The 115,343-nt window shown below is 33.5% G+C and carries 102 protein-coding genes, 1 tRNA gene and 1 pseudogene (2 of these 104 only partly in view); 60 read left to right on the top strand and 44 right to left on the bottom strand.

Going from position 1 to position 115,343, the window contains the following annotated elements:
• Nucleotides 1-337, bottom strand: partial view of a L,D-transpeptidase family protein gene (locus tag QLQ95_RS09950; protein ID WP_320495801.1) — the beginning only. The gene continues 1,265 nt to the left of window position 1, outside the view; 337 of the gene's 1,602 nt are visible here — the first part of the coding sequence; its start codon is at nt 335-337; its stop codon lies off the left edge, out of view.
• 419 nt (nt 338-756) lie between these two features.
• On the opposite strand from QLQ95_RS09950, the gene QLQ95_RS09945 reads away from it, so the two are divergent.
• The 5 genes from QLQ95_RS09945 to QLQ95_RS09925 all read left to right on the top strand — a co-directional run bounded on the left by QLQ95_RS09945 (nt 757) and on the right by QLQ95_RS09925 (nt 4,004).
• On the top strand, nt 757-1,884 hold the full coding sequence (locus tag QLQ95_RS09945; RefSeq protein ID WP_095929733.1) for an Mrp/NBP35 family ATP-binding protein: 1,128 nt from the start codon (nt 757-759) through the stop codon (nt 1,882-1,884).
• A gap of 143 nt (nt 1,885-2,027) precedes the next feature.
• Complete coding sequence (locus QLQ95_RS09940) at nt 2,028-2,267, top strand: NifU family protein (RefSeq protein WP_095929732.1); 240 nt, start codon at nt 2,028-2,030, stop codon at nt 2,265-2,267.
• Between the two features lie 215 nt (nt 2,268-2,482).
• On the top strand, nt 2,483-2,962 hold the full coding sequence (locus QLQ95_RS09935; RefSeq protein WP_095929731.1) for a hypothetical protein: 480 nt from the start codon (nt 2,483-2,485) through the stop codon (nt 2,960-2,962).
• A gap of 56 nt (nt 2,963-3,018) precedes the next feature.
• The gene (locus tag QLQ95_RS09930) at nt 3,019-3,336 is read left to right on the top strand and encodes a 2Fe-2S iron-sulfur cluster-binding family protein (protein WP_095929730.1); all 318 of its coding nucleotides are present in this window, start codon (nt 3,019-3,021) and stop codon (nt 3,334-3,336) included.
• 335 nt (nt 3,337-3,671) lie between these two features.
• Complete coding sequence (locus tag QLQ95_RS09925; RefSeq protein WP_320495803.1) at nt 3,672-4,004, top strand: hypothetical protein; 333 nt, start codon at nt 3,672-3,674, stop codon at nt 4,002-4,004.
• A 97-nt stretch (nt 4,005-4,101) separates the two neighbouring features.
• Here QLQ95_RS09925 and QLQ95_RS09920 read toward each other — a convergent pair whose 3' ends face one another.
• The 3 genes from QLQ95_RS09920 to QLQ95_RS09910 form a co-directional block, all read right to left on the bottom strand.
• Nucleotides 4,102-5,091 carry an aspartate-semialdehyde dehydrogenase gene (locus tag QLQ95_RS09920; protein WP_428239041.1) on the bottom strand — a complete coding sequence of 330 codons (990 nt, stop codon included), beginning with the start codon at nt 5,089-5,091 and terminating at the stop codon, nt 4,102-4,104.
• Nucleotides 5,092-5,266: 175 nt separating this feature from the next.
• Nucleotides 5,267-5,644, bottom strand: a complete 378-nt coding sequence (mscL, locus tag QLQ95_RS09915) for a large conductance mechanosensitive channel protein MscL (RefSeq protein WP_095929726.1) — start codon at nt 5,642-5,644, stop codon at nt 5,267-5,269.
• Nucleotides 5,645-5,712: 68 nt separating this feature from the next.
• Nucleotides 5,713-8,184 (bottom strand): bifunctional UDP-N-acetylmuramoyl-tripeptide:D-alanyl-D-alanine ligase/alanine racemase, encoded by a 2,472-nt coding sequence (locus QLQ95_RS09910; protein WP_482503624.1) that lies wholly within the window; start codon nt 8,182-8,184, stop codon nt 5,713-5,715.
• A gap of 318 nt (nt 8,185-8,502) precedes the next feature.
• On the opposite strand from QLQ95_RS09910, the gene QLQ95_RS09905 reads away from it, so the two are divergent.
• Nucleotides 8,503-9,108, top strand: a complete 606-nt coding sequence (locus QLQ95_RS09905; protein WP_253251814.1) for a hypothetical protein — start codon at nt 8,503-8,505, stop codon at nt 9,106-9,108.
• Here the strand turns inward: QLQ95_RS09905 and QLQ95_RS09900 are convergent.
• Nucleotides 9,103-9,807, bottom strand: coding sequence for a porin family protein (locus QLQ95_RS09900; protein WP_095929724.1), 705 nt, complete (start codon nt 9,805-9,807; stop codon nt 9,103-9,105). The genes QLQ95_RS09905 and QLQ95_RS09900 overlap by 6 nt on opposite strands.
• A 738-nt stretch (nt 9,808-10,545) precedes the next feature.
• Here QLQ95_RS09900 and QLQ95_RS09895 point away from each other — a divergent pair.
• The 3 genes from QLQ95_RS09895 (at nt 10,546) to QLQ95_RS09885 (ending at nt 16,428) form a co-directional block, all read left to right on the top strand.
• Nucleotides 10,546-12,753: a TonB-dependent receptor gene (locus QLQ95_RS09895; RefSeq protein WP_428239037.1), complete on the top strand. Its 2,208-nt coding sequence runs from the start codon at nt 10,546-10,548 to the stop codon at nt 12,751-12,753.
• Between the two features lie 245 nt (nt 12,754-12,998).
• The gene (locus QLQ95_RS09890; RefSeq protein ID WP_482503623.1) at nt 12,999-15,101 is read left to right on the top strand and encodes a prolyl oligopeptidase family serine peptidase; all 2,103 of its coding nucleotides are present in this window, start codon (nt 12,999-13,001) and stop codon (nt 15,099-15,101) included.
• A gap of 331 nt (nt 15,102-15,432) precedes the next feature.
• Nucleotides 15,433-16,428, top strand: coding sequence for a Gfo/Idh/MocA family protein (locus QLQ95_RS09885; RefSeq protein ID WP_482503622.1), 996 nt, complete (start codon nt 15,433-15,435; stop codon nt 16,426-16,428).
• A 192-nt stretch (nt 16,429-16,620) separates the two neighbouring features.
• Here the strand turns inward: QLQ95_RS09885 and QLQ95_RS09880 are convergent, their stop codons facing one another.
• Nucleotides 16,621-17,559, bottom strand: coding sequence for an outer membrane beta-barrel protein (locus tag QLQ95_RS09880; RefSeq protein ID WP_482503620.1), 939 nt, complete (start codon nt 17,557-17,559; stop codon nt 16,621-16,623).
• 177 nt (nt 17,560-17,736) lie between these two features.
• Nucleotides 17,737-22,272, bottom strand: coding sequence for a DNA polymerase III subunit alpha (dnaE, locus tag QLQ95_RS09875; RefSeq protein WP_482503619.1), 4,536 nt, complete (start codon nt 22,270-22,272; stop codon nt 17,737-17,739).
• A gap of 342 nt (nt 22,273-22,614) precedes the next feature.
• Here dnaE and QLQ95_RS09870 point away from each other — a divergent pair.
• From QLQ95_RS09870 to leuB, 6 genes and pseudogenes are all read left to right on the top strand, one after another.
• A pseudogene (locus tag QLQ95_RS09870) lies at nt 22,615-23,418 on the top strand (SDR family oxidoreductase).
• 248 nt (nt 23,419-23,666) lie between these two features.
• Nucleotides 23,667-24,587 carry a helix-turn-helix domain-containing protein gene (locus QLQ95_RS09865; RefSeq protein ID WP_482503617.1) on the top strand — a complete coding sequence of 307 codons (921 nt, stop codon included), beginning with the start codon at nt 23,667-23,669 and terminating at the stop codon, nt 24,585-24,587.
• Between the two features lie 518 nt (nt 24,588-25,105).
• A complete protein-coding gene (leuC, locus tag QLQ95_RS09860) occupies nt 25,106-26,500 on the top strand; it encodes a 3-isopropylmalate dehydratase large subunit (protein ID WP_482503615.1) in 1,395 nt (464 codons plus the stop codon).
• Between the two features lie 171 nt (nt 26,501-26,671).
• On the top strand, nt 26,672-27,268 hold the full coding sequence (gene leuD / locus QLQ95_RS09855; protein ID WP_428239030.1) for a 3-isopropylmalate dehydratase small subunit: 597 nt from the start codon (nt 26,672-26,674) through the stop codon (nt 27,266-27,268).
• Nucleotides 27,269-27,467: 199 nt separating this feature from the next.
• On the top strand, nt 27,468-28,988 hold the full coding sequence (locus QLQ95_RS09850) for an alpha-isopropylmalate synthase regulatory domain-containing protein (RefSeq protein ID WP_482503613.1): 1,521 nt from the start codon (nt 27,468-27,470) through the stop codon (nt 28,986-28,988).
• A gap of 124 nt (nt 28,989-29,112) precedes the next feature.
• On the top strand, nt 29,113-30,168 hold the full coding sequence (gene leuB, locus QLQ95_RS09845) for a 3-isopropylmalate dehydrogenase (RefSeq protein WP_095929712.1): 1,056 nt from the start codon (nt 29,113-29,115) through the stop codon (nt 30,166-30,168).
• A 112-nt stretch (nt 30,169-30,280) separates the two neighbouring features.
• Here leuB and QLQ95_RS09840 read toward each other — a convergent pair whose 3' ends face one another.
• Nucleotides 30,281-30,625, bottom strand: a complete 345-nt coding sequence (locus tag QLQ95_RS09840) for an RNA recognition motif domain-containing protein (RefSeq protein ID WP_095929711.1) — start codon at nt 30,623-30,625, stop codon at nt 30,281-30,283.
• Nucleotides 30,626-30,738: 113 nt separating this feature from the next.
• Complete coding sequence (locus tag QLQ95_RS09835) at nt 30,739-31,230, bottom strand: DUF6252 domain-containing protein (protein WP_482503611.1); 492 nt, start codon at nt 31,228-31,230, stop codon at nt 30,739-30,741.
• A gap of 189 nt (nt 31,231-31,419) precedes the next feature.
• On the opposite strand from QLQ95_RS09835, the gene QLQ95_RS09830 reads away from it, so the two are divergent.
• The 3 genes from QLQ95_RS09830 (at nt 31,420) to QLQ95_RS09820 (ending at nt 33,306) form a co-directional block, all read left to right on the top strand.
• Nucleotides 31,420-31,980, top strand: a complete 561-nt coding sequence (locus tag QLQ95_RS09830; RefSeq protein ID WP_320494662.1) for a 30S ribosomal protein S16 — start codon at nt 31,420-31,422, stop codon at nt 31,978-31,980.
• A 15-nt stretch (nt 31,981-31,995) separates the two neighbouring features.
• The gene (rimM, locus tag QLQ95_RS09825; protein ID WP_248729073.1) at nt 31,996-32,520 is read left to right on the top strand and encodes a ribosome maturation factor RimM; all 525 of its coding nucleotides are present in this window, start codon (nt 31,996-31,998) and stop codon (nt 32,518-32,520) included.
• Nucleotides 32,521-32,598: 78 nt separating this feature from the next.
• Nucleotides 32,599-33,306 (top strand): tRNA1(Val) (adenine(37)-N6)-methyltransferase, encoded by a 708-nt coding sequence (locus tag QLQ95_RS09820; protein WP_428239028.1) that lies wholly within the window; start codon nt 32,599-32,601, stop codon nt 33,304-33,306.
• 18 nt (nt 33,307-33,324) lie between these two features.
• On the opposite strand, the gene QLQ95_RS09815 is transcribed toward QLQ95_RS09820, so the two are convergent.
• The 9 genes from QLQ95_RS09815 to QLQ95_RS09775 form a co-directional block, all read right to left on the bottom strand.
• Nucleotides 33,325-33,708 (bottom strand): hypothetical protein, encoded by a 384-nt coding sequence (locus QLQ95_RS09815; protein ID WP_095929705.1) that lies wholly within the window; start codon nt 33,706-33,708, stop codon nt 33,325-33,327.
• A 22-nt stretch (nt 33,709-33,730) separates the two neighbouring features.
• Nucleotides 33,731-35,383 (bottom strand): S41 family peptidase, encoded by a 1,653-nt coding sequence (locus QLQ95_RS09810; protein WP_320494657.1) that lies wholly within the window; start codon nt 35,381-35,383, stop codon nt 33,731-33,733.
• Nucleotides 35,384-35,434: 51 nt separating this feature from the next.
• Nucleotides 35,435-36,724, bottom strand: coding sequence for an HlyD family secretion protein (locus tag QLQ95_RS09805; RefSeq protein ID WP_320494656.1), 1,290 nt, complete (start codon nt 36,722-36,724; stop codon nt 35,435-35,437).
• Nucleotides 36,725-36,726: 2 nt separating this feature from the next.
• Nucleotides 36,727-38,919 carry a peptidase domain-containing ABC transporter gene (locus tag QLQ95_RS09800; RefSeq protein ID WP_095929702.1) on the bottom strand — a complete coding sequence of 731 codons (2,193 nt, stop codon included), beginning with the start codon at nt 38,917-38,919 and terminating at the stop codon, nt 36,727-36,729.
• A gap of 62 nt (nt 38,920-38,981) precedes the next feature.
• Nucleotides 38,982-40,523 carry a vitamin K epoxide reductase family protein gene (locus QLQ95_RS09795; RefSeq protein ID WP_482503607.1) on the bottom strand — a complete coding sequence of 514 codons (1,542 nt, stop codon included), beginning with the start codon at nt 40,521-40,523 and terminating at the stop codon, nt 38,982-38,984.
• The gene (locus QLQ95_RS09790) at nt 40,486-41,574 is read right to left on the bottom strand and encodes a DUF6625 family protein (RefSeq protein ID WP_482503606.1); all 1,089 of its coding nucleotides are present in this window, start codon (nt 41,572-41,574) and stop codon (nt 40,486-40,488) included. Before QLQ95_RS09790 ends, QLQ95_RS09795 begins: the two co-directional genes overlap by 38 nt.
• Nucleotides 41,575-41,582: 8 nt before the next feature.
• Nucleotides 41,583-43,145, bottom strand: coding sequence for a TlpA family protein disulfide reductase (locus QLQ95_RS09785; RefSeq protein ID WP_428239025.1), 1,563 nt, complete (start codon nt 43,143-43,145; stop codon nt 41,583-41,585).
• 1,109 nt (nt 43,146-44,254) lie between these two features.
• Nucleotides 44,255-44,437 carry a hypothetical protein gene (locus QLQ95_RS09780; protein ID WP_320494651.1) on the bottom strand — a complete coding sequence of 61 codons (183 nt, stop codon included), beginning with the start codon at nt 44,435-44,437 and terminating at the stop codon, nt 44,255-44,257.
• 63 nt (nt 44,438-44,500) lie between these two features.
• A complete protein-coding gene (locus QLQ95_RS09775) occupies nt 44,501-46,057 on the bottom strand; it encodes a vitamin K epoxide reductase family protein (protein ID WP_095929697.1) in 1,557 nt (518 codons plus the stop codon).
• Nucleotides 46,058-46,646: 589 nt separating this feature from the next.
• Here QLQ95_RS09775 and QLQ95_RS09770 point away from each other — a divergent pair.
• The 6 genes from QLQ95_RS09770 to QLQ95_RS09745 are packed head-to-tail and all read left to right on the top strand — an operon-like array spanning nt 46,647 to nt 47,765.
• On the top strand, nt 46,647-46,787 hold the full coding sequence (locus tag QLQ95_RS09770) for an rSAM-modified peptide (protein ID WP_095929696.1): 141 nt from the start codon (nt 46,647-46,649) through the stop codon (nt 46,785-46,787).
• A gap of 48 nt (nt 46,788-46,835) precedes the next feature.
• Nucleotides 46,836-46,985, top strand: a complete 150-nt coding sequence (locus tag QLQ95_RS09765) for an rSAM-modified peptide (protein ID WP_428239024.1) — start codon at nt 46,836-46,838, stop codon at nt 46,983-46,985.
• 48 nt (nt 46,986-47,033) lie between these two features.
• Nucleotides 47,034-47,180 (top strand): rSAM-modified peptide, encoded by a 147-nt coding sequence (locus QLQ95_RS09760; protein WP_320494650.1) that lies wholly within the window; start codon nt 47,034-47,036, stop codon nt 47,178-47,180.
• A 48-nt stretch (nt 47,181-47,228) separates the two neighbouring features.
• A complete protein-coding gene (locus QLQ95_RS09755) occupies nt 47,229-47,375 on the top strand; it encodes an rSAM-modified peptide (protein ID WP_428239023.1) in 147 nt (48 codons plus the stop codon).
• Between the two features lie 44 nt (nt 47,376-47,419).
• The gene (locus QLQ95_RS09750; protein WP_095929693.1) at nt 47,420-47,566 is read left to right on the top strand and encodes a TIGR04149 family rSAM-modified RiPP; all 147 of its coding nucleotides are present in this window, start codon (nt 47,420-47,422) and stop codon (nt 47,564-47,566) included.
• A gap of 46 nt (nt 47,567-47,612) precedes the next feature.
• A complete protein-coding gene (locus QLQ95_RS09745; RefSeq protein WP_095929692.1) occupies nt 47,613-47,765 on the top strand; it encodes a TIGR04149 family rSAM-modified RiPP in 153 nt (50 codons plus the stop codon).
• Between the two features lie 22 nt (nt 47,766-47,787).
• Here QLQ95_RS09745 and QLQ95_RS09740 read toward each other — a convergent pair whose 3' ends face one another.
• A complete protein-coding gene (locus QLQ95_RS09740; RefSeq protein ID WP_482503602.1) occupies nt 47,788-49,563 on the bottom strand; it encodes a helix-turn-helix domain-containing protein in 1,776 nt (591 codons plus the stop codon).
• 164 nt (nt 49,564-49,727) lie between these two features.
• Here QLQ95_RS09740 and QLQ95_RS09735 point away from each other — a divergent pair, with 164 nt between their 5' ends.
• The 7 genes from QLQ95_RS09735 to QLQ95_RS09705 all read left to right on the top strand — a co-directional run bounded on the left by QLQ95_RS09735 (nt 49,728) and on the right by QLQ95_RS09705 (nt 56,115).
• The gene (locus QLQ95_RS09735) at nt 49,728-50,906 is read left to right on the top strand and encodes an acyl-CoA dehydrogenase family protein (protein WP_095929690.1); all 1,179 of its coding nucleotides are present in this window, start codon (nt 49,728-49,730) and stop codon (nt 50,904-50,906) included.
• Nucleotides 50,907-50,996: 90 nt separating this feature from the next.
• Complete coding sequence (locus QLQ95_RS09730) at nt 50,997-51,779, top strand: DUF3050 domain-containing protein (protein WP_095929689.1); 783 nt, start codon at nt 50,997-50,999, stop codon at nt 51,777-51,779.
• A gap of 132 nt (nt 51,780-51,911) precedes the next feature.
• Nucleotides 51,912-52,685: an AraC family transcriptional regulator gene (locus QLQ95_RS09725; protein ID WP_482503600.1), complete on the top strand. Its 774-nt coding sequence runs from the start codon at nt 51,912-51,914 to the stop codon at nt 52,683-52,685.
• A 67-nt stretch (nt 52,686-52,752) separates the two neighbouring features.
• Nucleotides 52,753-53,181: a hypothetical protein gene (locus QLQ95_RS09720; protein WP_482503598.1), complete on the top strand. Its 429-nt coding sequence runs from the start codon at nt 52,753-52,755 to the stop codon at nt 53,179-53,181.
• Between the two features lie 57 nt (nt 53,182-53,238).
• Complete coding sequence (locus QLQ95_RS09715) at nt 53,239-53,988, top strand: SGNH/GDSL hydrolase family protein (protein WP_482503596.1); 750 nt, start codon at nt 53,239-53,241, stop codon at nt 53,986-53,988.
• A 255-nt stretch (nt 53,989-54,243) separates the two neighbouring features.
• Nucleotides 54,244-54,666: a helix-turn-helix domain-containing protein gene (locus QLQ95_RS09710; protein ID WP_482503594.1), complete on the top strand. Its 423-nt coding sequence runs from the start codon at nt 54,244-54,246 to the stop codon at nt 54,664-54,666.
• A gap of 82 nt (nt 54,667-54,748) precedes the next feature.
• Nucleotides 54,749-56,115, top strand: a protein-coding gene (locus QLQ95_RS09705; RefSeq protein WP_414655674.1) for an IS3 family transposase whose coding sequence is annotated in 2 segments (ribosomal slippage) — nt 54,749-55,217 and nt 55,217-56,115 — 1,368 coding nt in all. Because the reading frame shifts where the segments join, the coding sequence is not laid out codon by codon here.
• Nucleotides 56,116-56,195: 80 nt separating this feature from the next.
• On the opposite strand, the gene QLQ95_RS09700 is transcribed toward QLQ95_RS09705, so the two are convergent.
• The 5 genes from QLQ95_RS09700 to QLQ95_RS09680 form a co-directional block, all read right to left on the bottom strand.
• Entirely contained in the window at nt 56,196-57,038 is an 843-nt protein-coding gene (locus tag QLQ95_RS09700; RefSeq protein ID WP_172426896.1) for a reverse transcriptase family protein, read from the bottom strand.
• A complete protein-coding gene (locus QLQ95_RS09695) occupies nt 57,013-57,309 on the bottom strand; it encodes a helix-turn-helix domain-containing protein (protein ID WP_172426895.1) in 297 nt (98 codons plus the stop codon). Before QLQ95_RS09695 ends, QLQ95_RS09700 begins: the two co-directional genes overlap by 26 nt.
• Before the next feature lie 65 nt (nt 57,310-57,374).
• Entirely contained in the window at nt 57,375-57,599 is a 225-nt protein-coding gene (locus QLQ95_RS09690) for a hypothetical protein (protein ID WP_095929682.1), read from the bottom strand.
• 708 nt (nt 57,600-58,307) lie between these two features.
• Nucleotides 58,308-58,394: transfer RNA gene (locus tag QLQ95_RS09685), tRNA-Ser, on the bottom strand.
• Between the two features lie 61 nt (nt 58,395-58,455).
• Nucleotides 58,456-59,325, bottom strand: coding sequence for a LysR substrate-binding domain-containing protein (locus QLQ95_RS09680; RefSeq protein ID WP_095929681.1), 870 nt, complete (start codon nt 59,323-59,325; stop codon nt 58,456-58,458).
• A 90-nt stretch (nt 59,326-59,415) separates the two neighbouring features.
• Between QLQ95_RS09680 and QLQ95_RS09675 the strand changes: the two genes are divergently transcribed.
• The gene (locus QLQ95_RS09675; RefSeq protein ID WP_095929680.1) at nt 59,416-60,657 is read left to right on the top strand and encodes an MFS transporter; all 1,242 of its coding nucleotides are present in this window, start codon (nt 59,416-59,418) and stop codon (nt 60,655-60,657) included.
• Between the two features lie 220 nt (nt 60,658-60,877).
• Here QLQ95_RS09675 and QLQ95_RS09670 read toward each other — a convergent pair whose 3' ends face one another.
• The 5 genes from QLQ95_RS09670 to QLQ95_RS09650 all read right to left on the bottom strand — a co-directional run bounded on the left by QLQ95_RS09670 (nt 60,878) and on the right by QLQ95_RS09650 (nt 66,935).
• Nucleotides 60,878-61,906 (bottom strand): asparaginase, encoded by a 1,029-nt coding sequence (locus QLQ95_RS09670; protein WP_428239012.1) that lies wholly within the window; start codon nt 61,904-61,906, stop codon nt 60,878-60,880.
• Complete coding sequence (locus QLQ95_RS09665) at nt 61,896-63,032, bottom strand: 1-acyl-sn-glycerol-3-phosphate acyltransferase (RefSeq protein WP_095929678.1); 1,137 nt, start codon at nt 63,030-63,032, stop codon at nt 61,896-61,898. Before QLQ95_RS09665 ends, QLQ95_RS09670 begins: the two co-directional genes overlap by 11 nt.
• Before the next feature lie 63 nt (nt 63,033-63,095).
• Nucleotides 63,096-63,875 carry a TatD family hydrolase gene (locus tag QLQ95_RS09660; protein WP_320494635.1) on the bottom strand — a complete coding sequence of 260 codons (780 nt, stop codon included), beginning with the start codon at nt 63,873-63,875 and terminating at the stop codon, nt 63,096-63,098.
• Nucleotides 63,876-64,188: 313 nt separating this feature from the next.
• Complete coding sequence (locus QLQ95_RS09655; RefSeq protein WP_482503589.1) at nt 64,189-65,835, bottom strand: S41 family peptidase; 1,647 nt, start codon at nt 65,833-65,835, stop codon at nt 64,189-64,191.
• Between the two features lie 131 nt (nt 65,836-65,966).
• Nucleotides 65,967-66,935 (bottom strand): tetratricopeptide repeat protein, encoded by a 969-nt coding sequence (locus tag QLQ95_RS09650; RefSeq protein WP_482503587.1) that lies wholly within the window; start codon nt 66,933-66,935, stop codon nt 65,967-65,969.
• Nucleotides 66,936-67,189: 254 nt separating this feature from the next.
• Here QLQ95_RS09650 and QLQ95_RS09645 point away from each other — a divergent pair, with 254 nt between their 5' ends.
• Nucleotides 67,190-67,627, top strand: a complete 438-nt coding sequence (locus tag QLQ95_RS09645; protein ID WP_095929782.1) for a retropepsin-like aspartic protease — start codon at nt 67,190-67,192, stop codon at nt 67,625-67,627.
• A gap of 55 nt (nt 67,628-67,682) precedes the next feature.
• On the opposite strand, the gene QLQ95_RS09640 is transcribed toward QLQ95_RS09645, so the two are convergent.
• The 6 genes from QLQ95_RS09640 to QLQ95_RS09615 all read right to left on the bottom strand — a co-directional run bounded on the left by QLQ95_RS09640 (nt 67,683) and on the right by QLQ95_RS09615 (nt 76,284).
• On the bottom strand, nt 67,683-68,933 hold the full coding sequence (locus QLQ95_RS09640; protein WP_320494632.1) for a TCR/Tet family MFS transporter: 1,251 nt from the start codon (nt 68,931-68,933) through the stop codon (nt 67,683-67,685).
• A gap of 345 nt (nt 68,934-69,278) precedes the next feature.
• A complete protein-coding gene (locus QLQ95_RS09635) occupies nt 69,279-72,455 on the bottom strand; it encodes an efflux RND transporter permease subunit (protein ID WP_320494631.1) in 3,177 nt (1,058 codons plus the stop codon).
• Nucleotides 72,456-72,547: 92 nt separating this feature from the next.
• On the bottom strand, nt 72,548-73,615 hold the full coding sequence (locus QLQ95_RS09630; RefSeq protein ID WP_320494630.1) for an efflux RND transporter periplasmic adaptor subunit: 1,068 nt from the start codon (nt 73,613-73,615) through the stop codon (nt 72,548-72,550).
• Between the two features lie 12 nt (nt 73,616-73,627).
• Complete coding sequence (locus QLQ95_RS09625; RefSeq protein ID WP_095929671.1) at nt 73,628-74,962, bottom strand: TolC family protein; 1,335 nt, start codon at nt 74,960-74,962, stop codon at nt 73,628-73,630.
• 92 nt (nt 74,963-75,054) lie between these two features.
• Nucleotides 75,055-75,654: a TetR/AcrR family transcriptional regulator gene (locus QLQ95_RS09620; protein ID WP_095929670.1), complete on the bottom strand. Its 600-nt coding sequence runs from the start codon at nt 75,652-75,654 to the stop codon at nt 75,055-75,057.
• Between the two features lie 108 nt (nt 75,655-75,762).
• The gene (locus QLQ95_RS09615; RefSeq protein WP_095929669.1) at nt 75,763-76,284 is read right to left on the bottom strand and encodes a YceI family protein; all 522 of its coding nucleotides are present in this window, start codon (nt 76,282-76,284) and stop codon (nt 75,763-75,765) included.
• A gap of 266 nt (nt 76,285-76,550) precedes the next feature.
• Between QLQ95_RS09615 and QLQ95_RS09610 the strand changes: the two genes are divergently transcribed.
• Complete coding sequence (locus tag QLQ95_RS09610) at nt 76,551-77,525, top strand: polyprenyl synthetase family protein (protein WP_482503584.1); 975 nt, start codon at nt 76,551-76,553, stop codon at nt 77,523-77,525.
• Nucleotides 77,526-77,571: 46 nt separating this feature from the next.
• Nucleotides 77,572-77,925 carry a hypothetical protein gene (locus tag QLQ95_RS09605; protein WP_111286231.1) on the top strand — a complete coding sequence of 118 codons (354 nt, stop codon included), beginning with the start codon at nt 77,572-77,574 and terminating at the stop codon, nt 77,923-77,925.
• Between the two features lie 28 nt (nt 77,926-77,953).
• On the opposite strand, the gene QLQ95_RS09600 is transcribed toward QLQ95_RS09605, so the two are convergent.
• The gene (locus QLQ95_RS09600) at nt 77,954-78,349 is read right to left on the bottom strand and encodes a hypothetical protein (RefSeq protein WP_482503582.1); all 396 of its coding nucleotides are present in this window, start codon (nt 78,347-78,349) and stop codon (nt 77,954-77,956) included.
• Between the two features lie 72 nt (nt 78,350-78,421).
• Nucleotides 78,422-78,973 carry a hypothetical protein gene (locus tag QLQ95_RS09595; protein ID WP_320494622.1) on the bottom strand — a complete coding sequence of 184 codons (552 nt, stop codon included), beginning with the start codon at nt 78,971-78,973 and terminating at the stop codon, nt 78,422-78,424.
• 117 nt (nt 78,974-79,090) lie between these two features.
• On the opposite strand from QLQ95_RS09595, the gene QLQ95_RS09590 reads away from it, so the two are divergent.
• The 7 genes from QLQ95_RS09590 (at nt 79,091) to QLQ95_RS09560 (ending at nt 89,322) form a co-directional block, all read left to right on the top strand.
• The gene (locus QLQ95_RS09590) at nt 79,091-81,865 is read left to right on the top strand and encodes a 2-oxoglutarate dehydrogenase E1 component (protein WP_320494621.1); all 2,775 of its coding nucleotides are present in this window, start codon (nt 79,091-79,093) and stop codon (nt 81,863-81,865) included.
• Between the two features lie 74 nt (nt 81,866-81,939).
• A complete protein-coding gene (gene odhB / locus QLQ95_RS09585) occupies nt 81,940-83,184 on the top strand; it encodes a 2-oxoglutarate dehydrogenase complex dihydrolipoyllysine-residue succinyltransferase (RefSeq protein WP_320494620.1) in 1,245 nt (414 codons plus the stop codon).
• 218 nt (nt 83,185-83,402) lie between these two features.
• A complete protein-coding gene (locus QLQ95_RS09580; RefSeq protein ID WP_482503580.1) occupies nt 83,403-85,883 on the top strand; it encodes a TonB-dependent siderophore receptor in 2,481 nt (826 codons plus the stop codon).
• A 60-nt stretch (nt 85,884-85,943) separates the two neighbouring features.
• Nucleotides 85,944-86,276 (top strand): hypothetical protein, encoded by a 333-nt coding sequence (locus tag QLQ95_RS09575; protein WP_250834461.1) that lies wholly within the window; start codon nt 85,944-85,946, stop codon nt 86,274-86,276.
• Nucleotides 86,277-86,289: 13 nt separating this feature from the next.
• Entirely contained in the window at nt 86,290-86,589 is a 300-nt protein-coding gene (locus QLQ95_RS09570; protein ID WP_320494617.1) for a hypothetical protein, read from the top strand.
• 5 nt (nt 86,590-86,594) lie between these two features.
• On the top strand, nt 86,595-88,145 hold the full coding sequence (locus QLQ95_RS09565) for a PepSY-associated TM helix domain-containing protein (RefSeq protein WP_482503578.1): 1,551 nt from the start codon (nt 86,595-86,597) through the stop codon (nt 88,143-88,145).
• A 64-nt stretch (nt 88,146-88,209) separates the two neighbouring features.
• Nucleotides 88,210-89,322 (top strand): PepSY-associated TM helix domain-containing protein, encoded by a 1,113-nt coding sequence (locus tag QLQ95_RS09560; RefSeq protein WP_482503577.1) that lies wholly within the window; start codon nt 88,210-88,212, stop codon nt 89,320-89,322.
• A gap of 58 nt (nt 89,323-89,380) precedes the next feature.
• Here the strand turns inward: QLQ95_RS09560 and QLQ95_RS09555 are convergent, their stop codons facing one another.
• Together QLQ95_RS09555 and QLQ95_RS09550 are read right to left on the bottom strand one after the other, a co-directional pair.
• Nucleotides 89,381-89,728, bottom strand: coding sequence for a toxin-antitoxin system YwqK family antitoxin (locus tag QLQ95_RS09555; protein WP_095929657.1), 348 nt, complete (start codon nt 89,726-89,728; stop codon nt 89,381-89,383).
• Nucleotides 89,729-89,938: 210 nt separating this feature from the next.
• Nucleotides 89,939-90,934, bottom strand: coding sequence for a TlpA family protein disulfide reductase (locus tag QLQ95_RS09550; protein ID WP_320494614.1), 996 nt, complete (start codon nt 90,932-90,934; stop codon nt 89,939-89,941).
• Between the two features lie 157 nt (nt 90,935-91,091).
• On the opposite strand from QLQ95_RS09550, the gene aspS reads away from it, so the two are divergent.
• The 18 genes from aspS (at nt 91,092) to QLQ95_RS09460 (ending at nt 111,271) form a co-directional block, all read left to right on the top strand.
• Nucleotides 91,092-92,843 (top strand): aspartate--tRNA ligase, encoded by a 1,752-nt coding sequence (gene aspS, locus QLQ95_RS09545; RefSeq protein ID WP_095929655.1) that lies wholly within the window; start codon nt 91,092-91,094, stop codon nt 92,841-92,843.
• Between the two features lie 309 nt (nt 92,844-93,152).
• Complete coding sequence (locus QLQ95_RS09540) at nt 93,153-93,347, top strand: cold-shock protein (protein WP_007137066.1); 195 nt, start codon at nt 93,153-93,155, stop codon at nt 93,345-93,347.
• Between the two features lie 242 nt (nt 93,348-93,589).
• The gene (locus tag QLQ95_RS09535) at nt 93,590-93,955 is read left to right on the top strand and encodes an NADH-quinone oxidoreductase subunit A (RefSeq protein WP_095929654.1); all 366 of its coding nucleotides are present in this window, start codon (nt 93,590-93,592) and stop codon (nt 93,953-93,955) included.
• A 150-nt stretch (nt 93,956-94,105) separates the two neighbouring features.
• The gene (locus QLQ95_RS09530) at nt 94,106-94,654 is read left to right on the top strand and encodes an NADH-quinone oxidoreductase subunit B (protein WP_095929653.1); all 549 of its coding nucleotides are present in this window, start codon (nt 94,106-94,108) and stop codon (nt 94,652-94,654) included.
• A gap of 1 nt (nt 94,655) precedes the next feature.
• Nucleotides 94,656-95,177, top strand: coding sequence for an NADH-quinone oxidoreductase subunit C (locus tag QLQ95_RS09525; RefSeq protein ID WP_095929652.1), 522 nt, complete (start codon nt 94,656-94,658; stop codon nt 95,175-95,177).
• 21 nt (nt 95,178-95,198) lie between these two features.
• On the top strand, nt 95,199-96,437 hold the full coding sequence (locus tag QLQ95_RS09520; protein ID WP_095929651.1) for an NADH-quinone oxidoreductase subunit D: 1,239 nt from the start codon (nt 95,199-95,201) through the stop codon (nt 96,435-96,437).
• Nucleotides 96,438-96,635: 198 nt separating this feature from the next.
• Nucleotides 96,636-97,166: a complex I 24 kDa subunit family protein gene (locus tag QLQ95_RS09515; protein WP_095929650.1), complete on the top strand. Its 531-nt coding sequence runs from the start codon at nt 96,636-96,638 to the stop codon at nt 97,164-97,166.
• A 1-nt stretch (nt 97,167) separates the two neighbouring features.
• The gene (nuoF, locus tag QLQ95_RS09510) at nt 97,168-98,538 is read left to right on the top strand and encodes an NADH-quinone oxidoreductase subunit NuoF (RefSeq protein ID WP_482503573.1); all 1,371 of its coding nucleotides are present in this window, start codon (nt 97,168-97,170) and stop codon (nt 98,536-98,538) included.
• A gap of 93 nt (nt 98,539-98,631) precedes the next feature.
• Nucleotides 98,632-99,660 carry an NADH-quinone oxidoreductase subunit G gene (locus QLQ95_RS09505; RefSeq protein ID WP_179003262.1) on the top strand — a complete coding sequence of 343 codons (1,029 nt, stop codon included), beginning with the start codon at nt 98,632-98,634 and terminating at the stop codon, nt 99,658-99,660.
• Between the two features lie 6 nt (nt 99,661-99,666).
• The gene (gene nuoH, locus QLQ95_RS09500; RefSeq protein ID WP_095929647.1) at nt 99,667-100,719 is read left to right on the top strand and encodes an NADH-quinone oxidoreductase subunit NuoH; all 1,053 of its coding nucleotides are present in this window, start codon (nt 99,667-99,669) and stop codon (nt 100,717-100,719) included.
• An 86-nt stretch (nt 100,720-100,805) separates the two neighbouring features.
• Entirely contained in the window at nt 100,806-101,351 is a 546-nt protein-coding gene (locus QLQ95_RS09495; RefSeq protein WP_111286267.1) for a NuoI/complex I 23 kDa subunit family protein, read from the top strand.
• Nucleotides 101,352-101,891, top strand: a complete 540-nt coding sequence (locus QLQ95_RS09490) for an NADH-quinone oxidoreductase subunit J family protein (protein WP_095929645.1) — start codon at nt 101,352-101,354, stop codon at nt 101,889-101,891.
• Complete coding sequence (gene nuoK / locus QLQ95_RS09485; RefSeq protein WP_008466103.1) at nt 101,891-102,211, top strand: NADH-quinone oxidoreductase subunit NuoK; 321 nt, start codon at nt 101,891-101,893, stop codon at nt 102,209-102,211. The genes QLQ95_RS09490 and nuoK overlap by 1 nt, the downstream gene beginning before the upstream one ends.
• Nucleotides 102,212-102,217: 6 nt before the next feature.
• Nucleotides 102,218-104,101, top strand: a complete 1,884-nt coding sequence (nuoL, locus tag QLQ95_RS09480; RefSeq protein ID WP_482503570.1) for an NADH-quinone oxidoreductase subunit L — start codon at nt 102,218-102,220, stop codon at nt 104,099-104,101.
• 10 nt (nt 104,102-104,111) lie between these two features.
• Nucleotides 104,112-105,551 (top strand): complex I subunit 4 family protein, encoded by a 1,440-nt coding sequence (locus QLQ95_RS09475; protein ID WP_482503568.1) that lies wholly within the window; start codon nt 104,112-104,114, stop codon nt 105,549-105,551.
• 66 nt (nt 105,552-105,617) lie between these two features.
• The gene (locus QLQ95_RS09470) at nt 105,618-107,009 is read left to right on the top strand and encodes an NADH-quinone oxidoreductase subunit N (RefSeq protein WP_095929642.1); all 1,392 of its coding nucleotides are present in this window, start codon (nt 105,618-105,620) and stop codon (nt 107,007-107,009) included.
• A 163-nt stretch (nt 107,010-107,172) separates the two neighbouring features.
• The gene (locus tag QLQ95_RS09465; RefSeq protein WP_201999061.1) at nt 107,173-107,943 is read left to right on the top strand and encodes a Bax inhibitor-1/YccA family protein; all 771 of its coding nucleotides are present in this window, start codon (nt 107,173-107,175) and stop codon (nt 107,941-107,943) included.
• A gap of 478 nt (nt 107,944-108,421) precedes the next feature.
• Nucleotides 108,422-111,271 carry a pectate lyase family protein gene (locus QLQ95_RS09460; protein ID WP_482503565.1) on the top strand — a complete coding sequence of 950 codons (2,850 nt, stop codon included), beginning with the start codon at nt 108,422-108,424 and terminating at the stop codon, nt 111,269-111,271.
• A gap of 50 nt (nt 111,272-111,321) precedes the next feature.
• Here the strand turns inward: QLQ95_RS09460 and QLQ95_RS09455 are convergent, their stop codons facing one another.
• The 5 genes from QLQ95_RS09455 to amaB form a co-directional block, all read right to left on the bottom strand.
• Nucleotides 111,322-111,738, bottom strand: coding sequence for a hypothetical protein (locus QLQ95_RS09455; RefSeq protein WP_428237457.1), 417 nt, complete (start codon nt 111,736-111,738; stop codon nt 111,322-111,324).
• A complete protein-coding gene (locus tag QLQ95_RS09450) occupies nt 111,707-112,270 on the bottom strand; it encodes a LemA family protein (RefSeq protein WP_428237458.1) in 564 nt (187 codons plus the stop codon). Before QLQ95_RS09450 ends, QLQ95_RS09455 begins: the two co-directional genes overlap by 32 nt.
• A gap of 6 nt (nt 112,271-112,276) precedes the next feature.
• Nucleotides 112,277-113,320: a hypothetical protein gene (locus QLQ95_RS09445; RefSeq protein WP_320494579.1), complete on the bottom strand. Its 1,044-nt coding sequence runs from the start codon at nt 113,318-113,320 to the stop codon at nt 112,277-112,279.
• Between the two features lie 30 nt (nt 113,321-113,350).
• A complete protein-coding gene (locus tag QLQ95_RS09440) occupies nt 113,351-114,163 on the bottom strand; it encodes a leucine-rich repeat domain-containing protein (RefSeq protein ID WP_482503562.1) in 813 nt (270 codons plus the stop codon).
• A 131-nt stretch (nt 114,164-114,294) separates the two neighbouring features.
• Nucleotides 114,295-115,343: the 3' portion of an L-piperidine-6-carboxylate dehydrogenase gene (gene amaB, locus QLQ95_RS09435; protein ID WP_095929635.1), read on the bottom strand. It continues 505 nt past the right edge of the window; the window shows 1,049 of its 1,554 coding nt (coding positions 506-1,554); the start codon falls outside the window, past its right edge — the gene reads right to left on this strand; it ends in the stop codon at nt 114,295-114,297.

The following is a 115,343-nucleotide window of genomic DNA, read 5'->3' as shown; positions in this document are numbered from 1 at the left end:
GTTCTTTATAAGGCATCTTTTCTTCAATTCCCTGATCTTTCAGAACATTTACTTTCTGATACAATAAGGATCCAAATTCAGTGATACTTTTATCATCATACCAAATAGATTTGTACTGTTTGGCTTTATAAATATCATCAACATCTTTCTGATATTTTTTAAGCTTTGGATATTTCTTGAAGAAGGCATTGATGGAAGCCGCATCGATTGTAATGACAGCAACATCTTTTCGATTTGACAGATCAGAATTGCTTTTAGCATTGTTTGACAATGAATTGAATGAAAATGCAAAAAAACTGACTGTAACAATAATTAAAGAAAAAGTAAAATTTCGCATATTTTTAAAGTTTAAATTGGTAGAAATAACTTTAAAAAAAATACCGAAAACCCAAAAAATTACTCAAAAAACCTTAGTTTTCACATATTTTTTTCCTGTCTGGTAATCAATCGATTTGGGTAATCAAATATAACGAAGTTTTGTGAGAATTTTATTTATTTGAAAGAAAACTTACATAAAAGAACATTCTTTTAAATTGGAAAAACTTTTCTAAATGCATCAAAATAGATAATGCTACATAAATTCCATTTTAATGAAAAGTTATGTTGAATAATTTTGAATAATCTCAATATCAATAATTACAATCCAAAAACGCTTAATTTCCGAACTTAATCTGTTATCTTTGCACCCTGAAATCAGTTTAAATAAATATAATCTTATAAGACTGTTTTTAGAGAATAAAAAAATAGCCCATTACAATGAAACTAGATAGAAAAGAAATTCTAAAAGCCTTAGAGACAATCACTATTGCTGGAGAAGGAAAAAATATGGTTGAAAGCGGTGCTGTAACCAATGTTATTACATTTGGAGATGAAGCTGTTGTAGACCTTGTATTGCATACGCCTGCTATGCACATCAAAAAAAGAGCTGAAGATGATATTAGAAGAACAATTCATGAACTAATATCGCCAGATGCAAAAGTAAAGGTAAATATTAAAGTAGAAGCTCCAGAGAAACCGGAAATTAAAGGCCGTGCTATTCCTGGAATTAAAAATATTATTGCAGTTGCCTCTGGTAAAGGAGGAGTAGGAAAATCTACTGTAACTGCAAACTTAGCTGTTACACTTGCAAAAATGGGCTTTAAAGTTGGTGTTTTAGATGCTGATATCTATGGTCCCTCTATGCCAATTATGTTTGACGTTGAAAACGAAAAACCGATTTCGGTAACAGTTGACGGAAAATCAAAAATGAAACCTATTGAAAGCTACGAAATCAAAATGCTTTCAATCGGATTTTTTACAGCGCCAAGTCAAGCTGTAATCTGGAGAGGGCCAATGGCTGCAAAAGCATTAAACCAAATGATTTTTGATGCAGATTGGGGAGAATTAGATTTCATGCTTCTTGACCTGCCTCCTGGAACTGGAGATATTCACCTTTCTATCATGCAGTCACTTCCAATTACTGGAGCGGTTGTAGTAAGTACTCCGCAAGCGGTGGCACTTGCAGATGCAAAAAAAGGTGTGGCAATGTTTATGCAAGATAACATCAATGTTCCTGTTTTAGGAATTATAGAAAATATGGCTTACTTTACACCAGAAGAATTGCCAGAAAACAAATATTATATCTTTGGACAAGAAGGTGCTAAAAACCTTGCTGAAGATTTAGGAGTTCCGTTTTTAGGAGAAGTTCCAATTGTACAATCTATTCGCGAAGCAGGAGATTACGGTCGTCCGGCAGCATTGCAGACTGGTTCTCCAATAGAAACAGTTTTTGAAGAAATTACTAGAAATGTTGTACAAGAAACAGTAAACAGAAACGAAAGCTTACCAGCAACAGAAGCCATCAAAATTACAACAATGGCAGGTTGCTCGGCAGTTAAAAAATAATTAGATAATTGAGATGATGAAACTAATGAGATAATTTGAAAATTAGATAATGAGATAATTTCACGCAACAAAGTAAATTTTCTAATTTTCTAATTGGCACATTTTCGAATTAAAAAACATTCTCTAATTGACACATTAATATTATGACAACAGAAGAATTAACAAGTAATGTTTTATTGGCCTTAGATGAGATAAGACCATTCTTAAAATCTGACGGTGGAGATATTTCATTAATTTCTATCGAAGATGACAAACATGTAAAAGTTCGTTTGGAAGGAGCTTGCATTAGCTGTAGCGTTAATCAAATGACACTAAAAGCTGGTGTTGAAACTACCATAAAAAAATATGCGCCACAAATTGAAACTGTGGTAAATGTAATGTAACAAAAACAGCATCTTTTTTTCCAAATTAAACCCTAAAAGTTTAACAAGAATAATAGGTAAATTATTGTTTGATTGAAAAAATCATAAAATAACACCTAAAAAAAGACGTTTTTTGCCACATTCACAAAAAACAACGCAAAGATTTAAGAGTTTCTGTTAAGGAATTGTTACATTTTTAACTTAAATTTGTCACAAAACCCTTAAATCTTAAACTTATGAAAAACTATTACGCTCTTTTTTTATTATTGTTTTTTGTTTCTGTAGGATATGCCCAAAGTAAGAATGTTGTGGTTGACAAGGCTTGGGTAAGTGAATCTGAAGAATGGTCTGACTTTCAATATTCAGGTAAGATTATCTTTTCAATCAATCCAAACGAAGCACCTGGAACATTGCGAATTGGAAACTACGATTTCTTATACGATTTTGTAGAAGGAAAAGCAAAATTTACAGTAAAATCAACTTACAGTTCAGCAGAATTCTCAAATCCGAGAAAGCTTTCTGCTTCAACTGACAAACAAGGAGTATTAAACACGACTTACGAAGGAACATTGATTTTCCAGTCTGATAGAGATTATTATTCTGTAATCGCAGTGGTTACAATTCTTGAAAAAAACGATAACGTTCTTGGTGTAAAAATGCACTTAAAAGAGAATGATAGAAAAGAATACGCTTTTAGTACTAAACCTACTAGCTAATATAAATTAGGATTTTTTCACGTTATAAAATCCTGCCAAAAATTCCAATAATTAAAATGGATGTATTAATTAAAATTAAAGATCGAGAAGGAGTTATACACGAATTACAGGCTCCGACTGATATGGCAATGAATATAATGGAGTTATGCAAAGCATACGAACTTCCTGTTGAAGGAACCTGCGGAGGTATGGCCATGTGCGCATCTTGCCAGTGTTATGTTCTAAATGATGTTGCATTACCAGAAATGGGAGACGATGAAGAAGCTATGCTTTCGGAAGCATTTTATGTTAAGTCTAATAGCCGTTTGGGTTGTCAGATACCAATTACTGAAGAATTAGAAGGACTAGAATTAGAACTGGCTCCGGAATATTAAAAATAAAAGAAAAGCGAGGATTTATTGATTCTCGCTTTTTTATTATCAGTTCTCATTAGCAATATAACTTCGAAATAGATTCTATTTCTCTCATATACGGTTTCATTCTTCAGAATTATTAAACTCTCTTTTACAAAGCTTTCATAAACTCCCTCGGGTTTTTAAATAATTTTGTTCCCGCAATTAGACAAAAACTAAATAAGTTTACACCACATTAAGCTTATTATATTATTATCCTGACTTTTACAGGCTACCCATAGACTCTTTTGAAAATACTTTTGTAAAAAATTAAGGACTAAACCTATCCTTATATTAATCAGCAAAAATATTCTAATATGAAAAAGTTTCTAAATTACATCAGTATTACATTAATTGCTTTGACATTGTTTTCATGCAGCAAAAATGAATGGACGCCAGAAGTAGAAGCTGAATTTAAAATTGATGCAAAAGAAGGAATGCTAAAAAAGGGGAAAGGAATGCTTTCAGAAGATCAGGTGGATTATATTGTTGATTGTTCTGTTCAAAAATTCAAACAGCAAAACATTTTACCTAATGACACTAAAAAACCTGAAAATGAATCAAAAGTAAAACAGGCTGCTAAAGAATGTGCTCAGGAATGGCTTACCAAAAATCAGGACAAAATAGGAAAATCGATACTAGCAGAATAAATATTCTAGAATTATAATTCTATTAAATCAAAAAAACCGTAATTACATTGCTGCAATTACGGTTTTCTCTTTATAACAATTTAATTTAATCTCTAGATTATACCAAACCTGCTTTGATTAAGTATTCAGCGATTTGGATCGTGTTTGTTGCAGCACCTTTTCTTAAGTTATCGGCAACAATCCACATGTTTAATGTATTTGGCTGGCTTTCGTCACGACGAATTCTTCCAACAAAAACATCATTTTTACCTTCTGCGTACAATGGCATTGGATAAGTAAAGGTATCTAAATTATCTTGAACTACTACTCCATCTGTATGGTGTAGAATTTCGCGAACTTCATTTACATCAAAATCATTTGTAAACTCAACATTTACTGCTTCACTATGTCCGCCTACAACTGGTACACGAACTGCAGTTGCTGTAACTCTAATGGTATTATCACCAAGAATTTTTTGAGTTTCGCGAACTAATTTCATTTCTTCTTTAGTGTATCCGTTTTCTTCAAAACTATCGCAGTGTGGAATTGCATTTCTGTGAATTGGATATTTGTAAGCCATTTCACCTTGAACTCCAGCGTACTCGTTTTCTAATTGTTTTACCGCTTTTACACCAGTTCCTGTAATAGATTGGTAAGTAGAAACTATAATTCTTTTAATGTTATATTTTTTGTGCAAAGGAGACAAAGCCAAAACCATTTGAATTGTAGAACAGTTTGGATTTGCAATAATTTTGTCTTCTTTAGTTAAAACGTCAGCATTGATTTCTGGAACTACCAATTTTTTAGTAGGATCCATTCTCCATGCAGAAGAGTTGTCGATTACAGTTGTTCCAGCTTCAGCAAATTTTGGAGCCCATTCTAATGAAGTATCTCCACCAGCAGAGAAAACAGCAATATCAGCTTTCATATCAACAGCTGTCTGTAATCCTACTACTTTATATTTGGTTCCTTTGTATTCGATTTCTTTTCCAACTGATCTTTCTGATGCAACAGGAATTAATTCTGTAACAGGAAAATTTCTTTCTGCTAATACTTTAAGCATTACTTCGCCTACCATTCCAGTAGCGCCTACAACTGCAATTCTCATTTTTATATTTTTAAATAATCAATTAATCTAATTTGTAAGGCAAAAGTAAGTATAATAAAAGTTTCCACAAGGCGATTCACAAAAAATAACAAAATGTTATAAAATAAACATTTTGTAAAAAAACCGCCTCTTTAGAAGGCGGTTAAGTTAGACTTAGTGTAGCGGTATTATATTTTTATTTATTTTTCAATAAATCTCTAATCTGTATCAATAATTCTTCTTGAGTTGGTCCAGCTGGAGGTGGCGGTGCAACATCTTTCTTTTTAGCATGGTTCATTGCCTTAATTATCAGGAATAAAACAAAAGCCACAATAATAAAGTTAATTACTGCCGATATAAAGACTCCGTACTTTACACCTCCAAAAGCAGTTAATTGCTCAATAGTCGATAAATGTGCAGCATCTAAAGCTGGTTTCAACAGCAATGGCGTAATTACATCTTCAATAAATGAGCTGACAATTTTACCAAAAGCAGCTCCAATGATCACCCCGACAGCCAGGTCAACCACATTGCCTTTCATTGCAAATTCCTTAAATTCTGAAAAAAATCCCATATCTGATCTGTTTAGTTGAATAATAAATGAATATCGAAAATACGCAATTTTATTGAAAATTCTTAATATTATCTAAAAAATACCCTCTTAACACGTTGCGAAATACTCGTCATTATCTCATACGGAATTGTTTTTAAGGCTACAGCCATCTCTATCACAGTCGGGCTTTCGCCGAAAATAATTACCGAATCGCCTTCTTTACAATCTATGTCGGTTACGTCGACCATTAGCATATCCATGCAAACGCTTCCAACGATTTTGGCTTTTTGATTTTTGATGGTGACAAAACCCACTTCATTTCCCCATAATCTCGCAATTCCGTCTGCATATCCAATCGGAATTGTGGCAATTTTAGTTGCTACATCGGCCATAAAACGGCGTCCGTATCCCACGCTATCGCCAGCAGGAATGGTTCTGACTTGAGAAATTATTGATTTTAATGTTCCAACATTTTCTAAATACTTTTGCTCTGCAGGATCATTTGAAACTCCGTACAATCCAATCCCTAAACGCACCATGCTGTATTGTGCATCAGGAAAATTACTGATTCCGGAAGTATTCAAAATATGTCGGATTGGATTAATATTTAATTCGCTTCTTAGTCTTGAAGATAATTTCTCAAACAATGCAATCTGCTGTCGCACAAAATCAAAATGTTTTGGATCATCGCTTGTTGCCAAATGCGATAAAATACTTTGAACACGAACCGTTGAATTTCCTTTTAAAGTTGCAATCAATTCGTCGATCGTATTGTTTTCAAAACCCAGACGATGCATTCCTGTATCTATTTTGATATGAATTGGATACTCTTTTAAGTTCTTTTCGCGAGCTATTTTCAAAAAGGCATTTAGTCCTTTCAGACTATAAATCTCAGGCTCTAATTGGTATTGAATAATAGATGGGAAACTGGTCGATTCTGGATTTAAAACCATAATGGGAAGTTTTATTCCTCCGTTTTTCAACGCAATTCCTTCATCCGCGAAAGCGACACCCAAATAATCTACTTTTTGATGTTCTAGTAATTTTGCAATTTCTAATCCGCCGTTTCCATAACCAAATGCTTTTACCATCACCATCATTTTGACATTTGGCGCTAGTTTTGACTTATAATAATTGAAGTTATGCGTGATCGCATCGAGATTAATTTCAAGAACGGTTTCATGTGTTTTTTCTTCTAGAAGCGAAACAATTTCTTCAAATTGAAAAGATCTTGCTCCCTTTACTAGAATCGTTTCATTATTGAAATTCAGATTATCGATTTCGGCTATAAAATCGGTCGTGTTTTCAAACATTGTACTGTTTGGAAACTTCGCTTTAAAAGAAGAAATTGTGGGCCCTATACCAATTACGCGGTTTATTTTATTATCTGAGATTAACTGAGCAACTTTAGAATACAATTCTTCATTGCTGAATCCGCTTTGAAAAATATCTGATAAAATAACCGTTTTTGAAGCACCTTTTTTCTTCTGACTTTCTAAAAAGTCTAAAGCAATTTTAAGCGATTGAAAATCGGAACTGTAGCTATCGTCAATAATACTGCAATTATTGATTCCGTTTTTTACTTCCAAACGCATACGAACAGGATATAGCATCTCAATTCGATTCTGAATCGTTTCTTGATCGTAATTAAAGTTTAATAAAACTAATAAACAAGAAATCGCATTTTCTACCGAAGCCGAATCGTTAAAGGGAATTTCTAAACTGAAAATTTCGTTTTTGTATCGATATTGAATAAAAGTATGGTCATTTTTATGTTCTCGTTTTTCAATAAAAACATCTGCATTTTGATCGGTAAAACTCCATGAGAAAAGTTTTCGTGGATGCACCATGTATTCTGCTGCAAACTGCGTTAAACAAGATTCGACAACTTCGTTTTTTTGATAGATAATGATCGGACAATCTTTAAACAAAAGTAATTTTTCATCAATCTTTTGCACCAAATTTAGAAACCCTTCATCGTGCGCGCTTCCAATATTAGTGAGCACACCTATTGTAGGTTTAATTATTTTTTCCAGATGAGTCATTTCGTTAACCGTCGAAATTCCAGCTTCGAAAATGCCTAAATTATGCTTTTCATTAATTGCAATTACCGAAAGTGGAACCCCTACTTGAGAATTATAACTCTTTGGACTTCTAATAATATTATAATCCGGACTCAATAAGAAATTAAGCCATTCTTTTACAATCGTTTTACCATTGCTCCCTGTTAATCCAATAACTGGAAAATGGAATAAGTTTCTATAGTAAGCAGCAAATTCCTGAAGTGCAAAAAGCGTATTTTCAACAATCAAAAAATTAGCTTTATCGGCATAACCTTCTGGAATATATTGCACAACAAAATTTTGAACCTTGTTTTCTATTAAATCTGGAATAAACAAATGAGCATCATTGTTAACCCCAGCCAGAGCAAAAAATAATGTTTGCGATCCGTTTTGAAGCGAACGGCTGTCAATTGAGATATGATCGATTAAAACATCAGCATCTGAGCCAATCCATTTGGCGTTGAGAACTGAAACAAGGCTTTTTAAATTTAGACTCATTTAGAAATTTCTTTTTTTCAAATTTAAAAAAAGGTTTGCCACGAATGTCCCAAATTTTTACAAATTAATTTCACGCAGATTTAAAAAAAATTAAGCAGATGCGCGCAGATTTTTTTATTAATTAAATTGGCTTAGATCTGCCTAAATCTGCAGAATCTGCGTGAAAATTTTTAGCCACAGATTAAAAGATTATCACTGATTATAATCCTTTTTAATCCTAAAAATCTGTGGCAAAAAAAATAATTTGTGGATTCGTGTAATTCGTGGCAGAAAAAATTTATTGATTATATTTGTTTTTACACTACAAATTTCCATGTTTTGAAAAAAGTACTTCCGATATTCTCCTATATATTACATCCGATTTTTATATCGTTATATGCAACTTTGTTTTACCTATTTTACAAAGACGATATTTTCAGTACAAACGAAAAGTATTTTGTCTTAATTCAGATTTTGGTCATTAACGTCATTGTTCCTGTCTTGTTTTATCTATTGTTAAAATCGACTGGGCATGTAAAATCAATAATGCTAAGTCAGACTTCAGAACGAACGATTCCGCTTATTCTGCAATGCTTCCTGTATATTTTATTAGTTAAAAGAAGCATCATAATTACGCGTTATCCAGAGCTTCATTTCTTTTTTCTTGCAGCATTATTCAGTACTATTTTAGCACTGGTATGTGTACTGTTCAAGACAAAAGCAAGCTTACATATGGTTGCTATCTCAGGTTTAACGATTTTTGTTATTGGATTAAATATTCATCTTCAGCTTCATAATCCGTATTGGCCCGCTTTACTTATTTTATTATCGGGAATTGTGGCCTCATCCCGTTTAGAAATGAATGCACATACTTCTAGAGAAATATTAATTGGATTGTTTGTTGGAATAATGCCGCAGCTTCTATTTTTATATTTGTGGCTATAAAATGTAAAAGATCAATCCTGCATTTAAGGTTTTCATATTGATTTTTTCGCCAGACAAAGTAGTTGCCGAATTAAACAAAGGGCTTAAACCATAATAGATGTAAACATTCCAAGTGTTGTATCCCGCCGAAAGATATGGGCCGTACTGAAATTTATTGATATTATCGTTATTCTTAATTCTATATGTCGTTTCTCCATCATCAAGAATAGAGGAACTTGAAAACACATAACTCAATTTTATACCACCATAAATACGCCAGAATTTAGTGCTCTCGAAAGTCGAATTACGCCATCTAAATTCTATTGGAAGATCTACAGAATATTGTCGGTAACGATTAGAAACAAATTCTCCATAACTGTTAACTCCATATATAATTGCACCTGAAGCATCCTCAGAAATCGTTAAATTTTGATAATAATTCTGATAACTCAATCCCAAACCCGTAGCAATAGCAATAGTTCTCGATTTATTAACCGGCATATCGCGTAAGAAACCTCCCGAAAGCCCAAGAGAAAACTTATTCTGTTTGAAATTAACTGGAATATCAGTAAACATATTATAAGTAACCGAAAAATAAAACTGATCTTCTCGATACAAAGAATCTATTTTTACAACTGGTTTTATCTCAGGCTTAACGTCTTCTTGTGCAAAAGAGTTAAAAAAAGTGAGTAAAAATAAGCAGCTAAAAATAATTCGCATATCGTAAATTGGGTTTAAAAAGAGGATTTTAAAATAAACGTTTTTATGTGTTTATTTATTTCATATACAAATATAATACAATGCTTTTAGCAACACTAAGAAATGCAAATATTCTTATTTTACCTGCTAATAAAATTAATTGCTGCATATTTTTCAATAAATCGGCTGGAAAAACCAAAAATAAATGAATTATCTTTTTATGTTTTATACCTTTGCAGTAAATGAAGAAAAAACAGCTCATACTAAGTTTATCTTTTGCTGTCACGATATTGTTCTCAATATTGTTTCAGTCTATACATAGTTATGAGCATATTGTAAGGCAGCTTTCAGAAAAACAGTGCCATCATAATTATAATGATCCGAACGGCGAAATAACGCATCAGCATCATGATTATGACGTTTGTTTTGTTTGCCATTTTGCTTTTGAATCTTTTATTCTTCCGCAAGATTTCTCTTTTGAATTTCGTTCATTTGATAGAGAAACCCCTTATTTCTTCCCATTTTCGGAGAAGATTTTTTCAATTTCGACCACTTCGTATTTCTTACGGGGGCCTCCTGCCACTATAGTTTCTTAAGTTTCGATTATTCGAAAAAACAGCACATTTCTTTTAATTTAAAATTCAAATAACATTGAGTTTCCTAATCCTATTTTATCAATTGGGATCAGAATGCTTTATTGTTGGCTTTTGGTTTTTCATTCGAAGAAAAAAATCCATTTAACTATAGCATCATTTTCAAATGAAAAAATTTATAATAGCCCTTATTTTAGGGTTTTCGAGCATACTTACTGCTCAAAATTCGGTTTCTGGAACCGTAACCGACAATCAGAATAATCCACTGCCTGGAGTTTCTGTTTATGCTCCAGAATTACATAAAGGAACTACAACAGACGCAAACGGAAAATACGAATTGAATAATCTTCCAAATGGAACTCTACGTATTGCTTTTACTTATGTTGGATATGCCAATCAAAACAAAACGATTGCTAAATTATTGAAACAAAACACACTAGATATTGTTCTTGAAGAATCTATTTTAGAAATGGATGAAGTAGTGGTTTCAACGCCTTTTAACAAACTGCAATCGCAAAACGTAATGAAGATTGAGCACGAAAGCATTAAAACATTACAGCAAAAAGGAACTTCTACTTTAATTGAAGGTTTGGCAACAATTCCTGGAGTTTCTCAGATTTCTACAGGAACTTCTATCGGAAAACCTGTAATTCGCGGGCTTAGCGGTAATCGTGTTTTGGTTTACTCTCAAGGCGTTCGTATAGAAAACCAGCAGTTTGGAGACGAACATGGTTTAGGTTTAAACGATGCAGGAATAGAAAGTGTTGAAGTGATTAAAGGCCCTGCTTCTTTATTGTACGGTTCTGATGCTTTGGGAGGTGTTTTATATTTCAATCCTGAAAAATTTGCAGATGCAGGCGATTTTAAAGCTAATTTCAGTCAAAAATATTTTACAAATACACAAGGAAGCAATTCGTCTATCGGATTGAAAACTTCTACCGATAACTGGAAATTCTTAGCACGAGGAAGCTACAACACGCATTCTGATTACAAAATTGCTGACGGCGATCGCGTAACCAATTCACGCTATAACGAAACTGATTTTAAAACGGGAATCGGGTACAGCAATTCTACTTTTTCTAGTGTTGTAAGATATAATTTTAACAAACTTGACATTGGAATTCCAGAAGATGGAATTGCAGACCAATCTTCCAGCAAAGACACTCAATTTCCGAGACAAGGAATTTACAATCATTTATTAAGTTTGAATAATGTGATTTTCTTTGAAAATTCAAAACTAGATGTCGATTTAGGATATATCGCCAATGATAGAAGCGAATTTGAAGATAGCAACGAAGCTTCTCTTCACATGAAATTGAATACTTTCAATTATAATGCGAAATATCATTTTCCTAAATTCGGAAAAATTGAAACTATTTTTGGTGTTCAAGGAATGCACCAGACCAACAAAAATTCTGGAGAAGAATATTTAATTCCAGATGCCACAACGAATGATTTTGGAGTTTTTGGAACTGCCAATTACGAATGGGACAATAGCGTTATTCAAGCCGGATTGCGTTTTGACAACAGAAACATTACTTCGATAGCACACGGAATTGAAGGCGAAGAAGGCTATTTTCAAGCTTTAGATCGCTCTTTTGATAGCTTTAACGCTTCTTTAGGTTACAAAACAAAATTTGCTGAGCCTCTAACTTTTCGTTTGAATGTAGCAACAGGATTTAGAGCGCCGAATTTGGCAGAATTGACTTCAAACGGTGTTCATGAAGGAACCAATCGTTACGAAATTGGAAATGCAAATCTGAAAACAGAACAAAACGTTCAGACTGATTTGAATTTAGAATATAAAAACTCGCATTTTGAGTTCTTCGTAAACGGATTTTACAATCACGTAAACAACTATATTTACACTTCGCCAACAGGAGAGGTTTTAGAAGACAATGATGTTTTTGCTTATATTCAGGATAATGCACAGTTGTACGGTGGAGAAGTTGGTCTTCATTTTCACCCTCATCCATTAGATTGGTTGCATTTTGAAACGAGCTTTGAAACGGTTACTGGTAAAAAAGACAACAAAGATTATCTTCCTTTGATTCCTGCAAACAATTGGAACAATACGCTTAGAACCGAATTCAATATCAAAAATTGGTTAAGTGAAGGTTTTGCCTCTTTGAATGTTTCTTCTACTTTCAATCAAGATAATGTAAGCGGTTTCGAAACGGCTTCTAAAGGTTATACTTTGGTGAATTTAGGTTTTGGAGGAACGGTCAAACTAGGAAAAACGGCTTTCGACATTAACCTCAACGGAAACAATTTATTTGATAAAAAATACATTGCACACCTTTCTAGATTAAAAACAGACGGAATTCCGAATATTGGAAGAAATATCGTTTTAGGGGTTAATTTCAATTTATAATTTTAAATTTAACCGCAAAGAGCGCAAAGTATTACGCAAGGTTCGCTAAGTTTTATTTTATAAAATGACGATTAAAAGATTCTCGCAAAGACGCCAAGCCGCAAAGAAATTTTAAAACTTTGCGCCTCCGCGTCTTTGCGAGATTAATTTTGCGTGCTTTGCGTAAACTCTTTGCGTTCTTTGCTGTTAGTAACACAACAATCTCACAAAAAGCGCTATTTTTGTTACAACAGATAAAACTAATTATGAAAAAAACATTTTTATTAATGGCACTTACAACTGCAGGGGTTTCGTTTGCCCAAACTAAATATCCCGAAACCAAAAAAGGAGAAACTGTTGATGTTTATTTTGATACTAAAATAAGCAATCCGTACCGTTGGCTAGAAGATGATAAGTCTGCCGAAACCGGTGCTTGGGTAAAAGCTGAAAATGAAGTTACTTATGCGTATTTAGATAAAATTCCGTTTCGCGAAGAACTTAAAAAGCGAATGGAAAAACTTTGGAACTACGAAAAGATTGGAGCTCCATCTAAAGAAGGAAAATTTACTTATTACTCTAAAAACAATGGACTTCAGAATCAATCTGTTGTTTACAGAAAAGATGCAAATGGGAAAGAAGAAGTTTTCTTAGATCCGAATACTTTTTCTAAAGACGGAACAACTTCTCTTGGCGGTCTTGACTTTTCTGAAGACGGAAACAAAGCGGCTTATGCAATTTCTGAAGGTGGAAGCGACTGGAGAAAAGTAATCATCATAGATGCGCTTTCTAAAAAAGTTGTAGAAGATACTTTGGTAGATGTGAAATTTAGTGGTGTTTCATGGTACAAAAATGAAGGTTTCTACTATTCTAGTTATGACAAACCAAAGGGAAGTGAATTATCTGCTAAAACAGATCAGCACAAATTATATTTCCATAAACTGGGAACTCCTCAAAAAGACGATAAAGTAATTTTTGGAGCAGATCAAAAAAGAAGATATGTGGGCGGATATGTTACTCAAGACAATCGTTATTTGGTAATTACAGCTGCTAACTCAACTTACGGAAATGAATTGTACATTAAAGATTTGACAAAACCGAACAGTCCAATTGTTACAATCGTAGACAACTTTAACAGCGATAGCAATGTTATCGAAAACGAAGGAAGCAAATTGTTTATAGAAACCGATTTTAACGCTCCTAACAAACGTGTTGTAACGGTTGATGCAGCAAATCCGAAACCAGAAAACTGGAAAGATTTTATTAAAGAAACCAAAGATATCTTATCTCCTTCAACTGGTGCTGGCTATTTCTTTGCTAATTACACAAAAGATGCTGTTTCATTTGTACAGCAATATGATTACAACGGAAAATTGATTCGTGAAATAAAACTTCCTGCTGTTGGAACCGCAGGCGGATTTGGCGGTAAAAAAGAAGATAAAATTTTATACTACAGCTTTACTAACTATACAACTCCAGGGAGCATCTATGCTTTGGAGCCAAAATCTGGTAAATCTGAAGTGTATCAAAAACCAAAAGTAGATTTCAAAAGCGAAGATTATGAATCTAAACAGGTTTTCTATACGTCAAAAGACGGTACAAAAGTTCCTATGATTATTACATATAAAAAAGGAACAAAATTAGACGGTAAAAATCCAACTATTCTTTATGGTTATGGCGGATTCAATATTTCTTTAACTCCAAGTTTCAACATTGCAAATGCTGTTTGGTTGGAAAACGGAGGTATATATGCTGTAGCGAACTTAAGAGGAGGCGGTGAATATGGAAAAAAATGGCACGATGCGGGAACAAAACTTCAAAAACAAAACGTATTTGATGATTTTATTGCTGCTGCAGAATATTTAATTGCTCAAAAATATACCTCTTCTGATTATCTAGCTATTCGAGGAGGATCTAATGGAGGTTTATTAGTTGGCGCAACTATGACACAGCGTCCAGATTTAATGAAAGTAGCTTTACCAGCTGTTGGGGTTATGGATATGCTTCGTTACAATGCTTTTACAGCAGGTGCAGGATGGGCTTTTGACTACGGAACTGCTCAAGACAGCAAAGAAATGTTCGAATACTTAAAAGGATATTCGCCAGTACACAATGTAAAAAAAGGAACTCATTATCCTGCTACAATGGTAACTACTGGAGATCATGACGATCGTGTTGTTCCTGCGCATAGTTTCAAATTTGCTTCTGAGTTACAGGAAAAACAAACAGGAGAAAATCCGGTTTTAATTAGAATTGATGTTAAAGCAGGACACGGAGCAGGAAAATCTGTTGCAGCTACAATTCAGGAAAATGTAGACATTCAAGCTTTCACGCTTTACAATATGGGTTTCAAAGCTTTGCCTAAAAAGTAAGACTTTAAGCTTAATTTTTTTAGCCACGAATTCACGAATTTAATTTTGTGAATTTGTGGCTTTTTATTTTGATTGAGTTTGAGAATTTTACCGCAAAGCACGCAAAGTTTTTTTATCAGTTTGATTTTGTAAAAAAAAAGCAAAGTTCGCAAAGCTTTATATTGAACCAGCTTTGCGAACTTTGTTTTTCTATAAATATTCTAAGTATAAAAACTTTGCGTGCTTTGCGGTAAAATTAAATCTACTAAATCTGCAGGAAAAATAAATTCGTGGAAATTAGTAGAATTCGTGGCAAACCTTTTTTAAATTTGAGAAACTTAAAACTTAAACCATGAAAATTATAAAATGGGGAATTATTGGCTGTGGAAATGTAACCGAAGTTAAAAGCGGACCAGCTTTTCAGAAAGCTCCAAATTCGGCTTTAGTTGCGGTTATGCGAAGAGATGCGACTCTTGCCGAAGATTACGCCAAACGCCATAATGTTCCTAAATGGTATTCTAACGCTGAAGATTTAATAAATGATCCAGAAGTTGATGCTGTTTACATAGCTACTCCTCCATCTTCTCATAAAGAATACACTATTTTATGCGCCAAAGTTGGAAAACCTGTTTACGTAGAAAAACCAATGGCTTTGACATTTGAAGAATGCAACAAAATGATTAGCGCTTGCAAAGAGCATAATGTTCCTTTGTTTGTTGCTTATTATAGAAGGGCTTTGCCTCGTTTTTTAAAAATTAAAGAAATAATCGATCAGGGAAAATTAGGAACTATTAGACACGTAAATTGTGTTTTGTATCATCCTTTTGAAGCACGTTATGATGACGAAATCAATCTTCCTTGGACTGTTTTACCTCATATTTCAGGAGGTGGAATTTTTGTTGATCTTGCCTGTCATACTCTAGATTTTCTAGATTTTGTTTTAGGTCCGATAAAATCAGTTCGCGGACATGCTACTTCTCAATTAAAAGCCTATCCTGCCGAAGATGCTGTATCAATGTCATTTTTATTTGAAAACGGAATTCACGGATCTGGTCTATGGAATTTTGCGAGTTTTGAACGTTATGATAATACTGAAATTGTAGGCGATAAAGGTAAAATCTCGTTTTCTACTTTTGGAAATGATCCCGTTCATATTCAATATACAAATGGAGAAAAAGAAAGCATTACAATAGAAAACCCGCTTCACATTCAACAGCCGTTTATTGAAACTGTTATTGCTGAACTTTTAGGGAATGAAAACGCTTCTCCATCAAAAGGTACTTCTGGCGCCAGAACCACTTGGGTTATTGATCAAGTTTTGAAGGAGTTTAGAGATTCGAAATTATAATTATCAATTAAAATACAATTTGTCATCCTGACGAAGGAAGGATCACACTTGAAACTCTGCAATCTAAGTCGTAAATCTTTGTCGAGTCTCTAGTCTGATCCTTCCTTCGTCAGGATGACAGACAAGACTCAAAAAAAAAGAGGATATTCTTTCGAATATCCTCTTTTTGTAAACTATAAAAAAATTGGAAAATTATAGGCTGTATTTAATACCTAAAGTTAATCCTAATCCAGAAATTCCAACATAAGAACTTAATTCATCCATTGGTTTGTCTTTATTAACACCGTTTGGATTTGTTAAAGCATTGTTTGAATTTACATCTAAACCATCTTGGTAATTAGTATGAATTTGAGCTGTAGATCTAGAAGCTAAAGCATCATTTCCGTTTACAGTAAATTCAGTTGTTTCTTTTGTTTTACCATGCACAGTAAAGTTACGGTACTCTAATTCAGCAAAAGCAGAAAGATGTGACGTAAGTTTGTAAGTTGTACCAACAGCAGCTGTAAATCCGATAGTTGGGTTTGGTTTTACTTTATCCACACTGTGAACATTTCCAAAAACTGGAGCACCAGTACCTGGATTAACTCCAACTGGAGCAACAGCATCTGTTTTAATTTCTAAATCTCCATGAATTGGAACTAAAACCCCAACTTTAGTGTAAGGTTCAAATCCGTTAGATTCTCCTAAAAACATCACGATTGCAGGCGCTAAATCAAAAGCTGTAATTTGACCAACTGATTTAAAGTTGTAAATTCCTGTAGTTGCAGATGTAGGGATATATGGCTGATCTGAAGTAGTCTGTGCCATAGTTTTATCATTACTAGAATAGTAATTAACTCCTAACTCCACTCCAATACGTGTAGAAAAACGGTAACCAGCAGTTATACCAGTTCTAAAACCTTGTCCGAAAGAACCTGTAATGCTTTTTTCAGAAACCAATTTTCCTCCTACATAAGTTCTGTCTAATGCTGCATTCCCTCCAACAGTTGGAAACTCAGTTGAAGCAGTTTGGTTGAAATAAGATCCACCCAATTTAAAATACCAGCTTTCCGGTTTTTCTGCTTTTTCTGTTTGCGCCATTGTGGCCATAGAGCAAACTAATAACCCTAATAAAAATAGGTTCTTTTTCATAATTTTGATTTATTGATTAGTACAAACATAGAATATTTTAACACATTCTTACAGCTTGTAAAGTTAGACTTGGAACGAAAACGTTGTAATTTTGGGCAATATTACTAAAAAACTATTATGCATGCATATTTTTAACATAAAAAATTAACATGTGTTTAAATTTTAACTGTTAATTTTTTAGTTCAATTTAAAATTAATCTGCATTTTCTCCAACTCCTGCAATAATTCAGCAGAAATTTTAACCTTCAAACGACGACTCGGCATGGTTAATTTGGTGACTACTTTTATCTCTTCGACCTCATTTACCTCTTGAATCTTAGTGTCTTCCATCGCACTATCTTCATTTTCATTTTCTCCCTCAAAAACAGCATCATCTGAATCAAAATCTGTTGGAGTTTCAACTTCAACCAATTTTTTAATTTTTTCTAATTCCATGATTTCAAAAGTCACAGAATTCTCTCCTTTGTATTCAGCAAACAAATGACTCAGCTTATGAATAAATTCAGGATGAAGATCTTTGATATTTAACAGAACTATTAATTTCTTAGCGAAAGCTTCTAAAATATCCTGCAATTGTCGAATCTCTACAAATTGCATTCTAGGATCTGACTTTTTACCTGTATCATGGTTTACCCATCCGTCTTTGATCAATATTTTTAAAAAGGCAAAATTGTTCTGAATTAAGAAGTGGCGGAATTTTAAATATTCCTCTCCAAAAATCTTAAACTCGTAACTTTCATCATACCCTTCTAAGTTGAAAGCCGCCCACCCTTTTCCGTTTTTGGCTACACGATGCTGTACGTTATTGATAATTCCGGCAAAGTGCAAATTCTTTCCAACATATTCATTCATACTCTTTAAAGCTTCCAATCGAGCATTGCAGAAGTATTTCATTTCAAATCTAAAATCGTCCAAAGGATGCCCAGAAATGTAGATTCCGACAACCTCTTTTTCTTTAGCCAGTTTTTCCATAGTGCTCCAGTCTTCACATGGCGGCACAACCGGTTCTGCGATTTGTACTTCACTGGTTTCTCCAAACAAACTTACCTGAGATGAGTTTTCATTTTCCTGAAACTTCGATCCGTAACGCATGGCTTTTTCGTAGAATGTAATTCCGTCACCATCATCGTGGAAATACTGCGCTCTGGTTGTTCCTTCAAAAGAATCAAAACCTCCAGCCAATGCTAAGTTTTCAATCGCTTTTTTGTTGGCAGCACGAAGATCAATTCGCTTCGCCAAATCAAAAATCGATTTATATCTTCCGTCTTTTCTGTTTTCTACAATTGTTTCAACCGCTCCAGAACCTACTCCCTTAATTGCTCCCATTCCAAAACGAACGGCGTAATCATCATTTACCGTAAATTTATAGTACGATTCGTTTACGTCTGGACCTAAAACCTGCAATCCCATACGTTTACATTCTTCCATGAAGAAAGAAACCTGTTTGATATCGTTCATGTTATTCGAAAGTACCGCTGCCATGTATTCTGCAGGATAATGCGCTTTCAAATAAGCGGTTTGGTACGCAATCCAAGCATAACAAGTCGAGTGCGATTTGTTGAAGGCGTAACTCGCAAATGCTTCCCAGTCTTTCCAGATTTTTTCTAAAACCTTCGCATCATGACCTTTTGCAGCAGCTTGTTCCACAAACTTAGGCTTCATTTTATCCAGTACGTCTTTTTGTTTCTTACCCATCGCCTTACGCAAAACGTCGGCCTCACCCTTTGTAAATCCTGCCAAAGACTGAGACAAAAGCATTACCTGCTCTTGGTAAACCGTAATTCCATACGTCTCTGATAAATATTCGGCACAGGCATCTAAATCGTATTTGATTTCTTCGTCACCATTTTTTCTTCGAACGAAAGACGGAATATACTCCAAAGGTCCCGGGCGATACAATGCATTCATGGCAATTAAATCTCCAAAAACCGTTGGCTTCAGATCTTTCATGTATTTCTGCATCCCAGGTGACTCGTATTGGAAGATTCCAACGGTTTCACCTCTTTGGAAAAGCGCATACGTTTCTTCGTCATCAATTGGAAAATTATCTGGATCCAGATCAATTCCAACCCTATATTTTACCAGTTTAACGGTATCTTTTATCAGCGTAAGGGTCTTAAGACCCAAGAAGTCCATTTTCAGCAATCCGGCACTTTCTGCCACCGAGTTATCGAACTGTGTTACATATAAATCGGAGTCTTTTGCTGTCGTTACGGGAACATAGTTTGTAATATCCGATGGCGTAATGATAACCCCACAGGCGTGAATTCCCGTATTACGCATCGATCCTTCCAGAATTTTTGCCTGCTGAATGGTTTCTCCTGCCAAATCATCTTCATTGGCAATCGCGATTAATTCTTTTACGTTATCAAATTCGTCAGAACGAAGCGCTTTTTTAACCTCATCTTCACTCTCCGAAATAAAACGCGCCAAATTCCATTTTGACGGCATCATTCCTGGAATCAGTTTTGCAATTCTATCCGCCTCGAATAATGGTAAATCCAGTACACGCGCCGTATCACGAATTGCCGATTTGGTTGCCATTTTACCATAAGTGATAATCTGCGCCACTTGTTTTTGACCGTATTTGTTGATTACATAATCCATTACACGTCCACGACCCTCATCATCAAAGTCGATATCAATATCGGGCATCGATACACGGTCAGGATTTAGGAAACGCTCAAAAAGTAAATCGTATTTAATTGGGTCAATATTGGTAATTCCGAGACAATACGCAACGGCCGAACCCGCTGCAGATCCACGACCTGGCCCTACCGATACGTCCATTTTTCTAGCTTCGGCAATAAAATCTTGTACAATCAAAAAGTAACCTGGATAACCCGAGTTTGAAATCGTCATTAACTCAAAATCCAAACGCTCTTGAATCGATTCGGTTATTTCGCCATAACGTCTTTTGGCACCTTCCATAGTAAGGTGTCTCAAGTATTTATTTTCCCCTCTTACACCACCATCTTCTTCATCTTCGGGTACCACAAATTCTTCTGGAATATCAAACTTCGGAAGCAATACATCACGATAAAGTGAATATATTTCGACCTTATCTATAATTTCCTGAATATTGATAATCGCTTCGGGCAAATCGGAGAAAAGTTTTTTCATCTCTTCTTGCGACTTGAAGTAGTATTCCTGATTTGGAAGTCCGTAACGGTAACCGCGTCCTCTTCCAATAGGTGTTGCCTGCTTTTCACCATCTTTTACACAAAGTAAAATATCGTGCGCATTGGCATCTTCTTTATTTAAGTAATAAGTATTATTAGTTGCAATTAATTTGACATTATGCTTTTGCGAAAATTCAATGAGGGTTTTGTTAACGCGATTTTCGTCTTCCTGATTGTGGCGCATAACTTCTAGATAGAAATCTTCGCCAAATTGTTCCTTCCACCAAATTAAAGCTTCTTCGGCTTGGTTTTCACCAATGTTCAGAATTTTACTCGGAATTTCTCCGTATAAATTCCCAGACAAAACCATAATATCTCCTTTGTATTGCTCGACAATCTTTTTGTCAATTCTCGGCACATAATAAAATCCTTCGGTATACGCAATAGAAGCCATTTTGGCCAAATTGTGATAACCTGCTTTATTTTTAGCCATCAAAACAACCTGATAACCGTTGTCTTTTTTACTTTTATCTAAATGGTTTTCACAAATATTAAATTCACAGCCTACAATTGGTTTTACTTCGGTTTCTGTTGGTTCTTCACCAGCTTCAACCAAAGCTTTATTTTTTCCAGAAGCCGCTTTGTTGTGGTTCATTACAGCACTCACAAAATGGAAAGCCCCCATCATGTTTCCAGTATCAGTCATGGCAACGGCTGGCATTCCGTTTTTGGCAGCAGCAGCTACAATATTTCCAATTCCGATAGTCGATTGAAGTACCGAAAACTGCGTATGATTGTGCAAATGTGCAAATTTTGCTGCTTTGAAATCAGCTTTATCTTCTTCTGAAACAACGGTCTGCTGACCTTCTCCAGCTAAAGCTTTAAGCTGTTCTCTGATTTTATCAGATGCTGCTTTTAAATTAATGTGTTTTAAACCAATTAACTTAAATGGCTCCGCATTTCTTTCCTGAAATTCTTTGAAATATTCTTTCGGAACATCTAATTCTTCTTTTGTAAAAACTTCTCTTCTAACCAATTCAAGGAAACAACGCGTAGTTGCCTCAACGTCGGCAGTTGCGTTGTGCGCTTCCGCGAAAGGCTGATCGAAAAGATAGCTGTGTAATTCGGTCAAAGTTGGAAGTTTGAATTTTCCTCCACGACCTCCAGGAAGCTGTAATAACGAAGCAGTTACTTCGGTACAAGTATCCAAAACCGGCATTGAAGCCATTTGAGACTCCACTCCCATTCTATGGAATTCGGCTCCCATAATATTAACGTCGAAACCTAAATTCTGTCCAACGATAAATTTGGTTTTGCTTAAGGCAATATTGAATTTCTCTAAAACTTCGGCCAAAGTGATTCCATCCGCTTCAGCCAATTCAGTTGAAATTCCGTGAATACGCTCGGCATCATACGGAATGTTAAATCCTTCTGGTTTTACCAAATAATCCTGATGCTCAATAAGCTGTCCCATTTCGTCATGAAGCTGCCACGCGATTTGTATACATCGAGGCCAGTTATCAGAATCAGTAATTGGGGCATCCCAGCGTTTTGGTAATCCGGTTGTTTCGGTATCGAATATTAAATACATAGAATTATAAAAGGTCAAGTTTTAAAGCTCCAAATTTCATATCTTTCACATTGTAAACCATTGACAACATGAAACATAATAAAATGCGAAATGAAAAATCGGAGGAATTCAAATTTACGCTTTTTTTTGGCTTCAAGAAATAAAGAATTCAACAAAAAGCATTAATCAAAATCATTATTACAAACTGTTAAAAACTAATAAAAATGATAAAATTTAGATTATTTAGTCTTAAAAAATTCGATTATTCATTTTGGATACTCATTACACCAAAATGAACACTTTTAAACTGAAGTGTATCCTGAACTTTGCTTCATCAAATTATAACAATTAAAAAAAATAATCATGAAAACAATTTTTATCACAGGCGCATCATCAGGTTTAGGAAAAGCAACAGCAAAATTATTCCACTAACAAGGCTGGAATATAATTGCAACAATGAGAAATCCTGAAAAAGAGACGCAACTTTCTCAATTAAAAAACGTAACGCTTTTGCCATTAGACGTTACCAATTACGATCAAATTCAAACTACTGTAAAAAAAGCATTGGAACTAAGCGATATTGACATTGTTTTTAATAATGCTGGTTATGGATTGATTGGCCCTTTGGAAAGTCTTACAGATGATCAAATCACAAAACAATTGGACACTAATTTATTAGGCGTAATTCGTGTTACAAATGCTTTCATTCCATATTTCAGAGAAAGAAAAAATGGTTCATTTATTTCGACAACATCTATTGGAGGTTTGATTGCTTTTCCTTTAGGATCAATCTATCATGCCACAAAATGGGGATTAGAAGGCTGGAGCGAAAGTATGGCTTATGAATTAAATCCGTTTGGAATAAACATTAAAACAGTTTCTCCTGGAGCAATCAAAACCGAATTCCTTCATGGTTCACTTGACACAAGCACTTTGCCAGAGTACGAAACAATGACGAATCGTATATTTGGAAGTGTTGATACCATGTTTGAAATGGCATCAACTCCTGAACAAATTGCGAGTGTAGTTTATGAAGCTGCTACGGATGGAAAAAACCAGCTAAGATATGTTGCGGGAGAAGACGCAAAAGCACTTTACAAACAAAGATTAGAAGTTGGAGACGAAGTTTTTCGTTCTGAATTTGGCAAACAATTTTTTGGAGAATAACTATTTCTAATAACGCTACCAAAAAGCATTAAACATTGTTTTTTTGTTTTTATTAAGCCCCAGCGGGGCTTAATATTTATAGAAATTCAATAATCCGGACACAAAAGAGCTCCAGCGGAGCGAAATATTTATCGCAATGAATATGTCGCTCCGCTGGAGCTTTGTTCTCAATAACAAACATGATTTCTATAAATATTTCGCTTCTCCGAAGCTGATTTTAGACTCTCAAATTTTCATACTTTTATATCATGGAAAAGAAAAACAATAATCCAGAAAAAATCTCTTCTATATCGCAGTTTCATGACCTGCTTCAACTTCCAAAACCACTTCATCCGATGGTGAGTTTGGTAGACAATACACAGTTGGTTATAAATGAAAATTTAGCGAATCATGCCTTTATGCTTGATTTTTATAAGATCTCTTATAAGTTTTCTACCAAAGGAAAAATGGGCTACGGTCAAGGCTATTATGATTTCAACGAAGGCGGACTCCTATTTGCTTCTCCAACTCAGTTAATTTTTACTGAAAATGAAGAAGGCGTTGAATATGGCGGTTATACCCTTTTATTTCATCCTGATTTTATTCGAAATTATCCTTTGGGAAAAAGCATCAAAAAATATGGCTTCTTTTCTTATGATACCAATGAAGCTCTGCACCTTTCAGACAGTGAAAAAACAATTATTATTGGATTATTACAAAGCATCGACAACGAACTCAATACCGCAATTGACGAAATGAGTCAAGACGTGATTGTATCTTACATTGATGTTTTGCTGAATTACAGCAATCGTTTTTACAAGCGCCAATTCATTACGAGAAAAACCATCAGTAACGATTTATTATTAAAAGTTGAAGAAACTTTGGACAACTACATTAGCAATGCAGAAACCTTAAAAAGAGGATTGCCAACAGTAGAATTTCTGGCTTCGCAGATTAATGTTTCAAGTCATTATCTCAGTGATATGCTTCGTAATTTAACTGGATTAAATGCACAACAGCATATCCATTCGAAATTAATAGAAAAATCAAAAGATTTCTTGATTACTACCAATCTTTCGGTAGCAGAAATTGCTTATCAGTTAGGTTTTGAATATCCGCAATCGTTTAGTAAATTATTCAAAAAGAAAACCAGTCTTACTCCATTAGAATTTAAAAATTCGTTGAATTAATTTTAAAAATTATTGTCTTCAAAAAATCAATTTCGGTCTTAAAAAATCATAAAATTTCATAAAAATACACCTCTTGGATGTCGTAGTATTTTGGTGTTTTATTGAATCTAAATAACACCAAAAAAACTCCTTTAAAAGCTTTAAAAAACCAAAAAACCACACTTTTTACAAAGAAATCAAAACTAACAATTATTACTATTTTTATTCATTTTGTTAGATTTTTTCAAACAAATTCTTATATTTTATATTGATTTTGAGATAAATTTGCAAACTATTAAAACAAAAAACAAACAAGAAAAATTAAAGCAGAAAAAGAAAAGCTAAATCAGTTTCTTAATCATTTTTCTTTCAAATTTTAGTTTGCAAAAGCCATTTGGCAATTTGTAATTTAGTTTGGGTATCGTATATAATGAAATATTGAAATTGACGCTTTTTTATCTTTTTTTACTTTTGTTTTGCTATTATAATGAACAGGAAATTGCTGTGGTTATAGAAATTACAATTAAAAAAAATAAAAAATGAGTAAGACATTATTTGACAAAGTATGGGATTCACATGTTGTGCGTAAAATTGAAGATGGACCAGATGTGTTTTTTATTGACCGCCATTTCATTCATGAAGTTACGAGTCCTGTTGCTTTTTTAGGATTAAAATCAAGAGGCGTTAACGTATTATATCCGGAACGTACTTTTGCAACTGCCGACCACAATACACCAACCATAAACCAACATTTACCAGTTCAAGATCCGCTTTCTGCTAATCAGCTTCAAGCTCTTGAAGACAATGCTAACGAATACGGAATTTCGCACTGGGGATTAGGTCACCAAAAAAATGGAATTGTACACGTAGTAGGTCCTGAAAACGGAATTACTTTGCCAGGTGCTACTATTGTATGCGGGGATTCGCATACGTCTACTCACGGTGCTTTTGGAGCGATTGCTTTTGGTATCGGAACATCTGAGGTTGAAATGGTGCTTTCTACTCAATGTATTATGCAGCCTAAACCAAAGAAAATGCGTATTAACGTAAACGGTAAATTAAGCAAAGGTGTTGGTCCAAAAGACGTTGCGCTTTATATTATTGCTCAATTAACTACTTCTGGAGGTACAGGATATTTTGTTGAATATGCTGGTGATGTTTTCGAAAACATGACTATGGAAGGCCGTATGACAGTTTGCAACTTAAGTATCGAAATGGGTGCTCGCGGCGGTATGATTGCTCCTGACCAAACTACTTTCGATTTCCTTGAAGGAAGACTTTACGCTCCAAAAGGTGAAGCTTGGACAAAAGCTGTTGAATACTGGAAAACTCTAAAAACTGATGATGATGCTGTGTTTGATGCTGAATTAAACATCAAAGCTGAAGATATCGAACCAATGATTACTTACGGTACAAACCCAGGAATGGGAATTGGTATCACAAAACATATCCCAAGTGCCAACCAAGTTGAAGGTGGTGAGGAAACTTACAAAAAATCTTTGGCTTACATGGGCTTCAATGAAGACGATGTAATGATCGGAAAACAAATTGATTATGTTTTCTTAGGAAGTTGTACAAACGGACGTATTGAAGATTTTAGAGCTTTCGCTGAAATTGTAAAAGGAAGAAAAAAAGCAGATAATGTTACGGCTTGGTTAGTTCCAGGTTCTCACGTTGTTGAAGCTCAGATTAAAGAAGAAGGAATTTTAGACATTTTGACTGAAGCTGGTTTTGTATTACGTCAGCCAGGTTGTTCTGCTTGTTTAGCAATGAACGATGATAAAGTTCCTGCAGGAAAATATGCGGTAAGTACTTCAAACAGAAACTTTGAAGGTCGTCAAGGTCCTGGTTCAAGAACTTTATTAGCAAGTCCAATTATGGCTGCTGCAGCTGCTGTTACAGGAAAACTAACAGATCCTAGAGAGCTTTTTTAAAGATTTAGGAATGAAGATTAACGATTTTTGATTTCAGATTTCGATACGCTTCATTAAAAAATCTTCTAAAATTTCAATTTACATTTTACAAAAAAACATTAACGATTACAATTTTAAGATACAACAACAAATCTAAAATCAGAAATCGTTAATCTAAAATCAAAAATCAAAATGGCATACGATAAATTTACTATACTTACCAGCAGTGCAGTGCCACTGCCAATTGAGAACGTTGATACAGATCAAATCATTCCAGCTCGTTTCTTAAAAGCTACAAAACGCGAAGGTTTTGGAGACAACCTTTTTAGAGACTGGAGATACAACGGAGACGATACACCAAAAGCAGATTTCGTTTTAAATGATTCTACTTATTCTGGAAAAATTTTGGTTGGAGGAAAAAACTTTGGTTCTGGATCTTCTAGAGAGCACGCTGCTTGGGCAGTTTACGATTACGGATTCCGCGCTGTAGTTTCTAGTTTCTTTGCTGATATCTTCAAAGGAAACTGTTTAAATATTGGTGTTTTGCCAGTACAAATCAGCCCAGAATTTGCTGAAACTATTTTCAAAGCAATTGAAACTGATCCTAAAACAGAATTAGAAATCAATCTTCCAAACCAAACTATTACTTTATTGTCGACTGGTCAGCAAGAATCTTTCGCTATCAACGGATACAAAAAAAACAATATGATTAATGGTTTTGACGACATTGATTATTTACAAGATATGAAGGAAGATATTAAAGCTTTTGCTGATAAACTTCCTTACTAAATAGAAATCTCATTCAGGATATTAGACCCGACAGGTTTCAAAAACCAGTCGGGTCTTTCTAGAATAATTGGACGCGGATTTTATTTTATTCAATATAAAAAATCTGTTTTATCAGAGTCTTCGCAAAACGAATCCGTAAAATCAGCGTCAAAATTAAAACAGGAATATTAAAAATATTCCACCCGTTAGAAACATCAATATGGAAAAAAGAAAAATTGAAATAATGGATACGACACTTCGTGATGGTGAACAAACCTCAGGAGTATCTTTTTCTGCTGCAGAAAAACTAACCATTGCGCAATTGTTGTTGGAGGAATTAAATATTGATAGAATCGAAATTGCTTCTGCACGTGTAAGCGAAGGAGAATTTCAGGCCGTAAAAGGCATTACTTCATGGGCTGAAGAACGTGGTTACATTGAAAGAATCGAAGTTCTGACGTTTGTTGACGGAGGCCTTTCAATCGACTGGATGAAAAAAGCTGGAGCCAAAGTGCAAAATTTGTTGACCAAAGGTTCAATGAATCACTTAACGCATCAATTGAAAAAAACACCCGAACAGCATTTTTCTGAAATTGCTCAGATTATATCTTTAGCTAAAGAAAATAATATAGAAACTAATGTTTATCTGGAAGACTGGAGCAACGGAATGCGAAATTCTCCTGATTATGTATTTCAATTTTTGGATTTCTTAGCAACACAACCAATCAAAAGAGTTTTACTTCCAGATACTTTAGGAGTTTTAATTCCTTCTCTGACTTTTGAATTTATTTCGAAAATCAGAGCAAAATATCCAAACATTCACTTTGATTTCCACGCACATAACGACTACGATTTAAGCGTTGCTAATGTTATGGAAGCGATAAAAGCTGGAATCAACGGACTTCATGTAACAGTAAACGGAATGGGAGAACGTGCTGGAAATGCACCTCTTGAAAGTACTGTTGCCGTAATTAACGATTATTTGCCACAAGTAAACATCAATGTAAAAGAGACTTCTCTGTATTCTGTAAGCAAGTTGGTAGAAACTTTTACAGGCTACAGAATTCCTGCCAACAAACCTATAGTAGGTGATAATGTTTTTACACAAACAGCTGGAATTCACGCCGACGGTGACAACAAAAACAACTTGTATTTTAACGATCTTCTTCCGGAACGTTTTGGAAGAAAAAGAAAATATGCTCTAGGAAAAACTTCAGGAAAAGCCAATATCGAAAAAAATCTTCAGGAATTAGGTTTAAAACTAAACAACGAGGATTTGAAATTGGTTACCCAAAGAATTATCGAGTTGGGCGACAAAAAAGAAACCGTAACCAAAGAAGATCTTCCATACATTATTTCGGATGTTTTGGACAGTCATACTTACGAAGAAAAAATAACTATAAATTCTTATATGCTGGTTCATTCTAAAGGAATGCGCCCATCTACGACTTTATCTTTAAATTTAAACGGAGAAATAATCGAAGAAAATGCACAAGGAGACGGTCAGTTTGATGCTTTTATGAATGCTTTATCTAAGATTTATAAAAGCAAAAAATTAACGCTTCCAAAATTAATTGATTATGCGGTAAGAATCCCTCCAGGAAGTAGTTCTGATGCATTGTGCGAAACCATTATTACATGGGTCAACAACGGAAAAGAATTCAAAACCCGCGGATTAGATTCAGATCAAACCGTTGCAGCGATTATTGCAACGCAAAAAATGCTTAACATTATAACTTAATATAGTTTCAAAGTGACAAAGTGACAAAGATTTTAGTCTGCTTTTAAAAACTTTGAAACTTTGAAACTTTGAAACTTTGTCACTTTGTCACTTTGTCACTTTGAACCTTAATAACACATATAGAATGAAATTAAACATAGCCCTTTTAGCCGGAGACGGAATCGGACCAGAAGTAATAAATGAAGCCGTAAAAGTATCTGATGCTATTGCGAAAAAATTCGGACATGAAATCACTTGGAAACCAGCTTTAACCGGTGCTGCTGCAATTGATGCAGTGGGAGAACCTTATCCAGATTCAACACACGAAGTTTGTAAAAATGCTGATGCGGTTCTTTTTGGAGCAATCGGCCACCCAAAATATGATAATGATCCTTCTGCACCAGTACGTCCAGAGCAAGGTTTGTTAAAAATGCGTAAAGCTTTAGGTTTATTTGCAAACGTAAGACCAACTTTTACATTCCCATCTTTATTAGATAAATCTCCTTTAAAAAGAGAAAGAATTGAAGGAACTGATTTAGTTTTCTTAAGAGAATTAACTGGAGGAATTTACTTTGGTGAAAAAGGAAGAAAAGACAACGGAGATACAGCTTACGACAACTGTGTTTACACAAGAGCCGAAGTACAGCGTTTAGCTAAAAAAGGTTTTGAATTAGCCATGTCTCGTTCTAAAAAATTATGCTGCGTTGACAAAGCAAACGTTTTGGAAACTTCACGTTTATGGAGAGAAACAGTTCAGGCAATGGAAAAAGAGTATCCAGAAGTTGAAGTAAGCTACGAATTTGTTGATGCGGTTGCTATGCGTTTGGTTCAATGGCCAAACTCTTATGATGTATTGATTACGGAGAACTTATTTGGAGATATTTTAACTGATGAAGCTTCTGTAATTTCAGGTTCAATGGGATTAATGCCTTCTGCATCTATGGGAGCTGAAGTATCTTTATTTGAACCTATTCACGGTTCTTACCCACAAGCTACAGGATTAAACATTGCTAACCCAATGGCTACTATTTTATCTGCTGCGATGATGTTCGAAAACTTCGGATTGATGGAAGAAGGAAAAGCGATGAGAGATGCTGTAAACAAAGCTCTAGAAGCTGGAGTTGTTACTGAAGATCTAGCTAATGGCGGAAAAGCATACGGCACTAAAGAAGTTGGTGACTGGTTAGCTGCGAATGTATAACTTAGTTAATTTTTGTTTCAGGTTTCAAGTTTCAACAACCTGAAACTTGAAACCTGAAACAAAAAAAGGGATCAACTTTCGTTGATCCCTTTTATATTTTAGAAAAAAAACATTAATATTCTCTTCTGTTTCCGCGATCTCCGCCACGGTTGTTTCCGTAACCACCACGATCGTTTCCTCCGCGGTTGTTGTTAAAACTTCTTCTTTCGCCTTCTGGTTTTGGCTCAGATTTATTTACAACGATTGTACGACCTGAAACTACAGCACCGTTCAATTCATCGATTGCTTTTTGAGCCTCTGCATCATTTGGCATTTCAACAAAACCAAATCCTTTACTTCTTCCAGTAAATTTATCAGTAATAATTTTAACAGAGTCAACTGCTCCATAAGCCTCAAAAGACTCTCTTAAATCTGCTTCCTCAATACTGAATGGAAGGCTTCCAACAAAAATATTCATAGATATTTATTTATAATAATAAGCAAATGTAGTCTTATTATTCTGTAATCTACTATATATTAGTTTATTTAAGTTTTTATTTTGATTTTGCAAAATATATTTAGACGAAGAACTTAATCAACAGGAACAAAATTCCCTTCTGGCGCAACCGGAATTTTGTAAAAAACACCTTCCGAAAAGTGCATTTCTTGCTTCTCAGCAGTAGGATCAGTATTAACTACAGTAAATTTAAATGTTCCCGAAATAGTATTTTCTTCCGTATTATATTCCGTCACGACAATTTGCCCGCTTCCTTTTGCAGTTCCAGTACTAAACTCTGCTTCTTGTCCTTTATAAGTGTTTTTATAAGTCGCTTTTGTAACATCATCTATACCTAAAACATAAGTCTTTACAGTTGGCGTAGGAAGTTTAAAACTGATTTGTTCATACCCTAGAGAACCGTGTATAACAAAAGTTCCATTCGATTCTGTTCCTGCTTCATAAACTTGAGCCCTCCAAAAATTATTGTCTTTTAAAGTCTGAAAAGCAGGATTATTAAATCTTACATCTTCTGTACAAGAGATAAGTAAAAGTAAAAATGATAAAAAGTAAAAGTATTTTTTCATGTTTAAAATGAATTTGATGCAAAAGTATTGCATTAAGAACTAAATACTTAAATTAAAAAGTCAAAAAAATGCTAAAAAAACAACTCAAGTATATTTAATCTTCTTTAAAACGTGTTTTTCATAAAAAAATTATATCTTTGCGCCCTTAATTAACAGAGGTCGAGTACCTCAAAATTTAATCACTAGATTATGTCAGTAAAAATTAGATTACAAAGACACGGTAAAAAAGGAAAACCTTTTTACTGGGTAGTAGCTGCAGATGCACGCTCAAAAAGAGATGGTAAATACTTAGAGAAAATCGGTACTTACAATCCAAACACTAACCCAGCAACTGTTGATTTAAACCTTGACAGTGCAGTAAAATGGTTACACAATGGTGCTCAACCAACTGATACTGCAAGAGCAATCCTTTCTTACAAAGGTGCTTTATTGAAACACCACCTTGATGGAGGAGTTCGTAAAGGTGCTTTAACACAAGAGCAAGCAGATGCTAAATTAACTGCTTGGTTAGAATCAAAAGCTGGTAAAGTTGATGCTAAAAAAGATGGTTTATCTAAAGCAAAAGCTGATGCTAAAGCAAAAGCTTTAAAAGCTGAGCAAGAAGTTAACGCTAAACGTGTTTCTGATGCTGCTGCTGCACAAGCTGAAGCTGAAGCTGCTGCACAAGCTACTGAGGCTACTGAAGAAGTTGCTGAAGCTACTGAAGAAGCTCCTGCTGCTGAAGAGAATAACGAAACAACTGAAGCATAATTTTACTTAGCGATAATGCGTAAAGAAGACTGTTTTTATTTAGGTAAAATCGCTAAAAAATTTAGTTTCAAAGGTGAAGTCTTGGTCTATTTAGACACAGATGAACCTGAGTTATACGAAAATCTGGAATCAGTGTTTGTTGAACACAACAAACACTTGGTTCCTTTTTTTATTGAAACAAGCTCATTACACAAAAACGACTTTCTAAGAGTTCGTTTTGAAGATGTAAATACCGAAGAAGATGCAGATGCTTTATTAGGAAATGCTATCTATCTTCCTTTAACTATGTTGCCAAAACTTACTGGCAATAAATTCTATTTCCACGAAGTTATTGGCTTCGAAATCGAAGACAAACGTTTAGGTGTTTTCGGAAAAATAACTTCTATAAACGATTCAACTGCCCAGCCTCTTTTTGAAGTTTTAAATGGTGAAGTTGAAATCTTAGTTCCAATGATTGATAATTTTCTTGTAAAAATTGATCGTGAGAACAAAAAAGTAATCATGGATCTTCCTGAAGGTCTTGTGGAGATGTACCTTTAAAGTTAGTGTTCAGTCTCAGTTTTTAGTATTCAGTTTTCTAACTGCATCATAAACTTTTAAATTCAATTATATACTGCAATGTTTTCATTCAAGCAATTTTCTGTTAAACAAGACAAAACCGCTATGAAAGTAGGCACTGATGGTGTTTTACTTGGCGCTTGGGCTCCCATTCATCATAATCCGTTTAGTGTTTTAGATGTTGGCGCTGGAACAGGAATTATTGCTTTAATGCTTGCGCAGAGAAGTCATGCAGAACAAATTGATGCGCTCGAAATTGATGAAGACGCTTACGAACAAGCGGTAGAAAATTTTGAAAGTTCTCCTTGGGGCGATCGTTTATTTTGTTTTCATGCTGGTTTAGATGAATTTATTGAAGAACCGGAAGATGAATATGATTTAATTGTTTCGAATCCGCCTTTTTATGCTGAGGATTACAAAACAGATAACGAACAACGCGATTTAGCGCGTTTTCAGGATGCAATGCCTTTTGAAGAAATTGTTGAGGCTGCCGATTTATTACTTTCAGAAAACGGAATTTTAGCCGTTATTCTTCCTTTCAAAGAAGAAGAAAAATTTATTGCCCTAGCAAAAGAATCAGAACTTTATCCAATAAAAATCACAAGAGTTAAGGGAACTCCAAAATCGGAAATTAAGCGTAGTTTATTAGCTTTTAGCCGAAATGAAGTTCCTGAAATTGAAATCGATGAACTTATCATCGAAATCGACAGACACGTTTATACTCCTGAGTATATTGAATTGACTAAAGATTTTTATTTAAAGATGTAAAAAGCATCTTTAAATAAATTACTCTTTTTGCAGACACACTCCTCTTTGAAAACCTATTCCATTCGGATTTTCTTCATTAAAATATACTATTGAATAAGTAACACATTGATCATCTGTATAAATTATTTCTGCTACACTTTTATCCCCAATTTTAACATTATCTGCTCCTAAATTTTTAATACAGATCTTTTCTAATTTGCAATCACTAAGCCATTTGACACTCCAAACTGTTTGCAATTTACTTTCAAAATAACCCTCTTCAATAGAATCTTTCCGAATAGCATATTCATCTGGAAAAGCTGGAGCCGCAAACTTTCCATTCTTAAATTTAGTACAATCTAATTTTTGAGAATAACTAACAGCCCCTAATAAGAATAGACAAAAAACGATGATTTTTTTCATTATACTTTTACTATTATTTTAATTATTTGCCGTTTTTAGCAAAAAGAATTGCTCTTTCCAAAACTTCATCCTTGCCTTGCTGAATACCTAAAATAGTTGGTTTAACTTCGATATCTGGAACAATACCAATTCTTTGAGTTTCTTTTTTGTTTGGATAAAAAACTCCATAGCAGGTAAATGAAGTATAAAATCCTTTAATGAGCGAAAATCCGTAGTTTGCTCCATCTGCACCACCAGTCTGACTTCCGATAACTACACAATTAGGAACCGTTTGTAAACTCATTACAGTAAATTCAGCATGACTTACAGCTTTTTCATTAGTTATAACAATTACTTTTCCTTTATAATGATCTGGATTATTTTTTCCGCACTTCTGAATTCCTTCTCTCCAATAATAACGCCCAGGATAATTTACATCTGGATCAAGAAATCTAGCAAATTCGTTCTCTTCAGAATTAAGCCAATCTGCAATTGGATACATAACCTCGTGTGGTCGATTTCTATTATCAAAAATTATTGCATTCGTATTGTTTAATGCCGAAATTAAGGCTGGGACATCTGCTGGATTAAGTTCATCAAAATCAACGTAACCTATATTACCCTCTAAAATTTTCCATTTTTCTTTATCTGAAAACTGAATTTTTAAATCTTCGTACTTATATCTATTAATAGACTTTACTGCCGTTTTTCCGTCTCGAATAAATTCGATTTCAAAAGAAGGTGTTTTTCCGTTAAAAATTGCCCAATATGCATTCTTTAAAACAGACGGCTCGTTAGACCCTTCTACATACTTTCGGTTTTCATTCAAAATTTCCGCAATTGTTTTTCCTTCTACTTTTGTAATTACATCTCCAATTTTAATGTCACTAACTTTTGCTAGAGAATCATTTTTCAATGCAACAACTATCGCTTTTTCATCAATGATATTAACATCTGCAGGAATAAATTTATCCCCAAAATATTCGAACAATTGAGACATACTAGTTGAAGCGTGAGTATCATTTAGCTTTACAGAGATCTCGCGCATTGCCAAATTAAAATCCTTTTCAGATTCTGGAGTATAATATCTTGGTAGCATTTCATTTAATACTTTATCCCAATTTTGATCCATTTGGTATTTATAGGGAAAGAAATATTCAATGTAATTCCAATATCTGAATAACGCCAAAAGACGAAGTTTTTTGTCCGTCCATTTAAAATCTGCATATTTTACTTCATTTTTAAATTGTAATGGAGGGCCATTACTGCCGAATTCATAAGCAACATAGTACTGTTTTTCCTGAATTCTATTCTCTTCAATAAATTTCAATTTTTTTGAAAGTGATTTCGAGAACAATTCTTTATTATTGACCCATGACAAATCGAAATTTTTATCAAAATATTCTTTTTTTACAGCAGGTTTTAAAGATTCCTGTTTTTTAATTTCCCCCAAAGAATCAATCCAATTTTCAATTACCAGAGAAAATGCTTCAGAAGTCTTCGCTTCTTCAACTTTTGGTAGGATTTGAAATAATTGTTCATCCCAATTTTTACTTCCATCGGTAACATTTGGATGATAATATTTTAAGAAACCCCAGATTTTACAGGTTGCAGCTAGCTTTTGAGTTTCGGTAATTGGTTTTGAAAAAGAATATTGAAATAATAATAAAAAGGCAATAAGTACTGTTTTTTTCATTTAAAATTTGTGATTTTGGTTAGTGGTTAGGTATGTGGGATTGGTTAATTTTTAAACTTGTTCAAAAATGCTTTTAAACTGATACAGGATTCTCTCAATTAAACGCAGATCTTCGGTTACAATCTCTGCATTTCCTTTCATTTCCTGCTGGAAAGCAATTTGTTTATTGTATGATGTTTTCAAACCGTTTGGAAGCGCAACATCTATAAGTAGATTTCCTTCTTTATCGGGCACCAGCGAAATATTTTTGATCTCTCCTTTTAAAACGCCAAATTCTCTATCAGGAAAATTTGCCAAACGAATATTCACCCTCTGCCCCACTTTTATTTTTCCTGAATTTAAAGCTGGAGCTTTTACTTTTCCTATGAAACTGTTTTTTGCATCTGGAATAATAGAAAACACGTTATCTCCAACATTTATAGTCTGATTTTCGTTCCAAACCTGCAAAAAGGTGACCTTTCCACTAATTGATGATTTTAAAGCATACGCCAACTCCCAATCTCTTATCACTTTTTTCAATTGATAAAAGGACTGAGAAACACTACGGTCGAGATTAACCTCTTCTTTAGTGCTATTTATTTGCAAATTCTGGCTTGATTTTGTGTTGTCAATCAAAGAAGATCTCAATTGAGAAATCGAGGACAGCAGGCTTCGATAGTTCTTTTGCGCCTGAAGGAAATTCAATTTTTTAACTTCCATTTCCTGAGCAGAAATAATTCCTTTATTGAACAGCGTTTCAAAACGAGCCACTTCATTTTTCTGAAGCTCCAATTCGCGTTCGTTAATTATTTTCTGTTGCTGCAGGATTTCCAGTCTTTCTGTTATTTGGACTTTTTCAGACTGTTGCGCTCTACTTTCTACCTGAAATGGATGCAGGTCTTTATTTAACTCCTGCGCTTGATAATCTTTCTGGAATGTAGCATACGCACTTTCTACTTCACCGAACTGAACATTTTTCAATAGCTCAAAAGGAAATTCTTTTTGGGAGTTATTGATGTCGTATTTGTCAACAATATCCTTTAGTCGAAAAATATCCTTGTAATTGGCTGTGTTTTCAATAATAGCCAATGTGCTGTTTTTAGGAACCAGCATTTTATTTTTAACCAAAATAGCCTCAATACGTCCAGAAGATTTTGAAACGATCTTCTCTGGCGGAATATTAGTGGTAATTACGATTTCTGTTTTTACAACATCTGGATATTTGACAAACCAGGAAACAAAAAACAATAAAACAATTATGGTAAATATTAAAACTGTTCCCCATCGTATCATCCAATGTGGTACTTTGGTCAGGATATCCTGAACCTCTTCGCTTCTTAATTCAAATGTATCTTTGTTCATGATTAATTTCCTAATTGCAGTTGGTTTTTAACCAATTCAAAATAATTACCTTTTTGTTCTACCAATGACGAATGGCTTCCTATCTCTATGATTTTTCCTTTATCTAAAACCACAATCTGATCAGCATTCATAACAGTACTCAATCGATGCGCGATTACCACAACCGTTTTTTCTTTGAAAAAGATATCGAGTTTTTTCATGATTTCTTTTTCATTATTGGCATCTAAAGCCGAAGTGGCTTCATCAAAAAATAAAATTTCGGGATTTTTATAAACGGCTCTTGCTATAAGCAAACGCTGTTTCTGTCCTGTACTCATTCCCAATCCTTCAGAACCTACCTTGGTATTAAAATTTAGAGGCAGCTCACTGATATATTGTTTAATATTTGCCACATCTGCAGCATAAAGCAATCTCTCTTTATCAATTTTATCAACTCCAATAGCAATGTTGTTCGCAATGGTATCACTAAAAATAAAACCTTCTTGCATTACGGCTCCAATATTAGCTCTCCATGCATGTTGCGAAATATTTTTAAGCTGTGCGTTTCCAATAAGCACTTCTCCTTTTTCGGGTTCGTAGAACTTGAGCAGGAGCTTCATTAAAGTCGTTTTACCGCTTCCGCTAACACCAACTATTGCCGTTACTTTATTGCTCGGAATTACAAGACTTAAATTGTCTAAAACAGGAATATCTGAACCTAAATATCGAAAAGAAAGGTTTTTAATTTCTATATCGACATCTTGCGGAACTTCACTTGTCTGGTTGACCTCCTGCTGGACTTCATCTTCTTTTTGATGGATTTCAGACAATCTGGCTAAAGATATTTTAGCATCCTGAAGCTCCCTAACAAATTCAATAAGCTGCGTAATCGGCCCATTTAAACTCCCAACAATCGAGCTGATTGCTAACATCATACCTAAAGTTATAGAACCATCAATCACTAATTTTGCCGAAAGAAATACGATAAAAATATTCTTTAATTCATTAATAATTGAAGAACCAATGGTTTGAGTCTGCTCCAAAACCAATCCTTTTATAGAAACCCTAAAAAGTCTTGCCTGAACATACTCCCAGCCCCATCGTTTTTGCTTTTCGGCATTATGAAGTTTAATTTCCTGCATTCCGTTTATCAGCTCTATTACTTTACTTTGCTCATTCGAAATTTCTGCAAATCGTTTATAATCTAATGCTTCTCTTCTTTTCAAGAATAGAATTATCCAACCAAAGTATAACACACTTCCTGCAAAAAAGACTAAAAAAATCTGCAGATTATAATAAGCCAAAACAGCTCCCATTATAAACATATTAATTACAGAAAATAGAACATTGAGCGATGATGTGGTAAGAATTTTTTCGATACGGCGATGATCATTTATTCGCTGCATGATATCTCCAGTCATTCGGACATCGAAGAAGGAAATAGGCAGATTCATTAATTTAATAAAGAAATCTGAAATAAGGGAAATATTGATTCGGGTTGATAAATGTAGTAGAATCCAGCTCCTAATAAGGTCCAAACCTGTTCTTCCAGCAAAAAGAAAAAGCTGGGCAAAAAGAACCAGATAAATAAAATTAAGATTTTGATTTTGGATTCCGACATCAACAATACTTTGAGTCAAGAAAGGGAAGATAAGCTGCAGCAAACTGCTGGCCAATAAACCGATACTCAACTGTATCAAAAATGATTTATAGCGAAGAATATAATGCGATAACAGTCCAAAACCTATTTCTCCACCTTCTTGTTTATCAAATTCAGACTGAAAGAAAACAGGTGTTGGTTCCAACAGCAATGCCACACCTTCTTTGGTTTGATCGTCGGCATTATTGCCAATCCAGAATTTTAAAAAGTCTTCTTTATTATATTGAATTAGTCCAAAACCTGGATCAGAAATATAGTATGTCCCTTTTTTGATTTTATAAAGTACAACATAATGGTTTTGGTTCCAATGCAGAACACAAGGCAAGGGCACCTCTTCTAATCTCTCCAGGCTTAGCTTTACCCCTAAAGTTCTAAAGCCTGTTTTTTCGGCAGCATCGCTTAAAAAAAGTAGATTACTTCCTTCACGAGTTGTCTCGCTTGCATCACGCAATTCCTGAATTTTGATTGTTTTTCCGTAATGTTTTGCAATTATTTTTAAACACGTTGGGCCACAATCTTTGTAATCTGCCTGTTTATAATGGGGAAATTTTTTCAATTTTCATTCAAATTTATTGTCAGCAATATAATCTAAAATACTTACAAAAGAGTATAAAATTACTATGATATTGCATCCTCTGCCATTTCACTAATAAAATATTTCAGATCCAGCAAATCATATTCAGAAGGATAGATACTTCCATTTATTAATTTTACAGGTACAGAATTGAATCCATTTTTTTCAAACCAATCATATTGTGTCTGGATTTGTACTTTAGTCTCATCTTCTATAACTATATCCCATTTCTTATTCCAATCTTCTATTGGAAGATTATCAATATGCCAGTCAGATAGTGCTTCAGCAACTTTTTCAGGATTATTTTTCTTGATTTGTAAAATTTTGCATGGAATAGTTACCGATGGATTGTCCTTATTAATATTAAACAAAATGCTCAAAGATATTTTATCAGGATAATTCTTTACCAAATCTACACCTTCTTTAAAAGCAATATGACAATATTTACAATTTGGACTCAAAATTAAATTTAGCTCGATTTTAGCATCTGAATTCCCTAAAAATATCTTATCAAGATTATGAAATTTCTCTTCTAAAACAAGCTTTGAATCCGTTAGTATTTTGAATATTTTATAATTACGCTTAAATCGTTTTAATTCCTTATTTTGTGTATTTAAATCTATATTTTTAGAAATAATTGGCTTTATTATCAACCAAGATGACATCACAAGAACTAAAGAGATTATATACTCAAAGTAAATACTATAAGAATAAAAATTTCCCTCAAATAAAACCGAATAATAAAAGCCTGCATTAAATAGTAGAATACATGATATTATCAAACACAGTAAACACCATTTTTTTAGTTTTACTTTTTGCAACCAAATAGAATATAAAATAAATGGAATTGCAACAATACTTAACATCCCAATAGTGAGAGTTGCTTTATATGTGTCAAAAATAAAACTAAAGAAGCTACTTCCGAAAAAAATCAGAGGTAAATCAGAAAAACTTAAAAGTCCAAAAAAGAATTGTTGATCTGATTTTATAACACTATTACATGATACTTCTTTACTTAAAGAACAAAATTTAAACAATGACTCTTCTGTCAAATTAAACTTTTCCTGAATTATAAAGATGCTAAATATAAGACCAACTAGTGTAGAAAAGAAAAAAACTAAATTGATCCAATTAAATGAATTATAAAATATAAAACCAAATATAAAAACTGTTGGCACAAGATAAAACCAATACTTGCTTTTGATATTAGCATTACCTTTTTTTTCTGTATTTGCCTCTAAACCAAGAACAATTCCAGTCCAAATGTCATTAAACTCATTCCGATTTAATATGATTGAATTTTGATTTTTATAATGAACTAAAATATTTAAATCTTTCTTTTCTATTAACACTAACTCTTCAGATATACTAGATTCATTTATTAATGCTAAAAAAGAATCTGGTAAATCTTCAAATTGATCGATAGAAATTCGAGTTGCTATATTTTCAATCTTTAGTATATCTAAAGTATCATTTATAGCAAACAAACTAGGATAATTAGGATGAGATAAAAATAGGTCAGTAAACTCTTCAGTTAAATATTTATAATCATTTAATACTAAAAATCTCTTTAGAAGCTTTTCCATTAATTTGTTTTTTTTCTAACCTTTTTACCTTTCTTGTTTTTTTGTTATCTATGATTATAACTACCTCTGTTACGTCATATGCGTTTTTATTAAAAAATAATAATGTAGATATTTTTAAATTTTCAAGCCATCTCGAAAATGCCTCTTTTAGATTTAAAATGCTTAAATAGAATTCAAAGAATATCTTATAGAACTTAATTCTAAAGGATTTCTCAGGATAAGAGGAAAAGTAATTCTTACCGATATAAAATTTTGAAGGTACTTTTTTCCAAAAAAAAGGCACAAAGTGTGGAAAATTCTTAAATGAGATTAAATGATACAATAGTATTTCGTACTGATCTTTAAAGCTAAGCGTACCATTATCCCAAAGTAAATTTCCTGGAACACCTTCAACAACAAAGAAATCAAAATAAGCTCTAATTTTTTCTTCCTGATTAAGTCTTTTTATCACATGAGTCATTGTTTCTATTTCCGATTCTAATTCAAAAATAGATTCTCCCGCTTGAAGCTCTGAAAACAAGTTGCCGCATTCATCAAATACAAAGTTTTTCTCGTTCTGAAAAACAAACTTATAATCTTTACTTTCCTCATATAATTTATTTACAAATTCATTATTTCTAAACAAAGTAAAAAAACCTGTAACGTATTCATCCCGAACACAGACCACATCAAAATTATCTAAAACCTCATCGGTCATAAATGTCCTTATATTTCCGAAGATTAAATCAATGTCTCCATGTCCCCAAAAGTCATAATCAGTAATAAATTCTGAAAAAATTACTCCATATGCGGGCTTAAAATCACATAATTTATAAGGAGAATTCAATGAAACAGAAAAGCCAATTTTCTCACTTATTAATTTTTTCAATTCTAAAAATGAGTATTCAATTACAATTATATTTTTCGGCAGTTCGTCATTAATTTTTATGTCTGTGAAAATTATAAAATCTACTAACGGATTGTACTTACATGATTCAATGAAAAATTTAAAATACCATGGGAATTTTCCATAGTAAGGATATAGCAAAGCTATTTTCTTAGGACTATCCATGCTCTAATTTATTTAATAAGGGAAGCCGTTATTTTATCATAAAATTTTTGTTTCTCGCTTGGATAACCTTCAACTAAAGTTATTTTTTTTGTTTTGTAATTATAAACAAAATAATGAGGCACATAATCAATAACTGCTTTCATTATTTTTTCATTTCTATAGATCTCGCTTGCAAAATAATGATACCCAACTAAACTGTAGTCGTTAATCATTTTCTTCCATAAATCAACACTTGCTTCGTTATCAATAGTCACATACATCGTTTTAATATCCTGTTTGCCTAAAAACAGATGCAGTTCGTCATTATATTCAAATTGTTTAATACATGGAGAGCAATATGTTGCCCAAAAATCAATGAACAAATTTTGATTTGGATATTTTTCAGCAATTGCCTCCTCAAAGGATTTCTTTTCATCAATAAGGCTATTTGAAATCGACAACCCAACAGTTGAGTCATACGAACTTAAACTTCCTATTGGAGAATTATTATTCTCCTTTTGTTTTAGATCATCTTCAAAAAGAAGATTCTCAATTATCATATTATAATTGCTTTCAGGATATTTTTTTATAAAGGCCCTGTAAACAGCTATTAAGTCTTTTTTATTTTTTACACAATTGAATCGTATTGACTCAAAAATACAACTTGCAATATATATTTCTTTGTATTGTTCGGGCTCTACAAAATCAATTACACCAAAATTTGATCTGCAACTTTTAAATAGCTCATCAAATTGATTCCAAAACCTATTGACTTTTTTATTTGTTTTTTTGGCCTGTGCTTCCATATTCCAACCCGTCATATAGAGGTTTTGATCCAATATGGTACTATACAAACTATTTTCGTTGAATACAGAATACTTTGAATTATAAAACTCAACTAATTTTTGAGCTTCTTTTGTATCAAATGCTAATCCTAATTTTTTTTTCGTTTCCTCATTTCTTCCGTTTTCTGAATAATTACCCGCAAAAAAATTAATTCGCCCCTCTATTTCAGCATTAACTGCTTTTAAACAATTCGCACTAATTTTTTTCTCTTTGTTTAAAACTTTGTAAAAATTAAATATTTTTTGTTTTTGAATATCTACATTTTTAATAACATCATCTGCATTTTTGTACTTTTTTAAAACCGTCAAAACATCAAAAACGCTATCTGCACTTAATTTTAAGTATGAATTATTTGTATAAAGGTTATTAAAAGCTGAATTATTCCCGCTTATTTCAATTCTATCTTTTTTTTGTTCTATTATTATGGAATCTCCTTTCTCTACAAAAAAAGAAAAACTTCCAAACATATACGGATCTTCATAAACTGTAATAAAGCCATTAGAATCTAATTCTAATTTTTTTACAAATTGGCCATTTTCAACTTTTATATCGTCGCTATTTTTTTTATAAAAACTTTTAGGATAATTTCCAATTGGTTTTGCTACTTTAAGAAGTTTGCCATTTTGTTTATCAAAACCTTTGCCTAGAATAACTGCATTATTTTGCGAAAAAGTTTCCTGGTTAAAAAATAGCACAAGAAACAAAACTAGTAGTCTTTGTTTATATTTATAAATACTTATAGTCATAATAATTTAAGATAATTCTGAAGGCTTTGTTGCTGATTAAAAGAAAAATTAATAAAGAGTAAGGAGTTCCCTCCTTACCCTACTCTGTAATTTAGCAACTTACATTGCAAGCAGAGCAACATGCGCTAGCAGAAGAATACTCTCCTAGATAACGACCATTGCAAGAGCAAGAAAATCCGCCATTAATACTCTTCATTTCAGCTTTGCTTAAAGCTTTACCAAATTTTTGTAAATTTTTCATAATTTAAAAATGTTATAGTTAGGAAATAACTCATAGAATAATTTTAAAGTTTTATGATTTGCTCGCGATCAAATTCACAATTTTAAGATTAAACTTATGATTATTATAAATATAATACTTTTAAACTTACAAAATAGTAATATTTAAATTTTAACATAAAAAAACAGAGAAGATATAATCTTCTCTGTTTCGTATTTAAAAACAAATTTTAGCAACACAATTTCTTTAGGACATGGTCGCGGTTACCCTAACCAAATAAAATTAACACAGCGACCAACTCCTAAGAATCTCAGTACCAATCATCAATACTGAGAATTTGCTCAATGTTCCACGATCGAGCGCCTATACATTCAAAAAAAACATGACTAAATTCTAAATAAGGCTATATCGTATTACTTTTAAAAAAAGTTAAAAATCAACAACAAAGACGACTTGTATCACAAATACCCGATGATGTATTTAGCGGACAAGTTTCGCCTAACGGTATTAAAATGCATCCTGCTTCCAAAGCATAAACCCAACAATCTGGAATTCCTCCCTTCATGGTCTTCTGCACATTTTTGTTAATGTACTGAGCACCTTCGAGTTTTAAAATCTTCTTTAACATAATTAATACCTTTTTTATATAATAACAGTGCTTGATTGTTACTATCTAAACATTAAAATTAGCAAGCATAATATTTCTCGACAGCAGTGTCATTGCAATTCAGTTCTTGTGAATACTCGCTTCCTAAAATGCTTTTCTGCTCTTTTTTTGTCAGCTTTCTTGTTTCTTTGCTTTTTAAAATTTTTTCTAACATAACTGGTTATTTACATTTTTGAGTTTAAGCCTCAAATCCCTAATAACTTGATGCTTAGTATTTATTCCTTAACAGCTTCCGACGTAACTATTTGGTATGCAACTCCAGTGTGCTGGCACAGTTCCAAATTCTGTACATCTTTTCGCTTTAAATCCATCTTCACAAATAGGAGCATGATCTCCATTCATTGTTTTCAGCTCATTTGCAGTCAATTCTACTGCACCTTTCAATTTCAAAATATTCTTTAACATAACTGCAGGTTTTAAATCGGGGGATTCACTTTTTCTATTTTAACAGTCGAAATTTCTGTTTTTTTATGCTGTCTTCTCTAAAACTTGAACTTCCTCAACAAAATCATTTAAGAAATATTTCAATTCGTTCAATTCATATTCATTTGGAAACAGCCTTTCATTGACAATTTTAATAGGTGTATAATTAAAATTGTTCATAGAGCACCAATCGTATTGTTTCTGAATTTCCTGATTTATCATCATGCTTACAGAATCAACATTCCATTTTTTAAGCCATTTTTTGTGAACCATTCTCTTGATATACCAATCTGAGATTGCTTCAACTGTTTTTCCTGGCGTTGTTCTATTAATTGTTAATAGTCTTTCTACAACTGCTTTGTAAGGATTGTCGTTGTTTTCTGGATTAATATTAAAGAGAACATTCAAAAATATTTTGTCTGGAAACTTCAATACTAAATCGAAAGCTTCTTGAAAAGTTTTATAACAATGTCCGCAACTTGGGCTAAGAATTACAGAAAGTCTAACTCCTGCATTTTTATTGCCAAATGTCAAGCCTCTTAAATCTTCAAATCCTTTTGTATATTTTACTTTTTTAGATAAGAAATTTAATAGCGAATAATTTCTTTTAAATTTTTTAAGCTCTTTTAAAGAGTTCTCATTATCAAGCATTTTTTTAATCATCACTTTAACTGTCGCCCAGATCGGAATTAAAAGCAATAAAGAAAATACATAAGGAAAAATGGCATTAAAACTAAAACTCAATGTAAAAAGATCTGATGAAAACCAAACAATACTTTGAACCAAGATTAAGAATGATATTGCTAAACACATTATACACCATTTTTGAATCTCGAATTTCTGAATCCAGATCGAACAAACTATTATTGGAATGGCTAATAGACTTAAGAATCCAATAAAAATAGCCGAACTTAAAGGCTGAACTAATATGGCAATGATGCTTGATCCAAAGAAAAGCAATGGCAAATCTGAAAAACTCAACCATCTATTTGCAATATCATCATTGAAACTTATTACAGAATGGCAAGAAGAATTTGAACTTAAATTACAGAATTTTGAAATTACGGTGTTTTTAACTCCCCATTTCTCCTGTACAATAAATATGCTTACAACAAAACCTAGTACTGATGTTACCAAAAAGGAAGCGCTAAACAAATCAAAACGATTAAAGAAGAAAGATAATCCAGCTACTAGGGCAAGAGGCAGAAAATATTTCAACCAATTGTATTCTATTTTAAGATTATCTCTTGCTACAACATTGTTTGGTTCAATAGCTACAATTACACCATTCCAGTCTAAAAGGAATTTATCATAAGATAATTTTTGAGTTCCTTTTTTTGTTGTTGTGATTCTAACGCCGCTTTTAATTTTTTCTACCAGTATTAATTCGTCTTTAAAATAAGCCAAAAAGTTTGAAGGCAAATCTTCAATCTGCTCTTTCGAAACTCTCACTGCTGCGTTCTCTACAGAAAGCAAATCAAACGAGTCTGTAATGGCAAACAAACTCGGATAATTTGGATGTGACAAAAACAGATCCTTAAACTCATTTTTGATATCTGAGTAGCGATTGATTTGCAGAAATTTTTGGACCAGCTTTAACATCGTTTTGGATCGTTTTTAAATCATAATTACACTGCAAAGATTGGGGTTTTTATTGATTAAAATCGCATGAACACATACATTTTATTAATTATACCACATACAATTTATAAATTATACCAAGTATAGTAACCAAGGCAACATGTTGAAAAACAAGGTTTTAAATGTTTATTTATTTATCAAAAAGCTTCAAAAGCCCATTTTCGATTAACGGTTTCGCTTTTTATCTAGTTTTGGATAAGTAATAATCTAAACATTAATAAACATGAAAAATAGGCCCTAAAAAAGAGGTGATTTTACAAGAAAAAAATCATAAAAAGAGGATGCAAAAAATGACCAATTTAGTCCATAATTGATCCCCCAAAAGAACAAAAAACACTCCCAAAAAAGCAAAGAAAAACAATTTTAAAAAACAGGAATTAACTTATAAATAAATCTCTTTTTCTACTGCTTTTAATGACCAAAAAATAAACCCAAAAAACTTTACATAATCAATTTTTAGCGCTGTTTTTTATCGCATCTGATATGACTGCCAAAAAATATTTATGAAAGATTTATAGTACTAATTTTCAATAATACAAATATCAAAAACATGAAAAATTCAAAATTAACATTCAGCGATTTTCAAATAGATAAACTTTCTAAAGAAGAACAAAAAATAATTAGAGGGGGAAATATAGACCCCAATGATGTAAACGAGCCAAAAAAAACTGGCGGAAACGGGAACCCATAAACAATAGAAAAAACTCTTTAAAAACTAATCCAAAAAAAATTAAAAGTCATGAAAAATAGCAAATTAACATTCGAAAATTTTCAATTAGAAACAATCTCCAGAAAAGAGCTAAAAACAATTAAAGGAGGTGACGACCCAATTATTGATCCAAATAATCAAAACGAACCTAAAAAAACTGGCGGAAACGGGAATCCATAAGCAATAGAAAAAAAACTCTTTAAAAACTAATCCAAAAAATTAAAAGTCATGAAAAATAGCAAATTAGCATTCGGAAATTTTCAATTAGAAGCAATCTCTAGAAAAGAGCTAAAAACAATTAAAGGAGGTGACGATCCAATTGATCCAAATAATCAAAACGAACCTAAAAAAACTGGCGGAAACGGGAATCCATAAGCAATAGAAAAAAAACTCTTTAAAAACTAATCCAAAAAATTAAAAGTCATGAAAAATAGCAAATTAGCATTCGAAAAATTTCAATTAGAAGCAATCTCTAGAAAAGAGCTAAAAACAATTAAAGGAGGTGACGATCCAATTGATCCAAATAATCAAAACGAGCCTAAAAAAACTGGCGGAAACGGGAATCCATAAACAATAGAAAAAAACTCTAAAAACTAATCCAAAAAAATAAAGTCATGAAAAATAGCAAATTAACATTCGAAAAATTTCAATTAGAAGCAATCTCTAGAAAAGAGCTAAAAACAATTAAAGGAGGTGACGATCCAATTGATCCAAATAATCAAAACGAGCCTAAAAAAACGGGCGGGAATGGAAATCCCTAAGCAATAGAAAAAACTTTTAAAAACTAATCCAAAAAAAAATAAAGTCTTGAAAAATAAAAAATTAACATTCGGAAATTTTCAATTAGAAGCAATCTCTAGAAAAGAGCTAAAAACAATTAAAGGAGGAGGTGACGATCCAACTATTGATCCAAATAATCAAAACGAGCCTAAAAAAACTGGCGGAAATGGAAACAATTAAAAAAAAGTTACATCTTATGAAACTAGATATTATTCGCAAATTGAGCTGGAGACACTCCGGTTCTTTTGCGAAATGATTTTGCAAAAGATACGGCATTTTTAAAACCAACACTTTCTGCAATTGCCTGCGTCGAATATTTTCGATACAAATGGTTTGTAATCATCTGATTGATCACGTAGTTAATTTTCAATTCATTAGAATATTCACTAAATGATTTTCCAAATCTTTTATTCACTACATAAGACAAATAAGTGGTATTGGTCTTTATTTTTTTTGCAGCATAGGAAAGCGTAAAATCGGCATTTAAGTATTCTAGCTTTTCTTCCAAAAGCAATAGTTTTTCTACTATTTTATTTTCTTTGGCTTCGTCGATACTCAAATTAGCATTTTCTTTTTTCAAGGCAACATCCTCTACTTCTGGAATTTCTGTTACTATTGCTTCAGCTGCAACTTGCTCAGTTTCTGTTTTTTCAAGTTCTTTTCTTTCCAGATTAGCTTTGAACTCTTCAATTAAAGCGTTCATTTTCTTTTGCGCTTTATTTTTATCCCTAATATTTTTTATGAGAAAAAATACAATTCCAACTACGAGAATGACATAAAATATTTTTAATGCTTTATTCCAAAACACTTCATATTTATATTTCTCCTGAACGCTAAGCATTTCTCCGCTAAGATCTGCCGTACCCAATTTATAGTTAACCTCTAATGCTTCATCTCTTAGATTTCCTTCATATTTTTCATAAGAATCCAAGTATAGTTTAGAGTGTTTGTAGGCTAACTCAGGTTCATTTTTGATACTGTAAATTTTAGCCTGTATATAGTTAGACCTAAAAAAACTAATGTCTACCGTTTTATTTTTTTGACTAATAGAATCTACCTTTTTTAAAAATATAAGTGCTCTATCATATTTTTTAATCGAATAATAAAGGTCTCCTAAATTAAAACAAGCAACTTGATATAGCGATTCATTGTCCACTTGTTTTGCATAAAAAGAGATATCGTAATAAATTTTTTCGGCGTTGGTAAAGTCCTTTTTAAACACATAAATATTACCTAAACTAAGTTTGGCAGTAGTCTTGTTATCAATAAATTTATCCGAATAGGCTACACTTTTTTTATAATAATATTCTGCAGAATCTAATAAATAGCTTTTTTCACGATTTTTAGAATAATAACCTTCATAAGAATTTCCAAGATTGGTATAAGTGTTACTTTTAGAATTTTGAAACTGATCTTTTTCGTACAGACTTTCATTCTTGTCTAAGAATGCTTCATTTTGTTTTAAGATTTTTATAGATAACTGATAGTTGCCAACACTTTCATTAAGCAAGGCAATATTGGCTTTAAATTTTACAATTTGAACAACGTCACCTATTTTAGTAGAAAGTTTAACCCCTTCCTGATAGCTGCCTAGAGCCTTACCATAATTAGATCTTTTCCAATAAGTAAGACCTCTATAGTTACATAGATAAGCTTGCAGTTTTGTTTTTTCGTTTGATTCAGGAATCTTGTCTAAGTGCTTTATCGCTTCCGCATACATTTTTTCAGACTTATCAGCATCTCCTTTTAACTGATACAAATACGAACCTGCGCCATAAGCAAAAGCTTTGTGGATGTTATCTTTAGACTTAAGCATCTGATTCACATAACCTAAGCCTTCATCATTATCTCCATTAACACTAAAGCGAATTTTATCCTGTAATTCTAAATACTTTTCTTCTGTAAGCTCTCCATTGGTTTGAGCAGCTCCACTGCAAAGCATTAGTAATAAAAAGAAAAAAGAGATGATCAGCCTCATTAAGTTTGTTTTTGGAATTCAAAAATAGTCTATAAATTATCAATAAACTACAATTTATTTGCCAAATTCCTATTAATTTTATTTTTACTATAAAAAAATATAACAATTTTATATCTATTTGTTATATTTTTATTCAGTAAATTTGCTTTGCTAAATTAAATAACATGAAACCAGACCTATTTCAATCTCCAGATTACTATAACATAGACGATTTGCTAACAGACGAACACAAATTAGTTCGCGAATCTGCACGTGCGTGGGTTAAAAGAGAAGTTTCTCCTATAATAGAAGAATATGCTCAAAAAGCTGAATTTCCTAAACAAATTATAAAAGGTCTTGGCGAAATTGGTGGTTTCGGTCCTTATATTCCTGTAGAATATGGAGGCGCAGGACTAGATCAAATTTCTTATGGTTTGATTATGCAGGAAATTGAAAGAGGCGATTCTGGCGTAAGATCTACCTCATCTGTACAATCTTCTTTGGTCATGTATCCAATATGGAAATACGGAAATGAAGAACAAAGAATGAAATACCTGCCAAAACTAGCGACAGGAGAATTTATTGGTTGTTTTGGTTTAACAGAACCCGACCATGGTTCGGATCCTGGAAGTATGATTACCAATTTTAAAGATATGGGTGATCATTATCTTTTAAATGGTGCCAAAATGTGGATTTCAAATGCTCCGTTTGCCGATATTGCTATTGTTTGGGCTAAAAATGAAGAAGGCCGTATTCACGGATTAATAGTTGAACGTGGTATGGAAGGTTTTTCGACTCCAGAAACGCACAATAAATGGTCGCTTCGTGCATCTGCAACAGGCGAGCTTATTTTTGATAACGTAAAAGTTCCAAAAGAAAACCTTTTACCAAATAAATCTGGCTTAGGCGCACCGCTTGGCTGTTTAGATTCTGCTCGTTACGGAATCGCATGGGGAGCAATTGGCGCAGCAATGGACTGCTATGACACTGCTTTAAGATATGCAAAAGAAAGAATCCAGTTCGGAAAACCAATTGGAGGAACTCAATTACAGCAAAAAAAATTGGCCGAAATGATTACCGAAATCACAAAAGCACAATTATTAACTTGGCGTTTAGGTGTTTTAAGAAACGAAGGAAAAGCTACGACTGCGCAGATTTCTATGGCAAAACGAAACAACGTAAACATGGCGATTACTATTGCTCGCGAAGCAAGACAAATGCTTGGAGGTATGGGAATCACAGGCGAATACTCTATTATGCGCCACATGATGAACCTAGAAAGTGTAATTACTTACGAAGGAACTCACGATATACATTTATTAATAACTGGAATGGATGTAACTGGAATCCCTGCGTTTAAATAATTGATAATTATTAAAATATATACAAAATCAATCTTAAAAAGCTTCTTCTAACAGAGAAGCTTTTTATCTTTGCATTAAAATTTTTTTAAAATGAATATCGAAACGATAAACAAAAGCATACAAACACAAAAAGACCAACTATTACATCATTCTTTATACAATAAGATTCAAAACATAGATGACTTACACAGCTTTCTAGAAACACACGTTTATGCTGTTTGGGATTTTATGTCACTTTTAAAAGCATTGCAGGCCAAACTTACTTGCACAACAACACCTTGGTTTGCAACTAAAAACCCAGAAACTCGTTATTTAATTAACGAAATTGTTCTTGCAGAAGAAACCGATTTGACAATTGACGGAAGAAGACAAAGCCACTACGAAATGTATCTAGAAGCAATGGAAGCTTGTGGAGCCAATACAACCGGAGTTTTAAGCTTTTTATCAGAAGTACATTCGCTTCAAAATATATTTGTTGCCATCAAACAAAGTTCATTACATCCAAATGTAAAATCTTTTCTTGATTTTACTTTTAGAGTTATCGAAGAAGGAAAACCACACGAAATTGCTGCTGCATTTACCTTTGGAAGAGAAGATTTGATTCCGAGTATGTTTACTCAGATTTTGAAAAATTTCCAGAAAAACCTTCCCGATACAGATCTAGCAAAATTGCTATACTATTTTGAAAGACATATCGAATTGGATGCCGACGAGCATGGACCAATGGCTATGCAAATGATTACAGAACTATGTGAAGAAGATGCTCAAAAATGGAAAGAAGTTGAAGAAGTTTCAATTCTTGCCTTAGAAAGACGTATCGCACTTTGGAACGCCATCGAAGAAGAAATTGTGATGAAAACCGAAATGGTTTAAAAACAAAATAAGTTATTTAACGTAACTCTTTTCTAAAAAATTCCAATAACTGAAACTGTTTTAACAACAGATAAGTTATTGGAATTTTGTTTTTCATACCTTTGACATTCAAACTGTTGAAAACACTTTCAAATGAAAATTATCGATTTCATTCCAACAGAACAATTAAAGCCTTTTGTCAAAACTTACAGAATTATTGAAAGCGAAGACGAATTGACAAACAGGGTTTTGCCTAGCACTTCGCTAGCAATTGCTTTTCGCTGCAAAGGCGACGTCAATTATATTCAAGAAAATCGGAATGATAAATTACCCCTTTCTACAATTTCGGGTATTCGCAAATCTGTACGATTAATTAATTATGCAAAAGATACGGCAACTCTTGTCGTTCAGTTTAAAGAAGCTGGTGCTAAAGCTTTTTTTAAAGAACCGCTTCATGAATTATTTGAAGAAAGTGTTTCGCTCGACAACTTTATTCCACGGCAAAAAATTGCCATTATTGAAGAACTTTTAGCCGAAGCAAAAACCAACAATCAAAAAATTGCAATTATAGAACAGTTTCTTTTATCGAGACTCCACAATTATAAACCAGACGATTTAATCTCGGCTGCCATTAATATCATACAATCTAAAAAAGGCATCGTTAAAATAAAAGAACTTGCCGATGCACTTTTTATCAGTCAAGATGCTTTTGAGAAAAGATTCCGAAAAACAATTGGATCATCTCCAAAACAATTTTGTTATGTTGTTCGTATAAAATCAATTATCGATCACAAACAAAAAAACCAAAACCTTATCGATCTGGCTTTTGATGCGGGTTATTTTGACCAGCCTCACTTTAATAAAGACTTCAAATTGTTTACAGGACAAACTCCAACAGAGTTTTTCAACTTTCCTTCATTTTGGTAAATCAATGATTTTTTACAATGATTAGAGCTTCGTAATTCTGAATTTTACATCAATAAAAACAAGAATTATGAAAACAAATCTTTTAATCGTAATTGTCTTTTTGACATTATTCAGCTATAGAACAAATGCTCAATCAACAACAATCAATTCAGAAATTGAACCTAAAAAATCAGAAACCATGCAGCAAATTTTTATCGATAAATTTATTGTTCCTGAGAAATCAAAACAAGAATTTTTAGAACGAGTGCAAATCAACCGAAACTTTATAAAACATTTAAACGGATTTGTAAATGACAATGCTTACGAACGCGTTGATGAAAAAGGCAATTTAATTTACATTACAATTGCCGTTTGGGAAAATGAAACGGTCTTGAAAAGCGCCAAAGAAGCTGTACAAGCTTACTATAAAAAAGAAAGTTTTAATATCTTTGAAATGTTTGAAAGACTTCACATTACTATGGAACGAAATATTTACAAAGAAGCCACAAAACCGTAACTAGTCATTTAACGTAACTATTTGTTTAAAGCGACTAGAATCTAATTGGAACAAATTATGAAACCACATTTTAAACAAATAGTTACTATTATACTTTCAGTATTTCTTTTGAGCTGCAGTTCAGACGAAACTACTCCCACAACTTCTCCACCAGTTGTAACTCCACCTAAAACCACAGAACCACCAATTGCCAGCAAAGTAAATTATTTAGCTTTAGGCGACAGTTACACCATTGGTCAAAGCGTGTGCGCTACATGCCGTTTTCCTGAGCAATTAAAGGCAAGTTTAAACGCCATGTACTCTAGTAGCATTTCTCTTAAAATAATCGCTACAACAGGCTGGACAACATCCAATTTAATTTCGGCCATTGATTCTCAAAATCCAGAATCCAACTACGATCTCGTAACACTTTTAATTGGTGTTAACAATCAATTTCAGCATAGAAGTTTTTCTATTTACGAAAAAGAATTCCCCGAATTAGTCAGCAAAGCCATTATGCTAGCCAAAGGCGACAGAAAAAATGTTGTTGTTATTTCTATTCCAGACTACGCGTATACTCCATACGGACAAGCTCTTGCAGGAAATCAAAGCGGTACAATTTCAACAGAAATTAACCAATACAATGCTTTTGCAGAAAATTATTGCAACACCAATCAAATTGCCTTTGTATCGATTACAGAAATCACTCGCGAAGGACTTAATAATCCTATTTTGGTTGCTTCAGATGGTTTGCATCCTTCAGAAGCCGCGTACAGAATGTTTGTCGATAAAATGATGCCGAAGGTTAAAATAGCACTGCAGGATTAAGATTTTTTATTTATTAGAAGCAGAAAAACTCATTTTCAAAATCACGTTTAGTCCCGTCCCGATAGCTATCGGGACTGTATCTTTTGTGTTGAACCCCAACACAAAAGGATATCGCTTCTATCGGGGCTAGATTAGACGTTTTCTTTTTCATAAATTTGGCTTTTAGAGAATAATTATAAACCGTATCTTACAAAATCTAGCCTGTTTTTTACTGAAATCTATTTTTCTCTAAAAAATTTTAAATACCTTTGAAGTATGAGCACAACAACAAGATCAAGTCATATAGGAAGAAAAATCAGCCGAATTCGTGAGCTGAAAGACATGAAACAAGAAGCTTTGGCACAAGCTTTAGGAACAAATCAGCAGGCGATTTCTGCTATGGAAAACAGCGAAACTATAGACGACGAAAAACTGAAAGCTGTCGCAAAAGCTCTTGGCGTAAGCGTTGAAGCAATTCAAAATTTTACGGAAGAAAATATGATTAATTATTTCAACAACTTTTATGATAATAGTAGTGGCGGTAATGGAATATTTAATTCTAACAATTACAATTGCACTTTTAATCCTTTAGATAAATTAGTTGAAGTTTATGCAGAAAAGGAGAAACTTTACGAACGATTATTGCAATCTGAAAAGGATAAAAATGAGTATTTGGAGAAGTTGTTGAATAAGAAATAAGTTTCTTAAAATAAGAAACCACAAAAAAGAGATCTTGTTTGAACTGCCCCCAAAAAGTTAGACACTATTTGGGGGCATTTTTATGGAAAGAAAAGTCAAGTACAATTGTGAATTTAAACTTCGTTGTGTAGAAGAAGTTATGAAAAGGCATAACTCGGTTAAAGGCACAGCTAGAGCAAACAAGATAGCTGAAAGCAACCTTACATGCTGGATTAGCCGCTATAATGAATTTGGAATTGAAGGTCTTTTACCAAGGCAGAAAAATAAAGTTTATACTGTAGACTTTAAATTAAAAGTGATACAAACCATTCAAAATAAGTCATTATCTTTGGATGAAGCCTGCTTGATTTTCAAAATTCCAGCGCAGTCAACCATAATAAGCTGGCAAAGAAAATATGCAAAAGATGATTTGGCAGGCTTAGAACTTAAATCACGTGGCAGACCAGCAGTTATGAATTTTAAGAGAAAGCAACGAAAAACAGACAAACCTTTAACCAGGGAAGAGGAACTCTTAAAGGAGTTAGAGTACCTGCGCGCTGAGAACGAAATTCTAAAAAAGTTCAACGCCTTAGTTCAAGCCGAGCAAGCCAATCAAAACAAAAAGCTCAAACCATAATGGAATTAAGGCATAAGTATGATTTAGATCTTTTACTAAATTGTATGAACATGGTTAGAAGCACGTATTATTACTATGAAAAGAAAGGTCAGGTAATCGATAAATATCAAGAGATAAAAGATTTAATTAAACAGATTTACAATTATCATAAGGGCAGATTAGGATATAGACGTATTACTCTATTACTCAAAAAAGAGGGGATTTTAATTAATCACAAAACAGTGCTTCGATTGATGAAATTTTTAGGATTAAAAAGTCTAATCAGAATCAAGAAGTACAGATCGTATAAAGGAGAGCAGGGAAAGATAGCCCCTAATCTGCTACAGCGCAATTTTAAGGCTGATATACCTAACCAGAAATGGGCAACCGATGTCACTGAATTTAATGTTTCTGGCAATAAATTATACTTATCGCCGATAATCGATCTGTTTAATGGAGAGATAATCAGCTATGACTTATCGCAAAGACCAGTGTTTAATCAAGTTTTAAATATGCTTGAAAAAGCATTTAAAAAAATACCGGACAATACTAATCTGACTCTGCATTCTGACCAAGGATGGCAGTATCAAATGACACAATATCAGCATTTATTAAAGAAAAAAGGAATTATGCAAAGCATGTCCAGAAAAGGTAATTGTCTTGATAATGCAATAATTGAAAACTTCTTTGGAATATTAAAATCAGAGTTGTTTTATCTTAAAAAATACACTTCCATTAATCAATTGAAAAAAGAGATTATCGAGTATATAAATTATTATAATAATGACAGAATTAAACTTAATCTAAAAGGAATGAGCCCGATACAATATCGAGCTCATTATTATAAAACTTAATTATTAATTTGTCTAAACTTTTGGGTGCAGTCTAGTTTAGATCTCTTTTTTATATTACGAAAAGATTTCAAATAAAGAATTTATCGATTAGTTTTTCTTATATTCTCAACGTAATTACTGAAAGGTTTACATGATGGATGATTATCAATTTCCATATTTGCTTTTTCAATTATCTTTTGAGGTGCATCAATTTTATAAAGCATCACCCTAACTCCTGTAACAGTTTGTTTTCCTTGATAATCTGTTTTCCTATAACTAATTTTTAATCCACTTTTTTTCACTATACTTAAAAGAGTTGGAATTACGTGTTGAAAGTTTTTTGGAGATGAAAATGTTAAATCATCAATATATCTAGTATAAGTAATATCATTTTCCTCACATATTTTTATAAGCTCATAATCTGTTTTAAGAAAAAATATATTTGAAAGATGTGTACTTGTCGGAGTCCCTTGTGGCAGTTCACCTTTCCAAGTTGTTAATTTAGTCATATAAAAAGCAAACTGTTTATTATAACCTAATTCAATAAATAAATCGTGAATTTTCTTCGATTTAACTGAAGGATAAAAATCTTTTAAATCTGTTACAAAAACATATTTATTGCCTTGATGTGGTTTTGCATTTGTTATATTACTCTTTCTCTTCACTCCACCATGCACATTCTTTGGCAATTCAATTTTAGAAAGAATTCTATCTTTAATTTTTGACTGAATAAGATTCAATCTTTTTTTTGAAGGTCGAATTATTCGCTCCTTAACAGTTCCATCTAAGTATGTTTTAGGCTTTCCCGTTTTATTATCAATTTTTTGTTCAATACGCTCTCTATAATGATTATCTATTGACTGTATAATCTCATCAAGATCTTTACTTTTCTCACCTATAATTGATGGTAAAAACAATTTATTTTTTATCTCTAAAGAATTCACTAATAAAGGATTTAACGGATGGATTTATAATTGCAAAAGCTTCTCTTTTTTCTGGAGCTACATCTTCTTCATCTAAAGACATAAAAAACAATATGGGCAAAGGAATATCAAGCTTTTGACTTATAACTTTTAAAGTCGATAAATTGGGCTCCTTTGAATTATTTTCTATTTGAGAAAGATATGTCTGAGTGATTCCACAAGATAAAGCAAACTCGTTCTGAGTTTGCCCCTTCTGTTTTCTTGCGCCTTTGATGACTTGACCTATATTCATAATAATTAGTTTAAAAAAATTAAAGGGGTGTCGGGAATTTAGCGATATTGTTTCTAAAATCATGCTTATAGCATTAAATTAAAAAATCTTATTAGAAGAGCGATAATATCTGATACCTCAGATTTGTAATTCTTATCAGTCAATCCTTTTTTATTTCTTAATCTATATAATTTAACTACAGCATCATTTAATAAATTAACATCATTCTCCGATAGAGAGCACTGGTTCTTTGCGATGGTTAAAGCATTTATTAATCCATCGATGTTTTGAAGTCTTGAAATTCTTGACATATTATTTAAGTTTTTAGTAATAGCTTCGTTGCTATCTGCTTATTTAACACTCGTTAATTACTAAATGCGTAGACAATGCTCTCTAGGCACCACTTCAAAATTCTGCTTCTAAAAAAAAGAAACTTTAGTAACAATCAATTTATCTCCTTATTCACTTAAAACTTCCTTTGATCATAATCGAATTGATTTCTCGATTCCTTTCCTTTCACGATAAAGACAGCGGCGCTCTTTTCAGGGGGCGTCGACAGCGTTCAGCAACTTTAGATAATTGTGTCCTAAATCCCTGTAAAGGGTTGTTCAAGAAAATGAACAAAAATTTAAACTCTCCATTTAGCAATTAACTTTCAAAACATGTTTCAAAGAACTATGATGCAAATATAGAAATATATTACTGACAGTTAATAAAAAATATGTTAAAATTTCAAAAAATTTAACAAATCACTTAAAATCAACAGATTAGCACTTAAGAATTAGAAAAACTATACCATCAAAAATAAATTGAGGTTTTCTTATTTAGAAAAGAGAAATTCAGTTGTCAAGTAATCCTTTACAACTCAAACCGCGCAGACTATTAAACTTCAATACATTAAAACAAAAAAACGTAAATTTCTCTAGAGGTATCAAAAAATCTGGCACTAAGAGAATCTTAATAAAAAAACCTCGAAATATACATTTCGAGGTTTGGTATTATTTTTAATTAAAAACTCGCAGAAAGGAAGGGATTCGAACCCTCGATACAGTTACCCATATACTAGCTTTCCAGGCTAGCTCCTTAAACCACTCGGACACCTTTCTAATTTGGTCTGCAAATAACACAAAAAAAACTGACTTTACAAAAGTAAAACGTAAGTTCCTTTTAAATGCTTTTTTTAAATTCTTCCATGAATAGTTTTACGGCTTTTTTCTGGTAACCTCCCATTGTCAGCATGTAGGAATCTCTCTTTGTAGAAACTCCTGTAATTTGAATGGCTTGTAGGCTATCCCAATCTTTTAAAGCCATTTCGGCTACAATTGTGGCCCAATCGCTATTTTCTACCATTTGCAATAATGCGTGAATAGACTGGAGCTCTATCGAAATTTTTGGTTTCATATTAAACTTTTTAAACAATTCTTCGACATATTCTCGCGAATTGGATCCTTTCCCTGGCAATATCAGCGGAATATCCTCTATTTTCTTAAAAGCAATTTTGTCCAAATTGGCTAAAGCATGATTTTTAGAAACCACCATAACCATATTTGAAGTAAATAATGGCACTTTCTGAATCGGCATTTCAATTTCGTGTGATGAAATAACGAATACTAAATCTAATTCGTTATCAATTAACTTCTGTTCTAAAACCTCAGTAGTTCCATACTCGACAATAATCTTGAGATTTTGGTATTTCTTAGCAAATGCATTCACAACAGGCAAAATCAATAAACCAAAAATATACGTCACGCCAATACGTAATTCGCCACCAATCATTTCGTTTAAATCCTCAATGGCCTGTTTTCCGTTTTCTACATTCTCTACTACTTTTTTAGCATGAATTAAAAAAACCGAACCTGCTTCTGTCAATTGCACTTTTTTGCCGATTCGCTTAAACAAAGGCAAACCAAGTTCTTCTTCGAGTTTTTTAATTTGTTGCGAAAGTCCCGATTGGGTTACAAAACATAATTCTGCCGCTTTGGTAAAGTGCAAAACCTCAGCTGTTTTGATAAAATATTGCAGTTGATAAATCTCCATATTGATAAGTTTTACTACTTATTATCAGTAAAATTATTAATTTTTCTAATGCTATCATAATCCCGACCTTTGTATTAAATATTTAGAGTCATGTTTAAAGCCTTAAAATCAAAAAATTTCAAATTATTTTTCTACGGTCAATCGGTATCCGTTATCGGAACCTGGTTGCAAAAAACAGCAGTAAGCTGGATGGTTTACAGCATTACAGGATCTGTTTTTTTATTAGGTTTGGCAACTTTCTTAAGTATGATTCCGTCTTTGTTTTTGGCACCTTTAGCAGGAAGCATTATTGGGCGTTATGACAGACATAGAGCGATGATGGTATTGCAATCTTTGGCAATGCTTCAAGCTGGAGCTCTAGCCTTGCTAATTTATCTTAAAATTTACAATATCAATTTTATACTTGCGCTAAGTCTTATTCAGGGAATTATCAATGCTTTTGATATGACGTGCCGTCAAACCATGATGATTGATATTGTTGATAATAAAGAAGATCTCCCGAATGCTGTAGCGCTAAACTCTACCATGAATAATTTTGCCAGAATTGCAGGTCCTGCTCTTGCTGGAATTATCTTGCATCAATATGGAGAAGATATCTGTTTTATTGGAAATTTCGTGAGTTATGTTCCTGTCTTGATTTCATTAATGATGATGAAAATCACTCCACATATTAAAGCCGAAAATAAGCTGAATATGCTAGATGATTTAGTAGAAGGTTTAGATTATGTAAAAAAAGAAACCGAAATGGCCAGAATGCTTTTAATGCTTACCTGCAGCAGTTTATTCGTCATTTCTTTTAATACTTTGATGCCGGTTTTTGCAAAAGATATCTTTAACGGAAATGCCGAAACTTTCAGCTGGTTTGAAAGCGCTGCCGGAATTGGTTCTGTTTTGTCTGCAATTTATTTGGCCAATCTAAAATCTGCTGAAAACATGAACAAATTGATGATCTCAGCAAGTTTACTTCTTGGTTTCAGCGTAATTATTCTGGCCCTTTCAAGCAGTATTACAATTGCATTGATCTGTATGACTTTAAGCGGAATTGGAATGATGGGACAAACTTCTTCTATCAACATTTACATTCAGACTCACAGTACTGTCAATATGCGCTCAAGAAGCATTAGCTACTACATGATGGCTTATCAAGGAATGATTCCTGTGGGAAGTTTAATTATTGGATATGTTTCTCACTTTTTAGGTGTAAGAGCTACAGTCGCTGTTCAGGGAATTATCTGTATTATTTCTGTAATCGTTTATTTGTATTACAAAAAACATAAAGCAATCGAAGATTTGGAAACTTGCCCGGTTACTTATAAAAATTCGAAGTTTTAAGTTTTAAATTCCAATTGCATTTTGTCATCCTGACGGAGGAAGGATCACACTAGTAACTCCGCATGCAAAATAACCCATCTTTGTCGAGTTTCTTGTGTGATCCTTCCTCCGTCAGGATGACAAAATGAAACGGTTAAGTGAAATTTTTTTAAATAAAAAAATCCCAAATTCCAACTTTAGATTTTGGAATTTGGGATTTTTAAAATATTGTAATTTAAATTTAAGATATCTCCCCGCGAAGTGCAGTTTCAAAAATATCTTTAAACTCGTTTTGAGGAATATTATGACCAAGCAAATACATCAATTTAGTGATTGCCGCTTCTGTCGTGATGTCTTTTCCTGAGATCACTCCAAGCGATTTTAAAGCTGTACTGGTTTCGTATTGTCCCATATTCACGCTTCCGCCCGAGCATTGTGTTACGTTTACGATATGCATTCCAGATTTGATTGCTTTTTCTATTAGGTTTAAAAACCAATCTTCTGTTGGAGCATTTCCTGAACCATAGGTTTCCAGAATGATTCCTCGTAAACCTTTCGTTGAAAGAATGGAAGCTAGAACAATTTCACTCATTCCAGGAAACATTTTGATAATCGCAACGTGGTTGTTTAAGTTTTTATGAACAATAAGCTTTGCATCTTTATTTATTGGAAGAAATAAATGCTTGTTTAATTTTAAATGAACACCAGATTCTACCAATTCAGGATAATTTGGCGCTGTAAAAGCTCTAAAATGTTCTGCATTTACTTTAGAAGTTCGGTTTCCGCGGTATAATTTGTATTCAAAATACAAACACACTTCTGTAATAACCGGTTTTCCGTTTTCTTGAAGAGAAGCAATCTGAATTGCTGTAATCAAGTTTTCTTTTGCATCGGTACGCAAATCACCAATTGGCAATTGCGAGCCTGTAAACACAACTGGTTTGGCCAAATTCTCGAGCATAAAGCTTAATGCCGAAGCCGAATACGACATGGTATCTGATCCGTGAAGCACTACAAATCCGTCGTAAGTATTGTAATTTTCCTCGATAATGGTGGCAATTCTTGTCCACATTTCGGGATTCATATTAGAAGAATCAATTGGATGTTCGAACGAAATTGATTCAATTTCGCAGTCCAATTGTTTAATTTCTGGTATTTTCTGAATTAATTTACCAAAATTGAAGGCTTTAAGTGCTCCCGTTTCAAAATCTTTGCTCATACCGATAGTTCCTCCGGTATAAACCAATAATATTTTTGCTTTAGATGACATCTTGGTATTTCAATTTATTGACAACAGGGTTAGCATACATAGCCAAGAATCCTTGTCTTGTCACAGGATTATCGCTTCCGATACGCATTTCTAAACGACGCTCAAAAAGCTGCTTTTCGCTTTCTTTATACTTGTGAGCAAACTTGTCTGTTTCGTTTAAAATATCGTAAGCAATAAAGTTTGTTGGCCATAATTGGTAGTTTTTCAAAATAACATCATCAATAGTTTGTGCCAAAGCTTGAACTTGCTTGTTTGCATTATCGTTTTCAGCCACAATCTGATCGATTTCTGTATCTAGAACATCGCCAACAGAAATGTGTATTCTTTTCTTCGTTCCCATGATACCACTTAAAATGGTCATGAAATCTTCATTTTTGTCTTTTACGTAAACCTCATTATTTGCTTCTGCCATTAATTGCGGCATTTTCAAAACATCGGTAGGATCGTATTCGTAAGAAATAGAAACTGGAACAATTTTTAATTTCTTAAAATAATCCATTAAGTTTTCTTCGTCAGAACCCATTCCGATCATTTTTAAAACTCCTGGATTGGTTTCGTCATTTCCATCTTTTGTTCTTCCTTCTCTTTGGGCAATCCAAACCGAACGATTTTCGCGAAGGAGTAATTGTCCCATATATTCAGACAACAACTTTGAACTTTGCAGCATTTCACGAGGCGTTAATCCTCTTAAAACCAAAAAGTTTCTATTTAATTTTGCTAAAGTTGCCAAGAAAGCTTTCTTTACTAAATTATCTCCAATTGCCGAAGCAGTCATCACCAAACCATGTTCGAATAAACAAACATTTAATAATGTTGTATCCAAAAGAATATCTCTATGATTCGAGATAAATAGATAAGAAGTATTGGGTTCTAGTTTCTCAAAACCTGAAGTTGTAAGACCTTCAGAACTTTTTTCTAAAACTTTCTGGATTGTATTGTAAATAAAATTGCATTGAAAATCACGAATAGAATGTGTTTTCTTTAATTGTTCCTTCCAAACCTCATCTTCGACATCCGGAAAAGTAAAGTTCATCATGGTTTTCATCATAGGATGATTTACTACACCATGAAGTGCTTCATTTATTTCGGAATCATAAAACGGTCGAATGGCATCAAATCTCTGCATTATTTATTTGGGTTTAAGTGGGCAAAAGAACAAAAAAAAAATTAAAGTTTTGTAAGGTACAAGTTAAATCCCGAAAACGTCTTTAGAATTCTGGGTTGTAATTGCTGCAATTTCTTCTGTAGAAACACCATATACATCGCTTAATTTATCGATAACGTTGACCAAATAACTGCTTTCGTTTCTTTTTCCTCTGTAAGGAATCGGAGCTAAATACGGCGAATCTGTCTCCAAAACGATGTGTTTTAAATCGATTTGATTTAAAAACTGATCGATTTTTCCGTTCTTAAAAGTAACAACGCCGCCAATTCCTAATTTCATTTTGTAGGAAATCGCACGTTCTGCTTGTTCTAAAGTTCCGGAAAAACAATGAAAAATCCCAAATAAATCTTCAGATTTTTCTTCTTCTAGCACTTCAAAGATTTCATCAAAAGCTTCTCTGCAATGAATTACAATGGGTAATTTATATTGTTTTGCTAACTGAATTTGTCTTTTAAAAGCGATTTGCTGTTCTTTTAAATGGGTTTTATCCCAATACAAATCGATCCCGATTTCGCCGACAGCATAGAATTTTCTTTTAGATAATTCTGCTTCTACATGCGCCAATTCTTCCAGATAATTATCTTTTACGTAGGTGGGATGCAAACCCATCATTAGAAATACATTTTCGGGATAGTTTTTCTCCAAATCGTACATAGACTGCGTAGCGGCGGCATCAATTGCTGGAATAAAAAAACGAGTAATTCCGGCATCAATTGCGCGCTGAATCATGGCGTCACGATCCTGATCAAATTCTTCAGAATATAAATGCGTGTGGGTATCGGTAATAATTGGTGTTGAATTCAAGACTATAATTTTAAAGCGCCAAAATTACGACAATAATAAAAGAATAGCAATTTCGTAAATGGGACACGGATAAAACGGATTTCACTTTCGTGAAAACGCTGATTTTAACTGATTTTCTCTTTTTTATAAATGCCTAAAAATAAAAAACCTTTGTCAAAGCTTGGAGCTTTGACAAAGGTCAGAATAATAATCACCTAATTTTTGTTATTCTGAAGAACAAAGGGCCTCACAAGAAGCGTCGAAAAGAAAACCCCCATTTTTTCTCTCGATCAGCTAGTGTGACCCCTCGTTCTTCAGTATGACAAACGAGGCTTTATTTTCCCGTTTCTATATATAGCAAAGCCCGTTCCAAAACTTCATCTTTGCCTTGTTGAATACCTAAAATTGTTGGTTTTACCTCAATATCGGGTACGATTCCTATACGTTGGGTTTCTCTTCCGTCTGGGTAGTAAACGCCAATACCAGAGAAATTAGTATGATAGCCACTAAAATCAAATTCAAAAACATTTCCGTCCGCTCCAGCAGTCTGACTTCCAATAATTGTGGTATTCCCAGCTGTTTGAAAACACATCGCCGTCCATTCTGACTGGCTTATAGAATCTTCATTAAGCAATACAATTACTTTTCCTTTGTAATTGTCTTTATTTTCAAATCCCGCTTTTCTTCCTTCTTCCCAAATATACTTTCCTGGATAATTTGGATATGGATAGGTATAAAGGCAAAATTCTTTTTCTTCAGAATTCAAAAAATTACCAATTTCTCCAAAAGTTCCATTTGGATAATTTCTAATATCAAAAACTATAGCTTTTGTCGATTTCAGAGCATCAATCATATTAGGAACATTTTTGGGTTTAATAACTCCCATGTTTACGTAACCAATATTATTGTCCAAAAGTTTAAATTTATCTTTCTTTATTTGTGCTCCTTTTTTATACTCATTTCGATGTGAATCGTGATAGTTAAACCAAGTCATTGACTTTGTTTCGTATTTTCCATCTTTCAGGAATTCTACATTTACCTTTTCAGATTCACTCACTAAAATTGTGCGCAGAACTTTATCCAGAAAAGCAACCTCGTTTGAAGCAGAAACAATATCTCTTTTCTCTTCAATAATTTCTCTAATGCTCTTATCGTTTATTTTAGTAATTACAGTTCCAATTTTAATATTGTCGACCTCTGCAAGACTATCTCCCAAAATCTCGGTAATTACTAATTTTTCATCTATTACTTTACCTGTTGCTGGAAAATAATAAAAACTCTTTTTTGCTGTTTCAGACGGGTAAATATGAAACTGGACATGAGTATCATTGAGTTTTGCAGCCGCTTTTCTCAATACTTTATAAAAATCTTCTGGTGTTTTGGATTCAACAACAGAAGGCAATAACTCATTTAAAGTTTTATCCCATCTCTGATCCATTATGTATTTGTATGGATAATAATATTCTACCACATTCCAATACGCATAAAACATTAAAAACTTTGAATTTTTATTAGTGTAATCAAGATTAAAATAGTTTTTTAAGTTTTTAAAACCGTCAAAACTTGGTCCAAATTCTTCATTACTTTGAAATCTATTTTCTTCGATAAATTTTAATTTTTTTGAGAGCCTTTTAGAAAACAATTTGTCATTGAACCAGCTTAGATCAAAGTTCTTATCAAAAAATTTAACCTCTTTTGGAGTAACAATTGGAGCAATTTCTTTTACTGGTCCCAAATCATCAATCCAATTTTCTAAGATTAAAGAGAACTCTTCTTTAGTTTGTGCTTTTTCTATTAATGGCAATTTCTCCAAAAGCTGATTATCCCAATTCAATTCTCCATTAGCCACTTTTGGATGATAATATTTTAAGAAACCCCAAATTTTGCAAGTCGCAGCCAACTTTTCAGTCTCGGTAATTTTATTGAAACTAAAAATGGTTTGCGAACAAATAAAAAGAAACAACAGGATAACTTTTTTCATTTTGGTTTTAATGGTTAGGTTAAATTGATTTTGGGCTATTCCTTAAAAAAGAAAATCGAATTTAGAACTAAAATTCCAAATTCGATTGAGGTTTTCCGTAAAGAGATAAAATTTTTCTTAATAATTAATTTTTATTCCAATTCTTCTAGCAGTTGTTCTACCTCATCATAGCCTTCATAGTCTTGCGAAATAGTCTGTAAAATGGCTTTGCATTCGTTATATTTTCCTTGTTTTAGCTTAGATAAAGCCAGATTCCACTTTGCTTTTTCTTTGTAAATAGAATTTCCAGCTTCCAATTCTTTAAAAATGGTTTCTGCTTTTACGTATTTGCTTACCTGCAATAATGAAACAGCATAAAAATATTTTATTTCGTCTGAATTGTTTTCTTTTAAAATCATTTCAAAAATCGGAATCGCGGTATCATATCTTTTTCCGTTAAAATTATTTTCTGCTTGTTTTAAAATTGCTTCAGAAACCCCTCTTTCTGTAAAATAAGCACTTTCTGGATGGTTATAATCTTCAAAATTAGGATAATGTCTATAATCGAAGAAAAACAATCCGAACATTACAATTATAGAAATTGCTACGGCAAAATACCAAGGTTTAAGCGACGCTGTTTTATGTTTCTTTTTATTGAAATATTTATCGGAAATTTTAGTCAGGTTTTCTTCAAAAGCAATTCTATCCTCTATTTCCAGTTTGTTTTCGTTTCCATAATGCTTTTGTTCTTCTTCAAATTTTTCTGTTTGAGCAATCAATTCGTGAGCAGATTCATTAACAGATACCACGTTTTCATAAATTGTCACATCCTTATGGGCAGAATTTTTCAGTTCGTTTAGCCAGCGTCTTTTACAGAGCAAGAAAAAATAGGCATCAAATGGACATGTTAGGTGAAGTTTTCCTGCTTTCGCCTGATTAAAAAGCAAAACCATGATTTCGTGAACCACATCCTGCGCTTGATCTTTGTCTCCAGAATTATTGGTTATAAACTGGACCACTTTGGGCGCAAACTTTTTATATATCATTTCAATTACTACCGAGTCATTTGCAGCAAGTCCGTCGATATATTTTTGATCAGGATGAATTGTATTTAGATCCATAAAAAAGCATTTTATAGCTAATTTAAAAAAAAGAATCCTAAAAATCTTAAAAAACAAAAGGTAACCACATTATAATCAACTGCATATAATCAAAAAAAACTTCATTAAAAAGCTAAAAAAAAGAAAGGAATAAAATGAGAAACGACCTACCGTATATTTCGGAACTCCTAAAAGGCTTGCAATTATATCTTTTGCATATCATTAGTTTTTTGGGTTTAATTGCTTTATTTTTGAGTTTCAATCAATACGTAGGAATGGAAAATCTTCACGAAATTCTCAAAATAGAGAAGTACAAAAAAATAAAGTTTAAAATAACCAAAACACAGCATTTACTAATTAAAGCTAAAATTAATGGCTATTCTGGAAATTTTATTTTAGATACAGGCGCATCAAATACTTGTGTAGGTTTTGAGTCTATTGAACGTTTTGAACTTGCTGCAAAAAATTCTAAAACAAAAGCTTCTGGAGCTGGCGGGACTGGAATGGCAACACAGATTTCGTCTCAAAATAAACTGCAATTAGGCAGCTGGAAAAGTAAAGATTTTAGCATTGTCATTTTTGATCTTTCGCATGTAAACGAAGCATTAGAATCGTACAAGGCAAAACCGGTTCACGGTATTATTGGTGCCGATGTTTTATTGCAAGGAAAAGCAATTATTGACTATTTTAACCATTATTTGTACCTTAAGTAGAAAAATTCCAAGTTCTAAATAAAAAAGTCTCCATTAAAATGAAGACTTTTTAGATTTATACTGTTTCTCGATTATTAATTTCTATTTTTGGAGTGACATGTTTTTTCAATGAAAAATAAGCAACAACTGTACTTAGCAACATTAAAACTCCTCCTAAAATAAAAGGCGCTCCAGCAAATTTAAACGGTGCATCATCGTGCGTGAAAAAGTAAAATGTATTGGCCATCATGGGCGGACCAATAATAGAAGAAGCACTCATTAAACTGGTTAAAGTTCCTTGAATTTCTCCTTGCTCGTTTGGTTCGACTTTACTTGCTACAACAGACTGTAATGCTGGCCCAGCAATTCCGCCAAGACAATACGGAATTAAAAACACAAACATCATCCAGCTTTCTGTTGCAAAAGCAAATAATAGCATTCCGATTGTATATAAAGCTAAACCGATGTAAATACTTTTCTCGTTTCCAATTTTCGGATTGATGTATCTAACCAATCCGCCTTGCACAACTCCTACCAAGAGACCGATTATTCCTAATGAGATTCCGATCATTCTTTCGTCCCAATTAAATTGATAAATGGTAAAGAAACTCCAATTGCTTTGTACGGCATGCGAACCTACATACAACAAAAATATTGCGGCAATTAAACCAATTAAAGTTGGGTATTTTCTCAAACCTAAAATAGCTCCAATTGGATTGGCACGTTTCCAATCAAAAGGTCTGCGGTTTTCTTTTTTAAGGGATTCTGGTAAAATAAAAAATCCATAAAGAAAGTTTACCATACATAAAATGGCTGCAGCATAAAAAGGAACTCGTGATCCGTATTGTCCTAAAAGCCCTCCAATAACTGGTCCGATGATAAATCCTAATCCGAAAGCAGCACCTACTAATCCAAAATTCTTAGCTCTATTTTCAGCAGTGCTAACATCGGCAATATAAGCCGAAGCGGTTGTAATACTCGCGCCAGTAACTCCAGCAATAATCCTTCCGATAAAAAGCCAGATAATGGTTGGCGAGAACGCCAGTAAAATATAATCTAAAGAAAATCCGAAAAGGGAAATTAAAATGATTGGTCTTCTTCCGAATTTATCACTTAAATTTCCAATTACAGGAGCAAATACAAATTGGGTTATCGCATACGCGAAAGTTAACCAGCCACCAATTTTTGCGGCTTCGCTGATGTCTCCATGAATCAATTCTTCGATTAATTTTGGTATTACAGGAATAATAATTCCCCATCCTGTAATGTCTATTAACATGGTTATGAAAATAAAACCAATAGCTGCTGACTTATCTTTTTGTAGCATAATTATTTTAGTAAGGTGATGCAAATAAACATATTTTTCAATTAACAAAAGGAAAATTCCAAATCTCAATGTTTAAATTCCAAAGTTCAAATTCCAAATTCCAATTTAATAAACGCAGATTTCTTTCAATCTGATCTTCTGCAATATTCATCATTTTTATTAACATAGACCGTGGTTTCAACCATGGGAGACGTATTATATACATGGTGTACCCGTGGTTGAAACCACGGGCTATATTTTAATATCCATAAAAAAAAATCCCAAATTCCTAATTGAAGGAACTTGGGATTTTAATGGGGAAATTCCAATTTCGGACTTTGGAATTTCTATTGAAAATCAAAACTATTAATGTGTATGTTTCGGATTAAAACCATCTTCGCTTAATTCTGTATGCTCATAATCGGCATGCATTTCAGCTTCGTAATCGATTTTTTCTCCTTTAGAGAACTTACGGATAATTTTCTCCATAATGTCGTAGATAACTGGTACAACAATCAAAGTAAGGAATAATGATGAAATCAAACCTCCAATGATTACCCATGCTAATCCGTTTTTCCATTCAGCTCCTGCTCCAGATGCTAATGCAATTGGGAACATACCAAACACCATCGCAATTGTTGTCATCAAGATCGGACGTAAACGAGCGTGGTTTGCTTGGATTAGGGCATTTCTAATTGATTCTCCCGCTGCTCTTCGCTGATTGGTATAATCGACAAGCATGATCGCATTCTTACACACCAGACCAATCAACATGATTACCCCTAAGATCGTAAAGATATTTAAAGTGTTGTTTGTTAATGCTAAGGCAAATAAAACTCCAATGAACGAAAGCGGAATAGCAAATAATACGACAAACGGGTGAACGAAACTATCATATAATCCAACCATTACAAGGTAAACCAAGATAATAGCTGCTAATAATGCGATTCCTAAAGTACCAAATCCTTCAGATTGGTTCTCTTGGTCACCACCCCAGATGTAGTTAACTCCAGTTGGTTTTTGCAATTTATCCAGTTTTGCTTGCCATTGCTGAACGATTGTTCCTGCTGGAACCCCAACGTTCTGACCTTGTACAGTTACAGAAGCTGTTTTATCTCTACGCTCTAATTTACTTGGTCCAGAACCTTCAGTAATTGTTGCGAATTGATTTAATTTAATTTGCTGACCAGCATTGTTGATGAAAATCAAATTACTAACATCTGTGATGTTTTTTCTATCAAATTCGTTGTATTTAATGTTGATGTCATATTCGTATTCACCAGCTCTAAATTTACCGTCTGTATTACCACTATAAGCTGTTTGCATAGTTAAACCAACCGTTTGAAGTGTTAATCCTAAAGCAGCCATTTTATCTCTGTCAACTTGAACGTTGATCTCAGGGTTTCCGTCCTCAACTGTTAATTTAATCTCAGTTGTTCCAGGAATAGTACGTAATTCAGCTTCAGCCATTTTTGCAAATTTCATCGCGCTTTCTACGTTTGGACCTGTTACAATCAAACCTAAAGTTGCATCCTCAGCAGTTCCTAAAATACCTACCGGAACCGTTTTTACTTTTGCACCAACTAAAACTTTTTCTAATTTACGTTTTACTTTTGCAGCGTATACGTTGGCGTCATCTGTACGATCTTTTTGCTCAATCATTTTAACGTCAATCTCAGCTTTATAAGCAGTTGCCTGAGCAGCTCCTAAACCTTCACTGGTTTGTCCTACAGTTGTAATTTGGCTGAAAACATATTTCTCTCCTTTTAAGAAAGCTTCTGCTTTTTGCGTCATAAAGTTAGTTTGCTCCAACGAAGCATCTTTTGGCATCTCAATTTGCACTAAGAACTCACCACTATCAGATGATGCGAAGAACTCTCCTCCAATATATCCACCTCCCATTAACCAGAAGATCGTACCAAAAAACAATACCAGAATAACTCCCATTGTTTTAATATAGTGATCTAAACACCAGTTTAACAAGTTAGATACCCAGTTAGTAAAACGAGTTAAGTAGCTTTCAAATCCTAAAATGATTTTTCCGAAAATGTTTTTACCTTCTATGTGTTCTAATTTTCCAAAACGAGAAGACAACCACGGAATAATAGTAAACGAAGCCAATAATGAGAACATCGTAGAGATAATTACCGTAACACAGAATTGTGTAATAATGTTCGATACTAATCCTGTACTCATTGCAATTGGCAAGAACACTACCACAATTACTAATGTAATCGAAGTTACCGTTGCACCAATTTCGGCAGTTCCATCATAAGCTGCACGGATTCGGCTTTTACCCATCTCCATGTGTCGATAAATATTCTCCAATACCACAATCGCGTCATCCACAAGAATACCAACAACAAGAGATAAACCAAGTAAAGACATTAAGTTAAGCGTATAACCTAATAAATAAATTCCGATAAATGTTGCAATCAAAGATGCTGGAATAGACACCATTACGATTAAGGAGTTTCTAATACTGTGCAAGAAGAACAACATTACGAAAGCTACCAGAATAACCGCAATTAATAAATCGTGTACAACAGAATCTGCTGCTTCAAGAGTAAAGACTGTACTGTCTTTTGCTACTTCCAATTTCAATTGAGCCGATTTATAATCGTTCTCTAAAGTCTTAATTGTCTTAATCAATTGCTCACTTACCGCAACGGCATTAGCATCTGACTGTTTTACAATTTGAAGTACAATCGCACTTTTTTGATCTACACGCGCAATTTTCTCCGCGATTTTTTGTGTATCCTGAACATCAGCAATATCTCCTAAACGAACTTGGATTCCGTCTTGTGAAGAAACTACTAAGTTTCTTAATTCATCTACGTTTTTATATTTACCCGCTAAACGAATTAATATTTTTTGGTTACGAGTTTGAATGTTACCCGTTGGGAAATCCAGATTCGAAGTTAAAATAGTCTGCTGCACCTGAGGAACTGAAAGTCCGTAACCTTGCATTTTTACTGCGTCAAGGTTTACTTGAATCTCACGCTCTTGACCACCAATAATGTTTACCTGAGCAACCCCTTGTACACGAGATAAAACTGGAGCAATCTTTTTATCGATCAAATCGTAAAACGCTGCTTCGTCCATTTTTCCATTCGCACCAAGCGTCATAATTGGTAAATCACTCAAAGAGAATTTAGTCAATGACGGTGGATCTGCATCGTCTGGAAGATCACTTAAAATGGCATTAATTTTACGCTGCGCATCGTTCATCGAAATATCAACATTTGCATTTGATGTCAATGTAATCGATACTACAGAAAGAGATTCATAAGATTTAGAATCAATTTTCTTGATATTTTCCAGAGACGCAATCGCATCTTCAATTTTCTTTGTTACTGTATTTTCAACCTCACTTGGAGAAGCTCCAGGATATACAGTTGAAACCGTAATAACGTTGGTTTCGAATTTTGGGATCAGCTCGTAGCCTAATTGGCTGTAGCTGAACAATCCACCAAGAGTCAGAATTGTAAACAATACAATTACCAACGACGGACGTTTTATGGATATTTCGGCTAATTTCATATATCTTATTTTTGGCTATAAGCTATATGCTGTAGGCTTTAGGCTTTTATTAAAGGCTTAAAGCTTATGGCTTAAGGCTTAGAGCGGTATAATTATTTAATAATTTCTACTGTATTTCCGTCTTGTAAGTTGATCTGACCTGTAACAATTACTACTTCTCCGTCATTTAAACCATTAATGATTTCAACTTTATCTCCTAAAATTCTTCCAGCTACAACTTTTTTCAATTTAGCAACATTGTTTTCTACAACAAAGATTTCGTTGCTGCTCACACTTCCAACAAAAGCATTTCTAGGAACCACTTTCAAGTTTTGTTTTTGGTTTTTAGCACCAAAGTTTGCCGTTCCATACATACCCGCTTTTAGGTCATTGTTCGCATTGTTTGTAATTTCAATTTCTACAGGGAAATTTAAAGACGCGTCTGCTTTTGCAGCGATGAAAGTAATTTTTCCACTAAACGATTTATCAGGATAAACACTTGCTGTAATGTCTACAGTCTGTCCTAATTTTAAACTAGCAACTTGCGTTTCGTTTACAGTAACAGCCAATTTTAATTTAGAAACATTTACAATATCAAATAAAGCAGTTGCAGGCATTCCAGCTAAAATAGAACCTGGTTCGATATATTTTTTATTGATGTATCCGTTAATTGGAGCTTTTACTCTTGTGTCTCCAACATTAATTTTAGCTTGAGTATAGTTAGATTGTGCATTAGTCAAAGCCAATTTTGCTTGATCTAATTGTTGTTTTGTAACACCGCCTGTTTTGAAAGCATTTTCATATCTAGCATAATCAGATTTTGCGTTTTGATATGCTGCTTCTGCTGCTTGAGCATTTACATTGATAACATCGCCTCTTACTGTTAAAAGAGTTTGTCCCACTCTTACATAGTCACCTTCTTTAACTAAAACACTAATTACTTTTCCAGATTTTTCAGCAGAAAAAGTCAATTCCTGAATCGGTGCGAAGTTTCCGTTTGCAGTAAAACCTAAGTTAACATCTTCTGTTTTAACTGTAGCTACTTTTACAGAAACTGCTGCATTTTTTTCTGCTACAATTGCAGTTTTCGCTTCGTTTTCTGTTTTGTTCTTATTTAGAATGTAGTTAATCCCGACAATAGCCACGACTATGATTACGATTGTTATAATTATTTTCTTCATTGTAATAATTTGTTATTTAGTAAGAGATTTTAGTTCGCCTTTCGATTTGATTAGAGATATTTCGGCAATTTTATAATTTAAAACTGCTCTTGTAAAATTATTTTGAGCTTCAAGTGATGCATTTTCTGCATCTAGCAAATCGGTTAAAGATGCTAAACCTTGAAGGTAATTGTTTTTAGTATTTCCTAAAATTTCTAACGCTAAACGCATGTTTTCTCTCTGATTCTCAATAGTCACAAGATTATTATTAATCTGCGTCATTGCATTTCTATAATCTAAATCAAGAGAAAGTTTAGTGTCTTTGATATCTTCTTGAAGAGATCTGATTTCAACATCAGCTTGTCTTACTCTAGAACGAGTTCCAAAACCTGTAAAAATCGGTACTCTCAAATTTAATCCGATTCCAGAGAAATCTGACCAGTATACTCCAGATGATGGTTTTGCAAACCAAGGAAATTCTGGACCTTGACCTATATAGTTATATCCAGCTGTCAATGAAAGAGTAGGATAATATTCTGCCTGAATTGCCTTTTTATTAAATACTAAAAGCTCTTCTTGTTTCTTTAAAAGCAGGTATTCTGTTCTGTTTTCAACATTTGGCTCTTCTGTTAAAGACGTTGGAACCACTTCAAATTCTTCTTTAGGCATCACAAATTGAGATTCGATAGGCATACCCATGTAGAATTTCAATGCATTTTCCTGCAGTTCAATTTGATTTTTAACTTGCTGACGATCTGTATCAATGTTAGACATTTTTACAATAATACGGTCTAAATCTATTTTTTTAGCCAACCCATTATCAAATTGTCCTTGCACAATATCACGAACCTTTTGAGTATTTACATAGTTACTGTCTAACAATATCAGTCTTTCACGCTGTACATAAACAGAATAGTAGTTATTTGCAACTCTTTCAATAACTTGTTCGTCTGTCAATTGACTATTAATCTGATAAAATTCACGTGTAGACTGTGCTGCTCTTAAACCTGTAAAAACCGCCTGATCAAATATTGCCTGAGTTAAAGAAACCCCAGCTGTTGATGTCCATTTCTGACCAAAAGCAGCTTGAATTGTCGTTCCTGGCTGTCCAAATCCCGCACCATCAATAACTGTTGTTTGAATGATAGGATTATAAGTTAAGTTACCATTTGCAGTTATTTGCGGTAATGCTCTCGAGCGTATTTCTTGAATTTTATATTCGCTGTTTTCGACCTGAAGTTTTGCCTTCTTAGCATCGGCTTTATTTTCAAGTGCATATGTAACAGCCTCTTTCAAGGTTAAGGTTTTGACTTGTGCGCCAGCAGTTATGCCTAGTGTACACAAAACTATAAGAAAGATTCTTTTCATAAGTAGTTACTATTTATTTTAAAAATTTGAGATGGCATCGTCATTTCCTCTTTTACAACTCTCCTAGAATAAAATGACGACAATTTGGATAATTAATTATTTATTTTTTTTAATTGCTTTTCTAATTCCTCTACTCCTTTTTCGGTTGCCATTGCACGAGTATGATACTCCAAGGCCTCCAACTCTATTCTTTGCGCTTCACTTTCAGAAACCGTATTTTCGTTTATATGAAAAACTAGAGTGTAATAAAACTTAACATATACCTCTACATTTAAATCACTTCTATATAGTCCTTCACGAATTCCTTTTTCGATATTTTCTCTAAAAAGCTGCGTACACTGATCAATTTCAAAAGACAAAATGTTTTGATAAATCTCTGGATAGTGTTTTTTCAACTGATAGATTGGCGAAGTGTCAATGTTGTTTTTAAACATATCACGAAACATTTCTCTAATCTCAAAATTCTCATGAATAGCGTTATAATTCTTTGCTATAATCGTGTCCATAATTTCATGCACTTGACCATGAACCAATGATGTGCTTTCCTCAATCAAAACTTCTTTGTTGCAGAAATATTTGTAAATCGTTTTTTTCGAAATACACATTTCACCTGCAATATCATCCATTGTAACACTTTTAAAACCAAGCTTTAAAAATAACTCGCTTGCTTTTGCTATAATCTTCTCTTTCATTTTAAATTCTCGAATTGCCTTACAAATATACTTTGGAAACTAAAATCAAAAAAATAGTTTCCGATATTTTTGTAATAATTTTACATTAATTTATTCTTTTAGTAAGATTTATATGCTAAATTCTAAATTTGCTATAAGTTTGATGTCTTTACCCAAAGCGGCGCCAGAAGAATGATTAAAAGAGCTAAAATCTAAACCAAAGTCTTCTCGTTTGATGTTTCCTTTAATTTCAAAAGCTACTTTCTTTTCTCCATTATAAATATTTTCTCCAAGAAATTCAGCATCCAATTCAACTACTCTTGTAATATCTTTTATGGTTAAATCTCCTTTGAAGAAATTGATATTCTGATTTACTTTTTGAAATGAAGTCGATTTGAAGCTAATAATTGGATGCTCATCTTCTTCAAAAAAGTCTTGAAGCTGTAAATAAGCATCTATAGATTGGAAACTTTCATTTTTGTTATTGATATCCAAAGAGAATTCAACCGAAGCATCTTCAATCTCATTATCTTCAATGTTTACATAACCATCAAATTTATTTGTGCTTCCACCCATATAAGCAGTTCTCGATCTTCTCATTTCTAATAAAACATCTGACTGACTAGAATCTAAGGTCCATTTTGTTTTCATAAATACTTGATTTAATTGAGTTTATAAATCATTCAAACTCTTATGGAAACTTTTACAGTGTTCTTAGTTTCCATTACAACGCTGCAAATATAGACAGGAAACTCTAAATACCAAAAAAGTTTCCAAGTTTTTTAGAAAAAATTTTAACATATTAGAAATGAGAATGATTAAGAACTCTTTCCAATTCTTTAAGAAGCTTTTAATCATTTCAATAATTGAAATTCATATTTGAATTGTATCTTTGAGCCTCGAAATCAGAATTCATTATGCACGATATAAGTCAGTACCAAGATTTTTTCATCAATTATCTTCAAAGCCAAAACATACATAAAGAGCCTAAAAATCTTTACGAGCCTATAGAATATATTTTAGGACTTGGCGGAAAACGCATCCGTCCTGTTTTAACTTTAATGGCCGCAGAGGTTTTTGATACTGATTATTCGATTGCGCTTCCGGCAGCAATGGCGGTGGAAGTTTTTCATAACTTTTCGCTGGTTCATGATGACATCATGGATGATGCGCCTTTGAGAAGAGGACAAGTTACCGTGCATGAAAAATGGGATTTAAATACTGGGATTCTTTCTGGAGATGCCATGCTTATTTTGGCTTATCAGTATTTTGAACAATATGAACCGACTGTTTTTAGAAATCTAGCCAAATTATTCAGCAAAACAGCGCTTGAAGTTTGCGAAGGACAGCAGTGGGATGTAGATTTTGAAACTCGTAAAGATGTTACGATTCCGCAATATCTTAAAATGATTGAATACAAAACAGCTGTTTTGGTTGCAGCTGCCATGAAAATGGGCGCAATTGTATCTAAAACTTCTGAAAAAGAAGCCGATTTAATTTATGATTTCGGATTGAATTTAGGATTGGCCTTCCAGCTTCAAGATGATTATTTGGATGCTTTTGGAGATCCTGAAACTTTTGGAAAACAAGTAGGAGGAGATATTATTGAAAATAAAAAAACGTATTTGTATCTAAAAGCATTAGAATTTTCTACTGACGAAAAAGCTTCAGAATTAGAAAAATTGTTTACGCTTCAGCTAGAAGATAATGTAGAAAAAATAGAAACTGCCAAAGCAATTTTTAATCAATCTGGAGCATCAAAAGCCACTCAGGAAGCAATTGAAATGTACACTTTTAAAGCTTTTGAAACATTAGAAAAAATGGAAATCAGCGGTGAAAAGAAAAACGTTTTGAGGACTTTCGGAGAAAATTTAATGGGACGTAAAGTTTAGTATTCAGAAAAAAATCTACAATCAGCAATCTAAAATCTAAAATCACATGTTTGTAGCACCCGTAAATACCGAATCATTATTAGCGCAAGCGCAGGCAGAGACTTTATATTTGAATCTTATTGAGCAGATTAATAAAGACTTCAATCTAGCCAACGAAGGAATCGATTTTCCGTTAAGCATTTCTCCAGATGAATTAAAGATTCAGCTTCACGAAAAAGTTTACCGAATGATTCAGTACAAATTTGCTGAATACTTAAACTTGCTGTACATTATTGACGTTCCCGAAAACGAAATCAAACAACTTGACGGTTCAGATTTGGTTATCCTAGCTGAACAAGTTGCTTTCTTGATTTTAAAAAGAGAATGGCAGAAGGTTTGGTTTCGAAATTATTATAAATAAGGTTCTGAGGTTCTGAGATGCTAAGATTCTAAGGTTTTTGCTGATCTATTAAAAGCTCTCTCATAAAAACGCTAATTTTAAAACAATCTTCTATATCTTCAGTATCAAAACATGCCCAGTAATAAATTGTATATTTATGAATATGGAAATCTATTTCCAAAAAATTTTTAACTATATTCAAATAGTTTAAGAATAATTTTTCCCCATTCTGCTCTTCTGTCGCCTGGATTATAGTTTCCATAAGAACAAACTTTTCTTCTTCATCTCTTAAATTCTTGTATAATTCAATATACTTTTCAATTTCATTTGGATTTGCAATTTCATAGGACCAATCCTGCATAAAATCATTATACTCTACATCCAATTTCTTAGCTAAGGAAGCTATTGCCTTTCCTGTTCCGCATCTAAATTCTGGCTCAACCACTATTAAAATATATTTTTAAATTATCTTGCAGCTAAAAAACTTAGAATCTTAGCATCTCAGAACCTTAGCAACTTAAAAATAAACCCTCACAAAAGGCATAAATCCTGAACCGTAAAGACTTTTATTAGGATCGTATAAAACATCGTAACGTGCACCAATTGTCACGTTTCCTGTTCTATAACCTGCTCCTAGATATAATGCGGTATTCCAATAAGAATCGGAAAAACCGGGATGATAATAATTTTCATCGTAGTCGGTATCGACCTTAACTTGTTCTAATTCTGCAGATAATTGAAGTTGTGGAATCGGGTTTACAAGCGTGATAAAACTTCCGCCGTAAACAAATGATTCGTAATAATTCTTTTGATATAAATAACCAAATTGCAATCCAACTCCAAGGGCAACAATTTCGTTGACATTGTAAATGGCGCTTGGCATTACAGAGACATTCGTGTATCCTGAACCAAACCCAAGACCTAAACCGCCTCCAAATTGAACTTTTTCCCAAAAATGGTTACTGTTGTCAATGACATATTTTTGTTGTGCAATACTATAACTTGAAAATAAGACGGCCAAAATCACAAAAAAATATCTGCAATCGATTGAAAATTGAATTTTATTCATAGTTAACGTTTATTTTAACAAATTTTTACGTAAAAGTACGTAAAAAAAAGATTTAAATAAATGTGATTGTTGTACTTTTGCCTTTCTATATAACAAAAAAGTATATTCACTCATATTATGGATAGGTTTTCATTTTTAAACGCAGCGCATACCGAGTTTTTTGCACAATTATACGATCAATATTTAGTTAACCCAGACAGCGTTGAGCCTAGCTGGAGAAGTTTTTTTCAAGGTTTTGACTTTGGACAAACAACTTATAACGACGAAAATCCAGTGCAAACGATCGTTGAGTACGTGACTAGCGATAACGCAGACTGTAGTTTGGTTTCAGAAAAACTGCAAAAAGAATTCAATGTACTAAAATTAATCGACGGATACCGTACGCGCGGGCATTTATTCACGAAAACAAATCCTGTTCGTGACCGTAGAACTTCATCTCCAACTTTGGATATTGAAAACTTCGGATTAACAACAGCTGATCTTTCAACTGTTTTTGATGCTGCTCAAACAATCGGCATGGCGCCTTCTTCTTTACAAGATATCGTAAATCGTCTTAAAGCTATTTACTGCCAGCATATCGGTATTGAATATATGTACATTAGAAATCCTGGTGTTGTAAAATGGATTCAGGACAAATTGGCTGTAAATGTTAATCAGCCAAATTTCTCTACAGAAGAAAAGAAAACAATCTTAAATAAATTAAACGAAGCTGTTTCTTTTGAAAACTTCCTTCATACTAAATATGTTGGACAAAAACGTTTCTCATTAGAAGGAGGAGAATCTATCATCCCAGCTTTAGATGCTTTGATCGAGCAAGCTGCTGAAAAAGGTGTTGAACAATTCGTAATGGGAATGGCTCACCGTGGTCGTTTGAACGTTTTGGCAAACATCTTCGGAAAATCTACTCAAGATATCTTTGGTGAGTTTGACGGTAAAGATTACGATCAAGAATATTTTGACGGTGACGTAAAATACCACTTAGGTCTTACTGCCGACAAAAAAACAAGATCTGGAAAAAGCATCAACATCAATTTAGCACCAAACCCTTCTCACTTAGAAACCGTTGGAGCTGTAATTGAAGGTATCACAAGAGCTAAACAAGATAAATACTATGCTGACGATTTCTCTAAAGTATTGCCAATCGCAGTACACGGAGATGCTGCAATTGCAGGTCAAGGTATTTTATATGAAATCATTCAGATGGCTCAACTTGATGGTTACAAAACTGGAGGAACAATCCACATCGTAATTAACAACCAAGTTGGATTTACAACAAACTACTTAGACGCTCGTTCTTCTACTTATTGTACAGACGTTGCTAAAGTAACCCTTTCTCCAGTATTACACGTAAATGCTGATGATGCAGAAGCTGTTGTACACGCTGTATCTTTTGCATTAGACTACAGAATGCAATTTGGACGTGACGTATTTATTGACTTATTAGGATATAGAAAATACGGACATAATGAAGGTGACGAACCTCGTTTTACACAACCTGTTTTATACAAAATCATTGCTAAACATAAAAACCCAAGAGACATCTACGCAGATAAATTACTTTCTGACGGTGTAATCGATGCATCTTATGTTAATGCTTTAGAAAAACAATACAAATCTGCTTTAGAAGAAAACTTAGAAGCTTCACGTAAAAAAGACTTAACAATCATTACTCCATTCATGAAAAACGAATGGGACGGATTTGTTCAAGTAACAGATACTCAAATGCTTCAAAAAGTTGATACTACTTTTGCTAAAGAAGGATTAGATTCTATCATTAAGACAATCTCAACTTTACCAGAAGACAAAAAGTTTATCAACAAAATAAGTAAAATTGTTACAGACAGAAAAGCTGGTTACGATAACAATACCATCGATTGGGGAACTGCAGAAGCATTAGCTTACGGTTCTCTTTTAACAGAAGGATTTGACGTTCGTATTTCTGGTCAAGACGTTGAGCGTGGTACATTCTCTCACCGTCATGCTGTTGTAAAAGTAGAAGATTCTGAAGAAGAGGTAATCTTATTGAACGCTATTGAAAACAAAAAAGGAAACTTTGGCGTATTCAATTCACTTTTATCAGAATATGGAGTTTTAGGTTTTGATTATGGATATGCATTAGCAAACCCAAAAGCCTTAACAATTTGGGAAGCACAATTTGGAGATTTCTCTAACGGTGCTCAAATCATGATTGACCAATACATTTCTTGTGGCGAAGATAAATGGAACAACCAAAACGGTATTGTTTTATTATTGCCTCACGGATATGAAGGTCAAGGTGCAGAACACTCTTCTGCAAGAATGGAACGTTACTTACAGCTTTGCGCAAGACACAACATGTATGTTGCCGATTGTACAACGCCAGCTAACTTCTTCCACTTATTAAGAAGACAAATGAAAACGAATTTCCGTAAACCATTGGTAGTTTTCTCTCCAAAAAGTTTATTGCGTGATCCAAGATGTGTATCTACAGTTGAAGAAATTGCAAATGGAAGTTTCCAAGAAACAATTGATGACAATACAGTAGACAAAAAAGGTGTAAAAACTTTAGTTTTTGTTACAGGTAAATTCTACTATGATATCGTAGCAGAAAGAGAAAACAACGGAAGAAATGATGTTGCAGTGGTTCGTATCGAACAATTATTCCCTTTCCCTGTAGATCAAATCAAAGAAATTATTGCACAATATCCAAATGCTGACGATTATGTTTGGGCGCAAGAAGAGCCTAAAAACATGGGAGCTTACAGCTTTATGTTAATGAACTTCGATCTTGTAAAATGGAGATTGGCTTCATTAAAAGCATATTCTGCTCCAGCATCTGGAAGCTACACACGTGCAAAACGTCGTCATGCAGATGCAATTAGAATGGTATTCGATAAAAATTTATTCAGATAATAAAAAAATGTTTCAAGTTTCAATCCCGATAGCTATCGGGAATGAAACCATAAAAACCTTAAACAAAAACAAAGATGATTTTAGAAATGAAAGTCCCATCACCAGGGGAATCAATAAAAGAAGTTGAAATTGCAACTTGGTTAGTAAAAGACGGAGATTATGTAGAAAAAGATCAGGCGATTGCTGAAGTTGATTCAGATAAAGCTACTCTTGAATTACCTGCTGAAATGAGCGGTGTAATTACACTAAAAGCTGAAGAAGGTGATACAGTAGCTGTAGGTGCTGTAGTTTGTTTAATTGATACAGATGCTGCTAAACCAGCAGGTGGCGCAGCTCCAGCGGCTGAAGCTCCAAAAGCAGAGGCGCCGAAAGCGGAAGCTCCAAAGGTAGAAGCACCAAAAGCTGAGACTCCTAAAGCAGCTCCGGCAGCAACAAGTTATGCAGCTGGAACTCCATCTCCGGCAGCAAGAAAAATATTAGACGAGAAAAATATTGCTCCAGCAACAGTTTCTGGAACTGGTAAAGGCGGAAGAATTACTAAAGATGATGCTGTAAATGCAGTGCCTTCAATGGGAACTCCAACTGGTGGAAGCCGTGGAACTGAGCGTACAAAATTATCAATGTTACGTCGTAAAGTAGCAGAAAGACTAGTTTCAGCTAAAAACGAAACGGCTATGCTTACTACTTTCAACGAAGTAAACATGACGCCAATCAACCAAATTCGTAACGAATACAAAGATGCTTTCAAAGCAAAACATGGTGGTCTTGGTTTAGGTTTTATGTCATTCTTTACAAAAGCAGTTACAAGAGCTTTACAATTATATCCAGATGTTAACTCTATGATGGATGGTGATTACAAAATCGCTTATGATTTTGCTGACATCTCAATCGCAGTTTCTGGACCAAAAGGATTAATGGTTCCTGTTGTTCGTAATGCTGAATTATTGACTTTCCGCGGAATTGAAGCTGAAATCAAAAGATTAGCTTTAAGAGCTCGTGATGGTCAAATCACAGTTGACGATATGACTGGAGGAACTTTTACAATTACTAACGGTGGAGTTTTTGGAAGTATGTTATCTACTCCAATCATCAACCCTCCGCAATCAGGAATCTTAGGAATGCACAACATCATTGAGCGTCCGATTGCTGTAAACGGAAAAGTTGAAATTCACCCAATGATGTATGTTGCTCTTTCTTACGACCACAGAATCATCGACGGACGTGAGTCTGTTGGTTTCTTAGTTGCTGTAAAAGAGGCTTTAGAAAACCCAGTAGAATTATTGATGAATGGCGACGCTAAACGTGCTTTAGAGCTGTAATTTTTAAGTAATTTTCGACAATATAAAAGCCTGTTCTTTCATTAGAACAGGCTTTTTTTTGCTTAAAATTAACTTAAGATTAGCTTAAGATGTTAATTTTTTGAATTAATGAAAATTTTAACCTTTAAAAACTATTTAATTTAGAATAAATAAGAATAACTTGTTTAGTTGCTATCCAACAATTAAATTTGCACTATCAAAATTAATTCTAAATAAAAATGAAATTAAAATTTACAATTTCTTTTTTGAGTTTTTGTTTTGCTTTAATGACCAGCGTATCAGCTTTGGCTCAAGAAAAAGCAACTATTAAAGGCCAAATTAGCTTAACAAATAATCAAGCTGCAGATAATGTGTCTGTCACATTGAAAGGAACAAAAATAGGAACTAGCACAGACGCCAATGGTTTCTATGAAATTAAAAATATCAAACCAGGCAACTATGTGTTAAAAGTTTCTGGAATTGGTTATTCTTCTAAAGAAAAAAGCGTTAGTCTTAATAGCGGCGACTCAATTATTGAGGATTTTAGAATTAGCGAAAACTCTCAAGAATTAAATGAAATTGTTGTAAACGGAAACAGAAAAAATCCGCTAGCTCGTAAAGAAACACAACAAGTATCAAGATTACCTCTTAAAAATCTTGAAAACCCACAAGTTTATACTACAATTACTGCTGAATTATTAAAAGAACAAGTGGTTACCAATCTTGACGATGCTCTTAAAAATGCTCCAGGATTAACCCCTCTTTGGGCTTCTACAGGTCGTGGAGGTGATGGCGCGGGTTATTTCTCTTTAAGAGGATTTGCTGTACAACCAACAATGACTAATGGATTACCAGGATTAACAAACGGAGGTTTAGACCCTGCTAACATAGATAAAATTGAAGTAATTAAAGGACCGTCTGGTACTTTATTCGGAAGCAGTTTAATCTCTTACGGAGGTTTAATTAACTTAACTACAAAAAAACCTTATGATCGTTTTGGAGGAGAAGTTAGCTACACTGCTGGAAGCAACGGTTTAAACAGAGTAACAGCAGACGTTAACACTCCTGTAGACGAGGAACACAGAATTAATTTCCGCGTAAATACTGCTTATCATACAGAAAACAGTTTCCAAGATGCTGGATTTAAAAAGTCATTCTTTTTTGCTCCATCATTATCTTACCAAGTAAATGACAAACTTTCGTTTTTCATTAATACAGAATTCATGAACAACAAACAGACGAACGCTACTATGTTATTTTTAGACAGAGCAGCTCCGTTGAGAGTTCACAATATGGATGAATTAGGTTATGATAACAAACGTTCTTACACTAGTAATGAATTGGCAATCGAAACTCCTTCATACAATTTACAAGGTCAAATGATGTACAAATTCAATGACCAATGGACTTCACAAACTGTAGTTTCAAGAGGTTCTTCTTCATCTAATGGATACTATAGCTATTTATACGAAGGAACACAATACGCTCCAGCTGAAATAAGCGAAGGAATTGTTTTAGGACGTTCTATGAATTATCAAAATTCAACAACTCTAACAACAGATATTCAACAAAACTTTATTGGAGACTTTAAAATAGGAAGTCTAAGAAACCGTCTTGTTGTTGGTTTAGACTACTTCAACAGAGGCATGGTTGACAATAGCTCTAATTACGTAAGAAATGGTAATATCTATATTGGTAATCTAGATGTTGCCACTGTGAATCAATATCTTTATAACATCACAGATCCTACTAAATACATCACTAATGGAGATAATGGAAACTTAACTAAAGCTGGAACTGATGCTCTTATTGCAAGTGCCGGAATTAGTATGAACAAAACAAAACAAGAAGTTTACAGCGCCTATTTTTCTGATGTAATCAATTTTACACCTGCTTTATCAGCAATGGCAAGTTTACGTGTTGACCGTTTTGTAACTGCTGGTGATTTATCAACAAATGCTGATGATTTCAATCAAACTGCATTTTCTCCTAAATTTGGTATCGTTTATCAGCCAATTATAGACAAAGTTTCGCTTTTTGCAAACTATATGGATGGTTTTGCTAATTCTGCTCCAGTAACAGAAATTTTAGGTGACGGAACTACTCGCCCAAGAACTTTCAAACCAGAACATGCTAACCAATTTGAAATTGGTACAAAATTAAACGTGTTTAAAGACAAACTTTACGCGACATTTAGCTACTATGACATTCAGGTAAAAGACCAAGTTTATGTAGTTTATACGGCAACATCTCAAACGCCTTACCAAGATGGAGCACAAAGAAATAAAGGTTTTGAAGCAGAATTCGTTGCAAGCCCTATTGATGGTTTAAACATCGTAGCAGGTTACAGCTATGTTGATGCTGTCTTAAACGCTGGAGATCCTTCTTTTGTAGGACGTAGACCAGAAAGTTCAGGACCAAGAAACTTAGCAAATCTTTGGGCAAGTTATAAATTCCCAGAAGGAGATTTAAAAGGTTTTGGTTTAGGATTTGGAGGAAACTACGCCGACAAAAACTTAATCATGAACAGAAACGGTGTTGGTCAATTTACAATCCCTTCTTATACTGTTTTAAATTCTTCTATTTTCTACGGAACAGAAAAATACACATTGACATTAAAATTAGACAATATTGCTAATGTTGATACATATGATGGTTGGTCAACAATTCATCCAAGAAATATGAGAACTGTTGCGGCGAACTTCTCGTACAGATTCTAATAAAAAACAGCAAAAACACCTTTCTCATAAAAGAAAGGTGTTTTTTAAATTTTAAAGATTATGATTACAACTGCCAGCGTTATCGTTTTTTTAGCTTTTTACACTCTTTATTATACTTCAAAAAGAGCTGTATTGTCTTATGATTTAGGTTTTGAAAAATGGATGCAGAAAAATCCAAAACAAACTAAAATCATTGGCTTAATGCTTTTGTTATCTGCTTACATGATGTGGCTTTTTACACAATCATTAGGCTGTGGCACTTTGATGTTTTTTATTCAGCTCATGACAGTTGGAAGTTTAATCATTATCCTTACACCATTAAAAAAAATAAACAGTAAGTTACTTTTGGCATTACTGGTTTTTATTGCACTAACAGAATTCTACTACCAGTAATCATTATCAAATTATGCCAGCAAATTCAAAATATCTAAATCCCTCTTTTTGGCCACGCTTTTCCAAAATTACTGCTGCAATTTTAGGAGGATACTTTGTTTCTGTTACTTTTCATTTGGCTTTAGCTTCTTGGTTTAACCGTGCCAATGTATTAATCACAATGGCCTTTAGCGGTTTTATTCTATGGGTCGCTTTAATGATCATCGCATTTTTAGCCAAAAGTGGTTGGAAAATATGGGGAATTTACATCTTGCTTTCTTTACTTTTTTGTCTTTTTATCTATCTGGGTCAAACCTATAATACGGCACAATAATATTTATGAATAACCGTCATTACAATATCTATTTTCACACACATACTGTCAGCGGAATCGTTATCAGTGTAGTTCTTTTTGTAATTTTCTTCGCTGGGTCTTTTTCTTTTTTTAGAGATGAAATCATCAATTGGGAAAGAAGTGAATCTACAGTAATCACAAGAGAAATTCAATTAGATTACAATAACGCACTGCAGCATCTGGACAAAAAATATGTTTTGCACGGAAGAAATATCACTATTTCTAAACCTTCAGTAGAAAATCGAGTAGCTGTTTATATGGAAGGAACCAAAGATACCTTGGCTCCAAAAAAACAGCAAGCAGGAGAGTTTTTTTATTTAGACAACAAAAATTACAAAGGCTATACTTATGAAGAATCGTATTCATTAGGTGAGCTTTTATACCGTCTGCACTTTCTGGCGCAAATTCCATATCCTGTGGGATATTATTTATCTGGATTTACAGCTTTGTTTTTTTTATTCGCAATCATAACAGGCGTTTTGTTGCATTGGAATAAAATTGTTTCTAATTTTTACATGTTCCGTCCAAAAGAAAAATTAAAAACACTTTGGACAGATGCACATACAGCTTTAGGAATGATTGGTTTGCCATTTCAATTTGTATATGCAGTTACAGGAGCATTTTTTATGATTAAACTTTTAATTGTAGCACCAGCCGTAATGGCTTTATACAAAGGAGACCAAGATAAACTATACAAGGAACTGGAATATACAGATCCCGATTATAAATTTGAAAATAAAAAACTGGCCAATCCATTTAATATTAATGAGCTGGTTGCCAAAACCAAAAAGAATTGGGCCGATTTTGAAATTACCCGTGTTTTTATCCAAAATTATGGAGATGCAAATATGCATGTTTTGGTAGAAGGCGAACTTTTAAGCCATAAAAAGTTTACTGGAATTGGAAAAGTAGTTCACAGAGTTGCCGACGGAAAAGAAATTGCCAAAAAAGACCCAATTGCACAAACCAGTTATTTAGATGTTGTAAAAAATGTTTTGTATAGAATACATTTTGGCGATTATGGCGGATATGCTTTAAAAATTGTAAGCTTCATTTTAGGAATTATAACCTGTTTTGTCATTATTTCTGGAGTTATGATCTGGCTTGTTGCCCGACAAAAAAACAATATGCCAGAAAAGAAAAGGCGTTTCAATAATGCTGTTGTTCGCATTTATCTGGCCATTTGCTTGAGCATGTATCCAATTACAGCACTAGCCTTTATAGGAAGTAAAATTTTCTATCCGTTAAGTCAGTCTAATTTGTATGCACTTTATTTTGGAGGCTGGCTATTGCTAACTATTTTCTTTATTATTAAAAAGAATGATGCTTTTACCAACAAATTCTGTCTGATTTCAGGAAGTATTTTAGGATTCTTAATTCCAATTACCAACGGAATCGTTTCTGGAAATTGGTTTTGGACTTCATTTATGGAAAACAAATTTCAGATTTTCTTTATTGATGTTTTCTGGATTTTCCTAGCTGGAATTTCATTATACACCGCTTATCATTTAAAGCCAAAAAAAGCAGTTTCTTAAAAATTAGCTTAATTTATTTGCCCTCTATTGGTTTTGCGTATACTTTTACGCTTTTAATCAAAATATGGGATTCAAAACCAAAATACGTTTTATACACAAATGGCTCGGATTAATTTCTGGGCTTATTGTTTTTATAGTTTGTATTACGGGCTGCATTTTTTGTTTTCACGACGAAATAAAAGACATCACAAGAAAAGAATGGCGCTTGGTTGAACCTCAAAACAAACCTTTTCTATTACCATCTGAATTACAGAAAAAAGCGAAGGAAGTTCTTCCGGCAAACAAAACCAGTATGGTTGCTTATTATGGAAAAAACAGATCAGCAATTGTTTATACCTATTCGGACACAGAGAATTTATATCTCTATTTTAATCCCTACACAGGCAAATATTTAAAAACAGAAAATCCAAAAACCGATTTCTTTATTATTGTAGAATACATTCATTTGTATCTGCTCCTACCCGATTACATTGGAAAACATATTATTGGTGGCGCAACCATTATTTTTATCCTATTATTAATTTCCGGAATTATACAATGGTGGCCAAAACGAAAAAGTGACATTAAAAGAAGTTTCACCATTAAATGGTCTGCAAAATGGCGACGAGTAAATTACGACTGGCACAATACTACCGGTTTTTACATTTCATTAATTGCCTTAATTCTTGCTATAACCGGACTTACTTTTACTTACGAATGGGTTGGCGACGGAATTTATAAATCTTTCAATTTTGGCGGAGACAAAGCAGGCGAAACCAAAATGCCTGTAATTGACACAACCACTTTCAAGGCAAATTCAGTTACTGCAATTGACAAAGCATTTATCCAAACCTTAAAATTACAGCCAAAAGCAGAAATGTTCTTTGTAATGATTCCGCAACAAAAAGGCGATATTGTGAGTACAGGCGCCTATCCGCACACCTTACGTTACGATCAGCAGAGCAATTATTATTTTCATCCGTCAAGCGGAAAATTGATTCAAAGCCAGACATTCGATAAAAAGACTTTAGGATTAAAAGTGGTAGAAATGAATTACGGAATACATACAGGACAAGTTTTAGATCTTCCAGGAAAAATTATAGCCTTTACCGTGAGCTTAATTGCCGCAATACTTCCTATCACTGGATTTATAATTTGGTTTGGAAGAAACAAGAAATCTAAAAAAGTAAAAGCATAAAAAAACCGTCTCGTTTTTAACGGGACGGTCTTTTTATAATTGGACTGAAATTATGTGATTAATTTCTGTTTGCTAAAGCATTTTTCTGTAAATTTTTAACCGAACTTACTTTGTTGTCAACATAAGCAACTTCTTTCAAGCTGTCTTCATTAAAGTAAATCCATTTTCCAGTTTTAACTCCGTCTGCGTATTCTCCAACGGCTTTTTTGTTTCCATTTTCGTCATAAGATACCCAAACACCGTCTAATTTACCGTCTTTAAAAAAGCCTTCTTGCTGCACTTTACCACTTTCATAGTAATACGTTGCTTTTACCTTGTTTCCAGCAGCTTCTAATTCAGGCTTTCCTTCTTGTGCAACTACAATTCCAGAGAACAATATTGCAGCTAAAATTACACTCTTTTTCATATCTTTAGGTATTAATGTTAAGAAATCTTTATCAAATATAGTTAATAGTTTACATTAAAAAAACTTTTACTTAACAATTTGGTAACATTGATTAAAAACTTAACATTGGAAAAATAGACCTAATAAAAAAACCAGCGCTCAGGCACTGGTTTTACTGGTGTTTTAGAAATATTTAAACTTTACGATAACGTTGTAAATTTCGTAAATAAATTAGTTCAATAATGCTGTAAGCTGTTTATCCAATTCTGGGTCTGAAGGTCTCGCCGCATCATATTTTACAATATTACCACTTGGATCTAGCAGAATAAATCTTGGAATTCCAGTTACATTATAATTAACAATAAACTCAGATTCCCAATCTTTATCGGCTAAAAGTTGTGTACCGCCAAGACTTTTATCGGCAACAAATTTTCTCCATTTCTCACTGTCTTTCAATTTATCAATAGAGATACTCACAAACTCAATATTTTTTCCATGATACTTTTCTTCTAACTTTTTTAAATACGGAATTTCAGCTCTACAAGGTGCGCACCAAATTGCCCATAAATCAATGTAAACATATTTCCCTTTAAAATCAGAAAGTTTGGTTTTTCCTCCTTTATAATTTTCATAATCAAAACTCGGAGAAGCTTTTCCTATAAATTTATTTGATTTTAAAACTCTCTCGTAATCTTGCGCTACATATTGATGAAAACTTTCAAAACTGCGCTTTAAAGCCGTTTTAAAATCTGCCGAAAAATCACTCTTCTCTATTTTTTCTGTATCCGATTTCAATTTGCCATCCAGTAAAGCAGCAAATTCATTCGGTTCTTTAGTAAAAGCCTCTTTAGTAAAGTTTTCATCCCTTAAGGCCTGTTGCGCTAAAAAGTTACTTTCCTCTACTCCTTTACCTTTATATACAATCGTTTCATCAAATTCTTGCGCGTTTAATGTTAAATTGACTTCAGAATTTGGTTTTAAATACAAATTAGAAGATTCCTTCCCATCATACAATACATAAAATCCTTGAGGAGCATTAAAAGTGGTTGCAAAAACTCCTTTTTTATCAATTGGGATTATTTTCTCAAAATTATCTCTTCCTTTAATTATTAAAGTATCACTATTTCTATTGGCAATTGTAGCCGTAAACTTGATAGAATTTGTGTCTTGGGCGACTATGTTTAAAGCATTAAAAATTACTAATCCTGCAACAAAGAGTTTTTTCATAGGTATTTCAATTAGTTTTTAGATAATCAAAACTAAAGAAATTAAAGCTTCCACTTTTTGGAATTAACAAAATATTTAAAATTATTCTGCATCAACTTATCACTTTACTATATTATCTTGAATTTTGTATTTACTTTTGCAGTCTAAAATTTTGATTATGTATAGAAGTCATAATTGTGGCGAATTAAACGCTTCAAATATTAATACCGAAGTTACACTTGCGGGCTGGGTTCAAAAATCACGTGATAAAGGATTTATGAATTGGGTCGATTTACGTGACCGCTACGGAATTACACAACTTATTTTTGACGAAAGTCGTACTAATAAAACTGTTTTTGAATTGGCAAAAACACTTGGACGTGAATTTGTAATTCAGGTAAAAGGAACTGTTATTGAGCGTGAAGCTAAAAACAAAAACATCCCAACTGGTGAAATTGAAATTTTAGTTTCAGAATTAACGATTTTAAATAGTGCACTTACTCCTCCTTTTACAATTGAAGATGAAACTGACGGTGGAGAAGATATCAGAATGAAATACCGTTACTTGGACATCAGAAGAAATCCAGTAAAAAATAGTTTATTATTCCGTCACAAAGTGGCAATGGAAGTTCGTAAATATTTATCTGATTTGGATTTCTGCGAAGTTGAAACACCTTACCTAATCAAATCGACTCCAGAAGGAGCAAGAGATTTTGTTGTGCCAAGCCGCATGAATGAAGGTCAGTTTTATGCTTTGCCGCAATCTCCGCAAACTTTCAAACAATTGTTGATGGTAGGTGGAATGGATAAATATTTCCAAATTGTGAAATGTTTCCGTGACGAAGATTTACGTGCAGACCGTCAGCCAGAGTTTACTCAAATTGACTGCGAAATGGCATTTGTAGAGCAAGAAGATATTTTGAATATTTTCGAAGGATTGACAAGACATTTATTAAAAGAAATTAAAGGCATTGAAGTAGATAAATTCCCAAGAATTACTTACGACTACGCCATGAAAACATACGGAAACGACAAACCGGACATTCGTTTCGGAATGAAGTTTGGAGAATTGAACGAATTTGCACAACACAAAGAATTCCCTGTATTTAATGCGGCTGAATTAGTTGTCGGAATTGCGGTTCCTGGAGCAGGAAATTACACTCGTAAAGAAATCGACGGGTTAATTGATTGGGTTAAACGTCCACAAGTTGGAGCGTCAGGAATGGTTTATGTAAAATGTAACGAAGACGGAACTTACAAATCGTCTGTAGACAAATTCTACGATCAAGACGATTTGACAAACTGGGCAAAAGCAACAGAAGCAAATCCTGGAGATATGATTTTTGTTCTTTCTGGTCCAGCAAACAAAACACGTGCTCAGCTTTCTGCTTTACGTATGGAATTAGCAACTCGTTTAGGCTTACGTAATCCAGAAGAATTTGCTCCATTATGGGTTGTTGATTTCCCATTATTGGAACTTGACGAAGAAAGCGGACGTTATCATGCAATGCACCACCCATTTACTTCTCCAAAACCAGAAGACATGGCTTTACTAGAAACAGAACCTGGAAAAGTTCGTGCAAACGCTTATGATATGGTTTTAAACGGAAATGAAATTGGAGGTGGATCTATTCGTATTCACGATAAAGCGACACAACAATTAATGTTTAAATATTTAGGATTTACTGAAGAAGAAGCAAAAGCACAATTCGGCTTCTTAATGGATGCTTTCCAATTTGGAGCACCACCTCACGGAGGACTTGCTTTTGGTCTTGACAGACTTGTGGCAATTCTTGGAGGTCAGGAAACAATTAGAGATTTCATCGCTTTCCCTAAAAACAATTCAGGACGCGATGTAATGATCGATGCTCCTGCTGCAATTGACGACGCACAATTAAAAGAACTTCGAATTAAAGTAAATATTGCTTAATTTGAAGTAAATTATTCATAAAAAAATAAAAAGCCGCTGAAATTTCAGCGGCTTTTTTAATTTAACCAAATACTAAGAAAAATCTTAAAGGCTATTTTTTTTAGAATTATCATATTCCTACAAACGTAATGTTTTTATATTCCTACAATTAATGATTCGCAAATTATGGTATTTTATAAACAAATTGACGCAATAAACCGCGTAAAAACACTGTAAATCAATAATTTTTACAAAAAATTAACACGTATATGTCTTTTGTATGATTTTAAATATTACATTTGTTTATTATAAATTATTATTACATTACAAATGCGTACAGGTACAGTAAAATTTTTCAATGAATCTAAAGGTTATGGATTCATTACAGACGAAGAAACAGGAAAAGACATCTTCGTTCACGCTTCAGGAATTAACGCGGAAGAATTACGCGAAGGTGACCGTGTAAGCTATGAAGAAGAAGAAGGAAGAAAAGGGAAAGTTGCTGCTAAAGTAGCAGTAATCTAAGAAAAATATAGCAATTTATTTTTTTTGCCTCTGAATGGTCTCAGAAGACGTCCCGAAGTATCGGGACGTTTTTTTTTGCCCATTTCTTAAAAAAATATTAAAATAACGCAATGTTATTTATAATCAATAAAAATTAGACATAAACGCGGTTTACTACCCTACTTAAATCCTTTTTTAGCTTGTGTTTTACAGAGTTCCAAGTTATCTTTGTGGCTCATTTTTTAAGTAAAAAATCGAAGTTTATGCAATCTGATCAATACAGTTACATTCCTATTTTAATGCAGTTTATTCTAGCTGTTGGTTTTGTGGTAGGAACAATCATTATTTCTGGAAAATTAGGACCAAGAAGAACCTCTGAAGTTAAAGATAAAAACTTCGAGTGTGGTATCGAATCTGTTGGTAACGCCCGTATTCCATTCTCTGTAAAATACTTCTTAGTTGCCATTTTGTTCGTATTATTCGACGTAGAGGTTATTTTCCTTTATCCTTGGGCAGTAAACTTTAAAGACTTAGGAATTGAAGGAATGCTAAAAATGTTAGTTTTCATGTCTTTGCTTTTAGTTGGTTTCTTTTACATCATCAAGAAGAAAGCATTAGAGTGGGAATAATGATTTTAGATTTTAGATCGGAGATTTTAGATTTATCTAATATTGAGATTTAAAATTTGAATTCAAATTTAAAGTACTGATTTAAAAAATTGATTTTACTTTTTACGATTTCAATGAATCTAAAATCTAAAATCAGAAATCTAAAATAAAATGAGCGATTCAAAAGTAAATATGGTTGCGCCGCCAGAAGGAGTTACTGGTGAAGGTTTCTTCGCTACAAAACTTAGTGATGTTGTTGGTTTAGCAAGAGCTAACTCATTATGGCCGCTTCCTTTCGCGACTTCATGCTGTGGTATCGAATTCATGGCAACAATGGCATCTCACTATGACTTAGCTCGATTTGGTTCTGAGCGTGTGAGTTTCTCGCCAAGACAAGCCGATATGTTATTAGTTATGGGAACTATTTCTAAAAAAATGGCCCCAATTTTAAGACAAGTATACGAACAAATGGCCGAGCCTCGCTGGGTTATTGCTGTTGGAGCATGCGCTTCGTCAGGAGGAGTATTTGACACTTACTCTGTTCTTCAAGGAATTGACAAAGTAATTCCTGTTGATGTTTATGTGCCAGGATGCCCGCCAAGACCAGAACAAATTGTTGATGGAGTTATGAGACTTCAAGACCTGGTAAAAAGCGAATCTGTGAGACGAAGAAGCTCACCTGAATACCAAGAATTATTAGCTTCATATAATATCTCATAAGATGGCTTTAGAAAACACCCTGATCCAAGATAAACTTACTGAAACATTTAATAACGATGTTTTCAATTTTCAGCAAGAAAGAGATATTTTTTCTTTAGAAGCTTCGGCTGATAAAATTACGCCCCTGATTCTATTCCTTAAAAATGATCCTGAATTACGCTTTCACTTCTTAACAGATTTGTGTGGTATTCATTATCCAGATAACGAAACAGAACGCCAGTTTGCAGTTGTTTATCATTTACACAACTGGTACGAAAACAAAAGATTGAAAATCAAAGTTTTCTTAAACGGCGAAAAACCAGAAATTAAATCGGTTTCAAACATTTTCTTGTCTTCTAACTGGATGGAAAGAGAAACTTTCGATTTCTATGGGATTGACTTTATAGGACATCCTCAATTGAAACGTATTTTAAATATGGATGAAATGTTGTCTCACCCAATGAGAAAAGAATTCCCATTGGAAGACAGCGGAAGAACAGATAAGGATGACCGATTCTTCGGAAGAACAACAACAAATTGCTAAAAAATAATTCAACATTATAAAATGTCAGAACTATTATTACCACCAGAGCATCGATATGCTAAAATAATTAAGGAGAGACTAAACGAAGACGGAAGCGAACTTTCTGTACTGAATTTAGGTCCGACTCACCCTGCTACACACGGTATTTTTCAAAATATCTTGTTGATGGATGGTGAAAAAATTCTTGAGGCTGAACCAACTATTGGTTACATCCACAGAGCATTCGAAAAAATTGCCGAAAATCGTCCTTTTTATCAAATTACACCTCTTACAGACCGTATGAACTATTGTTCATCTCCTATCAATAATATGGGATGGTGGATGACTGTAGAAAAATTATTAGGCATTGAAGTTCCAAAAAGAGCTCAATACTTAAGAGTTATCGTTATGGAGCTGGCTCGTATTACAGACCACATTATCTGTAACGGAATTCTAGGGGTTGATACTGGTGCGTATACTGGTTTCTTATACGTTTTTCAATTTAGAGAAAAAATCTACGAAATCTACGAAGAAATTTGTGGAGCTCGTTTGACTACAAATATGGGAAGAATTGGTGGTTTTGAAAGAGACTGGTCTCCAGAAGTTTTCAAAAAACTAGATAAATTCCTTGAAGAATTCCCACCAGTTTGGCAAGAATTCCAAAACTTATTCGAGAGAAATAGAATTTTCCTTGATAGAACTGTAAACGTAGGTGGTATCACTGCCGAAAAAGCAATGGCTTACGGATTTACAGGCCCAAACTTACGTGCTGCTGGAGTTGATTATGACGTACGTGTAGCACAACCTTATTCATCTTACGAAGATTTCGATTTTATTGTACCTGTTGGAAAATCAGGAGATACGTACGATCGTTTCTGTGTTCGTAATGCTGAAGTTTGGGAAAGTTTAAGCATTATTCGTCAGGCGTTAGAAAAAATGCCTCCCGGAAACGAATATCACGCTGAAGTTCCAGATTACTACCTTCCTCCAAAAGAAGACGTTTACACTTCTATGGAATCTTTAATTTATCACTTTAAGATCGTAATGGGAGAAGTTCCTGTACCAGTTGCAGAAATTTACCACCCAGTAGAAGGAGGAAATGGAGAGCTAGGTTTTTATTTAGTAACAGACGGAAGCAGAACTCCATATAGATTACATTTCAGAAGACCATGCTTTATTTATTATCAAGCATTCCCAGAAATGATTAAAGGTGCCATGCTTTCTGATGCAATTATCATCTTATCAAGTTTGAACGTAATTGCAGGAGAATTAGACGCCTAAATAATTGTTGATTTTAGATTTTAAATTTTAGATTGCTGATTGAGAATGCAGATTTTAGAATTTAGATTTAAAATTATAATTAAGAATTGTAAAATTCAGATTGAAGAATCTAAAACTTAAAACAAAGATTGCAGAATAAGGATTGTAGATAAAGATTTGAAAAAATCTAAAATCTAAAATCTAAAATCTAAAATAAAAATGGAACGTAAACATTACAAACAAGAAATAAACATGACTGAAGCATTGATCGCTCGTATCAATGAATTGATTAGTCATTATCCTGAGGGCAAACAAAAATCGGCTTTATTGCCTGTTTTGCACGAAGTTCAGGATGCGCATAACAACTGGTTAAGTATTGAATTGCAAGATAAAGTTGCCGAGATTCTTCAGATAAAACCAATTGAGGTTTATGAAGTGGTTACTTTCTATACGATGTTCAACCAGAAGCCAATTGGTAAGTACATGTTTGAGTTCTGCCAGACTTCTTGTTGTTGTTTAAACGGTGCCGAAAATTTAATGGATTATACTTCTGAAAAACTTGGCATTAAAATGGGCGAAACAACTCCAGACGGAATGTTTACCATTGCTGGTGTAGAATGTTTAGGTGCTTGCGGATATGCTCCGATGATGCAATTAGGTGATTTCTACAAAGAGAAATTGACAGAAGAAAAAATCGATCAGATCATTGCTGATTGTAGAGATGATAAAATAATATTACACGATAAATAAGATGTCACAAAAAATATTATTAGATAAAATCAATATTCCTGGAATTAAAACCTACGAAGTGTATCGCCAAAATGGTGGTTATGCTTCTGTAGAAAAAGCTTTAAAAACACTTACTCCAGACGAAGTTACGGAAGAAGTAAAAAAATCAGGATTACGTGGACGTGGTGGAGCAGGTTTCCCTGCGGGAATGAAATGGAGCTTTATTGATAAAAAATCAGGAAAACCAAGACACTTAGTTTGTAACGCCGACGAATCTGAGCCTGGAACATTCAAAGATAGATTTTTGATGGAATATATTCCTCATTTATTAATTGAGGGAATGATTACTTCAAGCTACGCTTTAGGCGCTAACCTATCGTATATCTACATTCGTGGAGAATATATGTGGGTTTTCAAAATCTTAGAAAGAGCAATCGCCGAAGCAAAAGCTGCCGGATGGTTAGGAAAAAATATATTAGGATCAGGTTATGATCTTGAACTTCACGTACACTGTGGAGCTGGAGCTTATATCTGTGGAGAAGAAACAGCATTAATCGAATCTTTGGAAGGTAAAAGAGGAAATCCTCGTATTAAACCACCTTTCCCAGCGGTTTCTGGTCTTTGGGCAAATCCAACTGTGGTAAACAATGTGGAAACAATTGCGACTGTGCCTTGGATTGTAAACAATTCTGGTGATGATTATGCTAAAATTGGAATTGGACGTTCTACTGGAACTAAATTAATTTCTGCTTCAGGGCACATTAAAAATCCTGGTGTTTACGAAATTGAATTAGGTTTGAGTGTTGACGAATTCATGAATTCTGATGAATATCTAGGAGGAATGTCTTCAAGCAGACCTTTGAAAGCATTTGTACCTGGAGGTTCTTCTGTGCCAATTTTACCAGCTGAATTGATTTTCAAAACAGCAAATGGCGAAGATCGTTTAATGACTTACGAATCTTTAAGTGATGGTGGTTTTGCTACTGGATCTATGTTAGGTTCTGGAGGATTTATTGTGTACAATGACACTGCTTGTGTGGTTAGAAACACTTGGAACTTTGCTCGTTTTTACCACCATGAGTCTTGCGGACAATGTACTCCATGCCGTGAAGGAACTGGATGGTTAGAAAAAATCTTATGGAGAATCGAAAACGGTCAAGGCCGTGAAGAAGATATCGAATTATTGTGGAGCATTCAGAGTAAAATTGAAGGAAACACAATTTGTCCGCTTGGTGACGCTGCTTCTTGGCCAGTAGCTGCAGCGATTCGTCACTTTAGAGATGAATTTGAATATCACGTTCGTTTCCCAGAAAAAATTAAAAATAGAGATCACTTTGTTGCCGAGCCTTTCTCACAAGTTAAGCATTTAATTGGCAGTAAAGTAATCGTTTAAAAAATATATAGCAGAAAGTTATAAAGTTAAAAATATTAAAAGGACAGCAACTCTTTTGAATATTCCGACTTTCAACATTCAAATCATAAAGAGATGAAAGTAACCATAGACGGTCAAAGTATAGACGTAGAACCAGGAACAACGATCCTGCAGGCTGCACGTATGATTGGAGGGGATTTAGTACCACCAGCCATGTGCTATTACTCAAAATTAAAAGGCAGCGGCGGTAAATGTCGTTGTTGTTTAGTTGAAGTTTCTAAAGGAAGTGAAGCTGACCCACGACCAATGCCAAAATTAATGGCATCTTGTGTAACAGGATGTATGGATGGTATGGAAGTTAACAGTAAATCGTCTGCAAGAGTAACTGAAGCCCGTAAATCTGTAACAGAATTTTTATTAATCAATCACCCATTAGATTGCCCTATTTGTGATCAAGCTGGTGAATGTGATTTACAGAATTTAAGTTTTGAGCACGGAAATCCGAAATCACGTTACATTGAAGAGAAAAGAACATTTGAACCAGAAGATATTGGTCCAAATATTCAACTTCACATGAACCGTTGTATTTTATGCCAAAGATGTGTGCAAGTTGCAGATCAATTGACAGACAACAGAGTTCACGGAGTATTGGATCGTGGTGACCACGCTAATATTTCAACTGGAATTTCTAAAGCGATCGACAATGAGTTCTCTGGAAACATGATTGACGTTTGTCCAGTTGGAGCTTTAACAGATAAAACTTTCCGTTTTAAATCAAGAGTTTGGTTTAACAAACCTTATAACGCGCACAGAGAATGTACTACTCCAGGATGTTGCGGAAAAACTACAGTTTGGATGTTTGGTGGAGAAATTCAGCGTGTAACTGGTCGTAAAGACGAGTACCATGAAGTGGAAGAATTCATTTGCAACAGCTGTCGTTTTGATCACAAAGATGTGAAAGACTGGGTAATTGAAGGACCAAGAGAATTTGAAAAAGATTCTGTTATCAACCAAAACAATTACACTCAAAAATTAGAGAAAGTTACAATCGATACAGAAAAGAATATTCTTTTAGGTAGAGATATTGACCGTAAAAAGATTAGTATGGCTGCAATTCCATTAACTGATAAAGATCAAAAATAGTAAGAAATGGAAAGTGCATTTATTATAGAAAAAAGTGTTGTTATTGTTGTCGTTTTTGCGGTAACAATGATCATGGCGATGTATTCTACTTGGGCAGAACGTAAAGTTGCTGCTTTCTTGCAAGATCGTGTTGGACCAAACCGTGCTGGATGGGGAGGTTTATTACAACCACTTGCAGATGGTATGAAATTGTTCTCTAAGGAAGAGTTTTTCCCAAACACACCAAATAGATTTTTATTTGTAGTTGGACCTGCAATTGCAATGAGTACAGCTTTAATGACTAGTGCTGTAATTCCGTGGGGAGATCGTTTGCATCTTTTCGGAAGAGACATTATTCTTCAAGCTACAGATGTAAACATTGCTTTATTGTACATTTTCGGAGTTCTTTCTGTTGGAGTTTACGGTATCATGATTGGTGGATGGGCATCTAACAATAAGTTCTCTTTGATGGGAGCTATTCGTGCAGCTTCTCAAATGGTTTCTTACGAGGTTGCAATGGGATTATCAATAATTGCTTTATTGATGATGACTGGAACAATGAGTTTAAAAGAAATTTCATTACAGCAGCAAGGAATGAATTGGAATGTTTTCTATCAGCCGTTATCATTCTTAATTTTCTTAATCTGCTCGTTTGCAGAAACAAACAGAACTCCTTTCGATTTAGCAGAATGTGAAAACGAATTAATTGGAGGTTACCATACCGAATATTCATCTATGAAAATGGGATTCTATTTATTTGCTGAATATGCAAGTATGTTTATCTCTTCTACTATTATTTCTGTATTATTCTTTGGTGGATACAACTACCCAGGAATGCAATGGATGGTAGAAAATGTAGGTGTAAATACAGCAAACTTATTAGGAATTGGAGCATTATTTATAAAAATATGTTTCTTCATTTTCTTCTATATGTGGGTACGTTGGACAATTCCAAGATTTAGATATGACCAATTAATGAACTTAGGTTGGAGAATTTTAATTCCGCTTTCGATTATTAATATCATGATTACAGGTGTTGTTATTTTAAGACACGAAATCTTAGCAGCTTTAGGGTTCTAAGAACTGTAATTAGCTTCAAATAAAAACAAAATAGATTTTGAATTTGATCGATGTCAAATTATAAATCATAAACTATAATAGTAAAAATGTCAATAGAAACTATATCATTATCGGGTAGAAAAAAGGTGGTGTCAAATAAAGACATGTCTTTTGTTGAACGATTGTATCTTGTGGCGATTGTAAAAGGTTTGGTTATTACAGTAAAACACCTTTTCAGAAAAAAAGTTACCATTCATTACCCAGAGCAGGTTCGTGAAATGAGTCCAGTTTACCGTGGTCAACATATGTTGAAACGTGATGAACAAGGCCGTGAAAACTGTACAGCTTGCGGATTATGTGCTTTATCATGCCCTGCAGAAGCGATCACTATGAAAGCTGCAGAACGCAAACCAGATGAAAAACACTTGTATAGAGAAGAGAAATACGCAGAAATCTACGAAATCAATATGCTTCGTTGCATTTTTTGTGGTTTATGTGAAGAAGCTTGTCCAAAAGACGCGATTTACTTAACTGAATCTAAAGTTTTAGTTCCTGCTAATTACAATAGAGAAGATTTCATTTTCGGGAAAGATAAATTAGTAATGCCTTTAGAAATGGCTTTGAAAAACGCTCAACTTAAAAATGCTAACTAAATGATACATATTCCTGATTTTGCACACGCAACAACTGTTCAAGTTATCTTTTGCTTTTTAGCGTTCATTACCGTTATTACTGCTTTCTTGACTATTTTCAGTAGAAACCCGATTCATAGTGCCATCTACTTGGTAATTTGTTTCTTTTCTATCGCTGGTCATTATTTACTATTAAATTCTCAGTTTTTAGCTGTTGTTCATATAATAGTCTACTCTGGAGCTATTATGATTCTGTTTCTGTTTACCATCATGTTGATGAACCTGAACGAACAGCGAGAAGTTCACCGCCCTAGAATTACACGTTTAGGTGCTATTGTTTCTTTCTGTTTAATATTGATTGTTTTGATTACAATCTTTATTAACTCGAAACCAATTGTTGGTGAATACGATTCTACTGGAGAAGATTTCCAATCAATTAAAGTTTTAGGTAAAATATTATTGAACGAATATATGGTTCCGTTCGAATTTGCTTCGATCCTACTTTTGGTTGCTATGATTGGAGCAGTTCTATTGTCTAAAAAAGAAAAATTAAATAAATAATGGGTAATATATTAAATCAAATAGGTATTGAAAACTACATCTTTTTAAGTGTTGTACTTTTCTGTATTGGTATTTTTGGTGTATTGTACAGACGAAATGCTATTATCGTTTTCATGTCTATCGAAATTATGTTGAATGCGGTAAACCTTTTATTTGTTGCTTTTTCAACTTATCATCAAGATGCACAAGGACAAGTTTTTGTGTTCTTCTCGATGGCGGTTGCTGCAGCCGAAGTTGCGGTAGGATTGGCCATTTTAGTTTCTATCTTTAGAAATATCGGATCAATCAGTATCGATAATTTAAAAAATTTAAAAGGATAATCAGAAATGGATACCAATTTAGCTTTAATTTTAGTTTTAACTCCTTTACTAGGTTTTCTAGTAAATGTCTTTTTTGGAAAAAGCTTAGGCAAAACAGTTTCTGGTGCAATCGGAACAATTGCTGTAGCAATTTCTTTTGTAGTTTCTCTTTTACTTTTTAATCAAATAACTTCAACTGGAAAAGGAATTCAAGTTACTTTATTTGATTGGATTCAAATTAGCAACTTAAAAATCAATCTTGGATTTTTATTAGATCAATTATCTGTTCTTTGGTTACTTTTTGTAACTGGAATTGGATCTTTGATTCACTTATACTCTATCAGTTACATGCACGATGATGAGAATATGCACAAGTTTTTTGCTTATTTAAATCTATTCGTATTCTTCATGATTACACTTGTAATCGGAAGCAACTTATTAGTTCTTTTCATTGGATGGGAAGGTGTTGGACTTTGTTCTTACCTATTAATTGGATTCTGGCATAAAAACCAAGACTACAATGATGCTGCAAAAAAAGCTTTCATCATGAACAGAATTGGAGATTTAGGTCTTTTAATCGGTATGTTTATAATCGGTTCGATGTTTTCAACATTAGATTATGCGACTTTAAAAACGGCAATTGCAGGAGCTTCAAACTTAAATTTACCTTTACTTTCTTTAGCAGCTTTATGTTTGTTTATTGGAGCTTGTGGTAAATCTGCTCAAATTCCGTTATACACTTGGTTACCTGATGCGATGGCTGGACCAACTCCAGTTTCTGCATTAATCCACGCGGCTACGATGGTTACTGCTGGTATCTTTATGATAACTAGATTAAACTTTGTTTTTGACCTTGCAACAGATGTACAAACTGTAATTGCGGTTATTGGAGCTATCACTTCATTAGTTGCGGCTACAATCGGATTGGTTCAAAACGATATCAAAAAAGTATTAGCTTACTCTACAGTTTCACAATTAGGTTTAATGTTCTTAGCATTAGGTTTTGGAGCTTACGAAGTAGCGGTTTTCCACGTAATCACTCACGCTTTCTTTAAAGCTTGTTTATTCTTAGGATCTGGATCTGTAATTCACGGATTACACGGTGAACAAGATATGCGTAACATGGGAGGTTTGCGTAAAGCAATGCCAATTACATTCTGGACCATGTTGATTTCTTCATTAGCAATCTCAGGAGTTCCATTCTTCTCAGGTTTCTTTTCTAAAGACGAAATTTTATTGACAGCTTTCCACCACAGTATTCCATTATACGTTGTTGGATCGATTGCTTCAATCATGACAGCTTTCTATATGTTCCGTTTAATGTTCTTGACTTTCTTCAAAGAATTTAGAGGAACTGAAGAACAAAAACATCACTTACACGAAAGTGGTTCATTAATTACTATTCCACTTATCATCTTAGCTATTTTAGCAACTTTTGGAGGATTAATAAGTTTACCTGGAAACAGCTGGTTAAATGGATACCTTGCTCCTCTTTTCACAAAAGTGGCAGGTGAAGAACACCATTTAGGTCCAACAGAATACACTTTAATGGGTGTAGCTGTTTTAGGCGGATTACTTGGAATTTTAATTGCTTACGTAAAATACTTTAAACAAGATAATGTTCCAGAATCTGATGAAAACATTGTTGGTTTAAGCAGACTTTTATATGACAAATATTATGTAGACGAAATCTACGATGCAGTATTTGTGAAGCCAATTAATGTTTTATCTAAATTCTTTAGAGATCACGTTGAAACTGTATTATCTGCCGCTGTTTTTGGATTAGGTAAAATAGCAAGCGAAATTGCTTTCCAAGGAAAAAAATTACAAACCGGAAGTATAGGATTATATCTATTTGTATTTGTTTTAGGACTTTGTGCAATTGTTTCCTATATATTTTTAGCTCAATAATATTATTACTATGAACGTTTCTACTATATTAATTATACTTTTAATTGGTGCATTTGCCACTTACTTTTCTGGTGACAAACTAGCTTCAAAAGTTGCTTTACTTTTTAGTTTAGCTGCTTTAGGATGTTCAATTGTATTATTGAATAATTACAACGCTGGTGAAAATATTAGCGTAATCAACAGCTGGATTAATCAGCCAAAAATTTCTTTCGCTTTAAATGGCGATGGACTTGGACTTGCAATGGTTTTACTAACTGCAGCTTTAACTCCGATTATTATATTTTCTTCTTTCGGAAATGAATATAAAAATGCAAAAGGCTTTTATGCTCTAATCTTGTTTATGGCATTTGCTATGGTCGGGACTTTCTTAGCAGCTGATGGTCTTTTATACTATATTTTCTGGGAATTAGCACTTATTCCAATCTACTTTATTGCTTTAATCTGGGGTAATGGCGACGCTGAAGAACGCAGAAAAGCAGTGGTTAAATTCTTTATTTACACACTTGCTGGTTCGTTATTCATGTTAACTGCATTTATTTATTTATATCAAAAAGCAGGTTCTTTCTTAATCGAAGATTTATATAAAGTAAACTTATCTGCTTGCGAGCAATTCTGGATTTTCTTGGCTTTCTTCTTAGCTTATGCTATCAAAATTCCAATTATTCCTTTCCATACTTGGCAAGCAAATGTATACCAAAAAGCACCAACTGTTGGAACAATGCTTTTATCTGGTATCATGCTAAAAATGGGATTGTACAGTGTTATCCGTTGGCAATTGCCAATTGCACCAATTGCTGCTAAAGAATACATGTATATCTTTATTGGTTTAGGAATTGCTGGTGTAATTTATGGTTCAATCGTTGCATTGAGACAAAAAGATTTAAAGAAATTATTAGCTTATTCTTCTCTTGCTCACGTTGGTTTAATTGCTGCGGGATCTTACACCTTAACTCTTGATGGTTTAAGAGGAGCTATTTTGCAAATGATTGCTCACGGTTTTGTTGTAGTTGGATTATTCTTTGCTGCTGAAGTAATTTTCAGAAGATATGAAACTAGAGAAATTGAAGAAATGGGCGGAATCCGTACTCAGTCTCCAAAATTCACATCAATGTTTTTAATCTTAGTATTGGCTTCTGTTGCATTACCAAGCACATTTAACTTTGTTGGAGAGTTTACCGTATTGTACAGTTTATCTCAAATCAATATTTGGTTTGCTATTCTTGGCGGAACAACTATCATTTTAGGAGCTTACTATATGTTAAGAATGTTCCAACATGTAATGTTAGGTGAAACTAATTCTAAAACTTTTGCAGATGTTACGCTTAACGAAGGAGTTTCATTTGCGGTAATCATTGCAGTTTTATTATTCTTTGGTTTCTATCCAAAACCAATCACAGATTTGATTACACCAAGCTTGGAAACTATTTTACAAGTTATCAATAAGAACTAATATTTTAAACAAAAAATAAATTAGGATTCCACTTAAAAATTGAAATCCTAAATCAAAAAGATAAAAATGAATACATTAATAGCTATAACAGGATTGGGTATTTTCTGCCTATTGTTTGAAATTCTTAATTTAAGAAAGGCCATAATCCCTATTACCATTTTGGGTTTAATAGGTGTATTGGCACTTAATTACTGTGAATTTGGAACAGAACAAAGTTATTACAACAATATGATAGCAGTGAGTAAGTTTTCTACTGCGTTTTCATCATTGTTTATCGTTTTGACGATTTTCCTTGTAGCATTAAGTCACAATTTTTACCAAAATCACCCAACAAAAATTTCAGATTTCGTTGCAATTAAAGTATTCTTACTTGCTGGAGCTGTAGCAATGGTTTCTTTTGGAAACTTAGCGATGTTCTTTTTAGGAATTGAGATCTTGTCTATTGCATTATATGTTTTAGCTGCAAGTGATCGTTTAAATATCAAAAGTAATGAAGCGGGAATGAAATATTTCTTAATGGGATCTTTCGCATCAGGAATTATCTTATTCGGAATCTGTTTGATTTACGGTGCTATGGGAAGCTTTGATATCAGCGAAATTCACGAAAGCGCTTTGTCTGCAGAATTACCAATCTGGTTTCCAATCGGAATGATTTTAATGGTTGTTGGAATGTTATTTAAAGTAGCTGCTGTTCCTTTCCATTTCTGGGCTCCAGATGTTTATGAAGGTTCTCCTGCTTTAACAACAGCTTTAATGAGTACATTAGCAAAAGTAGTCGCAATTGCAACTTTATTTAAACTGATTGCTGGCATGAACTTCATTTCTTCATTAGAAAATCAAGATCTATTGCATACTTTTGAAGTTATAGTGGTTATTATTTCTATTGCTTCAATGTCTGTTGGTAATATTATGGCACTTAGACAAGTAAACGTAAAACGTATGCTTGCTTTCTCTGGAATCTCTCACGCAGGTTTCATGTTAATGACATTGTTAACTGTTTCTGCATCAGCTGGAGTTTTATTGTACTACACTGCTGCTTATGCATTAGCAGGAATCGCAGCTTTCAGTGTGATTTTATATGTATGCAGAGATCAAGATAATGAAGATATTACAAACTTCCACGGTTTAGGAAAAACAAATCCGCTATTGGCTGCAGTTTTAACGGCTTCATTATTATCAATGGCTGGAATTCCTATTTTCTCTGGATTCTTTGCTAAGTTGTTCTTATTCAATCAAACAATTCAAGCAGGATATATTGGTTTAGTAATCGTTGCAGTAATCAATTCTATCATTAGTGTTGGATATTATTTCAAACTGATCATTGCAATGTATTCTAAAGAACCTAATCAAGAAAGAACAGGAAGACCATTCCTTATTTATGCTACAGCTGTAGTATCAATTGTTTTAAATATTGCTTTAGGTTTATTCCCATCGTTAGTTTTAGACTTATTGAAATAAGAAAATTTCTTTAAATTAAAATATTCAAAATCCATTAAATTAGTTTTAATGGATTTTTTTTTATGTCTTAATAAAGAACAGAAATTCATGTTAAAAAATTATTCTATGCAAGTGCACATCAAAAAATCTCCATATATTTGAATTCAATTAAATGTATTAAAATATGAACTTTAATTCAAAAAATCCATTTTTAAACAGTAAGCGTTTTTCGTCTAATACTGAATCAAGAACAGAAGTACACCAAGCTCAGATTATTGATTACAATCAAGAAATGACGGTGTCTGGAACAATTAACAAAACAGCAATCTTATTTCTAATTTTATGCGGAGCTGCTATGGTAACATGGTGGATGGCTTTTAATGGAATGAATCCGATGTTACCTACAATTGGAGGTGCAATTATTGGTTTTATTTTAGTATTAGTTTCTTCATTCAAACCACAGCTATCTCCTTACCTAGCGCCAGGATATGCTTTATTCGAAGGATTGTTCATAGGTGGTATTTCTGCAATATTTGAATTAAAATTTCCAGGAATCGTAATCAATGCAGTTGGTGCAACTCTTGTTACTTTCTTGGTTTGCCTTGGTTTGTACAAATTTAGAATCGTAAAAGTTACAGAACAATTCAAATCTGTTGTGGTTGCTGCAACGTTAGCAATTGCGACTTATTATTTAATTTCTTGGGTTGTATCAATGTTTACAAGCTGGACACCTGTTCATTATGGAAATTCCATGATGAGTATCGGCATCAGTGTTTTTGTTATCATTATAGCAGCACTTAACCTTTTCTTAGATTTTGATTTAATTGAAAAAGGTGCAAGAGAAAAAATGCCAAAATTTATGGAATGGTACGGAGCAATGGGATTAATGATCACATTGGTTTGGTTGTATATTGAATTCTTAAGACTTTTATCTAAACTTTCTAGTAAAGACTAATTGTCCAAAAATATTAATTCAGGCCCTTTTGAGTAAAATCAAAAGGGCTTTTTTTATTTCTAATAGACTAAAATTTGAATGCCAATTCAATATTCTAATTAAATCTTCTAAGAATAATCTCTTATTCAAAACACAAAAAGAATCCATTTCCTACAAAAAATTAAAATGTAATTTATGTAATAAAAAAAAATTACAGATTATCCCCATTCATTTTGTTTAAGTTTTAAAATTACTAAAGGCGAGAAAAATACGGCTTTCCGTACTCAACGACTAATATGTAATAAATTACAATTAATGCAATTTATTACATTTTTAATATTTTAAAAGCTCAATAATTCAAGTATCCTCTTTTTTTTAGCAAAAAAATTATACTATTTAAAATTAATATATAATTTTGTGTAATCGATTACAATTAAACCACTTGAAATCGAAAGTAAAAACCACTTACTTATTTTATTAACTATCTTAAACAAACCTTATGAAAAAAAACCTACTTTTCGTGGCTGTCTTTCTCATGACAGTTCAATTATGGTCCCAAACTATCCAAATTAATGAAGCTTCTGGCTGGTTGGAAACTGCTTTTGTAAAATGGCAGCCAGTCACTGGTGCTCAAACCTACAATGTTTATTACACTGGCAACGGATTTACAGACCAAAAAATAGACGACCAGCTTATTAGAAGTTATGGTTCTTATTTCCGCGCTGACATTCCGGGACTTAAAGCCGGAACTTACACTGTAAAAGTAAAACCTGTTGTAAATGGCACAGAAGAAACTGGAGCCACAACAGGAAATCTAACTGTAACTGCACACGACAGAAACGGATTTGCTTTTGATGGCGGTCGTGTTCCTGGAGGATACAAAGCAGACGGAACGCCTAAAGACAATGCGGTAATTCTGTATATTACCCAAAATACTAAAAACACCATTTCAATGAATATTACTGGTGCAAGTTCAAACCCTTGTATTGGTTTACAGAATATTCTTTACGCTATCAAGAAAGGAAAAGACACTCGTCCGTTTATTATCCGTTTAATCGGAAATATCACTGATATGACGGTTATGGAAGGTGGCGATGTTGTTATTGAAAACGCAAATAATGCTTCGAGTTATGTTACCATTGAAGGTATTGGAGACGATGCTGTCGCAAATGGATGGGGAGTTAGACTGAAGTCGGCTTCCAACATCGAGGTAAGCAATCTTGGATTTATGAACTGCAATAGTACTGCAGGTGATAACGTAGGAATGCAGCAGGACAATGACCACGTTTGGGTTCATAACTGTGATTTATTCTACGGAAATGCAGGTAGTGATGCTGACCAAATAAAAGGCGATGGTGCACTTGACAATAAAACTTCAACTTATATCACATTATCATACAACCACTTTTGGGATAATGGAAAAGCAAGTCTTTTAGGTTTAAGCGAAGGAACAACTTCTGGACTTTATATCACGTATCACCACAACTGGTTTGACCATTCCGATTCACGTCATCCTCGTGTGCGTTATTATTCAGCACATATTTATAACAACTATTACGATGGTGTTTCTAAATATGGAGCAGGATCAACTATGGGATCTTCACTTTTTGTTGAAGGAAATTATTTTAGAAATAGTAAGCACCCAATGCTAACTTCACTTCAAGGTTCTGATATTTGGGATGAAGCAAACCAAGTGAATAATGCTGGAACAATGGGAACATTCTCAGGTGAAGCTGGAGGAAGCATTAAAGCTTTCAACAATACTTTTGATGCTTCTAACGGAACAAACAATATGCGTTTTGTAGCTTATAATGATCCAAATCCGTTGTACAATATTTCAGGAAAAATAAGCTCTACAACAGATTTTGATGCTTACGTAGCAGCAACAAGAGGAGAAACAGTGAGCAGTGCTGTAAAATCTAAATCGGGCGCTAATGTTTACAATAACTTCGATACAGATGCTAATTTGTATGTAAAAAATTTAGTAATCGATACTCCCGCTGCGGCGAAAACAAAAACTACTCAATATGCTGGACGTGTTTCTGGAGGAGATTTAAAATGGACATTTAATAATGCAACAGATGATACTTCTTCATTAGTAATAACTGCATTAAAAACAGCTCTTACAAACTATACGGGAACTTTAGTAGCTGTACAAGGAGAAGGAAATCCACCTGCTGGAACGCAGACCTTAACTTTGACTTCTGCATCAAACAACAATCAAACAGTTGCAAGTGGTACGGCAATCTCTTCAATCGTATTTACATGGGGCGGAGATGCAACTGATGCAACAGTAACAGGATTGCCTGCTTCTGGATTATCTTTTGTAAAAAATTCTACAGCTAAAACTATAACTATTACGGGTACGCCAACTGCAACAGTTTCGTATTCCATTGCAACTTCTGGAACTAGTGGTTCCCCAGCTACTGGTTCTGGAACTGTAACAGTAACTGCAGCTGGAACACAAACATTAACTTCATCTGGCAACAACAGCCAAACGGTTTCTTCTGGAACTGCTATTGCTTCGATTGTATTTACTTGGGGCGGAAACGCTACAGATGCATCTGTAACTGGATTACCTGCTTCTGGATTGTCTTTTGTAAAAAACACAACAGCAAAAACTATAACTATTACAGGAACACCAACAGCAAATGCATCTTATTCTGTAACAACATCAGGCACTGCAGGAACACCTGTAACGGCATCAGGAACAATAACGGTAACAACAGGCTCAACTGGCGGATCTGAGCTTCATAACTTTACAACGTCTGGAAAAACAAGTACGTTCTACTCTATTACAGGAAACATGAATTCTACTCCTGGATCTGTAACCTATAACGGATTAACATTGACAGAGCGTTTAAAGATAGAATCTAATACATCAATAACGTATACAACAACTAGTGCATCAACTTTAACTTTGGTTTTCGATTCAAGCTTTACTGGAACGATCAAAGTAGATAATGTTTCTTATACAGCATCGGCAGGTATCGTAACGGCTTCAATTGCTGCTGGTTCTCATACTATAACAAAAGGCTCTGTTGCTAATTTATTCTATATTAGTACAGTTTACAGCGGAACGACTTTGAAAATGGCTACAGTTGCCGAAACTACAACTGTAGAATCAGCAAAAATAATTTTATATCCTAATCCTGTTTCAAGTACATTATACTTATCAGATCCAGAACAGAAAGTACAAAAAGTACTTATTTACAATATTTCTAGAAACCTTGTAGTTAATTCTGGAAACTCTGAAAGCATTGATACAAGCGGTTTAATTCCTGGAACTTATCTAGCTAAAATTTATACCGTTGACGGGTCATTTAACCAAACATTAATTAAAAAATAACTTAACTTAAAAAGGCTTCCAAATCTGGAAGCCTTTTTACTTTATTATCATTATCTTCTTCGATTTCTAAACTCCTCTTGTTCTGTAACTTTTCCAAATTCATTCAAACATTTTTTGATTGTTTCGAGATTCAAACCAACAAAAAAAAACATTCCAATAAAAATGGTGATCCAACTGTACATAATTTTTACACCAGAAATATCTGAAGCAACAACATAAAAGACAATTGTTGGCAAAATAGCCACAAGCAATGTTAATCCTAAAGATAACATAAGCGGATTAATAAAATAGGTATTGAAACTTTTAAGTCCCAGTTTTCTAATCACTATTGAAATAAATAACAGCGCAACAATACTAAAAATAATACCTGCAAAACCATAGATTAGAACTTGGTCCCCCAGATTGTTAATCTGGTTTTCATGACCAAAAAAAGTATTAAAATTGAATCCCGTCATACTTCTTTTCATTGAGTGTAACTTCAAATAAACCTTGCGCTCTATAACCAATCATTTTGGCTAATATAAAATTAGGAAATTCCTGAATTCCAACATTATAAAGACTTACACTATCATTAAAAAACTCTCTCCTGTCTGCAATTTTATCTTCCATTTGAGAAACTCTTTTCTGCAATTCTAGAAAATTATTGTTGGATAAAAGAGCTGGATAATTTTCAGAAACTGCAAATAGATTTTTGATGGTTTTTGAAAACTCATTGGCATTTTCTATTTTTTCATCAACTGTTTTTGAATTCAAAAAATCAGTTCTTAATTTGGTCAAACTGGTTAGCATTGCGGTTTCATGTTCCATAAATTTCGAAGCTACTTTCACCAATTCTGGAACTTCATCAGCTCTCTGCATTAAAATAACATCAATGTTTCTAAAAGCTTTCTCATAATTATTCTTTAGCATAACCAACTTATTATAAATTCTGATAAGTACATTAAAAAATATAAGTATGAGAAGTAATCCAACAATTAAGGCAATGTTTTGAGCGGTCATATTTTTTTAATTTAAAATGATATAAATGAGTATAAGGGAAATGAAAAACAAAGTCACCAAAAAAGAGTCTAATAAAGGTTTATATTTATTTCTGAATGAAATACTTCTCGGCATAGCAATGCCAAAAACAGTATCTGGACTTCCTTTTCTAATTATGGTAGTACCATTGTCTGAATCTGCGTAACCTATAAGAAGCATATAATCATTGCTTTTTAAGTAAGTTTCGGTATACCTGGTCTTTCCTCCTGCTTGATTATCTATTCTGTTGAAATAATATTCTAATCCTTCCCCATCTACTGTTACCGAGCCTGTTTCGTCTTTTATCTTAAATTTACCTGTTTTAATTTCTGAAAAAATAGTGCTGTAAGTCGTTCTTCCATCATCATCGCGAGGACTTTCTTTTTCAATTTTATAATAATATCCAATACAAGGTTTATTAAAATAGGGCGAAATAATGGGTTCGATTTCTTCTAAATCTCCTACAATCTCTACCTGACCCATCGCTATTGCATCAATTTTTGAAGTTGGTAAAATAGACTGCAGCCTCATAAATTTGCTTTTATTACTTGGGAAAAATATAGAACTAACTATAATGAAACCTGGAATAATAAGCAAAAGAAGTTTCAAATTTCCATTTTCAGCCAAATAGATAAAAGATAAAATAATACCGATCAAAACAACGATTCCAAGGATTTTTTTACTCAATGGTGTTTTTTGAATATTATGTTTCCGATTGAATTTTTCTCTTTCTATTCTTTCCTCTTTACTGCTTCTAATTCCCGAAACAATCATTCCAATAAAAGCTGATAAAAAAACAGACAAAAACAATAGCAATACAACTGCCAAAGGATACGAAGAATCAATTAGAAAACTTACTCCAACAATTGCAGGAGATAAAACAAAAAACAGCCAGTTTGGAAATTTAAAATTAAAAAGCCCTGAATAAATTACCGTCTGGAACAAAGCAATTCCTAAACTAAAAAGCATCAGAAAAACAACCTCTACGGCATCTGTTTTATTTTGAGTTAAAAATTCGAAAAGATCATTCATAAAATGATAAATAGTAATATGGTTAAAGGTTTAAAATAGGATCTCAACTTCCGTAGAAACTAATTTTCTGATTCTATTTCTTTCTACATCTGAAATTGGATTATTACTTAAATCCAAACCAATCAATTTACTCAATTTATTGATTTCGTTTGGAACTTCGGTAATTTGGTTATGACTTAAAATAAGAAACTTCAAATTTTTAAACTTCAAAATCTCTTCAGGAAATAGTGTTAATTTGTTCTTAGACAAATCCAATTCTAATACTAATTCTGGTTTTAATTTCGCTTGTTCCAGATCATAGAAAGATGTTTTTTCTCTTTTCTTCTCTTCTTTATTTTTACTCAAAAGGCCAAATCCAGCTAAAATAAGTGCTGCTACAAAAAAAATGCACAAGAAAGCAACCCAAACAGGATCTTGATTTTTTTCGTTTGTGAAAAGTCTTTGGTAAATATAAAATGCCATTCCGAAAAACAGAACCAGAAATAAACCTAAAAAAATTAAATACAGAAGGTATTTAAAAAAGGTAAAAATCACTTTTTTAACGTTAGAAGTATTTTTTGCAAATCGGAAATAGACAACTAATGCCAAGATTAAGACCCAAAAAACAGCAACTCCAATTTTAGCCCATAGGTTTCCATTTTCAATAATCGAAAAGGAAATAAAAGTTGGAAACATCAAAACAAACCAAATAATTATTCCTCCAATTCCAATAGAAACACAGCCAATTTTATCCTCTTTCCCATTTGATTTCAACCAAAAATAGGCCAATAAAAATGATAAAAGAAGAACTCCAATAAATCCGTATCCAAATGGGGTAAGTCCGGCTAAAAAAAATAGAGTCATTTTGGGTTGCTTATAAATTATAGAAAGTTTAGGCTAATAAAAGTAAAAATACTACAAATTTTTAGCATTAAAAAACCGCCTTTCTCAAATACTGAAAAAAGCGGTTTTTGTTTATTTTTAAACTTCCTGTATTACAAGTCAAATTTAATGCCTTGTGCCAACGGAAGATTTGTAGTATAATTAATGGTGTTGGTCTGACGTCTCATATAAATTTTCCACGCATCAGATCCTGACTCACGCCCTCCTCCTGTTTCTTTTTCACCACCAAAAGCACCTCCGATTTCGGCACCAGAAGTCCCTATATTTACGTTTGCTATTCCACAATCAGAACCTGTTGCAGATAAAAATCTTTCTGCTTCGCGTAAATTATTAGTCATAATTGCAGAAGATAATCCTTGCGCAACGCCATTCTGAATTTCGATGGCATTCTCTACTTCTCCAGAATATTTAATTAAATACAAAACCGGAGCAAATGTTTCGTGCTGTACAATTTCAAACGAATTTTCAGCTTCTGCAATTGCAGGTTTTACATAACAACCACTCTCGTAACCTTGACCAGAAAGCACTCCTCCTTCAACAAGGATTTTTCCACCTTCGGCTACAACTTTATTCAAAGCTGCTGCATACATTTCTACAGCATGAGTATCAATTAGAGGTCCAACATGATTATTTTCGTCAAGCGGATTTCCGATTCTTAATTGTTTATAAGCCGCAACTAGCGCGTCTTTTACTTTATCATAAATACTTTCATGAATAATCAATCGTCGAGTTGAAGTACAACGTTGTCCTGCAGTTCCAACAGCGCCAAAAACAGCACCAATAACCGTCATTTTAATATCGGCATCTGGAGTAACAATAATAGCATTATTTCCTCCTAATTCTAACAATGATTTTCCTAGTCTTCCTGCAACAGTTTGTGCTACAATTTTCCCCATTCGGGTAGAACCTGTAGCTGAAATAAGCGGAATACGAGTATCCGCAGTCAATAATTCTCCTATTTTATAATCACCATTTATTAAACACGAAATTCCTTCTGGAAGATTGTTTTCTTTTATAACTTGAGCAATTATATTTTGGCAGGCAATTCCGCAAAGAGGTGTTTTTTCAGAAGGTTTCCAAACGCAGACATCTCCAGAAATCCAAGCTAAAGCTGTGTTCCAAGACCAAACTGCAACTGGGA

It is taken from the genome of Flavobacterium sp. B330r (assembly GCF_056824325.1).
Note: the sequence above shows the minus strand (reverse complement) of the source record. Positions and strands in the feature narration are given on the sequence as shown.

Coding starts and splice junctions, on each gene's coding strand:
- nuoH (WP_095929647.1), top strand. CDS start 99,667: ATGGAAAGTGCATTTATTATAGAAAAAAGTGTTGTTATTGTTGTCGTT.
- QLQ95_RS09520 (WP_095929651.1), top strand. CDS start 95,199: ATGTCAGAACTATTATTACCACCAGAGCATCGATATGCTAAAATAATT.
- QLQ95_RS09490 (WP_095929645.1), top strand. CDS start 101,352: ATGATACATATTCCTGATTTTGCACACGCAACAACTGTTCAAGTTATC.
- QLQ95_RS09810 (WP_320494657.1), bottom strand. CDS start 35,383: ATGAAAAAAACAGTACTTATTGCCTTTTTATTATTATTTCAATATTCT.
- odhB (WP_320494620.1), top strand. CDS start 81,940: ATGATTTTAGAAATGAAAGTCCCATCACCAGGGGAATCAATAAAAGAA.
- QLQ95_RS09930 (WP_095929730.1), top strand. CDS start 3,019: ATGGATGTATTAATTAAAATTAAAGATCGAGAAGGAGTTATACACGAA.
- QLQ95_RS09650 (WP_482503587.1), bottom strand. CDS start 66,935: ATGGATCTAAATACAATTCATCCTGATCAAAAATATATCGACGGACTT.
- QLQ95_RS09750 (WP_095929693.1), top strand. CDS start 47,420: ATGAAAAATAGCAAATTAACATTCGAAAAATTTCAATTAGAAGCAATC.
- QLQ95_RS09460 (WP_482503565.1), top strand. CDS start 108,422: ATGAAAAAAAACCTACTTTTCGTGGCTGTCTTTCTCATGACAGTTCAA.
- QLQ95_RS09680 (WP_095929681.1), bottom strand. CDS start 59,325: ATGGAGATTTATCAACTGCAATATTTTATCAAAACAGCTGAGGTTTTG.
- QLQ95_RS09865 (WP_482503617.1), top strand. CDS start 23,667: ATGGAAAAGAAAAACAATAATCCAGAAAAAATCTCTTCTATATCGCAG.
- QLQ95_RS09735 (WP_095929690.1), top strand. CDS start 49,728: ATGAAACCAGACCTATTTCAATCTCCAGATTACTATAACATAGACGAT.
- QLQ95_RS09900 (WP_095929724.1), bottom strand. CDS start 9,807: ATGCGAATTATTTTTAGCTGCTTATTTTTACTCACTTTTTTTAACTCT.
- QLQ95_RS09850 (WP_482503613.1), top strand. CDS start 27,468: ATGGAAAAAAGAAAAATTGAAATAATGGATACGACACTTCGTGATGGT.
- leuC (WP_482503615.1), top strand. CDS start 25,106: ATGAGTAAGACATTATTTGACAAAGTATGGGATTCACATGTTGTGCGT.
- QLQ95_RS09635 (WP_320494631.1), bottom strand. CDS start 72,455: ATGAAATTAGCCGAAATATCCATAAAACGTCCGTCGTTGGTAATTGTA.
- QLQ95_RS09690 (WP_095929682.1), bottom strand. CDS start 57,599: ATGTCAAGAATTTCAAGACTTCAAAACATCGATGGATTAATAAATGCT.
- QLQ95_RS09890 (WP_482503623.1), top strand. CDS start 12,999: ATGAAAAAAACATTTTTATTAATGGCACTTACAACTGCAGGGGTTTCG.
- QLQ95_RS09605 (WP_111286231.1), top strand. CDS start 77,572: ATGTTTGTAGCACCCGTAAATACCGAATCATTATTAGCGCAAGCGCAG.
- QLQ95_RS09730 (WP_095929689.1), top strand. CDS start 50,997: ATGAATATCGAAACGATAAACAAAAGCATACAAACACAAAAAGACCAA.
- QLQ95_RS09475 (WP_482503568.1), top strand. CDS start 104,112: ATGAACGTTTCTACTATATTAATTATACTTTTAATTGGTGCATTTGCC.
- QLQ95_RS09465 (WP_201999061.1), top strand. CDS start 107,173: ATGAACTTTAATTCAAAAAATCCATTTTTAAACAGTAAGCGTTTTTCG.
- QLQ95_RS09695 (WP_172426895.1), bottom strand. CDS start 57,309: ATGAATATAGGTCAAGTCATCAAAGGCGCAAGAAAACAGAAGGGGCAA.
- QLQ95_RS09470 (WP_095929642.1), top strand. CDS start 105,618: ATGAATACATTAATAGCTATAACAGGATTGGGTATTTTCTGCCTATTG.
- QLQ95_RS09935 (WP_095929731.1), top strand. CDS start 2,483: ATGAAAAACTATTACGCTCTTTTTTTATTATTGTTTTTTGTTTCTGTA.
- QLQ95_RS09595 (WP_320494622.1), bottom strand. CDS start 78,973: ATGAATAAAATTCAATTTTCAATCGATTGCAGATATTTTTTTGTGATT.
- QLQ95_RS09640 (WP_320494632.1), bottom strand. CDS start 68,933: ATGCTACAAAAAGATAAGTCAGCAGCTATTGGTTTTATTTTCATAACC.
- QLQ95_RS09505 (WP_179003262.1), top strand. CDS start 98,632: ATGAAAGTAACCATAGACGGTCAAAGTATAGACGTAGAACCAGGAACA.
- QLQ95_RS09775 (WP_095929697.1), bottom strand. CDS start 46,057: ATGTTAAAGCTGGTCCAAAAATTTCTGCAAATCAATCGCTACTCAGAT.
- QLQ95_RS09770 (WP_095929696.1), top strand. CDS start 46,647: ATGAAAAATTCAAAATTAACATTCAGCGATTTTCAAATAGATAAACTT.
- QLQ95_RS09555 (WP_095929657.1), bottom strand. CDS start 89,728: ATGAAAAAGAGTGTAATTTTAGCTGCAATATTGTTCTCTGGAATTGTA.
- QLQ95_RS09445 (WP_320494579.1), bottom strand. CDS start 113,320: ATGAATGATCTTTTCGAATTTTTAACTCAAAATAAAACAGATGCCGTA.
- QLQ95_RS09830 (WP_320494662.1), top strand. CDS start 31,420: ATGTCAGTAAAAATTAGATTACAAAGACACGGTAAAAAAGGAAAACCT.
- QLQ95_RS09530 (WP_095929653.1), top strand. CDS start 94,106: ATGAGCGATTCAAAAGTAAATATGGTTGCGCCGCCAGAAGGAGTTACT.
- QLQ95_RS09450 (WP_428237458.1), bottom strand. CDS start 112,270: ATGACCGCTCAAAACATTGCCTTAATTGTTGGATTACTTCTCATACTT.
- QLQ95_RS09575 (WP_250834461.1), top strand. CDS start 85,944: ATGATTACAACTGCCAGCGTTATCGTTTTTTTAGCTTTTTACACTCTT.
- QLQ95_RS09755 (WP_428239023.1), top strand. CDS start 47,229: ATGAAAAATAGCAAATTAGCATTCGAAAAATTTCAATTAGAAGCAATC.
- QLQ95_RS09885 (WP_482503622.1), top strand. CDS start 15,433: ATGAAAATTATAAAATGGGGAATTATTGGCTGTGGAAATGTAACCGAA.
- leuD (WP_428239030.1), top strand. CDS start 26,672: ATGGCATACGATAAATTTACTATACTTACCAGCAGTGCAGTGCCACTG.
- QLQ95_RS09725 (WP_482503600.1), top strand. CDS start 51,912: ATGAAAATTATCGATTTCATTCCAACAGAACAATTAAAGCCTTTTGTC.
- QLQ95_RS09645 (WP_095929782.1), top strand. CDS start 67,190: ATGGAAAATCTTCACGAAATTCTCAAAATAGAGAAGTACAAAAAAATA.
- QLQ95_RS09655 (WP_482503589.1), bottom strand. CDS start 65,835: ATGAAAAAAGTTATCCTGTTGTTTCTTTTTATTTGTTCGCAAACCATT.
- QLQ95_RS09440 (WP_482503562.1), bottom strand. CDS start 114,163: ATGACTCTATTTTTTTTAGCCGGACTTACCCCATTTGGATACGGATTT.
- rimM (WP_248729073.1), top strand. CDS start 31,996: ATGCGTAAAGAAGACTGTTTTTATTTAGGTAAAATCGCTAAAAAATTT.
- leuB (WP_095929712.1), top strand. CDS start 29,113: ATGAAATTAAACATAGCCCTTTTAGCCGGAGACGGAATCGGACCAGAA.
- QLQ95_RS09630 (WP_320494630.1), bottom strand. CDS start 73,615: ATGAAGAAAATAATTATAACAATCGTAATCATAGTCGTGGCTATTGTC.
- QLQ95_RS09710 (WP_482503594.1), top strand. CDS start 54,244: ATGAGCACAACAACAAGATCAAGTCATATAGGAAGAAAAATCAGCCGA.
- QLQ95_RS09740 (WP_482503602.1), bottom strand. CDS start 49,563: ATGAGGCTGATCATCTCTTTTTTCTTTTTATTACTAATGCTTTGCAGT.
- dnaE (WP_482503619.1), bottom strand. CDS start 22,272: ATGTATTTAATATTCGATACCGAAACAACCGGATTACCAAAACGCTGG.
- nuoK (WP_008466103.1), top strand. CDS start 101,891: ATGGGTAATATATTAAATCAAATAGGTATTGAAAACTACATCTTTTTA.
- QLQ95_RS09760 (WP_320494650.1), top strand. CDS start 47,034: ATGAAAAATAGCAAATTAGCATTCGGAAATTTTCAATTAGAAGCAATC.
- QLQ95_RS09540 (WP_007137066.1), top strand. CDS start 93,153: ATGCGTACAGGTACAGTAAAATTTTTCAATGAATCTAAAGGTTATGGA.
- aspS (WP_095929655.1), top strand. CDS start 91,092: ATGTATAGAAGTCATAATTGTGGCGAATTAAACGCTTCAAATATTAAT.
- QLQ95_RS09590 (WP_320494621.1), top strand. CDS start 79,091: ATGGATAGGTTTTCATTTTTAAACGCAGCGCATACCGAGTTTTTTGCA.
- QLQ95_RS09780 (WP_320494651.1), bottom strand. CDS start 44,437: ATGTTAAAGAATATTTTGAAATTGAAAGGTGCAGTAGAATTGACTGCA.
- QLQ95_RS09795 (WP_482503607.1), bottom strand. CDS start 40,523: ATGGAAAAGCTTCTAAAGAGATTTTTAGTATTAAATGATTATAAATAT.
- QLQ95_RS09665 (WP_095929678.1), bottom strand. CDS start 63,032: ATGCAGAGATTTGATGCCATTCGACCGTTTTATGATTCCGAAATAAAT.
- QLQ95_RS09815 (WP_095929705.1), bottom strand. CDS start 33,708: ATGAAAAAAATCATCGTTTTTTGTCTATTCTTATTAGGGGCTGTTAGT.
- QLQ95_RS09535 (WP_095929654.1), top strand. CDS start 93,590: ATGCAATCTGATCAATACAGTTACATTCCTATTTTAATGCAGTTTATT.
- QLQ95_RS09570 (WP_320494617.1), top strand. CDS start 86,290: ATGCCAGCAAATTCAAAATATCTAAATCCCTCTTTTTGGCCACGCTTT.
- QLQ95_RS09785 (WP_428239025.1), bottom strand. CDS start 43,145: ATGACTATAAGTATTTATAAATATAAACAAAGACTACTAGTTTTGTTT.
- QLQ95_RS09720 (WP_482503598.1), top strand. CDS start 52,753: ATGAAAACAAATCTTTTAATCGTAATTGTCTTTTTGACATTATTCAGC.
- QLQ95_RS09880 (WP_482503620.1), bottom strand. CDS start 17,559: ATGAAAAAGAACCTATTTTTATTAGGGTTATTAGTTTGCTCTATGGCC.
- QLQ95_RS09670 (WP_428239012.1), bottom strand. CDS start 61,906: ATGTCATCTAAAGCAAAAATATTATTGGTTTATACCGGAGGAACTATC.
- QLQ95_RS09615 (WP_095929669.1), bottom strand. CDS start 76,284: ATGAAAACAAAATGGACCTTAGATTCTAGTCAGTCAGATGTTTTATTA.
- QLQ95_RS09940 (WP_095929732.1), top strand. CDS start 2,028: ATGACAACAGAAGAATTAACAAGTAATGTTTTATTGGCCTTAGATGAG.
- QLQ95_RS09910 (WP_482503624.1), bottom strand. CDS start 8,184: ATGAGTCTAAATTTAAAAAGCCTTGTTTCAGTTCTCAACGCCAAATGG.
- QLQ95_RS09925 (WP_320495803.1), top strand. CDS start 3,672: ATGAAAAAGTTTCTAAATTACATCAGTATTACATTAATTGCTTTGACA.
- QLQ95_RS09765 (WP_428239024.1), top strand. CDS start 46,836: ATGAAAAATAGCAAATTAACATTCGAAAATTTTCAATTAGAAACAATC.
- QLQ95_RS09455 (WP_428237457.1), bottom strand. CDS start 111,738: ATGAAAAGAAGTATGACGGGATTCAATTTTAATACTTTTTTTGGTCAT.
- QLQ95_RS09560 (WP_482503577.1), top strand. CDS start 88,210: ATGGGATTCAAAACCAAAATACGTTTTATACACAAATGGCTCGGATTA.
- QLQ95_RS09515 (WP_095929650.1), top strand. CDS start 96,636: ATGGAACGTAAACATTACAAACAAGAAATAAACATGACTGAAGCATTG.
- QLQ95_RS09625 (WP_095929671.1), bottom strand. CDS start 74,962: ATGAAAAGAATCTTTCTTATAGTTTTGTGTACACTAGGCATAACTGCT.
- QLQ95_RS09610 (WP_482503584.1), top strand. CDS start 76,551: ATGCACGATATAAGTCAGTACCAAGATTTTTTCATCAATTATCTTCAA.
- QLQ95_RS09835 (WP_482503611.1), bottom strand. CDS start 31,230: ATGAAAAAATACTTTTACTTTTTATCATTTTTACTTTTACTTATCTCT.
- QLQ95_RS09715 (WP_482503596.1), top strand. CDS start 53,239: ATGAAACCACATTTTAAACAAATAGTTACTATTATACTTTCAGTATTT.
- QLQ95_RS09895 (WP_428239037.1), top strand. CDS start 10,546: ATGAAAAAATTTATAATAGCCCTTATTTTAGGGTTTTCGAGCATACTT.
- QLQ95_RS09525 (WP_095929652.1), top strand. CDS start 94,656: ATGGCTTTAGAAAACACCCTGATCCAAGATAAACTTACTGAAACATTT.
- nuoF (WP_482503573.1), top strand. CDS start 97,168: ATGTCACAAAAAATATTATTAGATAAAATCAATATTCCTGGAATTAAA.
- QLQ95_RS09820 (WP_428239028.1), top strand. CDS start 32,599: ATGTTTTCATTCAAGCAATTTTCTGTTAAACAAGACAAAACCGCTATG.
- QLQ95_RS09550 (WP_320494614.1), bottom strand. CDS start 90,934: ATGAAAAAACTCTTTGTTGCAGGATTAGTAATTTTTAATGCTTTAAAC.
- QLQ95_RS09840 (WP_095929711.1), bottom strand. CDS start 30,625: ATGAATATTTTTGTTGGAAGCCTTCCATTCAGTATTGAGGAAGCAGAT.
- QLQ95_RS09495 (WP_111286267.1), top strand. CDS start 100,806: ATGTCAATAGAAACTATATCATTATCGGGTAGAAAAAAGGTGGTGTCA.
- QLQ95_RS09805 (WP_320494656.1), bottom strand. CDS start 36,724: ATGAACAAAGATACATTTGAATTAAGAAGCGAAGAGGTTCAGGATATC.
- nuoL (WP_482503570.1), top strand. CDS start 102,218: ATGGATACCAATTTAGCTTTAATTTTAGTTTTAACTCCTTTACTAGGT.
- QLQ95_RS09620 (WP_095929670.1), bottom strand. CDS start 75,654: ATGAAAGAGAAGATTATAGCAAAAGCAAGCGAGTTATTTTTAAAGCTT.
- QLQ95_RS09790 (WP_482503606.1), bottom strand. CDS start 41,574: ATGGATAGTCCTAAGAAAATAGCTTTGCTATATCCTTACTATGGAAAA.
- QLQ95_RS09565 (WP_482503578.1), top strand. CDS start 86,595: ATGAATAACCGTCATTACAATATCTATTTTCACACACATACTGTCAGC.
- mscL (WP_095929726.1), bottom strand. CDS start 5,644: ATGGGATTTTTTTCAGAATTTAAGGAATTTGCAATGAAAGGCAATGTG.
- QLQ95_RS09945 (WP_095929733.1), top strand. CDS start 757: ATGAAACTAGATAGAAAAGAAATTCTAAAAGCCTTAGAGACAATCACT.
- QLQ95_RS09580 (WP_482503580.1), top strand. CDS start 83,403: ATGAAATTAAAATTTACAATTTCTTTTTTGAGTTTTTGTTTTGCTTTA.
- QLQ95_RS09675 (WP_095929680.1), top strand. CDS start 59,416: ATGTTTAAAGCCTTAAAATCAAAAAATTTCAAATTATTTTTCTACGGT.
- QLQ95_RS09920 (WP_428239041.1), bottom strand. CDS start 5,091: ATGAGAATTGCAGTTGTAGGCGCTACTGGAATGGTAGGCGAAGTAATG.